We start from the raw sequence: 114015 nt of genomic DNA, 5'->3' as shown, positions 1-114015 counted from the left end.
CAGTTTGCCACCCATAACGCGCACTCTCTGGCCGCTATCTATCAGCTGGCGGGCAATAACTACTATCCGGGACAGTATGAATTCCAGTGCCTGCACGGTATGGGCGAGCCGCTCTATGAGCAGGTGGTGGGCAAAGTGGCTGACGGCAAGCTGAACCGCCCCTGCCGGATTTATGCGCCGGTCGGCACGCATGAAACGCTGCTGGCCTACCTGGTGCGTCGCCTGCTGGAAAATGGTGCCAATACGTCGTTCGTTAACCGTATCGCCGATCACACGCTGCCGATTGAAGAGCTGATCGCCGATCCGGTAGAAGAAGTTGAAAAGCTGGCGGGCAAGGAAGGTGCCATCGGCCTGCCGCATCCAAAAATCCCGCTGCCGCGCGACCTCTACGGCAGCAAACGCGTCAACTCGTCGGGGCTGGATCTTGCCAATGAACACCGTCTCGCCTCGCTCTCCAGCGCCCTGCTCAACAGCGCGACTCACTCCTGGCAGGCGCTGCCGCTGATAGATGGCCAGGTGGAAGAAGGCGAACGCCTGCCGGTGACTAACCCTGCCGAGCCGGGGGACATCGTCGGCTATGTGCAGTACGCGAGCGAGAATGACGTCTCCACCGCGCTGGATGCGGCCGAGAATGCCGGCCCAATCTGGTTCGCCACGCCACCGGAAGAGCGCGCCGCTATTCTTGAACGTGCCGCCGTAATGATGGACGGCCAGCTTCAGCGTCTGATCGGCATTCTGGTCCGTGAGGCGGGGAAAACGTTCAGCAATGCGATTGCTGAAGTCCGCGAAGCGGTCGACTTCCTCTATTACTATGCGGGCCAGGTGCGCGACGACTTTGATAACGAAACTCACCGTCCGCTGGGACCGGTTGTCTGCATCAGCCCGTGGAACTTCCCGCTGGCGATTTTCACCGGTCAGATTGCCGCCGCGCTGGCGGCAGGCAACAGCGTGCTGGCCAAGCCCGCCGAGCAGACGCCGCTGATTGCGGCAGAAGCCGTTTCGCTATTACATGAAGCGGGTGTGCCGACCGGGGCGCTGCAGCTGCTTCCCGGCCTGGGCGAAACCGTGGGCGCGCAGCTTACCGGCGATCCCCGGGTGCGCGGCGTAATGTTTACCGGCTCCACGGCGGTCGCTACCCTGCTGCAGCGTAACCTGGCGGGTCGCCTCGATCCGCAGGGCCGTCCGACGCCGCTGGTTGCCGAAACGGGCGGAATGAACGCCATGATCGTCGACTCTTCCGCGCTGACCGAGCAGGTCGTGATGGACATTGTCGCTTCCGCCTTTGACAGTGCCGGACAGCGCTGTTCTGCGCTGCGTCTGCTGTGCGTTCAGGCCGACGTGGCCGACCACACTATTCAGATGCTGCGCGGCGCTATGGCTGAATGCCGCATGGGCAATCCGGAACGGCTCTCCACGGACATTGGTCCGGTGATTGATGCTGAAGCGAAAGAGAACATTGAGCGTCATATCCAGGTAATGCGTACCAAAGGCATGAAAGTTTATCAGGCCGTGGTCCAAAACCAGCAGGACAGCAAAGAGTGGCAAAGCGGCACGTTCATACAGCCAACCTTAATCGAGCTGAATAACGTCGCCGATCTGGATAAAGAAGTTTTCGGCCCGGTGCTGCATGTTGTGCGTTACACCCGCAATACGCTGCCGCAGCTTATTGAGCAGATTAACGCCTCCGGCTACGGGCTGACGCTGGGCGTCCATACCCGTATCGACGAAACCATCACTCAGGTCACGAACAGCGCGCGCGTGGGTAACCTCTACGTCAACCGCAATATGGTGGGAGCCGTGGTCGGCGTGCAGCCGTTTGGCGGTGAGGGCCTTTCCGGCACCGGTCCGAAAGCGGGTGGCCCACTCTACCTCTACCGGCTGCTGTCACACCGTCCGGATGGCGCATTGCGTCTGACGCTGGACCGCCAGGATGGCGAGCGTCCGGTCGATTCGGCGCTGCGTCCGGTCCTGCTGGCTCCGCATCAGGCGCTGACCGCATGGGCAAAAGAAAAACCGGCGCTGGCGATGCTCTGCGCGCGCTATGCGGAACTGGGCCAGGGCGGTACGGTACGCCTGCTGCCAGGCCCGACGGGCGAACGCAACACCTTTGCGCTGCTGCCGCGCGAGACGGTGCTGTGCCTGGCGGATAACGAAGAAGATACGCTGATCCAGCTGGCCGCCGTCACTGCGGTAGGCAGCCGGGCGCTGTGGCCGGAAGATGAGCTGCACCGTTCGCTGTTTAAAACGCTGCCGCAGGAAGTGCAGAAGCGCATCGACTTTGCCGCCCAGCCGCTGGATCAGCACGCGGATTTTGACGCGGTGATATATCACGGCGATGCCGATCAGCTGCGCATGGTCTGTGAAACGGTAGCGGAACGCGAGGGGCCGATTGTCTCCGTACAGGGCTTTGCGCGGGGTGAAACGAACCTTCTGCTGGAACGCCTGCTGATTGAGCGCTCGCTGAGTGTCAACACCGCTGCCGCAGGGGGTAACGCCAGCCTGATGACCATCGGCTGAGTCTGAGCGGCAAAATTGCGCTGTGCCTGAAATTGGGCACAGCGCAGGAAGGTAGCCCGCCTCAGCAGATTGCTGCACTGGCACGGTTACCTTTCGTATCACGTTTATCTTCAGCCTGAGGGCTTACGACACGGCGCGTAAGCCCTTTTTTCATACTGTGACGCCATCAGGTATCAAACTTCATCCGCAACAGTTTTGGGTAGATGAACAAATTTTTGCCCACGCCACGGTTCAGCAGCGTCCAGATCCCGACAGAGCAGCCGGCACAAAGCACCGTCATTACCGGCGGGAAGCCCACGGCCCAGAGCAACGAGAAGGCTTTGCTGGCAAAAAAGTTATGCCCCAGCGCGAAGAGGATCGCCGACATGCCGAAAAACTCGATAAAAATGCGGTGCAGAACGTAAATTTGCAGCGTATTTTTTCCCATCCAGTTCAGCCAGCGCATATCAAAAACGTTATTCAGCATCCGGCAGGCGGCGATACACATCAGGATAGCAATAACGCACAGGAACAGGTTTTCAGGAAGCCCCATCAGCGTATGTACCAGGGCAAGCAGCGCCAGCACGCCCCAGGGAAGCAAGTTGCTGCGGTGCCATTCACTCCAGCGCACCATGGTCGTGCTGAAAAACGTGCCGAACAGGAAAAAGATAAAATACTGCGACAGGCTTTCGGGGCCCCAGCCGGGAATGACATTCGTCACTGCGGCGTAGTTAAGCACCAGCGCCATCACCATGATCGTGCTCTTTTGCACACGGAACAGTTTGGCGAAAAGGAAAAAGAGCCCCAGCGCATAGAGGTACCAGGAGGAACTCATGGCAAGCAGCATCAGCTTGAGGAATTCCCCCGCCGAAGAGGCCCAGGCGGCATTCGCGTTACTGGAAAGCTGGTCTCCCATAATTTCGCCAGAAACGCCGTTAATCATCAACCACTGGATCAGGCCCCAGAGAAAGTAGAGATAGAACAGATTGGTGACGCGACTGGTGAACACCTGTTTCCACGGACGGTTCAGAATGGCACTGGAGGCCAGCAAACCGGAAACGAAGAAAAAGGCGGGCATCCGCAGCGGCGAGAGGTAGTGATTAAAGGCAACCCATAATTTCGCCGGAATAAACCCGGCGGTCAGGTGAGGGATCATGTCAGCATAACCGGGCAAGACCACGTGATACAAAACAACTAACAGAATGCAGGCGCCTTTCAGGCTGTTAATCCAGACGATTTCTTTCTTATGAGTAGAATTCATTATTTTACTCCAGCTGTGTGCTGTGATTTTTATAAATATGCGTGTGCAGGGAGAGTTCCTGGCGTTGGTGTTTTATTATTCTCTGGTACATATTTCCCATGGTAATAAAGGAATCAGGGCCAATATTATCAGCCCTGTTGAATACTATCAGCCATTGCTGGCGACGTCTGGTACTTTTTTGCGGTTTCGCTATCAGCTGCGAATCGAAAACAGCCCCAGCCAGCGCCATAATGCGTAGCGGCCATACCTACAGAAAGAGCGCACTGCAAAGGCCAGCGCCACCACCAGCGGCATTAGCGCCCGGCCCGGTGGGGACCAGAAATAGCTGAAGCGAAGGTAACTGTCTGACTGCGCTAAAAATCTCTTTAAAGCGTTCTGACCGGCAGTATCCACTTAATATCCTGACAATCTGAAGTAAGTTTACAAATTATTACTTACACTAGCCAAAATACGATGAGCATTACTCTGAAAGGAAAATTAAGCGGCGTCGTTATCGGAGAGAATAAACAATAAGGGATAATTCTTAAATAGATAGCGGAAAGCAAAACAAGTTAATTAAGATTATCCTCATAGTGATGAGGATAATATAAGCCTCCCCACTGTTCGGAAAGGCTTATATTTAACGGTCAGGCATTAAGGAATTTTTCAAGAAACTGCCGCGTACGTGGCTGCTGGGGATCGCTGAAAAGTGATTTTGCATCACCCTGTTCAACTATCCGGCCCTGATCCATAAAAATCGCCCGGTCCGCGACATCGCGGGCAAAGCTCATTTCATGGGTCACAATGACCAGCGTCCGTTTCTCCTCCGCCAGCGCCCGAATGGTGTTCAGCACTTCGCCAACCAGTTCAGGATCGAGCGCCGAGGTCGGTTCATCGAAAAGAATCACCTCAGGCCGCATCGCCAGCGCACGGGCAATCGCCACGCGCTGCTGCTGGCCGCCGGAAAGCCGGCGCGGATAGCTCTCTTCTTTTCCATGAAGCCCCACCTTTTCCAGCAGCTGCCGCGCCCGCGCAATGGCTTCCGCTTTAGGTTCACGCTTAACGATGGTTGGACCTTCGATAATGTTCTCCAGCACCGAGCGATGCGGGAACAGGTTAAAGCTCTGAAAGACAAACCCTACCTGCTGGCGCAGCTGACGTATCTGTACTTTCTGCCGGCTCATGCCCTTTGAGGCATCGATCACTATCTCACCGACCTTTATCGTGCCTTCATCCGGCTCTTCAAGCAGGTTGATGCTGCGCAACAGCGTGGTCTTTCCCGATCCGCTCGGCCCGATGATGGCGACTACCTCGCCAGATTTGACCTCCAGATCGATACCGTGAAGTACCGTCTGACCGTTGAACCGTTTGACCAGCTTACTGACTTCAATAGCGCTCATTTTGGCTCCCGATCCTGACGGTTAACGTGATCTTCCAGCCGGCTTTGCAGCATGGACAGCAGCGTCGCCATAACCCAGTAGATCAGTGAAGCGGCCAGATACATGGTAAAAACTTCCAGCGTACGCGAGGTAATCAGCTGGGCCTGACGGAACAGCTCCGGCACCTGGATGGTGGCGGCCAGCGAGGTATCCTTCACCAGGCTGATAAAACTGTTTCCCAGCGGCGGCAGCGCCGTTCTGGCCGCCTGCGGCAGCACTACCCGACGCAGCGTCTGCCAGCGGGTCATGCCGATGCTGGCCGCCGCTTCCCACTGTCCACGCTCAATGGCGGAAATCGCGCCTCGCAGGGATTCTGAGGTGTAGGCAGCCGTGTTCAGGGAGAGACCAATCATTGCGGAGGGGATCGGATCGAGCTCAATACCGAACTGCGGCAGACCGTAATAGATCATAAACAGCTGGGCAATCAGCGGCGTTCCGCGAAATACCGACACGTAAAAGCGAGAGAGCCAGGCAACCGGCCAGAAATGCGAAAGACGCATCATCGCCAGCAGGAACCCCAGCAGCAGGCCAAAAAACATGCCGCCGATGCTGAGTTCGAGGGTAAAGAGCGCGCCTTTCAGTAAAAAAGGTGCTGAATCCAGCACCAGTTGAATACTTTCCTGCATTATTTCGTCACGTCCGCGCCAAACCACTTCTCAGACAGTGCGGTCAGCGTGCCGTCTTTCTGCATTTCCGCAATGGCGTCATCGATCGCTTTCAGCATTTCAGGGTTGCCCTTACGCAGCGCCACGCCAGCTTCCTGACGGGAGAATGCCGGACCCGAAACCGCCAGCGTATTGCCGGTTTTTTTCACCAGGTCCAGCGCCGCCAGACGATCAACGAGAATGGCATCAGTACGGCCAACGCGCAGATCCTGATATTTAGTCGGGTCATCATCATAGGTGCGGATATCCACATCTTTCACGTTCTCACGCAGCCACTGCTCATAGTTAGAGCCCAGACCCACGCCGACCTTCTTGCCGCTCAGATCTTCCGGCTTGCTGATACTGGAGGCATCCTCTTTTTTGGTCAGCGCCTGGATTCCGGAAACGGTGTAAGGCGTGGAGAAGTCATATTTCTTTTTGCGATCGGCTGAGATGGTGACCTGGTTGATCGCCACATCAATGCGACCGGAGTCCAGCGAGGCCAGCATACCGTCCCATTTGGTCGGCTTAAGGTTAGCCTTAACGCCCATATGCGCAGCCAGCGCGTCGGCGAACTCCACTTCATAGCCGGTCAGCTTGCCGTTTTCATCCTGGAAGCTGAACGGCGGATAGGTGCCCTCCAGACCGACCAGCAGCGTACCGCGCGCTTTCACTTTGTTAAGCAAATTTTCTTCAGCTGCGGAAGTACTGGCAGAAAAACCGGCCACCAGAGCAAGCGACATTACGCCCATCATCAGTTGGCGAGGCACCAGAGAAAAATTCATAAGGACTCCGTTAGATTAGTGGAGAGACAATTGCCCACTTCTCTCCTGTTATAATGACTGCTTCGACAGATGAGTCAGATCCCGTGACGCCCGATCTGACCCGAAGAATTTATGCGACCCGGCGCGTTTATACCAGCCGAAAGGGGAATATTCTTCTCTAATCAGACAAATGATGATAAGCGAATAATGCGGGCGCACCGCCGGTGTGGATAAATACGATAGGCCCTTCGCGGCTGAAGCGCTGTTGGGTAATGCCGTCAATCAGCCCCGCCATTGCCTTGCCAGTATAGACCGGATCGAGAAATATCCCCTCGAGCCGGGCCAGCAATTTGATCGCTTCCATGCCCTCTTCGTTTGGCATGCCGTACTGCGGGCCATAGTACTCATCCCACAAATTGATCGGCGCGCTGACGGTCAGTTCAAGAGAAGCCGCCAGCGCCTCACGGATTGCGCTCACTTTGGGCCGCTGCTCGTCCGCCATGCGGGAAACGGTGACGCCGATCAGTTCGGTGTCCGGTAACAGCTGCTCCAGCCCGACCGCCAGGCCAGCATGTGTCCCGGCGCTGCCGGAAGCGACCACCACGGCGGCAAAATCGACCACACCCTCACTCTGATGGGCGATTTCCTGCGCACACTCAACGTAGCCGAGCGCGCCCAGCGCGTTTGAGCCGCCTACCGGGACAATGTAGGGGCGAAAACCCTGCGCTTCCAGCCGCGTGGCCTGCTCTTCAAGCTGAGCATCGGGATCGTGCAGCGCGTCTACCATGATCGTTTCCGCATCCATCAGGTCAAGTAACAGGCGGTTGCCGTTGCTCAGATAGTTTTCAGCGGCGGTATGAATCGGGTTTTCCAGCAGCGCCACGCATTTCAGGCCAAGCTTTGCCGCAACGGCCGCGGTCTGGCGTACGTGATTAGACTGAATGGCGCCTGCGGTAAGCAGCACGTCCGCGCCCTGGCGCAGCGCGTCAGCGGTAAGGAACTCCAGTTTCCTGAGCTTATTGCCGCCCAGCGCAACGGGCGTGACATCGTCACGTTTTATAAAGATGTCCCGACCTAAATAGTCGGAAAAACGGGGCAGGTGTTCCAGCGGCGTGGGTGCACCAAGCAGTTCCAGCCGGGGAAAAGCATTTAAGAGATGTAAGGACAACGTGGCCTCCAGAGAGAGCGCGAAAAGTTATCCTTACAGTTTTACAGAAGTTAGACAAAAGGTAACGAAAAAAGAGGTTGTCAGCGACAACCTAATTGCGTTGCCAGCCCAGAAACTGATCGTATTTTCGCAAGGCTATGCGGTAATTATTATTGCCGGCATCCGGCAGATCGTTTTCAAGGCATTCATGCCAGCTGTTGCCGCGCAGTCTCTCCGCAGGGAAATTGCGCTTGGACAGCATGTCGTCAAGGCGTCGCAGGCGAACAACATATTCGCGAATGGTACTGTGGCTCATCTCAGTCTGCTCAAAGAGATACTGTTTGAAGGCCATAATGTCGAAATAGTTCGGATGTGTGTTACAGAAAATATCGCTACAGAAGCGACAAAGCGCCGTCAGCTCATTCTGAAGTTTTAACCAGACTTGATCGTCGATCAGCTGATCCATCCGGGCAATAGCCTCTTTATTTATTATCTGACCACGAAACACTAGCGCCATACGATCCAGCACCTTGCTGCAGTGCGAACAGTTATTCTGGCTGTGTTTATAGTCTTTTAAATAACGGCTTAACGGCCTCATTTTTGTGTTGGATCCCATTTTGAGTCCCCGGTTGGTGTTGAGAGTGCGAAACTGACTCCGTCAGCGCGCTCCCGTTAACCGGGCGCGCAGGCGTTTAATCGCCTGACTGTGCAGCTGGCTGACCCGGGATTCCCCGACCTCCAACACTGCGCCAATCTCTTTAAGATTCAGCTCTTCCTGGTAGTAAAGCGTCAGCACCATTTTTTCGCGTTCGGGCAGGGCCTCGATCGCTTCAATGACGCGTTCGCGCAGGTTTCCTTCCATCAGTTGATGCAGCGGATTCGCTTCTTCATGGCCTTCCGTAACCAGTTCTGCGCTGTCACCATGCTCCTCACGGAACTCGTCGTAAGAGAACAGCTGACTATTGTTTGTATCCAGCAGGATCTGGCGGTACTCCTCCAGAGAGACATCGAGCTGCGTTGCGACTTCCTGCTCCGTCGCGGAACGACCCAGCGTCTGTTCAACGCGGTGCATCGCTCCCGCCACTTCACGTGCGTTACGTCGTACGCTGCGAGGTGCCCAGTCGCGGCTGCGCAGCTCATCAAGCATGGCGCCCCGGATACGCTGCACGGCGTAGGTGGTAAAGGCCGTGCCCTGTAGCGCGTCGTAGCGCTCCACGGCGTTCAGCAGCCCTATGCCCCCTGCCTGCAGCAGATCGTCCAGCTCCACGCTTGCTGGCAGCCTGACCTGCAGACGCAGCGCCTCATGTCTCACCAGCGGCACATATCGCTGCCACAGCGAGTTTTTATCCATCACCCCATCGGCGGTATAGAAATCATTCACCCTGACTACCCTACGTTAGTTAAGTTATCGGCATGATTATCTGTTTCTGTAGGGCGGATTGATTGGTGGAATAGCGCTATTAAAGGCGGGTTATTTCATTTTTGTGTAAAAAAGCGGCGCGAAAGGCTGCCGCTTCGGATAAATCAGCCAGGTTGCCGAAGTTTTGCGCGTGTCGCGTCGGGAACATGCGGCCACAGCGCGCAAATTTGGCCGTCTATTTCCTGATAAGCACGGCGTAAATCTTCATTAATGGCACCGATACCGCGCAGATGTACGCGACCGCTCGCCGCATCGATGATTAGAAGACGGCTGATAAATAGCCGCTGAAGATCGCTGCGCAGAAACAGGCCGTTGTCCACGCTGTTATCGTTGAGAAACCCCTCTTCATTCTCATCCGTCTGAATATGACAGGCCTCGACCCAGGGATGGCTGGTGCTCTCCGGCAGCCGCGTTCCGGTGATCACGCAGGCACCGTAACGGGCCTTTACCGAGGCCGCAAATTCCGCCTGACTCGCCTGCTGCCAGACCTGCGCCTTCACTTTTCTGCCCACCAGCGTGCCTGATATCACACCTGGCGGTATCGGGAGCAGCGGGCTGCTGACGACGGCGATAAACTGAATGCGGCGGGAGACGCTGAAACAGGGATGTGCGCCCGCATCAAAAAGCTGCCAGTAAGCCTCCTCCCCTTCCTGACGCATCAGCGAGAGCGTATAGCCACGGCTGGTGACCAGCTGCTGGGCAGCCGCTGATGCAGGATCGAGCATGGCGTAAACGCGGCTCTCCCCCATCACCTTCCAGCGGTTTTCCTGCTTTGCCTGTTCGTTACGTCGGAAATAGTAGAAAGGAAGCTGCTGTTTGAGGTAGTACTCCAGCCGCCGCAGATAACTTTTGCGTTCGTTATCGTTAGAGATGAAGAGCAGATCCTCAAGCGGGCTGTTGGTTTCGTTGTTGGCGAAGATCGCCCGGATGACCAGATTGCGGTAGCTGGTGGAAGGACTGAGCAGCGCCCGGGCCGTCAGCGCTTTCTCGTCCGGGAATTTCAGCGCATAGCGTTGAGCGATTTCGTCAAAGCTCAGCAGATCGCCGGGTTGCAGGTCAACGTTGAAGCGCATAGCAACACTCCAGAGAAAAATAGTTGAAAGTTATGGTTGTTCTGAAGGAGTTATCGGCAGATCGAAGTGGAACTGTAATGCGAGGAGTAAACGAAAAGATACAGGCTCGTTGACTGAAGCTGATTTTTTCGCTTTATAATGGTTTCAACAAGAATTCATTCCCATTAAATAGGCATTTATGAGGATGATAACCCAAGCATTTCACATACTGTTTTTGAAAAAACCGGTGCCTAACCATTTAGTGTGCACGTGGATTAAACCTGAAATAATCATACAGTCATCCTGCAACTCTCCCTTAACACAACAGAAATCCGCCTGTAATGACGTCCTATTTGCGTATGTAAATCACTCGCCTCCCCGATTAGGAAAGGCGAGTCAGTTATTAACCACATAACTATTATATTAGCGATTTGAAAAGCAGGCACAGCGAAAAGGCAGCAACTACAGATTGCATGCTTATTTCAACAGATAGATAAGCGACAAATCATCATTGACTTTGGTTTTATTAATTTCCGCCACAAAGGCAGATGTTGATTGCGCGTTGTGCTTGGTAATTGAATGGTAACTGTAGATAATATTGATGATATCATCCTCATTAACCTGGCCTACCATCTCAACACATGCGGCGATCAATGATTTCAATAAAAACCAGTCAGCAGTCAACAGGTATAAATTCAATAGTGGTTTACGACTATTATCACCAGGGAAAAAACCATCATAGATACGGTATTGAATATAATTGTTCATTATCCATGGGCGTTCTGCAAACCAGGGCATCACTTTACTTTGCCAGACATTTTCAAGCCTTATCATTGACTGGTTGATGTCATTATTTTTTGCACCTTCAGCCTGTATATAAATAAGCTTATTGATGTAATGATTTAATGTCGGCCACCCTCGCAATTTAACTATCCCCTCAAAATAGGTCTGCATCCGCAACAAGAGTGACCACTGCAAATTGTAATCGGGCTTAACCTGATCAAGTTGCTGTCTAGTTTCACCTTCGATTAAACTATTAATGGTCTGAGAAAAATAGTTGTCCATCTTTGCAATACGATCGTCAACTTCGCTTAGCTTCTCAACATAAAGTAAAAAACTGGCTAGTGAGTAAAACGCCTCGTTAAGATGTACGCCACTATATTTTACAATATTGAGGCACATTAAGTTCAGCAGTTTTTTCTCTTGGTCGAGATCTTTCGCCTTATTGGCGCCAGGCTGTACATTAATTGTCTGCTCGAACAGCATTGAATCGGGCGAAGATAATAACTGCCGTGTCGCTTCCGGGCAAGAAAGCGTTAAGCTTTTTTGCTGTTCATATTTAAACGTATTCGCGACTCTTGGGTAAGAGGCACAGGTAGGACTTAGTGCCGACGCACCTAATGTGGAATGCACTTTACATAGTCGACTTTCATCCATAAAGGCACAATTTCCAGCCGCATTGAGCTTCATTTTCCCCCAACTTCCATAACTCTTACGGGTAGTAATGATATTTTCTGTAGCAAGTAATTTTATTTCAATTTGTGAAGATTTTAAATATCGATTCACTGTAGGCTTATCAAGAGTGATGTCCCAGCCTTTGCAGCAGTGATCGCGACACTCATTCCCAATGCACTTAAAGGCACTAACAAATAGTGGTTCAATGATAGTAATATTTTTCATGATCTACCCGCTGACACCCGTAATTGAAACAATAATTTTCATTATCAACATGGTAAATCAACCACCGGGAGTTAATCGCAGGAACAATGCACAAAAAGTGGGCTTATCATTCGCATAAAAAAACCCCGCCGAAGCGGGGTTTAAGTGAAACAAGAAGCTTAGAGTGATTAGCCCTGCAGCAGAGACATAACCTGCTGTGGAACCTGGTTAGCTTTAGACAGTACGGAGTTACCTGCCTGCTGAACGATCTGCGCTTTAGACATGTTAGAGACTTCAACCGCGTAGTCAGCATCCTGAATACGAGACTGTGCTTCTGACAGGTTAGTCGTCGTGTTGTTCAGGTTAGTAACTGCAGAACCCAGACGGTTCTGAATCGCACCCAGAGAAGAACGGAACTCATCAACAGAAGCAATTGCTGAATCCAGTTTTGCTAATGGATCCGAAGAAGAACCGGTAGTCAGGCTGTTAAGGCTGAGGCTCTTAGTATCAACTTTAAACGCAGCGGTATCAGCAGTTGTTGAAGTATCAGCAGCCTGTGGATCCAGAGCGATGAAGTAATCCTTGCCTACGCCGTCAGCACTTTCGAAACCATTTGCTTTCAGGTTGTTAACTTCAGCAGCACCGGTAGGCTTGATGGTAACTTTAGCGAACAGGTTGCCGTTATCATCTTTATAAACTTCGTCAGCTTTGATGGTCGCGCCACCAGCAGCCAGACCCAGACGGGTAGACAAATCGTTTGTAGCGCCAGTTTCTGCGACAGTCGCTTTTTCAACCTGAGTGGTAGAGCCGTAGTAAGAAGTAAAGTCGGTGTTTGCGACAGTACCCAGAGTACCTGCTTTATCTTTAGGACCGTTAACGTTGAAGCTATCCAGACCCAGAGTTTTTGAGTCGATTTTTTTCAGGTCGATATCGATGGTTTCGCCATCGTTCGCGCCAACCTGGATAGACATTTTGCCGTCTTTAGCCAGGACGTTCACGCCGTTGAACTGAGTCTGTTCAGATACACGGTCGATTTCAGACAGGCGAGATTTGATTTCGTCCTGAATGGAAGACAGGTCAGAATCAGAGTTGGTGCCGGTAGATGCCTGCACGGTCAGCTCACGAACACGCTGTAAGTTGTTGTTGATTTCTGACAGTGCGCCTTCAGTAGTCTGCGCAACAGAGATGCCGTCGTTAGCGTTACGGGCAGCCTGAGTCAGACCTTTAATGTTAGAGGTGAAGCGGTTGGCGATTGCCTGACCAGCAGCGTCATCTTTCGCGCTGTTGATACGCAGACCAGAAGACAGACGCTCCATAGAGGTAGAGAGAGCAGACTGGTTCTTGTTGATGTTGTTCTGAGTGATCAGCGAGAGGCTGTTGGTATTAATTACTTGTGCCATGATAAAGTTTCCTATTAAAATCGAATCTTGTTAAGGGAGTGGGGCTTGTTTGCCACCCGGCTTCATCGCCGTCAAAGTTGTTATCGTCTGCCTTACCCCAACCTTTAGAATTTTTTTAGCAAGTCGCGCATTTTTTTTCTCTCAGCCCAAATCCCCGAATTACCCTTCTCTATTACCGCTATTCATTCCATTACCCATGTTCAATTCGTCGTAAACTTTCCTTATCACTGGCCGATAACCACGCTATTCACTCTCCGTGTTGATCAGATAAAGGAAACATCATGGCAAGTATCTCTTCACTAGGTATCGGTTCCGGCCTTGAGCTGAGTAGTATTCTCGATAGTCTGTCCTCCGCAGAAAAAGCGTCACTGAAGCCGATCTCTACGCAGCAGTCAGCCTACACCGCCAAGCTGAGCGGCTATGGCACCCTGAAAAGTGCATTAACGACCTTTCAGGCAGCGAATACTGCGCTAGGTAAAGCCGATCTCTTCTCTGCTTCTAAAGCGACCACCGCTTCTACCGCCTTCAGCGCCACCACCTCAGCAGGTGCCGTCGCCGGTAAATATTCTATCAATGTGACGCAGCTGGCGTCGGCGCAAACGCTAACCGCAGGCGTTCAGAGCGACAATAAAACGGCGATCGCTACCGCAGACAGCACCATTACTTTCCAGCAGGCCGGCGCGGATGCCGAGCCGGTTACGATCACCCTTGCCGCCGGGGACTCTTCCCTCACCGGCATTCGCGATGCGATCAATAAAGCCGACGCGGGCGTCACCGCCAGCATTATTAAAACTGGCGAAGGCGCCTACCGTCTCTCCATGACGTCAACCAAACCCGGTGAAGATCATGAGATGACCGTCAGCGTCAGCGGCGACAGCGCGCTGCAAAGCTATTTAGGCACCAGCGGCGGTAACCTGACCGAGAGCGTTCCGGCTAAGAATGCGCTCCTGACGGTGAATAATGTCGCTATTGAGAGCAGTAGTAACAATATCAGTGATGCGCTGGAAGGGATTACGCTGAATTTAACCGAGGTGACTACCGGTAATCAGACGCTGACCGTTAATCAGGATACCTCCAAGGCCTCAAGCGCCGTCAGTGCCTGGGTAGAGGCGTATAATAAACTTCAGGACAGCTTCAGCAGCCTGACTAAATACACAGCGGTGGATGCAGGTACGGAGACGCAGGACACCACCAACGGTGCTTTGCTGGGCGACACTACGCTGCGTACTATTCAAACCCAGTTAAAAAGCCTGCTGGCCAATAGCAGCAGCACATCGACCTATAAAACGCTGGCGCAGATTGGCGTGACCAGCGATCCATCAAACGGCAAGCTTCAACTGGATCAGACCAAACTCGATGCCGCGCTGGCGAAAGATCCGGACGGCGTGAAAGAGATGATTATTGGCGACGCCAAAACCACCGGCATTACCACCAAGATGGGTAATAGCATGACCGGTTGGCTCTCAAGTTCAGGTATTTTGCAGGCTGCCACCGATGGCGTCAGTAAAACCCTGAACAACCTGACGGATAGCTATAACGCGGCCAGCGAGCGAATCGACGCCACCATTGCCCGTTATAAAAAACAATTTACCGCGTTAGATTTAATGGTGAGCAAGCTGAACAGTACCAGCAGTTATCTCACATCGCAGTTCGAAGCTTTAACCTCTTCAAATTCCAAGTAATAAGGAGTCATAATGTATAGCGCAAGCGGTACTCAGGCCTATGCAAAAGTCAGCGTGGAAAGCGCGGTGATGAGCGCCAGCTCAGACCAGCTGATCACCCTGCTGTTCGACGGTGCGCTGAGCGCACTGGTCCGGGCACGACTGTTTTTGCAGGATGGCAACATTGTCAGGAAAGGCGAATCCCTTTCTAAAGCCATTAATATTATTGATAACGGTCTGAAAGTCGGACTGGATGAAAAAAGCGAAGATGAGTTAACGCGCAATCTTTTAAGTCTGTACCGCTATATGGTGCATCGTCTGCTGCGCGCTAATCTTGATAACGACGTAGCAGGCATTGAAGAGGTCGAAGCACTACTACGTAATATTGCCGATGCCTGGAAAGAAGTTTCAGGTTCTCCCGCTCTGGTTCAGGACGCTCTCTAAATGAATATCGCCCCGCATATGTTCGGCATTTATCAGCAGCTGCTGCACATCAGTCAGTCAATGATCCGTCTGGCCTCAGAAGGCAACTGGGATGAACTGATTGAACGTGAAGTGGATTATGTCAGCACCGTAGAGAAGCTGGCGCAGACCACCCGCGAGATTGCGGTTCCTGCTCAGACCCAGGAGCAGCTGCGTCCGGTTTTGCGTCATATCCTGGACAATGAAGCGGAAGTTAAACGTATGCTTCAGCATCGGATGGGCGAACTGTCAGAGCTTATCGGTCAGAATTCCCGTCAGAAATCGGTCAATTCTGCCTACGGTAATCTCTCTGGCGTGGTGCTGTTTCCGAACGGATCTGCCTGAAAACCGTTGCTTTTATTATGACTATCCTTCCCTCCAGCCGGCGGGTCAGCAGACAACGTCTGTTTGTATTCTGACCCGCGCTTCCCTTTCTGCCCGTATAGACTGCGGCAAAAAAATCACAGTCCTGCACGATAGCGCATAAGACTGTTTGAATAAACGCGACTTCACCGACCTCAGAACATCGGTTTTTCACTCTCCTGGCCAGGATAGCTTTGGTCGCTCTCCTCCGCCGGTTTCTCCTCCGTCACCGGGACCTTATTCTGCGCATGTAGCGCCTGCTGGCACTCCTGCGTCGGCTGTCTGACCTTTTGCAAGATCAGATCGTCATAATGCAGTGTTGTTCCCTCAATCTCCAGCGGCATTACCCGCACCTTGTTATTGACGTTAATCCAGCGTTCATTGAGCCGGGTGACTTTTCCCGGCTTGGCGATGACGCGCTGCCACTGACGGCAGTCCAGCGTATCGCCTTCCGCAGTGATAATCAGGCTGGCCGTGGCCTCCGGGCTGACCAGGCCATCCTGCGGCCCCTGGGTCTGCCAGTTACCGACCAGCTGAGCCGGCGGCACCGTTTTCACCGCGCTTTGATAGTTGGGTATCTGCGCACAGCCCGACAGCGCGATGGCCGCTGCGGTCATTACAATCCACTTTTGCATTTTCATTTCCTGATTCGTCGAATAGCGCTACGTTATAATTTCTCTATTACCACCGCAAGCCTCTCTTCCTTCCCCCGTCTTTCTGGCGCGGCCATTTAACCGGGATGGCGGGGATCGTCGCGTTTACCCTTTCCGGCGTTTCGCTGCAGGCGACCCGCGTGTACACTAGCGCAAATTTTTATGCAGGACAGATTATGAAGAGCATTGAAGAATATTACGCCACGGCCAAAGTGTTATTTCTGGAAGCCTGGCCGGAAATCAAAAGCGGCATTGCGGCTCTGACGGAAGAGGATGCCAGCGCGCTGGGCATGACGCTGCCGCAGCTGCAGTCCCTGCAAGCGGATCGTGCCTGGGCAGCCTACACGCGCGAAAAAAAGCTCGACGGTATGCTGTTTGCTATTCAGCTTGCGGAGCCGGACAAAGAGGTCGCCGCTCAGGCGATAGAAGCCTATCTGCGCGATCATGCTGCCGCGCTGGGCATGAGCTGGGAAGCATTCTGCATTAAAAACGAGCTGTAATACTCTGCGGCCGGACGCTCCCGGCCGTAAAAAAGGGTTCGTCGCCCTCAGCGCAATCTCTCCTGCCCATAATTACTCTTTATTTAAGTTTCACCTCCTTAAAAAAGCACAATTCAGCATAGCCGGCAGTTGCAGTGGATTATCACCCCATAAGACAAACGACATTCGCAAGCACAGCGCACTAGCTGATATTTAAAGGCGATAATTGTCTTATAGCGTATTGAGTGTGCAACGATTTCATCATTCCAATACCCGGCACAAAGATATAATTCAGTCGCGAAAAAGAGTAGTATGCGTAATCGGTTGCGTTCCTGCAGCGGGTCACGTATGTTGTGCGCGCCAGTTTTATGTCAAACCCGTACATTAAGCCTGCCGCCAGCCTCAACCTGCCTGACACGCCGGTGTGCGCCTCTCATCCTGCCTCATCACAGGCCTGTAAGATTTCCGAGCCAGAAGAATGTCACTCAGTAAATATAAGCTTGATCACAGCCTGTTTCTTTTTTTGCTCGCGCTGGGCTTAACCGCGTTCGGTATCCATTGCCGGAGCTATCAGGCCCTGTCCCTTTTCTGGCCCTGCAATGCGCTGCTGCTTGGCTTAATGATCCGCTTTCCCGTGTTTGATAATCTTGTCAGCCTGCCTGTTATATTTAGCGCAATGGTGCTGGCGGATCTCTTTTACGGTACGCCATTCAATATCGCACTCGGTATGAATGCAGCGAATATGCTGTTTATCATTGTCGGTAAAATCGTTCTGCTGTCGCCTTTATTGTCCCGCCCCTATCCAAGACGGCTTCAGGCATTACTGAGGGTTTTTCCGGCTTCCGTCGTGGCCGCCGCGGTCTGCGCTCTGGCCGGCAGCTTCGCCAGCCAGCACTATTTTCATGACCTGCTGCTTAAGGGCTGGATCTCCTGGTTTTGTGAGCAGTTATCCACGTCGGTTCTCCTGCTTCCGCTGGCTATTACCCTGCCGCGCCGGGATGAGCTGAAGCAACTGTTTCATGAGCTGAAAGAGAGTTCGCTGCTGCCGGTAATGTCCCTGATCGTTTCTACCGTGACCGGTATTTACGTCGGCGGCGGCGGCAGCCTGATTTTTCCCCTGCCCGCGCTGATGTGGTGCGCCATCAGCTACCCTATTTTTATTACCTGCCTGCTGACGTTAATCACCGGCATCACCGAAATCAGCCTGGTGGCGAACGACGTACTGAATATCCAGGGCTCCGACGATTTCTTCCGCATCGACAGCCTGGCCTCTTCACGCCTGGGCGTGGCGGCGATGACGATCAGTCCGCTGATCGTGGCGCTGAGCACCACGTCTAACAGAAAGCTGGTTGCCCGCATTACGCAACGCGCGGATTATGACTTTCTGACCGGCGCGCTGACGCGCAGCGGCCTCTCATCAAAAGTAGACGCTCTGATTTCTCGCAGGAATAAACAGGCAGGTTTTTACGGTGCCACTTTTGTGATTGATATCGATCGCTTCAAGAATATCAATGACACGTTCGGGCATGCTGCTGGAGATCATGTGCTGGCGAAAACCGCTGAGTGCCTCAGGCAGACGCTTCAGTCAGGCGCGATTATCAGCCGTATGGGCGGGGAGGAGTTTTTAGTGCTGATTGAGGGGATATCGCAGCCGCGGGCATTTTTGCTGGCGGACAGGCTGAGACGGGCAGTTGAACAGAATAAGATTGTGCTGAACGAGGACGATCTCAGCGTGACGGTCAGTATCGGCATCAGCACGCTGAATATTTCCGACGCCGGCAGCCTGGATGATTCGATAAACAGCGCCGACCGGCAGCTTTATCTCGCCAAAAGCAGCGGACGCAACCGGGTCAGCCCCAAATTCACGCTCTGAGAACTAAAAAGAACAACCCGCTTTCGCAGGTTGTTTGAGGTTGGCATCGCGTCAGGCTTCGTTTTCAACGCGGTTGATTTCAATTTCGATATCCTGAATGGTACTGTCCAGCTCGTCGAGCAGGCCGCCCTGCCGGGTCAGGAGATCGTTAATTCTCTCAGCGTATTCTTTATGCTGATACTCCCCCTGATCGAACGCCAGCCAGTGGGTTGAAAGGGTTTCCGTATTGGTTTGCGCATAGTGCCGCATCTCTTTCAGCTGTGAGGTCACGTCCCGTAAATGGTCGGTGGGCGATTTGTGTTCTGCATTATCACTCATATCGTTATCCTCTTTAGGTTGAAAAGTACGCTTAAATTCCGACTCTGACGATCCGGAGAAGTTCATTTATCTCGATTTAAGGTGGCCAGTACGCAAAAAAAAGGCCGCCCCGAAGGGCGGCCAGTCGCGGTTAAACGATTAATAGTAAGGAATTACACGATCCGTACCGTTGAGATTCACCAAAATGTATCCCTTGGGTTGCGTTGCTTTTGGTGCTGGTGCGAACGGGGTAGCTACCGTCAGCACGCCTTTCTCATTTGCCCCAATACCCGCCAGGCCGTTATGGAAGCTCATACGCGCATTCGCCGTGATATCCCCGAGGGTGCTGAGATCGGTGACTTCGGACAAATCAGGAACAAACAGCGCGGTGATCCCCCTTTCGAAGCGGGTCGGCCCGGTAGTGGTGACGTTAAATACCACATCGCCACAGCGTGCTTTCAGCTTAACCCAGACCTCAGCATTTTGAATGCCGAGGCGTCCAATTCTCGCCTCGAGTACGGCAGAGCCCCCCTTATGCTGCATATCCGCATAAATGGCTGGGGCACAACGAGCCACATTAAGCCAGGTAACAGCGGATGCGACAGTGGTCACCGGATTACCCGACACCGAACCGGGCACATCATTAGTGGCTTTACTGACTATCTCAAATACCCACTGCTGATTATCGATCGGCGTATGCACTCTACCGAGCTTAAACCATTTGTCGGTTGAAGAGGTATTGCTGACCCTGTAGCCGGAGTACCAGCCAGCCTTCATAGAACCGGTAAACTCCGTACCGTAGTTCTCATCGCGCCGCCAGCCGTACTCATACTCGGAAAGCCAGCGGTTGGACATGTCACGTTCAAGGTCAACCTTAGATCCGCTTTGAAGATTCAGCTGGCGAAACTGCACACGGCTGTTGCGCAGCTTCAGAGGCTGAGGACAGTTTTCAATACTCAACGCATCAATCAGCCACTGCCCTTCTGACAGGTCACCCGGATTACGGGTATGCTCAATCCAGACGTTATTGATAATACCCTGGGTGACGCGCGGCATCATCAGCGTGCCGTCGCCATAACCCGTCTGGAAGTTGGCATTGGTCAGCTCAATTGCCGTTGCGTGATCCCAGACGCCGGTAGCGGTGCCGGACCAGCCTACCTCGAAGATACGGCCAAAGGTGGTGATGGTATAGATTTGATCAAACTTACTATCGAGCGTGTCCTGAAGTTTGATCACCGTGCCGCCGTTGTTCTGCGCGCGGAAACGCGAAATAACCACCGACTGACCCGCAGGAATAATATTTTCAAAAAACGGCTGCTGGTTACTACACTGTGAAGGCTGTACCGGTCCGGTAATGGTTTTGATATCCGCCGACGCCCGGCCATCCCAGGCGATCCCCCTAATGGCGGTGCGCCTTGCTTTCACCTTAAATACCGGTGACGTTGATTGGTTGGAAATGATGGTCGTTCTTGGCAATGCGCCATGCGGGTTATCATCACCGTAAATGTAGAAAATGGGCATTTCCGTTGCAGTGTAGTCAAGGGGATCAATCAGGAACCTGCCCGACGGGAATCGCACGGGCAGACTTTTGATACTTTTGTGATAGCTTTGGGTCCACTCCATCATTGATTTAAAGGCAGCAGTATCATTCGACCAGCCATCACCTCGGGCACCGAAATGCAGTACGTTGAGCTCCTCCGGATTGTTAATGATGCGCTTCCAGTAGAAGCCGTTCCCTACGGCGAACGTCCCGCCATCATCTTTAGGAGGGGTAGTTGAGATAAACCCAACAAAGTCCCCCCCACCGTTAAAGTTATTATCATCTTTATAATAACGGCGCAGCATGGCAATTTCGCCCGCTTTTGGTGGTTTAGTCGTTCTCAGTTCAGCAAAAGAGTTAACTTCGATCATAATAGCCTCCGGTAGCGAATGCCGTAGCGAATCGCCTTAGTGATTAATAATAGATAAGTAGTACATTGAAGTGAAACAGACCTTTTTAGTTATTCACCACCTCTTCCTGTGGCAGTATATTTTTTGCGTTTAATTATTTCTTAACAACGCAAACCTTATCCCACAAATCGTTATGCACATTTATTTCCTTTACCGTGCGGATATCCATAACCTGCCAGTCATTACCGTGGGTCTGGATAGGTGAAAATAATGTACAGGATGAATCAGTGAGCATTTGTGGACTACTGCTCGTTGTGGTGTGACGACCCACGCAGCTTGTTACGAGCATCATCGTCATTGAGAGAATGATTAATGGCCTGAACATTTTTTGCCTCCTTAATATTCTCGTCCCGTTTATCTGCAACAGCGGAAACGCGTGCGGCTTCATTTCTGGCGGCATCAACATCCGAGCGGGATTTCTCCTGCACCTTGCCGATTTTTTTACCGCCAAACCAGCTTGCAACGACTGCCGCAATGACAACGCCGATGCCCGCCAGCAGCTGCCAGCTTCCGGAAAAGAGTGCCAGCAAAGTGTTCATACTTTGTTCTCCTCCCGATCTTTTTGCGCTTTCAGCCCTTTTTGCCGGATAAACTGTGAGATGACCGCCATCGCCACCATAAATGAGGCAACCAGTCCCAGATAGTGCTGTGGAATAAACGACTTAACATCGCCAGGCAGGCCGTCCCAGGCGTTTATGGCGGAATCAGGAAATGATTGCGCCCAGGCGCCGACGATGGAGCCGCCAGTAGCCAGCCAGACGGACCAGGTTTTAAACAGTAACCGGGCATGAGAAACAAATTCGATTTTGCCATGTTTTTTCACCCACCAGACGGTGAAAACCACCAGTAAAATGCCCGTAATAAAGACCATGAATTTCATATAACCCCCTGATACACATCGTAGTTTCCATTCCGCATCATCTCGGCATGACGTTTGGCTCGTGCGGGCGTCTGTTTTGCCCAGCGGCTGGCCATCATGCCCTCAGCTGCGCCATCAAAATTGCCGTTGGAAATTAATACCAGCGTGTTTTTGAAAGCGGATAATCCTTCAATGCCCATCTGATAAGCCATGCTATACAACACATCGGCTCTGGCCGGATTGCACTGCCGTAGCGCCGCAACAAGCATGGGACGCATAATCATTTCCCGTATTTTCTCGTCGAGGATTTTCTGCATCCAGATATCCCCTACGCTGCGGGGAACGGTAAACTGATAATTATTCAGCGATGCATTCTTCGGGCCAATGACTATGCCACACGCCACGGTTGGATAGCCTTCAGTATCGATATAAGGCTTATCTTTATAGCCCTCTTCATAAGCCAGTATCTGGATTATTTTACTCATACCTCACCTCACAAATGGAATATACGTCTCGTTGGAAATTAACGTAAAAATTCCCTGGTGAATTAACAAACAAAATCCTCTGACGCAAGAAACTTGCGCCTCGGACAAAATAAAAGGAGTTCAAAAATAATTGTAAATTCATCGCCGGCGTTAATTGATATTAACAGCCTGTCTGGCAGGTTGATTAATGCGTTTCTAATACATTAGCGCTGAAATTGCGTACGCAACCACTTTTTTTTAAATTAATTCATCATCACATTCCAGCGTCACTTCCAGCGCGCTAAGCACGCCTTCAATAAAACCTTCTGCCGTCTGGAGTTGTTTACGGATGGTGCCGTCAGCGCAGCGTCGGCGACGGGCAATAGAGCGAAGAGAAATTCGGTAAAGATAATGGGCAACCAGCAGAGCGTGTTCGTCGGGATGCGTCTTCATCAGACGGCTGATACAGCTATCAAGGATCATGCCGTCATTATCACTGCATACCGGCCGGCTGGAAGGCGCGGCCGTTATCAGCCCGCGGAATCCCGCCGCAATATGCGGATAGCTGATGCCGCTTTTTTCGGTGGCCGCCCAGCCTCCCCACATCTCAAGTAGTTTTTTGATGTCTCGCATTGTAACCCCCTTCAAATGGAATAGTCGCCGTTGCCCGATAAAGTTCGGTCACGTCGAAGAACCGATGCAGGTTCAGGAGAACCCTTGAACAGTGCAGGTGCATTCACAGGCATTCGCCTGATGAGGTCACCTTTGAAGGTGTGCCAGCGGTTAGGCTGGACGGCCATATTGTCAAAGAGCAGCGAATGATAGCTTGCCATATCGGCGACCTATCCGCTAAAGTATCGCATTACTTAATTAATAGCATAGAGTATTAAAATTGCCAATAGCAAAGCGTGTTTGACGAAAAATACGCATCGCTATAAATTCTGGTATATGAAACCGAATACACTTGCCTACCGGCTGAACATGGTCATGTCCATGATGGGAATAACACAAGGTGCTTTAGCTAAAGCATCGGGCGTTTCTCAACCCACAATCTGGCGTCTGACGAAAGGAGAGGCCGAAGGATCCCGCAAGCTGGTCGATATTGCCCGGGCGCTTGACGTTAACGTCCAGTGGTTAGCCAGCGGCGAAGGAGAGATGAGAGGAACCCATGCTCTGAGTGCTGCGGACAAAGTGAAAAGCGGTACTACCGTTGCGGTGTGGGGACCGGAAGGCAAGACGGGCGATCTGGTCTCCGCCCCTAACGGCGTAAAGGCGAAGAAGACCTGGCGTGCCTACATTCTTGACCGCAACAGCGGCTGTGCGGAAGCCACCGCAGGGAGTATAGTCATCGTCGACACAGAAGTACCACCCGAATCTGGAGATTTAGTCATGGCCCAGGTGAATTCGAGGGTCTCTGTGTATCGCTATCTTGAAGGTCCCTCCAGTGGTTTTTTGACCGTTGACGATCCGCGACTCCCCGCCGTGGAGCTGTCGGATGACTCCGCATTAATTGGCGTCGCAATCTTCCTAATCCGTGATTTGAGGCGGTAACTGCTCACCTCTTCGCCCTGGAGGATAGTCTCCTTATAGTGCCCCCCGGACACTCTGTGCAGCACAGATATCATCAGTTTATCCTCACAAAACCCGCCCTCTGGAACGCATAAGCCACAGAGGGCCTCTGGTGCATTGATTCAACTGAATAGATTAGTAAAGCTTTTAATAAAATCGCCATCATATCCGATAAAAAAAGCCCAAATAATTAACCAAAACCAATCAAATCAACAGGATATATCAATAACCAAAGTTATTTGGTCAATAGCCATTGATATTAATAATAACTATAGCTATTGTTTTTGATAAGGAAACATTCCGGGCGTTAACAGATCTGCTGAAGCTGACTGATTCCCCCCCCTCTGACCCTGAGAGTGAGGCACCTATGACCTTAATTATCTGGAAAAAAAGCAAACCGGGCGGCACCAGCAAAAGCCGTTACAAAGCGCGCCGGGAAGAAAAACTGGCCAGTGTAAATCAGGAAAAGCGGCTGAAAAAAGAGATTGCGGTAACCCTTTCGGGCTGTAGCCCGCGGGTCTGGAAAGCGTTGAAAGAGTGATCATGACTATCTCCTCTGAAAAAGACTGGTTGGATATACAGTATTTTCTTTGACGGCCACGATCAACAATTTTCCGCAGCAGTTTTGAGAGCCTGCTGAAATTCAGACCAATTTAATCAGGGCGTATAAAGGCGATGCCGGACGGCATATCAGAAAGTGTTTGTTGAGGATGCGTCTGCCGCTGCACTGCCGGTGACGTCCGGCGCACTGCATAGACAAACTGAAAGCCGCGTGGAGAACGGCCTGAGGACAGGTTTCCTGAGGAAGAAACCGGTTTAGCTTAACGCGGATAGAAAGAAAAACCGGAAGATGAGAAGCGGCAATACAGGCACAAAGGCTCCATGAGCAGACTCATGGAGATTGCCAGCCATCAGATTGTCGCAACAATCTCCGCAGGTGATTAACGGACTTGTGATTTATAGCTAACGGACATGGAAGACTTACAGAATATACAGTTCGCCCCGTGGGGATTTTTAGGCGAAACGCTGAAGAGAGAGAAACGGAACTGACAGCCCTGACAGGCTGGACATTTGAATTTTACAGGTGAGATAAAAACCTTCTTTTTTATTGTAGGGAGCAGACATCCTACCACTCCCTTCCCTTGTTTGTCCGAATTATCGGGCCTTCCGGACAATTTAGCGTTACGCCACAGCGCGATTAACCCGCAGCGTCTTCCAGAACCTTATGAATGACCGCCGAAAGCTGATTGATCTCAAACTTCGCCACATAGCCATTCGCGCCCACTTTATGAACGTGATCTTCGTTGGCGCTCCCCGAGAGCGATGAGTGGATCACCACCGGAATCGATCTGAGCTGCTGTTCGCCTTTGATGTTACGCGTCAGGGTAAAACCATCCATCTCAGGCATTTCGAGATCGGTCAGCACCAGTCCGATTTTATCGGTGATCGGGCAACCTTCCGCCTGCGCCTCCTGTGCCATCTGCTTGATCTTCGTCCAGGCTTCCAGCCCGGTTGTATGCATCAGCGCCGGGATCCCCATCACTTTCAGCCCCTGCTCAAGCATGGAGCGGGCCACTTTGGAATCTTCCGCCACAATGCAGACCGCGCCGGGCTTCATCGCGAAGTTCTTAAGAGTGATGTCCCCCTCTTTGACATCGCGTACCGAAGGCACCACGTCATGCAGAATTTGCTCAACGTCCAGCACCAGCGCCATCTCATTGGCGTGCTGCTCACCCTCAAGCAGGGCAATGCTGGTGATGTTGCGGTTCGCCACGCCGGACTCGGCAGTGTGAACCTGGCTCCAGTTAAGACGCACGATATCGTCTACGGACTCTACGGCAAATGCCTGAGTGCTGCGGGCATATTCGGTTACCAGCAACAGGTTCAGACCCGTGGCAGGCGTACAGCCCGCCACGGCGGGCAGATCGATCACCGGAATCAGCTGTCCGCGAATATTGGCCATGCCCAGCAGCGGAGATTTCATGCCGGCAGCTTTGGTCACGGTGGGCATCGGGACAATTTCGCGCAGCTTGAACACGTTAATGCCGTACAGCTCTGACTTCCCGCCCGCCAGATCGGAGCCCAGACGGAACAGTAAAAGCTCAAACTTGTTGGATAATGCGAGATTCGCTCTCTCATCAACCTCTTTCTGGAAATTATCCACCTGCTACCTCACCGTTAATGAATCGTTATGACATTCGTTATCGGCAGGATGTAAAACTTCTACACCTGCATATTCATAATATCGGTGTAAGCGCTTACCAGTTTGTTACGCACCTGGATGCCCATCTGCATGGAAACAGAGGACTTCTGCAGATCGACCATCACATCGTTAAGGTTGATGCCGGGCTTGCCTAACTGAAAATCCTGCGCCTGCGTGCGTGCTGCGCTCTGAATGCCGCTAATTTTATCTAACGCTGACTTCAGTTCACCGGCGAAATCCGCATGACCCGCCGCGTCATTCTGCCTGCCACCTGCCTGAATTGCGGTGGTTTGCAGCTGCTGGATCACGCTCTCAATACCCTGAATTGCCATTCTTTACTCCGGTCATGTATAGGGTGAAAAATTTTATGTGGCAAAACTTATCACAATGTCAATGAGACAAAGCCTCTAAATGAGCCCATAAAATGCAGCTTATCCACCCATCGAAAATTTCGTTTAAGAAAATAATGGCAGCCATTAGAAGTGGGAATGTTATTGCAAGCAGCATCAGGGAGTCAGTTTTGTTAATGCATAACACGAAACAGTCCGGTCAACTGTCAGGCAGGAAAGAGTCATGAATGCAACCGCTACGCAGGATATTACTGAGAAGAAAGGGTTAAGCGACCTTTTCGCTCGCCTACGCGCTAATCCTCGTATTCCTATTCTCATTGCAGCAGCGGCGGCTATCGCCATCGTTATCGCCATGGTGCTCTGGGCAAAACAGCCCGAGTACCGTGTGCTGTATAACAACCTGAGCAACGAGGATGGTGGTGCCATCGTCACGCAGCTGACCCAGATGAACATCCCTTATCGGTTTGATGATGCGGGCGGTGCGCTGATGGTACCGGCGGAAAAGGTGCATGAGCTGCGCCTGCGTCTGGCACAGCAGGGGCTGCCGAAAGGTGGCGCCGTGGGCTTTGAACTGCTGGATAAAGAGAAGTTCGGCATCAGCCAGTTCAGCGAGCAGGTTAACTACCAGCGCGCGCTGGAAGGCGAACTCTCACGCACCATCGAAACGCTGGGTCCCGTCAAGAACGTTCGCGTTCACCTGGCGATGCCGAAACCGTCGCTCTTCGTGCGCGAGCAGAAAGCCCCATCCGCATCCGTCACGCTGACGCTGCAGCCGGGCCGCGCCCTGGATCAGGGACAGATTAGCGCTATCGTGCATATGGTTTCCAGCAGCGTGGCGGGCCTGCCGCCGGGCAACGTTACCGTCGTCGATCAGGCCGGTCATTTGCTGACCCAGTCCGACAGCGCTGGCCGTAACCTTAACGATGCGCAGCTGAAATACGCCACCGACGTTGAAGCCCGTTTTCAGCAGCGTATTGAAGCCATCCTGAACCCAATCCTCGGCAACGGTAACGTTCACGCCCAGGTAACGGCGCAGATCGACTTTAACGCCCGTGAGCGGACTGACGAAACCTATGAGCCGAACAGCAACCCGGCAAATCAGGCTATTCGTTCGCGCCAGAGCAGCAACAGCCAGCAGCTGGGCGGTCAGTATCCGGGCGGCGTTCCGGGCGCGCTTTCCAATCAGCCTGCCCCGGCCAATACCGCACCGGTGACGGCGCCGCAGAATAATGCCAACGGACAGAATAACGGCGCTAATGCTGCCAATAATGCGCAGGCCAACCAGGGGACTTCGACCAGTACCGCCAGCGCCGGCCCGTCGAACACCCGCAATGATGACACGACTAACTACGAAGTTGACCGCACTATTCTGCACACCAAGATGAATGTGGGCGACGTAAAACGCCTCTCTGTTGCGGTCGTGGTCAACTTTAAAACGGACGCGCAGGGTAAGCCAGTTGCGCTCTCTGAAGAGCAGTTAAAGCAGATTGAAAACCTGACGCGTGAAGCGATGGGCTACTCGGAACAGCGCGGTGACAGCCTGAACGTCGTCAACTCGCAGTTTAACGAGACCGATGAGACCGTTGGTGAACTGCCATTCTGGCAGCAGGCCTCCTTCATCAATCAGATGATGGAAGCGGGACGCTGGTTACTGGTGCTGATTGTCGCCTTCATCCTTTACCGCAAGCTGGTCCGCCCACAGCTGCGTCGTAAGGCTGAACAGGAGAAAGTCGCCGCCGAAGCCGCCGTACTGGCCAGCCAGTCACCTAATGAAAACGATGCCGTGTCGGTCACGCTCTCTAAAGACGAGCTCGATCAGGAACGTAAATCTCAGCACCGCATGAGTGCTGAGGTCATGAGCCAGCGTATTCGCGATATGTCCGAGAATGACCCCCGCGTGGTAGCTCTGGTCGTTCGCCAGTGGATGAAGGAAGAACTATGAGTCTCACCGGAACAGAAAAAAGCGCCATTCTGATGATGACGATTGGCGAAGACCGCGCGGCCGAGGTGTTCAAACACCTCGACTCCCGCGAGGTGCAGCACCTCAGCACCGCGATTGCCAATATGCGTCAGGTTTCACACAAGCAGCTGACCGACGTGCTGCGTGAGTTTGAAATCGATGCGGAGCAGTTTGCTGCGCTCAGCCTGAACTCAAATGACTACCTGCGCTCTGTACTGGTCAAAGCGATGGGTGAAGAGCGTGCTTCAACCCTGCTGGAGGATATCCTCGAAACCCGTGATACCACCAGCGGTATGGAAACGCTCAACTTTATGGAACCTCAGGCTGCTGCCGATCTGATCCGCGACGAACACCCGCAGATTATCGCTACCATCCTGGTCCACCTGAAGCGCTCTCAGGCCGCCGATATCGTGGCGCAGTTCGACGAGCGTCTGCGTCACGACGTGATGCTGCGTATCGCCACCTTTGGCGGCGTTCAGCCTGCCGCGCTGGCCGAGCTTACTGAAGTGCTTAACGGCCTGCTTGATGGTCAGAACCTCAAGCGTGCGAAGATGGGCGGCGTGAGAACCGCAGCGGAAATCATCAACCTGATGAAGACGCAGCAGGAAGAAGCCGTTATCGAAGCCGTTCGCGAATTCGACGGCGAGCTGGCCCAGAAAATCATCGACGAAATGTTCCTGTTCGAAAACCTGGTGGAAGTGGACGACCGCAGCATCCAGCGCCTGCTCCAGGAAGTGGAATCCGAGTCGCTGCTGATCGCCCTGAAAGGGTCCGAGCAGCCGCTGCGCGAGAAGTTCCTGCGCAACATGTCGCAGCGTGCGGCCGATATTCTGCGCGACGATCTGGCCAACCGTGGCCCGATGCGTATGTCTGCAGTAGAGAACGAACAGAAAGCAATCCTGCTGATTGTCCGTCGCCTTGCAGAAAGTGGCGATATGGTAATTGGCGGCGGCGAGGAACAGTATGTCTGATCAATCTTCCCTGCCCTGGCAGCGGTGGCAGCCCAACGACCTTGGGCAGCTTAACAAGCCAGCGATCGAAGCGTTCGTGGCGCCTGAGCCGCTGACGGAAGATCCGTTCGCTCAGCAACAGGTTGAACTTGAGCAGATGCAGAGTCAGGTGCGTAACGAGGCTCAGGGTCTTGGCTATGCGGAAGGTCAGCAGCAGGGGTTTGCTGAAGGCCAGAAAGCGGGTTTTGATGCCGGCTTTCAGCAGGGACTGGCAGAAGCTCAGCAGCAGCAGGCGCCGCTTCAGGCGCGTATGCAGCAGCTGGTTTCCGAGTTCCACCATACGCTGGAGGCGCTGGACAGCGTGATCGCTGCCCGTCTGATGCAGCTGGCGCTGGAAGCGGCCCGTCAGGTCATTGGCCAGGCGCCGCATGTGGATGGCACCGCCCTCCTCCGTCAGATTCAGGGCATGATCCAGCAGGAACCGATGTTCAGCGGCAAGCCGACGCTGCGCGTCCATCCGGATGATTTACAGCGCGTTGATCAGACGCTGGGCGCCACGCTCAGCCTGCACGGCTGGCGCCTGATGGCGGACAGCACCATTCATCCCGGCGGCTGTAAAGTCAGCGCGGAAGATGGCGACCTGGACGCCAGCATCGCTACGCGCTGGCATGAACTGTGCCGTTTAGCCGCACCTGGAGAACTTTAATGACCACTCGCCTTTCGCGCTGGCTCGGCGCGCTCGACTCTTTTGAACAACGTCTGGCCCAGGTGCCAGACGTTCGCCGCTATGGTCGCCTCACCCGCGCCACGGGTCTGGTGCTGGAAGCCACCGGCCTTCAGCTTCCGCTGGGCGCCACCTGCGTGATTGAGCGCAATGACGGTCAGACGGTTTCTGAAGTGGAAAGCGAAGTGGTGGGCTTTAACGGCCAGCGTCTCTTTCTGATGCCGCTGGAAGAAGTGGAAGGTATTTTGCCCGGCGCCCGCGTCTATGCGCGCGTGAGCGGCGATAACCAGCACAGCGGTAAACAGCTGATGCTCGGTCCTGAACTGCTGGGTCGCGTGCTGGACGGCAGCGGCCGCCCGCTGGATGGCCTGCCTGCGCCGGAGACCGGCTATCGCGCGCCGCTGATCACGCCGCCCTTCAACCCGCTTCAGCGTACGCCAATCACTGACGTCCTTGATACCGGCGTCCGCGCTATTAATGCGCTGCTGACCGTCGGACGCGGACAGCGTATGGGCCTGTTCGCCGGTTCGGGCGTGGGTAAGAGCGTGCTGCTGGGCATGATGGCCCGCTATACCAAAGCGGATGTGATTGTCGTCGGCCTGATTGGTGAGCGTGGACGTGAAGTAAAAGACTTTATCGAAAATATTCTGGGCACCGAAGGCCGCGCCCGGGCTGTGGTTATCGCCGCACCGGCGGATGTCTCTCCTCTGCTGCGTATGCAGGGCGCGTCCTATGCCACGCGCATCGCCGAAGATTTCCGCGATCGCGGTCAGCATGTCCTGCTGATTATGGACTCACTGACCCGCTACGCCATGGCGCAGCGTGAGATCGCGCTGGCTATCGGCGAGCCGCCCGCCACCAAAGGCTATCCGCCTTCCGTCTTCGCCAAATTACCGGCGCTGGTTGAGCGCGCGGGTAACGGCATCGACGGCGGCGGTTCTATCACGGCTTTTTATACCGTTCTGACCGAAGGGGACGATCAGCAAGACCCCATCGCCGACTCGGCACGTGCGATCCTTGACGGCCACATCGTGCTTTCACGTCGTATGGCGGAGTCCGGCCACTATCCGGCGATTGATATCGAAGCCTCAATCAGCCGCGTGATGGCACACCTGATTGATGAACCGCATTACGCCCGCGTTCGCCAGTTTAAGCAGCTGCTTTCCAGCTATCAGCGTAACCGCGATCTGGTCAGCGTGGGCGCGTACGCCGCCGGCAGCGATCCCACACTCGACAAAGCGATCAAACTTTATCCCGAACTGGAGATGTTCCTGCAACAGGGAATGTTTGAGCGCAGCACCTTTGATGACGCCTGCTTACATCTACAGGCAATTTTTGGCTAACGGCACGCCTTTACCGGGGGGGTTATGGCAAAACAGGCATCACCTATAGATACCCTGTGCGATCTGGCACAGAAGGACCTGGAAAAGGCCGCCATTCAGCTTGGCGACGTCAGGCGCGCGCAGAAACAGGCCGACGACCAGCTTTCCATGCTGATGAACTACCAGGATGAATATCGTAAGTCGCTGAATACCAATATGTCTGCGGGAATAACCAGCACCCGCTGGTACAACTATCACCAGTTTATTGAAACGCTGGAGAAGGCTATCGAGCAGCACCGGCAACAGCTGTCACACTGGAACAGCCGCCTGGAAGGCGCCCTGCGCTTCTGGCGCGATAAGCAGCAGCGCGTACACGCTTATGAAACGCTTCAGGCCCGCGCGGCCGCGAACGAATTAGCGATTGAAAACCGTCTCGATCAGAAACGGATGGATGAATTTGCCCAACGGGCATCATTGAGGAAAGGCGAATGATTACGTTGCCAGTTGTCACTTCAGGGGTAAAAACCGGCGCTACCGCTTCTGCCGGCCCGGCTTCCGCTACGGATACCGGGCTGACGTCAGAGACCGGTGTAGCTGCTGAAGGGACAGAAACCGGCGGTACACAGGGTTTTTTAACCCTGTTAGGCAATAAACTTATGACGCTGGCTCAGCAGGGCGAAACCTCCGGCAAGGCGACTGCACGTCAGGCCGATGTGGCAGAACTCAAGTCTGAGTCGCAGACGAAGATCAGTGCGCTCCTGGCCTCGCTGGATAAACCGGAGGCGTTAACTGCGCTGCTGAAGCCCGACGCGGGTAAAGCGGATGGGAAAACCAGCGATCTCGCCGCAGCCGATGATAAAGATCCTGCTGCGTCACTGAGCAACAGTGATATGCAGACGCTTCAGGCCCTGTTTGCCATGCTACCTCCTCCGGTCAATGCTCCCGCTGCTGCTACAGCCCGGCTCAGCGATGCGGCTGCTGCGGGAGCCGGTGAAAAAGGCACGAAGCAGACTTCTCTCGCCTCGCTGCTGGCTGGCGGCAGTACGGCTGACCTGGAAAGCGATAAAAAAGGCGCAGGAAATGAAAAAGCCGCATCCGGCCTGCCTGGCATTACTGCGGGCGTCGCCCCACAAAAAGCCGCCGCGGATGTGCCTGGTTTAACCAGCGCTTTTCAGCAGATAGCCAGCCAGGCCGGCAAAGAGGGTGATAAAGAAAATTCAAGTTCCGTCACTAACGCGACGATAACGCCTCATGTTGTCAGTTCCGTTTCCGCTGCGCTTACGCCGACCACCACCTCTGCGGTAACCGCGCCGGCAACGCCAATGCTGAACGCCCAACTGGGCAGTCCGGAGTGGCAGCAGGCGCTGAGTCAGCAGATTGTGATGTTCAGCCGTAACGGGCAGCACACCGCTGAACTGCATCTGAACCCACAGGATCTGGGCAGTATTCAGATCAGCCTGAAGCTCGATAACGATCAGGCGCAGCTGAGCATGATTTCCAACCACAGCCAGGTTCGCGCAGCGGCGGAAGCAGCACTTCCCCATCTGCGTGCTGCGCTGGCGGAAAACGGCATCAGTCTGGGGCAGAGTAACGTGAGCAGCGATGCCTTCCAGCAGGGCCAGAGCTTTAACGGTCAGCAGCAGGAGCAGCAGCGCAACAGCCGCGGCAACACCTTTAATCTCGCTGCAGAAAATGACAGTGACGTAACGCCTGTCGCCGTTCCTGCCTCCCTGCAGGCCCGCGCTGCCGGCTCCAACGCCGTTGATATTTTCGCCTGACGATAACAAACGCACAAGCTAGCGGCAAAACCCGCGTCTTTTCTACCAATTGTTTGTAGCAAGACGCGGGATAATCTGCCCATATCGCTGAGGGTCAGCGGATAAAGTTGTTCCGCACCTCGTAAATAATCACAGGAAGTTATCGTTCATATGACTGATAAAAAAGCCAAAAGCGGCAAAAAAAAGCTGCTGATACCGTTGTTAATCCTGGTAACGCTGGTCGCCTGTAGCGTTGCGGGCTATACGGTCTGGCGCATGATGAAGGCTCCCGCTAACGCTGAACACGCTGCTAAGCCCGAGCCGGCACCTGCGCCAGTCTTTTTCGCTCTGGACACTTTTACGGTCAATCTGATTAACCCGGATAACGATCCCGACCGCGTCCTCTATGTCGGCTTCACGCTGCGCCTGCCTGACGAAGCGACGCGCAGCCGCATGAATGACTACCTGCCGGAAGTGCGCAGCCGTCTGCTGCTGCTGCTCTCCCGTCAGAATGCCGACACGCTTGGCAATGAGCAGGGCAAGCAGGCACTGGTCAACGAGATTAAGGCCGTGCTGGCACCGCCGCTGGTACGAGATCAACCTCAGCAGGTCGTGAATGACGTTCTGTTCACCGCCTTTATCTTGAGGTAAGGGCATGGGCGACAGCATTCTTTCTCAGGCAGAAATCGACGCGCTTCTCAACGGCGACAGCGAAAGTGCAGTCGAAGAAAACGTTAGCAAAGCGGGTGAAAGCGACGTTCGTCCTTACGATCCCAATACCCAGCGCCGCATGGTCCGTGAGCGTCTGCAGGCACTGGAGATTATCAACGAACGCTTTGCACGCTCCTATCGTATGGCGCTGTTTAACCTGCTTCGCCGCAGCCCGGACATCACAGTAGGTGCGATTAAAATTCAGCCTTATCATGAATTTGCCCGTAACCTGCCGGTGCCCACTAACCTGAATTTGATTCAACTCAAGCCGCTGCGTGGCACGGCGCTGGTGGTGTTTTCACCAAGCCTGGTGTTTATTGCCGTGGATAACCTGTTCGGCGGCGATGGTCGCTTCCCGACTAAAGTGGAAGGGCGTGAATTTACCGCCACCGAGCAGCGCGTTATCCGCAGAATGCTCAAGCTGGCGCTGGAAGGTTACAGCGAAGCGTGGAAGCCCATCTATCCGCTGGACGTGGAGTACGTGCGCTCGGAAATGCAGGTGAAGTTCACCAACATTACTACGTCGCCAAACGATATCGTGATCACCACGCCGTTCCAGGTGGAAATTGGCAACCTGGTGGGTGAATTTAATATCTGTATTCCGTTCAGCATGATTGAGCCACTGCGCGAAACGCTGGTTAACCCGCCGCTGGAAAACTCGCGTCAGGAAGATCACAGCTGGCGGGAAACGTTAGTGACGCAGGTTCAGCATTCTGAACTGGAACTGATTGCCAGCTTTGCCGAGGTGTCGATGCGTATCTCGCGCCTGCTGGCCCTGAAGCCCGGCGACGTATTACCGATTGAAAAGCCGGACCGCATCATCGCTAACGTTGACGGCGTGCCGGTCCTCACCAGCCAGTACGGCACCCTTAACGGGCAGTACGCGCTGCGTGTGGAACATCTGATTAACCCGATTTTGCATTCGATGAACGAGGAACAGCCCGATGAGTGACACAAATAAGCCGTCCGAAGAGGACATCTCTGCGGACGACCTGTGGGCTGACGCGCTGAATGAGCAGTCCAACAGCACCTCTTCTGAAGGGGTTTTTAAAGCGCTGGAAAGCAATGACGTGGCCGGTTCCCTCCAGGATATCGACCTGATCATGGATATTCCGGTCAAGCTGACCGTTGAGCTGGGCCGCACCAAAATGACCATTAAAGAGCTGCTGCGTCTCTCTCAGGGGTCGGTCGTGGCGCTGGAAGGCCTTGCTGGTGAACCGCTGGACATCCTGATCAACGGCTATCTGATTGCACAGGGTGAAGTGGTGGTAGTTGCGGATAAATATGGTGTGCGCATCACCGATATTATTACTCCGTCCGAACGTATGCGTCGTCTGAGCCGATAAATGAATCCACACACCACTCAGGTACAACTTCAGCCAGCAGGGCAGCCGGCCATTTCTACCGGTTCCATGCTGACCCAGGTTAGCAGCGTACTGGCAGTGATTATCCTGCTCCTCCTGGCCTGTGCCTGGCTGGCAAAGCGCTTAGGCTTCGCGCCGAAGCGCGGACTGCGCGGCCAGACCAGCCTGAACATCAGCGCCACGCGTCAGGTTGGCCAGCGCGAGCGCGTAGTGATTATCGATGTGGAGGACGCCCGTCTGGTCCTTGGCGTGACCGCGCAGCAGATTACCCTTCTGCATACGCTGTCGCCCGCGCCACAGCAGGAAACACCGGAACCTCCGGCTGCGGCGGCAGATTTCCGCCAGCTTTTACAGACGCTGATTAAACGTCCCGGAAAGCCACAATGAAACGTACACTCTCCCTGCTGGCACTGCTTCTGCTGCTGGCACCTAACGTTCACGCCCAGCTTCCGGGCATTATGAGCCAGCCTACGGCAAACGGTGGACAGAGCTGGACGCTGTCAGTCCAGACGCTGGTGTTTATCACCTCGCTTTCATTCCTGCCCGCTGTTTTGCTGATGATGACCAGCTTTACGCGCATCATCATCGTGTTCGGCCTGCTGCGCAGCGCGCTGGGTACGCCCTCCGCGCCGCCGAACCAGGTATTGCTGGGCCTCGCTCTGTTTCTGACCTTTTTTATTATGGCGCCGGTGTTCGATAAAATTTATCAGGATGCCTACCTGCCCTTCAGTCAGGACAAGATCTCAATGGAAGTGGCCATGGAAAAAGGCGCGCAGCCTCTGCGTGAGTTTATGCTGCGGCAGACGCGTGAGGCTGACCTTGCCCTCTTTGCACGCCTGGCAAATACGCCGCCGCTGCAGGGGCCGGAAGCCGTGCCGATGCGTATCCTGCTCCCGGCTTACGTGACCAGCGAGCTGAAAACCGCATTTCAGATTGGCTTTACCGTCTTTATCCCGTTCCTGATTATTGACCTGGTGGTCGCCAGCGTGCTGATGGCGCTGGGGATGATGATGGTGCCACCGGCGACTATCTCGCTTCCCTTCAAGCTGATGCTCTTCGTGCTGGTTGACGGCTGGCAGCTGCTGGTGGGATCGCTGGCGCAAAGCTTTTACTCATAACGATTGCTGGCAGGAAACACCTGACCAGCGACGTAAACGGCGGCATGACCGCCCGCTCAGAAAGTTTTCTACGGAGTCACTATGACACCTGAATCGGTAATGGTTATTGGCCACGAAGCGTTGAAAGTGGCGCTGGCGCTGGCTGCCCCGCTTCTTCTCGCCGCGCTGGCTTCCGGTCTGTTTATCAGCCTGCTGCAGGCGGCGACCCAGATCAATGAACAAACGCTCTCCTTTATACCCAAAATTCTGGCGGTTGTGTCAACCATCGTCATCGCCGGTCCATGGATGCTCAATCTGGTGCTCGACTATATGCGCACTCTGTTTTCCAATCTTCCTTATATGATCGGCTGATGATTAATATCGACAGCAGTCAGCTGCTGATGTGGGTAGGACAGCTTTTCTGGCCTCTGGCCCGCGTACTCGCGCTGATCATGACCGCGCCGGTCCTCAGTGAAAAGTCGATCTCCAGAAAGGTGAAAATTGGCCTTGGGCTGATGATTACCTGGACGCTTATCCCTTCTTTACCGCCAACTAACGTGACGTTGTTCTCAGTTGGCGGCTTCTGGCTGCTGATTCAGCAAATTCTCATTGGCGCGGCTATAGGTTTTACGATGCAATTCGCCTTCGCCGCGGTGAGAACGGCTGGCGAAGTCATTGGATTGCAGATGGGCCTCTCCTTTGCCACGTTTTTCGATCCGTCGAGCCGGCTGAATATGCCAGTGCTGGCACGTTTTCTGGATCTTCTGGCGATGTTGTTGTTCCTGACGTTCAACGGACACCTGTGGTTAATCTCCATGTTATCGGACAGTTTTCATACCCTGCCCATCGGTGGAGAACCGCTGAATGGGAATGCGTTTCTGGCGCTCACAAATTCAGCCGGTTTGATTTTCCTTAACGGTATGCGATTAGCGTTACCGCTGATAACTTTGCTGCTCACGGTTAACCTGGCCCTGGGTTTGTTAAACCGCGTTTCACCTCAGCTGTCGGTTTTCGCTATTGGCTTCCCGGTTACCTTATCGTTGGGTATCGTGTTTATCAGCCTGATGATGCCGCTTCTTGCTCCGTTTTGTGAGCATTTGTTTAGTGAAGTGTTCGATCTGCTTGCCGGATTCCTCAGTGAGTTATCCAATAAGAATCCTTAAGTATTCGTTACCCCGCCATTCATCATTGATTAGCACCCCAGATGTTTCTGCGTAATTTTCGAACCATATTTACCAGAATTTCCTTAAGGAAATTCTGATAAATTGCCTGTCTCAATGAAAATTATTCTTATTAAATTCTAATTAGCGTATTTTGTTTTCCGAAATGTGTGAATTGTTGCGGGATCGTTAAAGATTACAAAACATACAACCGCATGTTTTTACTGGAAATTTTATTTTTCACGTTTTATCTTGTATCAAATCGTGTTTTGCGGCATTGTCTTCGCTCAATTTCGGACACACATTCGCGAAGTGAATGTTTTTTAGGAATCGTCCTATCAGATTTTTCCGCATACTGCGTGATAGTGACGGAGTTCAAATAAGTCTGACTGTACTGGTACATGTCACGCCACCCGTCGGTTTTCTGTGAGAGTTCAACTCGCAAAGTACTGGCAAGGTGTGAGGTCGCCATAACTCAATTATAAAAAAATCAGGCATGGAAAGGTCTGTCGCCTGGACGGCTACAGCGTCCGGAGACCTGAGTCGGGGTAAAAAAATAACAACGCCCTGTTTAAGAACGTTTTACTTTCGTAACTACACAAACGCGTAATTCATCGTTGATTTAAACGGATAACAATTTGGTGAGGGTCGCTAGTATGCCAACGATTATTATGGATTCATGCAGCTATACACGGCTTGGGCTTATGGACTACATGTCAGTGAAAGGGGTGAAAAAGAAAAACATCACCTCTGTTAACGACATTGATCAATTACAAGCGAAATGTGAACAGTGTCAGCCCGGCGTGGTTTTTATTAATGAAGACTGTTTCATTTATGAAGCAGATGCGAGTCAGCGCATAAGAGATATTATTATGCAGCATCCTGACACGATATTTTTTATCTTTATGGCTATCTCTAATATCCATTTTGAGGAATACCTCTACGTTCGCAAGAACCTGATTATTACATCAAAATCGATAAAACCAGCTACATTAGATAACCTGTTAGTTCCTTATTTTCAGAAGAAACTTAACGTCGCACCCCGTTATTCTGCGGGCTACGATGTTCATCCACTGACCCTGAGTCAAACAGAGTCAAATATGTTGAAGATGTGGATGTCTGGCCACGATACGATTCAGATATCGGATAAAATGCAAATTAAGGCCAAAACCGTTTCCTCGCATAAAGGAAATATTAAGAGAAAAATTAAAACACACAACAAGCAAGTTATTTATCATGTGGTCCGCCTTACGGATAATGTGACCAGCGGTATTTATGTCAATGTGAGATAATGCTGCCACCGAAGCCGGCGAAAGCCGGCTTTTTGCTGCCTGATTTTCAAATCTGTTAAGTTGATCCCATTTCTGCGCTCACGCTTTCTGGCCTGCTGCCGATGTTCTCCTGAGATTCGAAGCGCTGCTTCGCTTACCCCTAAAGAGAGCAAAGGATATGAAACCATCACACCTGAGTGCCGACCCCAGTAAAATTAGTTTCTGGCAACATCTCCGCCTCGTTCCCCTTTTCGCCGCTATCCTTAGCGGAATACTTTTGTTATTCGCACTCTGTATTGGTCTCGCCAGTTATTTCCTGATCCAAAGTAATCAGTCATTAAAAGACGTTACCCAGGAAATTCAGGTTCGTATGGCGATCTCCAATAGCTCCAACCACCTTCGTACGGCGAGGCTGAATATTATTCATGCCGGTGCCGCCGCACGAATCGGGGAAATGGAAGAGTTTGAAACAAATCTAGGCCGGGCAGAAAAGCGTATTGAACAAGCCAAAAGCAGTTTTAAAGCTTATCAGGAGCGTCGGGTAAAAACCGCGGAAGATATTGCTCTCGACGGTGATTTAAAAACCCGGTTTGAGGCTTATGTTGCTGAAGGACTGTTGCCGATGATACAAAGCGCTAAAGATGGCAGCTTTGAAGGCGTCATTGCGCACGAAACCGATAAAACCCGCCAGCTGGATGATGCTTATAATAGCGTGTTGCTTAATGCTATTAAAATCCGTACCGAACGGGCCGCAATGATGAATGTGGTGGCGGAGCAAAATACGCGACTGGGCTTTATTATGATGGCCTGCGCCTTTATTGCTGCCCTGCTGCTGACGCTGGCAACATTCATTTTCCTCCGCCGGGTGGTGATTGCTCCTCTGCGACAGGCGGTAGAACGGATTGAGCATATATCACGCGGCGATCTGACTGCGCCGTTACAAAGCTGGGGTCGCAGTGAGATTGGCACCCTGGGCAGCAACCTGCAGATCATGCAGCAGTCACTGGTGAAAACCGTGGGCACGGTCCGTGAAGGGGCTGTGGCTATCTTTCAGGGCTCAAGTGAAATATCGGCCGGTAATACCGACCTTTCTTCCCGCACCGAACAGCAGGCAGCCGCGCTGGAACAGACTGCAGCCAGCATGGAAGAGCTGACCGCTACCGTGAAGCAGAACGCCGATAACGCCCATCATGCCAGCCAGCTGGCGGCCGATGCCTCCGGTAAAGCCCGCCAGGGCGGAGATATCGTTTCCGGCGTTATTAAGACCATGAATAATATCTCCACCAGCTCGAAAAAAATTGCTGAGATCACTACCGTGATTAACAGTATCGCTTTCCAGACCAATATCCTGGCGCTGAACGCTGCGGTGGAAGCGGCCAGAGCAGGCGAGCAGGGACGCGGTTTTGCCGTTGTCGCCAGCGAAGTGCGCAATCTGGCGCAGCGCAGTGCGGGCGCAGCGAAAGAGATTGAGGGCCTGATTGCCGAATCGGTGAACCTGATCGGCCAGGGATCCTCGCAGGTAGGTCACGCAGGTGAAACGATGACGGAGATTGTCGGGGCCGTCCATCGTGTGACCGACATTATGGCTGAAATTGCAGCGGCGTCCGATGAGCAGAGCCGGGGAATTGAGCAAGTCAGCCTGGCCGTCACCGAGATGGACAATGTCACCCAGCAAAACGCCTCACTGGTTGAAGAGGCATCCGCTGCCGCCTCCTCGCTTGAAGAGCAGGCATCAAAACTGACGCAGGCCGTAGCCGCTTTTCACCTGAGTGAACATAGCGGCCGCACGCTGCCGGGGGTGAGCCAGAAAGCGCTACGGAAAGAGACGCCGGCGTTACCTGTGCGTCCAGCGCTGGCAGAAGGAGATAACTGGGAAAGATTTTAAGGGAAGAAGCAACCAGCAAGTCTCCTGAGACTTGCTGGTTCTTTAACGCAGGCAGGTTTATTAAGATTCCGGCTCTATTAAAAGCCATCCTGAAGAAGGATTACCGGAACAGGCAGGCTAAGCCACAGTGGGATCAGGGATGTGGCTCGACGAAAATGCCATCGTCGTGGCCCACTTCATTAAAAAACCAGATACCCATCGGGTAATCTTCCAGCGCCACCAGAAACATGGTGCCCTCGCTAAAATCCTCAACCGCAAGCACTGTCCCCGGTCGGCGAGGTCCACCGTCGGTTCTCACTGTCACCTTATCGTTAACGTTCATTACGTTCCTCCCCGGCCCAAAGCGCTAAGTCTATCCTAAAACGGACGGTTTCGCCGGAGAGAAAGGCCAGCATTAACGGCGGGCAATTACCCAAACCGCATGCACGATACCGGGAATGTAGCCGCAGAGAGTCAGCAGGATATTAAGCCAGAAGGCACCACCAAAACCCACCTGCATAAACACGCCAACGGGGGGAAGAATAATAGCAATAATGATTCGAAGTAAATCCATGTCGCCTCCATAGCTCAGATCAATAATTATTTTATAATCGCTTGATAATTATAGTCGTTCTTAACGCAACCTGCATACAGGCTGTGTAAATGAACGTAATGATTTTCGCCGGAGGGTTTTTACGTTTTCCTGACGTCTTGCTGCAGGACTTCTGCCAGCTCAGACGTCTATAATCACTTCACTGCCCCCAAAGCGCAGTAGCAGTAAAAGAAAAAGTAACAAGGATTTTGCCCGCAAAGCGCGGGCTTTTTTTGTGCCCTCTTCCCGCTATCACTTCTTATTCCGCCATCTATACTTAGTTTTCCAGCCGGGCTGAGGATAACGATCATGGCGACAGCAAAAGAGTACAGCGACAACGTCCAGCATGAGATCGATATTGACATCGAGGCCCTGCTGGAAGCCATTGAAACGCGTTCAAGCGGTGAGGTGAAAGAGTTTATTGATAACCATCGGGTGTGGGTTGATGGACGGGAATACCACTCTTATACGGAACTGGCTGACGCTTTTGAACTGGATATCCGGGACTTCGCCGTGACCGAAGTTAACCGCTAAAAAAAATCCCGGCCTCAGGCCGGGAATGAAAATTCATAAAAATGAAATTCGTCACACAGGAAATTCTTTGACAGGCGCAGCTTACCTCAGCCTCAACCTAAGACAAGTCTTAAGATTGACCCAAAGCTGTACATTACCTCTTTTTTTGTACAGGCCAAATTTTGTCATTCCAGCCGTGGCGCGGTTTGTAAACGTAACCACTCATTTAACATTTCACGGTTTATTCGCCTTTATTTTAAGACAATTCTTAATCCCCGTGCGCTTATGGCGCTTATAGGCTGTCGTCACTTTCACAAGCTGGGGCGGCGACTATACTCCATGATTACTCTACCTTTTTGCCGTGCCCGTAACCGAGGAGGAAACGGCTATGCTGACGCTTCAAGACTCGCTGATGATCGTAACGGATTTGGATGGTTCATTACTCGATCATCATACCTATAGCTGGCAGCCCGCCCAGGTCTGGCTGGATCGCCTCAACGAGGCTGATATCCCGCTGGTGTTCTGTACCAGCAAAACCGCAGCTGAGATTTTGCCTCTGCAACGGGCGCTCGGGATCGCGGGCGCGCCTTTTATCGGGGAGAACGGCGCGGTGGTCAGCGGCGGCGATTTAAGCGAGGTACCCGCTGCGCCAGTGCCTGGCGCGAAGGATTATGCTGCCATCTGCCAGACGCTTTTACAGTTCAGGGAACAATACGGATTCAAGTTCACCGGCTTTAACGACGTAACGGAAAAAGAGGTGGCTGAATGGACCGGCCTGACGCCCGCCGATGCCGAACTGGCGATGCAGCGTGAGGCTTCCGAAAGCATAATCTGGCGTGATACACCGGAGAATTTTGCCCGTTTCCAGCAGGCGCTGAGTGACGAGAAGCTGGCATTGATCCAGGGAGGACGCTTCTGGACCGTCACCAGCGAGGGCTGTGATAAGGGCAAAGCGCTGAGGTGGTTACTGAAACATATCCCTACCCGCACCGGCCAGCCGGCGGTGACTGTCGGGCTGGGCGATGGGCCTAATGACGCAGTGATGCTCGATAACGTCGACTATGCGGTGATCATTAAAGGCTACAGTAAAACGCCGGTGAGCCTTTCAAGAAAGGATAATCAGAACATCTATTCAACGTCACTTTTCGGCCCCGAAGGCTGGAGCGAAGGGCTGGCGCATTTTGTGTCGCTGGGATAACCGAGCATGTCCTGTGCGGCGGATACCGTTTTAAGGGGAAGGCAATGAGTGATTTTTTTCAGAATGGCGTCATTACGAATTTCCACAATCTGACCGGTCGCTCCGTTGAGGATCTTGAGAAGGAACTGGTGCGCTTCTCCCACAGGCGAAAAATGGGCCTGATCCTGCCTTCGCTCTTTTCCGAGCTGGAAGGGCCTGCGCTGAGTAATATCGTTGATGAGCTGGCCAAAGTGCCTTATCTGGAGGAGATCGTGATCGGACTCGATAAAGCCGATCGCGATCAGTTTTTGCATGCACGGGAATTTTTTTCGCGCCTGCCGCAGCGGCATCGTATTTTATGGAACGATGGCCCCCGCTTAAAGGCCATTGATGCGGAGCTGGATAAAGAAGGTCTCTCCCCTTCCCAGCCGGGTAAAGGCCGCAACGTCTGGTACTGCACAGGTTTTACGCTGGCTTCCGACCGCTCCGCCTGCGTGGCGCTTCATGACTGCGATATCGTCACCTATGAGCGGGGAATGCTCGCCCGCCTGCTCTATCCGCTGGCTAATCCTTCGTTCCAGTATGAGTTCTGCAAAGGGTTTTACGCGCGCGTGGCGGATAATAAGCTGAATGGGCGGGTGGGTCGTCTGCTGGTGGGGCCGCTGCTGCGCTCACTGCAAAAAGTGTATGGCCATTCCGACTATCTGGACTACCTGGCCAGCTTCCGCTATCCGCTCTCCGGTGAGTTCGCAATGCGTACCCACGTGCTGAATAACATCAAAATCCCCGGTGACTGGGGGCTGGAAATTGGCGTGCTGTCGGAAATCTATCGCAATTACACCACGCGTCAGAGCTGCCAGGTGGAGATTGCCGATAATTACGATCACAAGCATCAGCCGCTCTCCGAAGAGGATGGCACCGGCGGCCTGCGTCGCATGAGTAACGATATCGTGCAGTCGCTGATGCGGAAAATGGCGACCATGGGCGTTAACCTGACCAGCGACTCCTTCCGGGTGTTGAAGGCAACCTACTACCGCAACGCGCTGGATATGATGGAAACCTATCATCATGAAGCCGCGATGAACGGCCTCGATTTCGATCAGCATGCCGAAGAAGCGGCGGTGGAGATGTTCACCCAGTCGATTCTGGATGCGGGCCAGGCTTTTATTGAGCGCCCCAATGAAAAACCTTTTATTCCCAGCTGGAGTCGCGTGCAGTCAGCCTTCCCGGATATTCTTCAGCGGATCTACCAGGCCGTCGAAGAGGATAACGCCGGTAAGGTATAGCTTACCCTTCCGCCTGGACGCGGCTACGCCCGTTCCGTTTGCCAAGGTAAAGCCTGCTGTCAGCCAGAGACTGCAGGCTTTTACATCATTAATCGCCGGGAGCCGCGCTGGCGGCCACGCCCCGCGAAAAGATATGCCGCAGGAAATGGACAGGACAAATCGTATTGTCCTGTCCACATCCCTGACTAACAGGCCTGCTGCTGCTCGCCGCCAACCGCCATCAGCTCTTCCTCCCGGAAGGCCTCCTGCCTGACGCAATGGCCATCATACCAGCGGCACTCAACCATACCGCTGGCATAACCAGTCACAATCATCGCCGGCTCACCTTGCTGAAGCTGCACTTCCTGACCGATCGCCAACATGTTCTCTCTCCTGCGCGGGATAGGGTAAATCTGGACGGAAATTTAGGTATAGCAGGCATTCGAATAATCATCCGTGAAAGCAGCGTAAAATTTTCGTTCAGCGCAGAAAAGCAGTGGGAAATGTGAAAAAAAAGCGAGTAAGTTAACTTACTCGCTTTTAAGACAGGCGTCTGGCGTCAGATTTTACAGCCTTCGCAATCCGCTTCATCATTCAGGTCAGTCGGGACTTCACTGGCCTTTTTCTGCGCATTGGCTTCAGCTTCTTCAAGCTGGGCATCAATATCAAACTCAAAAATATCGTCTTTCATCATGACTCCATAAAACGTAACCGGCTAACAAGCTGCCTTTATACTGATTTACCCCGTAGTCTGGCAATCATATTTACCGTGAACAGCACAACAGAACCCACAATCAGACCAATGACAAGATTAGCCAGGTTAGTGGCCAGCGATCCGATAATTCCGCTATACCCTTCGACAGCATGCGTAATCAGATGATGCAGCGCGGGGAGTCCGTGAACGATAATGCCGCCGCCGACCAGAAACATCGCCAGCGTTCCCACCACCGAGAGGATTTTCATCATCCACGGTGCCATAGCCAGTAGCGCACCGCCGATGGCCTGCGCCACCGCTGAGGTTTTCTTTTTCAGCCACAGGCCGAGATCGTCCACTTTAACAATGCCGGCAACGATACCGTAGACGCCTACGGTCACCAGGATCGCAATCCCTGACAGGATCAGCACCTGGCTCATCAACGGGGCCTCAGAAACGATGCCGAGCGTAATCGCCACGATCTCCGCTGAGAGGATAAAATCGGTGCGGATTGCGCCTTTAATCTTTTTCTTCTCAAACTCCGCCGCATTCTCCTCACCGAGGCTTTTTAAGCGCTCCGCGCGGGCTTCCGGCGTCTTTTCTTCCTTGCCCTTATGCAGACTGTGCACCACTTTCTCCACGCCTTCGTAGCAGAGATAAGCGCCGCCAACCATCAGCAGCGGCGTAATGGCCCAGGGTGCCAGCGCGCTGATTGCCAGCGCCAGCGGCACCAGGATCAGCTTGTTGATAAACGAGCCTTTGGCCACGCCCCAGACAACCGGCAGCTCGCGGTTGGCCTTCACGCCCGACACCTGCTGCGCATTCAGCGACAAATCGTCGCCCAGCACACCCGCGGTTTTTTTTGCCGCGAGCTTTCCCATTACGGAAATATCGTCCAGCAGCGTGGCAATATCATCCAACAGCGTCAGTAAGCTAGTTCCTGCCAAAATAGTTTTCCTTATTCATGTTCATCATGCTGACAACAGGGGCATACCTGTATTTCTACTACCGCCATATCGGCGATCCCTTCACATTCCCACTCCACCCGTAACGGCAGCCCTTCCGCTTCCTGATGGTGGAGATACTTACTGACCGGACTTTCCGTCATGCCAGTAATCTCTTCCGTAGCGACCAGGTGGTCGCCCGCATAGATCCGCGCCTGAGCCCGGGTTGCCACCATGCGCTCATCGCTGATTTGATACAGACGTCTTACCGTGAGTTTGATACTGGCCATGGTTTACCGTTACGAAAGATTTGCAAGAATGTGATCTAAGCAATTATGAGCGAGGGATGCAAATCTTGTGACTGTAATCCGCCATAACGGTAAAAAAAATCGCTAATTCATCTGGTTGAAACCAAATTATAGCGTTAAGTTAACCCTCTTCTAACTGTCAGTGAGACTCATCATGCTTCGCCGTCCCCCCGCCCTGCTTCCGCTTATCGCTGCCCTTTTCGCACTCTATTTTATCTGGGGATCGACCTATTTCGTCATCCGTCTGGGCGTGGCCAGCTGGCCGCCGATGATGATGGCGGGGCTGCGCTTTTTGATGGCGGGCGCGGTGCTGATGGCCTGGCTTCTGTTAAAAGGAGAGCGGCTTCCCTCCTGGCGGTCGGCCGGTAATGCCGCGCTGGTGGGCATTTTACTGCTCGCCATCGGTAACGGCGCCGTAACGGTCGCTGAGCATCAGGATGTGCCCTCCGGCATTGCCGCCGTGATGGTTGCCACCGTGCCGCTGTTCGCGATGTGTTTCAGCCGGCTTTTCGGTATCCAGACGCGCTGGATCGAATGGGTCGGCATTGCCACCGGGCTGGTTGGCATTATCCTGCTCAACAGCGGCGGCCATCTGGGCGGAAATCCCTGGGGTGCCATTATGATCCTCGTCGGATCACTCAGCTGGGCTTTTGGTTCGGTCTGGGGATCGCGTATCACGCTGCCACAGGGGATGATGGCGGGTGCCATCGAAATGCTCACAGCAGGCGTGGTGCTGCTGGCGGCCAGCAGCCTGGCCGGAGAGCAGCTGACCGCCCGTCCCACGCTGCAGGGATTTCTGGCGCTGGGCTACCTCAGCCTGTTTGGCTCGATTATCGCCATCAGCGCCTATATGTTTCTGATCCGTAGCGTCACGCCCGCCATTGCGACCAGCTACGCCTACGTTAATCCGGTGGTCGCGGTGCTGCTTGGCATCAGCTTCGGCGGAGAAACCATGAGCGCTCGCGAGTGGCTGGCGCTGGCGGTTATCGTTCTGGCCGTTATTCTGGTGACGCTGGGTAAATATCTCTTCCCGCCCAAACCCCGGATCGAGCGCTGCAAGTAGGGGCCATGCGGGTAACGCTTGCATAAGCGGTAAAGGAAGCGGGCATCAACAGCATTTAAGCCGTTGGCTGCCCTGCTGCTTTCTCCGCTTCCTCGTCAGGATATCATCTGGTGGATCCCCTGCGCATCGATCTCGCCATTGCCGCTCCCCGCGCAGATCCACTCCTCCAGCCGTGACTGGATTGCCGTCTCTTCCAGCTTCGTTTTGCCCCGCAGCGCACATTCCCAGACCACCAGCACTTTCCAGCCTGCGGCGCTAAGTTCAGCAATATAGCGCCGATCGCGGGCCACGTTGCTGTCAATCTTCCCCAGCCAGAACGCAGTCCGGGTTGCCGGCACCTTAAACAGGTGGCAGTGGTGGCGATGCCAGAAACAGCCGTGAACAAAGATAATGGTTTTATACTGACCGAGCACAAAGTCCGGCCGTCCCGGCAGGGTCTTGTCCTGAACCCGATAGCTCAGGCCTAAACCGGCCAGCAGCTCGGCCAGCCTGTTTTCTATCGAGGTATCCCGCGTACGGATCGCACGCATGTTTTTACTGCGGATTTCAGAGGAGTGAACGTCAGCCATCGTTATCATCCTTATGCTTTGGCTAAGTATAGACGCTGGTGTGTTACTGGGGCCAGCTTCCCGTTTGCCCCCATCCATTAAGGCTTTTAGCGCTGTTTAACGGCCTTTTCGATCCAGGGCAGCAGCAGTTGCGCCACAGCGGCAAAGGCAGGCACCACTACGGAGTTGCCAAACTGGCGATAAGCCTGCGTATCGGAGACGGGAATACGAAACGCGTAGCCGCCCGGCGCTTCAAACCCCATCAGGCGGGCGCACTCGCGTGGCGTCAGCCGGCGGGGACGGCGCTGCTGATTGTCCGGATGGGCAAAATCGGCCTCGCCCAGCGCGCGGTCCCAGCCGCGATCGATCAGAATTTCCGATCCATCCTTGTAGTAGCGCGCTGACAGCGTTCGCACAACGCCGTTCTCTTTCGCCGGATCGACCAACCCGTAGCCGAAGCCGTTGCCTTTCGCCTGATGCTTTTTGGCATACTGATAGAGGTATTTCCACAGCGTTGGGGTAAGAATATATTTTGCCTCCACCGAGGGCTCCAGCAGATCGCGCAGCGGTATTCTGCGGGACGGATAGCAGCTGGAGAGCGCCTTCAGGCTGAAGCCGGGCAGCTTGAGATCGCGGCGAAAGCCCACCAGCACGATACGCTCACGATGCTGCGGCAAAAAATGTTTGCCGTCGATGATTTTAGGATCGCCCGCCCCGCTGGCTTCGGCATCCGCTACGTCATAGCCCAGCTCGTCAAGCGTATCCATGATAATCCGGAAGGTCTTGCCCTTATCATGGCTCTTCAGATTCTTGACGTTTTCCAGCACGAATATGGCCGGTTTTTTGGCGGTGATAATCCTCGCCACATCGAAGAAGAGCGTTCCCTGGGCTTCACATTCAAAGCCGTGGGCGCGACCGAGCGCATTTTTCTTTGACACGCCCGCCAGCGAAAAGGGCTGACAAGGAAAACCAGCCAGCAACACGTCATGGTCAGGCACTTGCTGATCGATATGCTGATAAGCCTCCTGCTCGGTGACGCCCGGACTGGCACTGAGCGTGATATCCCGGATATCCTGATTGAACCGGTGTTCAACCGGATCGCAGTACCAGTTGGCTTTATAGGTCCGCACCGAGAATTTATTCCACTCGCTGGTAAAGACGCACTGCCCGCCCGCCGCCTCAAAACCGCTGCGGATGCCGCCGATGCCCGCAAACAGGTCAATAAAGCGGAAAGCATAATGGGGATGATTGGCGGGGGGCGCAGGCAGTAGCGCCTTCAGCTCGCTGATTTCCGTTTCGCTCAGCGCCCGGACTGGCGCATCGCTGCCGATCCAGCGCTTAAGCGCATCACGCGTCCAGGCATGTTCGCCCACCTTGCGCAGCGTTGCCGCGACGGTTTCTCGATCGTAGATATCCAGCACCTGCTGGACCAGCAGCTGCTCCTGCTGACGTTTCTGCTGCTCGCATGGGCTCTCTCCGGCTGCTTTCACCGTCACGCTCTCGATCTCGCTCATAGTCACTCATTACCAGGAATTAACGCCCGCCAGTTTATCACTTCACCGCAGCGGTGCCAGGCCATATCCCTGATTAATCACATGATGAAAGCTACGGCCCCGGCCCGCCTTGCTGCTTCGTGGCTGTTCTCTACCTCTCTGTAACAAAAACAGGCAGAGCCAGGCAGAATGAATTTGCGTTATCAGCGGATCTAAAACTTTTTCATTTACTCTGTTCCAGGCTGCAACATTAATGACATAAATGCGGTCAATACTCCCTTTTATTTCTGGAGTCCATGTATGTCACTGCTTTCTATTTTGCCCCTGCGCTTCAGCCGTTTTTCACGCCTTAAGGTGAAAATCCCCGGTTGGCTGCAAAGCCTGCGCGGTGTTTTTACCCTTTTTTTGCTGGTTTTTTGTCTGCTTCAGTGCGCCAGCGCGATTTTCCTGTCGCGGCTGGTGAATGACGCCCAGTATAACGTCGCCGTTTCCCACCAGCTGGCCGGGCGACAGTCGCTGCTGGATAAGGCGCGGATGGAGCTTCTGACTGCCAGCGATAATAGTCAGGGCGCGGGAATTTACCTGATGCAGGATCGGCAAACCGGCTCGGTTGACAGCTGGAGAAGCCTGGCTGAAACCGCCCGTAATTCACTTGATAACGCTAAAAAACTATTCTCACAGTACGCTGTGAAAGAGGACGATCCGCTAAAAGCGAGTTTCGGGATGCTGGCAGACGGCCTCAGTGAGCAGCTTGACGGGCTTAGTTCGCAAGATATCGACGCCTTTTTTAGGGTGCCGATGCAGGCTTTTCAGCAGCAGTTTAACGCCGATTACTATCATGCCATTGCGCAATTTAATACCGAGTCGGCCCGCGTCAATCAGTCAACGCTGTCTGCGCTCACCGGCAGCCGTACCGCCTCGCTGTGGATATCCGCGCTTCTGCTGGCTCTCCTGATCGCTGGCGGAATAGTGCTGCTGCGGGGCGTCATCCTGCCGCTTAACCGGGCTTCAGGCCACCTTTCCCGCGTGGCGGTCGGCGATATTTCACAGCAGCTCAATGTCAGAGGCTGGCAGATGGTGGAAATGCGTCAGCTGACCGACAGCATCACTGAGATGCAGGAGGGGCTTCAGCATATCGCGTCGGAAATTAACGCTGTGTCGCAGGCTGTGATGCTCAGCGCCGATCAGATGGCGGTGCAAAGCGAAGAATTTAGCGCGCAGAACAGCCAGCAGAGCGCCGCCTTCGCGCATATCAGCCAGCGACTGAACCAGGTGGCAGAAGAAGTTGAACACAGCGTGGCCTTCACCCACCACGCCACTCAGCGGATCAAGGAAGCGGACAGCCTTTCCCAGCGCTGTGGAGCGATGGTGACCGATGTGGACAGGCAGATGCGGCAGATTGTCGGCGCCTCAGGTGAGATTGCCGGTATCGTCAGCTTGCTGGAGAGTCTGTCGGTTCAGACGAAGTTGCTGGCGCTTAACGCCGCCATTGAGTCTGCGCACGCCGGAGCCTATGGCCGGAGCTTCGCGGTGGTGGCAAGGGAGATCGGCCTGCTTTCTGAAAAAAGCGGCGCTTCCACGAGCAACATTGATCGCTTAATCACTACCACTCACCACCATATCGACAGCGGATTTACCAAAGTTCAGGCACTGGAAAGTCTCTATGCTGAGATTACACAGGCCGTGACGGGTGTTGTCACGTTGCTGAATGAACTGCATCAGAACGCCAGCGCCCAGAGCAGGCGGGTAACGAAGGTGGCAGAAGAAATTACGCGGCTCAACGATCGGGTCAGCGAAAGCGAAGCCCTGACGGCCCGCAGCGCAAGCGCCGCTGAACGGCTGGTTTCTCACGCTCAGCGTCTTTCGGAAAGCACTCGGCAGTTTGTACTCTGAGCAGGATTACGCGCAACGCTGACCCCTGACGTTTTGTCAGGGGCTGATAAGATTTACTTCTTTTTTTTCGATTTTTTCAGCATGGCGCGAATCTGTTTTATCTCGCCGGAAGAGAGCTGGGGATCCACCTCTTCCGTCGTACTCAGGCTATCCACCGAGGGATGGGCGTGCGTCGTCAGGCTGCTTTGCAGACGCTGAGACACTTCCTGGCTGAGGGAAATCTGGTTTTCAAGGGCGAGCGCTTTAAGCGTTTCTTTTAAGGCAGGATCAATTTTAAGAGTTAAGCTAACTGTATCGGTCATACCTGAGTCTCCTTCTGTATAGGCCTCGACACCCTAGCCTGAAAAATATCATTTAACTATACTGTCACAAAAATTTAATATTTCTCCAGTGCCGGCGTAAACTCACGCAGCACCTCTTCATCCAGCGTACAAAAATCGCCTTTCAGTTCCGCGCAGAGCTTGGCCATATAGGTCACGAGAAAATGGGCATTGTGCTCTGCCAGTCGTTTTCCCTTTTCTGTTTGCATCGTTTCCGGCAGTTTCAGGAGCTTTTTCTGGAAATGATCGAGCGCCCATTCGGTGTCATTCAGGGGTCTGTCGCGTCCGAGAGGATCAACGCTGTCAAACAGTGAGCGGCCCAGCGCGCCGGAGACATAAAAGACTCTGGCCAGACCAATCGCCCCCAGAGACTCCAGCCGATCGGCATCCTGGACGATTTTCGCCTCGAGAGTTTCGGCAGGGACCCCCGCACTGAAACTGTGGGCGTGAACGGCATGAGAGACGGCGTCATGCTTCTCTTTAGGAAAATCGGGAAAGACCTCGAGCAAAATCCGGCGAGTTTCCACGGCGGCCTTCGCCGAGGCGAGATGACGTTCCGGATGATTCTTAGGCAGGTTGACGACATCATGAAAATAGCAGCCGGTCAGCACGACCAGTTCATCCGCCCCGCTCTCTTGCATAATACGCTGTGCGGTCTGCCATACCCGACGCAGATGCGCCACGTCATGTGCCTTATCATCCTGAGGCCAGGTTTCGTGGAGCCAGCTTTCAAAGCGCAATTGCCATTGACTCAGTGACATAGACTTCTCCTTATAGGCGACTTGCGGGTGCTTCGCAGAGCAGTCACCCGGCCATTTCTGGCACCAGCGGGTTAACCCTGAGGTCAAAAATGGGATCTTCATCATGTTTATAGCCCGAGCCTTAACACATTCACAACATATTTACGTTTTTTAAAGTTTTTACCAGACAAAGATTATTGCTTAATTTTCAGCCAAATGGTTTAACGGAAATAATGAACTTACCTTGACCGGCTTCCTGTATTTTTCCGTAAACCTGGATAAACTTGTCCCTTACTGGTCAGAATCACTGCCTTTCTCTGGCGGCGGGTTGAAAAGAGGAAAACAGGCCACATCTCCTGTAACGGATTGTAATAAGGCGATATGTCAAATTTGTGACTTTGATCGATTTCGGGTTATATTGACACAGTTAACGGAGAGGTCATACCAGGTGTCCGGGACGAGGCAACCGCCACGCAGTTTTGTAAAAAATTAAAAAGCACAGCTAATGTTTCACCATAACAATGACGATAATGTTTTATTGCAAATTTATGTCCGGAGTCATTCGTAGAGTCTTTTTCAAGTGGCTGTGAACGGCATTTCCACACGAAAGTAACAGAGGTCAAACCATGAAAGAACGCCCGATTTTATTCAGCGATCAACGGGTGCGAGCGCTGCTCTCTGGCCAGCAGAGCCAGACCCGGCGCATCATGAAATCCCAGCCCTTTGGGCCTGGGCAGGATAACCATGAGGGTTGCTATGGTATTGATGTACTGAGCAATAACCTGCAGGGGAATCGCGTAAGGGGCATGGAGAACTTAAGCTATCACTGTCCCTTTGGTCAGCCCGGCGACAGGCTCTGGGTCAGGGAAACCTGGCGAGGTCCGGTGATCGCCCCTGACGACATGGCTGACTACGAACGTTCCCCGGCCGACTTTAAACATTCCAGATATTGCCAGTATCGCGCCGATACGAGTCAGTTCGCCACGGCAGAGGATGAGGATGGGCAGTTCGGCTGGCAGGCCGGTATCCATATGCCGCGCTGGGCCAGCCGCATCGACCTGCTTATCACCGGCATCCGCGCAGAGAAAATCCAGGATATCAGCGATGATGACGTCATCGCCGAGGGCGTGCAGACTGACTCTCATTTCCTTAATAATTTTTTCACTATGCACAGCGAAGCCGTCTCCTCAAAAGATGCTTACCGTAAACAGTGGGCGTTACAGTACGGCGGCACCAGTTGGGAAGTGAACCCCTGGGTCTGGGTGATTGATTTTACGCGCCTGTAACGACCAGCCTGCCCGGCGGCCCCCCGCCGTCGGGTAATCCAGTCGGCGGTTTTCAGTACGCTTTATGCGCTCAGTCACAGACAGATGCGTCAATAATTGATTGAATAACTGGCAATACGCCCGGGTGCATTCCCTTCTGTTAACACCCCCACTCTGCTGCCCAATCCGCATCAGGGAGGATTCTGTTTGCGCTACGGCATGGTAACGATCGCCTTAAAACAGGGTTGTACGATGATCAAATGGCCATGGAAAACGCCCGATACAGCTACCGATGCGCTTCTCTGGGATGAGGCACTGGCAATTCCCGTGCTGGGTGCCTTTAATGATGCCTCCCGGCGGACGCTAATCCAGCTTGCCGGGCGCTTTCTTCAGCAAAAGAGAATTGTGCCGCTACAGGATCTGGCGCTGAGCGACGTTATGCGTGCCCGGCTGGCGCTGTTGTTCTGCCTGCCCGTACTTAATCTTGGCTATGAATGGCTGGATGGCTTTCACGAAGTGCTGGTTTATCCCTCCCCCTTTACGGTAGACGATGAGTGGCAGGATGAGTTTGGCCTGGTGCATCACGAGAGGATGATCCATGCCGGACAGAGCTGGCAGCAGGGGCCTGTTGTCCTGAACTGGTTAGACGTCCAGGACTCCTTCGATCTTTCTGGTTATAATTTGATCGTTCACGAAGTTGCCCATAAGCTGGATGCGCGCGGCAGCGGCTACGCTAACGGTGTACCTGCTATTCCGCTGCGTGAGGTGGCGGGCTGGGAACAGGATCTGCACGCGGCGATGGCTGAAATTCAGAATGAAATCGACCTTGTCGGCGAGAACGCGGCCAGCATTGATCCTTATGCCGCCAGCGATCCGGCAGAATGCTTTGCCGTGCTGTCGGAATACTTTTTCAGCGCGCCTGAATTGCTGAGCAGCCGCTTTCCCTCGCTCTACCGCCGCTTTACGCGGTTTTATCATCAGGACCCGGGCCAGCGGCTGAATACGGGACCGGCAGGCTCGCAGGCGGAGCAAACTGTTCACTAAGCCATCGGGTTGTTTTAATCGTAGCCAGTTGAAAGCCATTGTGTTTTTTGCTGTTGACAGCCCCGGAGCACCTCGCTACTATGCGCTCCATCGAAACCGATTCCTCTGTAGTTCAGTCGGTAGAACGGCGGACTGTTAATCCGTATGTCACTGGTTCGAGTCCAGTCAGAGGAGCCATATTTAAGAAGCCCGCTTAAGGAAACTTAAGCGGGCTTTTTGTTATCCGTTTCAGGGTGCATTAGCTCTCTCTTCACCGTAGCGGGAAAAATAAGGTTTTGCTTTGCTAAAGCCCGGATGGGAATGTAAAACAGCAATTCCTTTCGGGCCGCCTTCAAATCACCCAGTATCACCATCACCATCACCATCAGTATCAGTATCAGTATCAGTATCAGTATCAGTATCACTCGTTGAGGGTTTAAACCCCAGCCGCAGGTAAAATGTTTTCGCTTCTTCAGATAAGGCATGAACCAGCATGCCGCGGCCCCCGATAATTTCCGCAGCCTGTATCACCCTCAGACCTGCATCACGCGCCAGCGCCCTTCCTAATCCCCGGCCCTGTAATGAGGCGTCCACAGCAAGACGACCTGATACCACAACAGGAATCGGATCGGGCATATTTCGCCGGAAACGGCCTGGTGCTGCACTTGTTGCCACAACGCTGGATGCCAGTGAATAATACGCCCGCACGTTCAGTCCATCGCAACATACGAACGTGCGGGATGCGCCGGTATTTCAACGCCCGCTGTTGCAGCCAGTTGTCCAGCCGCATCAACACCGCAACAAAATGATGAGTGCAGGTGTTTGCATGTCCCCTGTCCCACTCCTGAGGCCAGCCCGCGCCACCACATCAGGCCTTTACCGGCATCCCAGCAGAACCTCCTGACACCCGCTTATTTTTCAGGCCGAAAAAGGTTTTTATGCCAGTTAAAAGTAGAATACAGCGTAACCCCTGCTGCGCATTCTCCTGAAAAGTAAAGGGGCGTAATTTTCTTCCCGGTCACATGTGCCATAATGAGACCTTCCTGAACGTGGCGATAGTGCTCTGTTCCCGCCTGACAATGATGAGATTGCTAATGAGCAACTTCCTTACGCCCGCCGCTGCCTACCTGAATCGCCGTAACGATCTGCTCGCGGAACGCTCCGTGGTTGAATCGCCTGCCGATATCAAGCTTATCAATAAAGCGTTAATGGCCAGTGAAATTGCCATGGCAACCTTTCACAATCTGGAGGCGTTAAAAACGCTGCAGCAGCGCCGGACCCGGTCGATTAACTGGCACGATGCCGGGGTTCGTGATGAGATTGAGCGTTTTGAGATGATCAGTAATGCGCTGGCGCATATTAATGCTCAGGATGAACAGGCTTTTCTCGCCTATCAGGCGGCCTTTTTTCAGCTCAACGCCAACTTCTCCTGGCAGCACGCCTCGCCGCAAATGGTGCAAAACGATCTCTTCACTACCACGTTCGCCCTCTGGCTTGAAACGCTGGAAGAACTGTTTGCCCTGCGCAGCCGCAAGCTCATATTTATTCGCGTAGAGAAGATTCTTACTTTCTCTGTAGGCAGGCTTCCGATACTCGGTGAGGCAACGGAGATCTACCGCATGTTGCGCCCGCTGATTCAGGAGAGCAGCGAAAGAACACTTTGCAGTAAGGAATGGTTTCATTCACTGGAAAGTTACGTTGAGGCTGCCAACCTCTGCAGCCGGGCAATTCTGATTTTTTGCTTTGCCACCGAAGCGGTACTGCGTGGCCATGCCTTGCCGGATAAAACCCTGATGAATGCGAAGATCAAAGGGCATTACGACAGCGTGATAGAAGGCACACACCCCAGCTTCTGATCCATACCGGGACGTTTTGACAAGCGTTACCCTCTCGCGCAGCCAGAAACATGGCGGTTGCTGAATAAGCGCCCCGCTCCGCCAGGCAAGCCGTTGAAATGAGCCATCGACGGCAGCGCGCTGAACCGGCTTCTGCCAGTAACGCTACCTCTGCTTTTTCGCGTCCGTCGCCCTGCAGGTGAGATAAAGCGCCGCTTCCCGTCGCGGCGGCGCATAACATCGCCACGCTCTTAATGGGGTAATATGATATGCTCAACCCCGCTGACACCTCTCTTCTCCGCCAGACTATGGATTAACAGACTCGCTATGCCCGCACCCGCTTCTGCAAAACGAAAAAACGACCCTGAAGGGCTGAAAAAACGCATCCTGGCTGCTGCCCTGACTACCTTTGCTGAATTTGGCTTGCAGGGTGCGCGCATGGAGCAGATTGCTGAACGTGCCGAAACGACCAAAAGAATGGTGGTTTACCACTTCACCAGCAAAGAAAACCTCTATGTGCAGGTGCTTGAGCAGGTCTATCAGGAGATCCGCGCTCATGAAGCCAGCCTGGATCTTGCCGGTTTGCCGCCGGAAATGGCGATGGCGCGCCTGGCGGAAGCCAGCTTCGACTACCATCTGTCGCACCCTGATTTTATGCGGCTGGTATGCAGTGAAAACCTGATGCGGGGCCGCTATATCAGCCAGTCCACCCGGATTAAAATGCTTAACCAGAGCGCGCTGAGCGTGCTTGAAACCATTCTGGGACGGGGAAAGAGCGCTGGCGTATTTGATAAGTCGGTGGACACGGTAGACGTTCACCGTCTGATCAGCAGTATCTGCACCCACAATGTGGCGAACCGCTATACCTTCAATACGCTGTTTGGCAATGGGGAAAGCGAGCAGCAGAACATCGCCCGCAACCGCCGGCTCGTGGTGGAGGCAACCCTCTGTTACCTGCGATCTGACCCTGCCTGAATTTGTACAACTTGAAATATTATGTACAATTATTTCCCGCTGCGGGGCTGCTGTTTCAGCGTGATTCAGCTACCCTTAGTCAGAGTGGAACCCAGGGCTGGCCTGTGCGCCAGCACCTGAAAATTTTATTGTCTCTTAAAAAGGAGTTGTCGATGACACGCGAAGATCCCGGCTATCCCCGCCGAAAAACCCAGCTGAGTGCGGATGAAACCCGGCTGTGGAACTGGGCGCAAAATGAAACTATCGGGAACAGGAACGCGGTCACTCGTCCAGCCTCTGAAAGCGAGCTTCAGGCGGTCATCGCCGCCAGCCAGGGAAAAATCCGCGTAATGGGCAGCAAAATGTCTTCCGGCCGGATGCTGAAACTGACGGAACCTGATGACATTCTTCTCGACCTCAGCCTTCTGAACGGGCTCGTTGCCATTGACGACGACAGCGCAACTTTCGCGGCTGGCACGCCGCTGCATGAGGTGTATGAAATCCTGACTGGCGTAGGCCGGATGCTGCCTTCTTCTCCGGGCGTCATCGCTGCTCAGTCGCTGGCGGGCGCTCTGGCTACCGGCACGCACGGTCAGGGTTTAGCACAAAGTACCCTCGCTGATGAGGCGCTGCGTATCCGTATGGTGCTGGCCGATGGCAGCGTGACGGAGTTTGACCGCGATCACCCCTGGTTTAACGCCGTCCAGCTGGGGCTCGGGACGCTGGGCGTGGTCACTCAGGTGACGTTACGCACTCAGCCGGCCCTGATTTACACCTGCTTTAAAAATGCGGTCAGCGCTGACACGCTGGAACAGGATTTACTGGCCTGGAATAGGGATTTCGCGCTGAGTAAAGCCTGGTGGTTTCCCAACGAAAACCAGGTTCACGTCTGGTCAGCCCGTGAAGCCAGTGAAGAAGAGTCAAAACGCTATCATGATAATGATGACGAGCTGATCGCCTTTGACACCACCAGCGACGCCATGAATGACACCATCGATCAGACGCTGGAGCACATGCGCAGCGATACCCAGATTGTGGATGAGGACGGCAAACCTTTTCGCACCGTTACCCGCTTTAAGGATTTCTCTGACGTTACGGGTGATATCTATCAGGTATTCTGCCGCGGCATCGCCACACCGCAGATCAATGTCGAGATAGGCATCCCGCTGGCGCGTACGGCGAAGGTGATCGAAAAAATTAAGCGCTGGCACAGCGAGACGCAGCCGCATATGCACTACCCTATCATTCTGCGCTGCACAGGGCCCTCTACCTCATGGTTAAGCCCATCAGTCGGGGAAGAGACCTGCTTTTTCGGTTTCGTTGTCTATTATGCGGAAGATGGTTCACTCTCTGAAGAAGGTGTGAGCTTTCTGAAAGCGGTAGAGAAACTGCTGGCGGAGGAAGGCGGCAGGCCGCACTGGGGAAAATATTTTGACGCTTCTCTCTATGACTGGGCGGCGCTGTATCCCCAATGGCCCGCTTTTAAGACGGTCAGAGAGGCGCTGGATCCGCAGCGCAAATTCAGTAACGCATTCACCGCAGAACTGTTGAGTTAACACTAGGAGAAGAGGAATGAAGGCATGGATTACCCTACTGACCCAACCGGACTATGCGGTGGGCGTCAGGGCGCTTCATAAGTCATTGCAGAAAACCCATAGCGCCTGGCCGCTGGTCGTTATGGTCACCGACAATATCGATGCCGCCACGCGGCAGTCTCTGGAACAGCAGGGGTGCCTGCTGCGCGACGTGCAGCCCATCGGCCCGGAGAGCAGCCTGAAGGCCAGCTATGCGAACGCCCGCTTCTCCGAGGTCTGGACCAAGCTGGCCGCCTGGAAGCTGACCGAATTTGAGCGCCTCGTGTTTCTGGACGCTGACATGCTGGTCATCCGCAATATGGATGAACTGTTCGATCTGCCCCTGCAAGAGGATGAGATTGCCGCCTGCCATGCCTGCCGCTGTAATCCGAACAAGATCCCGAGCTATCCGAAAAGCTGGCGGCCCGAAAACTGTTTCTACAGCTACTGCCGGGGGCTCGATCATACCGAGGAGCCGGAAGAAGTGGACAACTACCTGAACGGGGGCTTTCTGGTGCTGAGGCCGGATGAAGCGGTCTATGATGATATGCTGGAGCAGCTGGCGGCGCTGGAGGATCTCTCCCGCTACCTGTTCGCCGAGCAGGATTTCCTCAACGACTATTATCACCAGCGCTGGCAGCCGCTGCCTTATATTTATAACGCGCTGAAAACCTTGCCGCATCAGCATGCGGCGATGTGGGATCTGTCGGAGGTGAAGAATATCCACTACATCATCGACAAGCCCTGGGATAAGCCACTGGATCCCAGTGACCGTTACTTCACGCTCAATAAGCTCTGGTGGGAAACCGCCGGGTAGCTTTTGTAAAATCGCCGCTCAGACGACGGAGAGCGGCACTACCGTCATTCCTCTTAACGCCTTCAGCAAACCACGACATCGGTGGTCCGCGGAAGCGCCATCATATTTTCACCGCAGGTAAAAATCAGATCGATCCCCTGAGGGTAACGATGCGGACGTGCGCGCAGATAACGCAGTACGCTTTCCGGCAGCTGTGGCGCAATCGCCCGACGCTCAAGCAGACCGGAGCCGCTCAGACGCAGCGTCAGGCCGCCGCTCAGGGCAGCGACTTCAATAATCACGGTGGTGCTTTTACCGCTGGCGCCTTCATCTTCCGGGATAAACGAAGCGATATCCTGGGCTGACCCGGCATGCAGCAGCGCGAAAGAAGCAGCCTCCGCGCCGGTAACCGGTGCGCCTGTATGAAAACGCAAATTAGCCAGCAGCGCCTCATCCTTCAGCGCGTCATCGATATAGACCGGCGTTTCCCGATCGACCAGCGCCATCAGCACCGCCGTGGCGGCGGGCGAAGCGCGGCCCCAGCCCGGCAGCGATGGCAGGGAAACCTGTACGCCAGGCTCGCTCATGGCTTTCAGGATCCGCCGAAAGGCGCGCTGAACATCGGCGACCGGGTGGGTAAAGCTTGCGAGTAAAGTCATGCATTCTCTCCTGAGAAAAATAAATAACCGGCGATCAACGAGCGAGGGCGGTTCGGGCCTTCACGCCTGTCTTCTTGCTGTGAAGCAGGCAGCCAGGCCGGAGCCAGTTAATGTTCCAGCGTCAGTTCAATCATATCCGCGCGGGTCAGGCTGACGGAATACTCCGCCAGCTGGCCGCTTCCGGCACAGTGGTTCAGCGTACGCACGCAAAGCAGAGGCGAATGCAGCGCCGCTTCCAGCAGTCTGCTCTCCTTCGCCTGGGCGCGGCAGGCCGTAATCCGGGTTTGTTTACGCACCAGATCCAGCGCCAGCTCCCGCCGCATGAAGTCATGCAGCGAGCCGCTGTCAAACTGCTGAAGTGTAGGCCACCAGCGTAAATCAGCAAAATAGTGATTAATGATGCAGATTGGCACACCGTTGACCCGGCGCAGCGTGCGCAGATGGATCACCTCTTCCCCCTCCTTGCGGGCCAGCGCGGCGGCGATTTCCGCATTGCAGGGACGCAGCACCGCCAGCAAACGCTCGCTGGTGGGATGACTACCCTGCTCCATCAGGTTCTGACTGAAGCGGGCCTGCGAGGCGAGCGGGTAGCTGTAAGGACGCATCAGTACCAGAATCCCCACGCCCTGACGACGCTGCACCAGCCCTTTCTCCACCAGCTCATCGACTGCGCGGCGCAGCGTATGGCGGTTGACCGCATAGCGTTCCGCCAGCTGCTTCTCTGAAGGAAGGTATTCCCCACAGCGATAGTTATTGCAGAGCTCCTGCTCCAGCTGAGCGGCGATAGCCTGATAGGCGGTGGTAGGACATCGGGATAAGTTCAGCATATATAATCTCCGGCAACGATGGAGAACAGGAAGCTGGCCGAAACACGGCGGCAGCCCGGCTGTGATTTGCGTTAAGGGTGACGGAGAAAGATGACAGGCGGGTGAATTTGAAGTGTCGGCAAGATGAATCCGCCGATCTGGCGATTTTAAATCCACAACCAGCCGCCTTTTGCAGACCGCCTGCTTTCTCTACAGGCCAACAGGAACCGGCAAAAATAAAACGTCCCGCGTCATTAGCAACGCGGGACGGACAGCGCGGATTCGTGCCGGTCAGGATCTACGGGCGACCAACGTGTCGTTGCGTTTAGCACGCCGCCCGTTGCCGGCGCCGGTAAAAACTATTTTTTACCCGGCAGAACCTCATTCAGCAGCTGGCTGGCGGTATCGGCCAGCACCTGGCCTGCGCCACGATCGCCTTTTATCATAGAAGCCATAAAGGCTTTCGCCTGTTTTAAGGTGATGTGCGGCGGCAGCGGTGCCACTTCCGGATCGGTTTTCACCTCCAGCACGACCGGACGGTCAGCGCTCAGCGCTTCAGCCCATGCCGCGCTGAGCTTTTCAGGATCGTCAACGAAGATGCCCTTCAGCCCCAGCGATTCCGCAAACTGCGCGTAGTGTACGTCGGGCACCGCCTGCGTGGCTTCAAAGCGGGGGTTGCCTTCCATTACCCGCTGTTCCCAGGTGACCTGGTTAAGGTCCTGGTTGTTAAATACGCAGACAATCAATTGCGGCGTGGCCCACTGCTGCCAGTATTTCTGGATAGTGATCAGCTCTGCCATATTGTTCATCTGCATCGCGCCATCGCCCACCAGCGCCACCACCGGCTTCTCCGGCTCGGCAAATTTTGCCGCTATCGCGTAGGGAACGGCTGCCCCCATACAGGCAAGGCCGCCTGAGAGCGTGGCGCGCTGCCCCTGCTTAACCCGGTAATCACGGGCGAACCAGTTAGCGCAGGAGCCGGAATCGGACGTGACGATGGCGTTGTCGGGCAGCAGCGGCGACATTTCCCAGACCACGCGCTGCGGGTTAACCGGGCTGGCCGACGCCATCGCCCGCTCTTCCATAACCTTCCACCACTCCTGGACGCCGACCGCAATCTCTTCCTGCCAGGCGCGATCTTCCTTCTGCTTCAGCAGCGGCAGCAGCGCGCGCAGCGTTTCGGCCGCATCGCCGTGCAGGTTCACTTCGCAGGGGTAACGCAGCCCGAGCATCGCCGGATCAATGTCTATCTGTACGCCACGCGCCTGGCCCTCTTCCGGCAGGAACTCGGTCCAGGGGAAGCCGGAGCCGATCATCAGCAGCGTGTCGCAGGATTTCATCATATCGGCGGAAGGTTTGGTGCCAAGCAGGCCCACGGAGCCGGTCACAAAAGGCGCATCGTCGGGCAGGACATCTTTCCCCAGCAGCGCCTTCGCCACCCCTGCTCCCAGAACGTTTGCCGCCTGAACCACTTCAACCGCCGCGCCGCGGGCGCCGGAGCCGATTAAAATCGCCACTTTTTTCCCACTGTTCAGCACTTCTGCGGCGCGCTGTAGATCTTCCGGGTAAGGAACGACTTTGGGTCGCTGATACCCCACGGCGGAATGGGTAAAGCCGTGCGCGTGTGCCGGGGCTTCCCAGGGCTCATCCTGAACGTCTTTCGGAATAATCAGCACGGCAACGCCGTTCTGCGCTTTCGCCAGACGAACGCCGCGATCGACAAGATGGCGCAGCTGAGCAGGCGTAGCCGTTTCCTGCACAAAGTTCGCCACGTCGGCAAAAACCCGATCAAGGTTCATTTCCTGCTGATAGCTGGCACCACGCGCGGTCGTCTCCGCCTGGCCTGCGATAGCCAGCACCGGCGCATGATCCATTTTGGCATCATAGAGGCCGGTCAGCAGATGCGTGGCTCCCGGTCCGCCCGTGGAGAGGCACACGCCCATCTCACCGGTAAACTTGGCGTGCCCGACGGCCATAAAAGCGGCCATCTCTTCGTGGCGTACCTGAATAAACTCGATGCCCTCGCCGCGCTTTTCCGCCCGCTGGAGCGCGCCGAGCACGCCATTGATTCCGTCCCCCGGATAGCCATAAATACGCGTGACGCCCCAGGCTTTGAGACGCTCAACAAAAAAATCACTGGTCTTGCTGCTCATTATCAGCCCCATCCTTATTGATACATGAGCAGTTAATGATAGTTGAAGCGTCACAAAGCGCGGGCTGGCGTCCTGATTATCTCAGTACAGACCATACCGCCATAAGGAAGTGTGGGCGGTGATGAAGATAAACAGCGCGGCGTTCTCAGGCCATCGCCTGGCTCATCAGGCCAAAGGCCAGCATGCCGTCGGGCTGCCAGGGCGCGCCACGGAGCATCGCGGTCGGCCTGTCCACTTCGTACAGCCCGAGGCTGGTCAGCCAGGGGCTCAGGCCATAGCTACTGTCGGTATCGATGCGGACAAATTGTCCCTGAAGCCCGCACAGCAGTTCACTGACCAGCACTTTTGCCTGCGCCAGATCGCGACAGATCACCGGCCCGAGCGCATAACCGTGCCCGAAGCGACGCAGGCAGGCAAAACCGCTCAGCCTGCCCTGCGTCTCCAGCACCAGCATGCGTGCCGTGCTTTTCAGCAGCATGGCGATAAGCCTGGGGCGGAACTGTCCGTGCGCCTGCGTATCCAGCGTCGTCAGCGCCGCCGCATCTTCCGGACGCGCCGGACGCAGCTTGATGCCGGGTTCAGGCAAAATGGGGGCAAACTCAGCCAGTTCGCGGCTCTGGTGCTGGGCAATCTCGCCCGTCACCACAAATCCCAGTTTTTCATAGAGTCCTTTGCCCGCCTCCGTGGCATGAAGCCGCATGCTACTTCCCTCTGATGCGGTCAGCGCTGCCTGCACTAAGCTTTTCCCGATCCCTTTTCCCTGCGCGTCGTCAGCGACGATCACCAGCCCCAGCGAGGCATAATCTCCGCCCCAGCGCCATAAGAGCGTTGTGCCCAACAGTCTGCCATCTTCCTCCGCTACCACGCCCTCGCCCAGCCGCAGCGCCTGCTGCCAGTCCGCCTCGCGGTGCGGCCAGTTCAGCCGCTGGGTCAGCTCGCGGGCCGCAGCCAGATGCGATTCCTTCATCGCCGTAATCTGTACAGCCATTTTTCTCTCCCTTACAGCATACCTGGTGCGTCAAGGCTGGCACCCTTCACCAGCCGTGAATAGCGAAACGGCGCAGGATCGACAACGGGCGTGGCATCCGTGGCCAGATCGGCGGCCAGACGGCCCGCGCCGGGACCAATACCAAATCCGTGCGCGCTGTAACCGGCGGAAATAATCAGGCCGGGCAGCTTCGCAACGGCTGAGATCACCGGCACCGCATCCGGCGTGCTGTCAATCATCCCGCCCCAGGCCTGCTCGACCCGGAGATTTTCCAGCGCGGGATATTCTTTACGCATCGCGGCAAGGCCTTCCTGTACGACCGCCCTGTCCGCAGCGGGATCGAGAATACGCACCTTTTCGAAAGGGGATATCCGGTCGAACTGCCAGCGGGCAAAGGATTCCGGCCCGCTGAAAAAGGCCTCCAGGCCCAGTTCAAGGCTCAGATTTTTGCGACGGGAACGGTAGGTCGGGAAAAACTGACGCGCATAGCGCAGCCCCTGTGCGCCAGGTGTCAGGCGGCCACGTCCGGAAACGGAAACGGTGTAGCTGCCGTCCAGCTGTGGGCGGCAGGCAAAAGTGGGCGTATAGAGCGGCATGCTGATGGCCTGGGCAACCGGCGCGGTCCGGAATGCCGTACCAATAACGTTCCCAAGGGGTAAATCGATGCCGTGCCGGCGGCAGAACATTGAGGTCCAGGCGCCGCCGGCGCAAATCACCCGGCTGGTTTTGATCAGCCCCCGTTCGGTAATCACTCCGCTGACCTTTCCGGCTGAAATATCCAGGCCCCGCACGGCGCACTGCTGAAACACGCCCGCCCCAAGGCGCTGCGCAGCAATAGCCAGTCCGGCAGACGCCAGGGAAGGCTCCGCGTGGCCATCGGTAGGTGAGGAGACGCCGCCCAGCCAGTGACTGGTACTGCCCGGCGTCATCGCTTTCGCCTGCGCGGCGGTCAGGATATCGCTGCGGATGCCGTAGGCTTTCGCCATTTTTCCCCAGCGTTCCCAGGCGTCAATCTCCGCCTGATTTCCGGTGGCATAGACCAGTCCCGAACGACGGAAGCCCAGCTCCTCCCCGGTCTCTTTACCGAGCGCTTCCCAGCGCTGAAGCGCATAGACGATCAGCGGCAGTTCACGCTCGTCGCGATTCTGCTGACGGCACCAGCCCCAGTTGCGGCTCGACTGCTCGCCGCCCACCAGTCCTTTCTCAATCAGCACCACATTGATGCCCTGCTTAGCCAGTTCGTAAGCGGCGGCCGTCCCGGCAATACCGGCACCGATCACCACTACCTCCGCCGAATCGGGAAAGTAGCGGCTGTCCTGTACATATCGAATTGGTGCGGGCATGTTGCTCTCTACCTCATAACCGCAGCCTGTTCCGCACGACGCTGTGCTATCTGACTGCTGCCTGTAGCATGCCAGTTAATCGCTGTTTTATCGACGGATTCGTCAGATATCCATAGCGAAAGCAGCGACAGAAAAACGCTGCTTCCGGCATCTACGCAGAATGAGAGTTGAGAGAGGCTTATTGTGAACTGTTTTAGCTCACCAGCATTAGTTCACGATCTTCAATGAGAGGCTTATTCAGCAGCGACAGCAGGATGTTCTTCACCGCCTGGGCGGAGGCGGAGAGCGGCATGCGCGCGGAAACATTCAGCGACAGCGGCAGGCTCAGCGTCGGGCTGTTGATACGCGCCATCCAGGCATTGGTCGAGCTGACCAGCGTACGCGCGGCGGATTCAGGCAGTACGGTGACGCCCGTTTCGCTGGCGATGGCCGCGGTCAGCGTGGCTACAGATTCAATTTCGCCAATGATCCGCGCGCTGAGACGGCGCAGCGAAAAAGCTTCATCAATGCGCTTGCGCACCGCGCTGTAATCGCGCGGTAAAAAGAGGTTCATCTGCGCCACCTGGCTCAGCTCAACGCTCTGTCCCGGACAGGTGGTTGCGCCAACCAGATAGAGATCTTCCTTCATCAGCGTCTGGCTGGTGATGCCCGCCGTAGGGGAGCGATCGTAAAGCACCGCCATATCCAGCTGTCCGCTCATGACTTTTTCATTCAGTAAGACGCCGCTGTTTTCATGCAGATAAACCCGCACATCCGGAAACTGGTCGCGGACAGTTTGTAGTAAAGGCATGGTCAGCGAAGAGGCGGCGGAGCCAGGCGCAAGGCCTACCGTCACCTGACCGTTAAGCGACTGGCCGGCATTGACCACCGCGGCCTGCGCCTGTTCGCACTGACGTAAAATGGTCCGGGCGTGAGAGTAAAGAATTTTACCGGCATCGGTCGGGGTCACGCCCCGCTTGGTGCGGATCAGCAGCTGCTGGTCCAGTTCGTTCTCCAGCGTTGCCACCTGCTGACTGAGCGCAGGCTGTGCAATATGCAGCACTTCTGCTGCCTGCGTCAGACTGCCGATATCGACGATTTTCACAAAATACTTCAGTCGTCTTAAGTTCATGTTGCCTCCGTCATGGATCGCTGTATGCCAAAATCACTGGCACTGAAAAGAGTTTCCCCTGGTGCTCAGAAAGAATTGCAAGCGACGTGCCAGAATTTTCTTAAGGAACGCCTCGTCCGGCGCTTTACGGCTAACCGGCGGTAAAATAAGAGAATCTGATTACCTCTAAAGGGGTAATTAGCATTGTTGATAATGTGACGGCGCGCGCCGGCTGCCGCAGCGCACTATAATGGTGCGCAAGGTGCCGCCGCATTGTGCATGTCGCTGAGGACACCAGCGGTGAGGCGGCGTCCGCGCGTATTGCCTGCGCTGTTCATCTGAGCTAAAATTAAGCGCAAATGAACCTGTGGAGGTTATGATGACTTTTTCTCTCTATACGCCTCACCAGCGCCCGCCGCGCAGTTCGCTGCTGCTTTCCCTGGATCTTCCCGAAACCCTGACCGAGGCGCACGAGCGTATCGCCGGTGGTCTGAGTGCCACTCTGCTCAGGCGTATCGCCTCGCTTTCCAGTCTCGAAGAAGCGCTGCTCTGCCGCATGGCCGGTATCGATCGTAACACCTACAGCCGCCGTTTAAGCAGCGCCAGCCAGACTTTTTCGGCCGAGCAGAGCGGTCGGGTTTATATGCTGGTACGCGTGATTTCAGCCGCCAGCAGGCTGTTTAACGGCGATATGGCCCGCGTGGCGCAGTGGCTCGACAGCCCGGCCAAAGGCCTTGGTGGCAAAAAGCCGGCAGATATGATCTCCACGCCCGCCGGTGCCGAAGCGGTGATTACGCTGATCGGGCAGATTGAGCATGGCGTGATCACCTGATGCCGTCGGTCACCTTCTACCGGCTGGTGAAAAAGGCCTGGGTCGACAACGCGTTTGACGGCGAAGGCGCCAGGCTTTATGGGGGAAGATGGAACTCCGCAGGCCAGGCCTGCGTTTACCTTGGATCAAGTAAGGCGCTCTGCGTGCTGGAAGCTTTGGTGCATCTCACGCTCGACGATCTCGCTAACCATTACATGATGCTTTCCGTCGGGATTCCGGCGGCACTGATCCGTCAGCTTGATATACAGCTTCTGCCCGGCGACTGGCAGAGTGACCCCGCCCCACTCTCCACCAAATATATTGGTGATGAGTGGCTGAAGAGTACTGCCGACGGGCTGCTTCTTAAGGTGCCGAGTACCCTGACCGGTGAGTGGAACGCTCTGTTTAACCCGGCTCATCCCGCCGCAGCCACCGCGCTGAAGACGGTAACAGCCGAGCCGTTTTTCTTCGATCCCCGCTTCCTTTCTGCGCGCTGAGCCGCTGCTCAGCGCTTATTGCGGTTACGATACATATCTATCGAGACCGCACTGACGATAATGATCCCTTTAATAATGTCCTGCACATAAGCGTCCACGCCGACGAAGGTGAAGCCGCTTTTAATTAACCCCAGGATCACTGCGCCAATCAGCGTCCCGGTTATGCGTCCCACGCCGCCCATCAGGCTGCTGCCGCCAATCACCGCCGCCGCAATCGCATCCAGCTCGTAGGACATCCCCATACTTGACTGTCCGGTGCTGACGCGAGCGGCAAGCACCACACCCGCCAGTCCGGCCAGCCCACCCGCAATGGTATAAACGAGGATCAGGTACTTATTGACGTTAATACCGGAAACCTTCGCCGAAGTCATATTGCCGCCGATGGCATAAACGTATTTTCCGTAGCGGGTATGCTTCAGCGCGATATGGAAAACGGCCGCCACCAACAGAAAAATAATCACCGGCATTGCCCCCTGGCCGATGGCCGTAAAGCTGTCGGAAAGGAAGCTGATCGGATTACCCTGCGTGTAGTACTGCGCCAGACCACGCGCTGATACCATCATTCCCAGCGTGGCGATAAAGGGTGGGATCCCGGTTTTCGTGATCAGCAGACCGTTAATGATGCCGCAGAGCAGGCCGACCCCGACGCCAGCCACGACGGGCACCGCCATCGGCATATTGACCAGCGAGGGAAACATGGGTGAAAGGCTGTCGGAGGTTTGCGCCAGGCTCGCTGCCACCACCGCCGCCAGCGCAATCACCGATCCGGATGAGAGATCGATGCCCGTGGTGATAATGACCTGAGTGACGCCCACGGCGATAATACCGATAATGGCGACCTGAAGGATGATCAGCACCAGCCTGCCCGGATTCATTAAAAAAGATTGATCGCGGACATACCAGCCCGAGATCTCAAAGATCAGGGCGATGCCCACCATCACGAGAAAGATGCCGGTATCCTTCGGCAGCTTGTTTTTAACGTTAGTATAAAGCGACGGCGCAGGGGCCGGTTGGGAAGTCGTCATTTTCAGATCGCTCATTTGTTCACCTCAGGCCTATTCGGAGGCCAGCGACAGGATACTTTCCTGATCGGCCGCGTCTTTATCGAGAATGCCGGTAATACGGCCACCGTGCATCACCATCACGCGATCGCTCATGCCCAGAATTTCAGGCAGTTCAGAGGAGACCATAATGATGGCGACGCCGCGGTTTGCCAGCTCGCTAATCAGGCGATAGATTTCCGCCTTGGCGCCCACATCAATACCCCGCGTAGGCTCATCGAGGATCAGCACTTTGGGCTGTGCCAGCAGCCATCGTGCGATAAGCACCTTTTGCTGGTTGCCGCCGCTGAGGTTATTGATGATTTGATCCATCGTCGGCGTTTTAATATTCAGCCGCCTGATCTGCTCCATGCAGTCCTTCGCCATCTGGACATGGCTGACGAAACCGCCCTTACTGCTGTATTCCGGCATGTTGACGATGCTCATATTTTCCATCACCGACAGCACCAGAAATAGCCCGGACTTTTTGCGATCCTCGGTCAGAAACGCCAGCCCTTTCTCAATCGCGGTGGCGGGAGAATCGATATTCACCGGCACGCCGTCGATCAATATTTCACCGCCGTCAGGGTGGGTCATGCCGAAAAGACTCTCCATCACCTCGCTGCGTCCTGCACCCACCAGTCCCGCCACCCCAAGGATTTCACCGCGCCGGACGCTGAAGCTGACGTCATGAAAAACGTCCTGCCGGTGCAGGTTGCGCACCGTCAGAACTTCTTCGCCGATATTATTGTTGAACTTGGGAAAGAGCTGGGTCAGTTCACGCCCGACCATCTGCGTGATCAGTGACTGCCGGGAGTAGCTGGCCGTACTGTCACTGCCCACCCAGGCGCCGTCGCGAAATACGCTGACCTCATCGGTAATGGCAAAGATCTCATCCATTTTGTGGCTGATATAGATGATGGCTTTCCCCTGCTCCCGGAGATCGCGGATGATAGCAAACAGATGCGAAACCTCCGTCTCGGTCAGCGCCGAGGTCGGTTCATCCATAATGACCACATCAGCGTTCCAGGAGACCGCCTTGGCAATTTCAACCATTTGCTGAGAGGCGATGCTTAAGTCGCCCACCAGCCGCTCCGGCGTGAGACGGATATTCAGCTTGCCGAGCAGCTCTTTTGTCAGCCTGTTCAGCCTGCCGTGATCGACAAAGCCATATCTGACCGGCTCCCTGCCCAGCCAGATGTTTTCCGCCACCGTCATATGCGGCACCAGATTCAGCTCCTGGTGGATCATTGAGATTCCGGAACGCAGCGCATCCATCGTGTCCTGGAACTGCACCGGTTTTCCTTTCACACGGATAATGCCGTCATCGGGACGGTAAATCCCGATGAGGCACTTCATTAAGGTGGATTTACCCGCGCCGTTTTCTCCCATCAGCGCGTGCACGGTGCCGGGCTTAACGCGCAGGGAAACGCTGTTTAATGCCTTTACACCTGGAAAAAATTTACTGATACCTTCAGCTTCAAGCGCATATGCGGACATGGTTCACCCTCCGTACAGCAGGATTATTTCTGATTCATGCTGGTAAACTGCGCCATGTTCTCTTTGGTAATCAGCTTGTAGGGGATATCGACAATCTTCTGCACATCCTCGCCGTTCGCCAGCTTGATGGCCGCCTGCACCGCACCTTCCCCCTGCCCTTTAGCGTCCTGGAATACGGTGGCAACCATTTTGCCGTTCTTCAGCATCTGCAGCGCATCAGGGGTGCCATCGACGCCGGCCACCAGCACCTGACCCGCATTTTTGCCCAGCGCCTGAAGCGCGCCGATCGCCATCTCGTCGTTATTCGCGGCAATGGCCTGAATATCTTCTCCCGCCGTCATCCAGTTGCTGACCACGTCTACCGCATCGTTACGGGTAAACTTCGCGGTCTGCTCCTGTACTACCTTCAGGCCAGGGTATTTCGCCACTACCGCCTTCACGCCTTTGGTACGCTCGCGGGTCGATTCATTGGCGAGATCGCCCAGCAAAATGGCGATATTGCCCTTAAAGTTCATTTTCTTAGCCAGCGCTTCCATCTGCAGCCGTCCTGCCAGCTCGGAGTCGGAACCGACATAAGCCATTTTCCCGGTCAGCGGGAGCGCGGGACGCCGGTTAACGAAAATCAGCGGCACACCGGCCTGCGAAGCCTGATCCATAATCGGCTTCACGGCGTTGGTATCCACCGGGTTGACGATAATGGCATCCACCCCCTGACTGATAAAACTCTGCACCTGCTGTAGCTGTTGAGAAACATCCCCTTTGGCATCTTCAATCTGCCCGTTGACGTTTTTTTCCTGCATCTCTTTTTGCATCGCCGTACGGACAATCGTCAGAAAATTGTCATCAAACAGCGCCATTGAAACGCCCACCTGGAGATCTTTGGCAAAGCTTGCAATCGGTAACATACACACTAACAGCGACGCTAAAATCGTTTTTTTCACGTTCATGGCTGAGCCCTTTTGTCGTAAGGTTGTGCAGGCTGGCTGGGACATCGAATGAAAAATATTTTTTACATTCACGCAACTTCACCAACGGGTGGATAAAAAACCAGAGGATTATTTTCCTGATTTACGATCGGTTTTCGCTCGCTCCTTCGTTTTGTTAATTATTTTAAATCAGCGGGTTGCTTTTAAAATAGCGTTTCAGTTCAGCGCCTGCCTTCCGGCGGCGCCGGTTACAGGTTTGTTTATTTCAATTTTGTTAAGTTTGAAATTTAAATTATCAAAGCACCGAAACGTGCGTTTTAAAATCAACAGATCACAAAATTTTGACACACCTCTAACATCAGGAGCGGATTCGCGCTGAAGTGAGATCTGACGCATGGGAATGAATTTTGACCAGCGGGGAAGGGAAAACTGCCAGTTGCTGCTTTTGCACGCGCTTGAACCGGAATTTTACATTCGCCCTTTGACATTCACCGGGACCGTCGATACTATGCGCCCCGTTGAAACAATTCCTCTGTAGTTCAGTCGGTAGAACGGCGGACTGTTAATCCGTATGTCACTGGTTCGAGTCCAGTCAGAGGAGCCAAATTTAAAAAGCCCGCTTAAGGAAACTTAAGCGGGCTTTTTGTCTCTTAAATGCCGTATCGAAGGTCACTGCCTCACTCCCCTCTCCGCTCATTTCTCTGGCTAACGCGCCTTTACAGCGTGACGGCATCCGACCGTTACTGACATTTGACGAAGAACACGCGCTAAATGACATCCGGTTCGGCTGTAACCAGTTAAAAACTGCTGCGGCATAAGCATTTCCATACCGCCCTGCTTCAAATGCGTGCCTCCCCAGACAAGCTTTTAAGGCCGATCTGATAAAGGATGACCGTCATTGGGTATTCCTTATGCTTGCGATGTTTACCTGCCACTGATTTAGTTTGTTGTATAAAGCGGTGCGGGAAATCCCAAGCAGCTGTGCAGACTGGCGTAAATTCCCCCTCTGCGCGCTAATCACCTGCAATATATGCTGGCGCTCTTGTTCCAGCAGTGAAGAGGGAGCCTCAGCGTACGACGGCGGCTGGTCAATCACCTGCGTCATCTCTTCAGGGAAATCCTGAAGATCGATGATCAGCCCGTCGCATAAATTTACGATGCGCTCAACCAGATTCTCCAGCTCGCGCACGTTACCCGGCCAGTGCCACGCCTCCAGGCAGCGCATCGCCCCAGGTGAGACCTGAGGTGGAATACGTTTAAGCCGGGCACACAACGCGTGAATAAACGTGTTCACCAGATCGGGAATGTCTTCCTGACGCTGACGCAGCGCCGGGATTTCCAGTGAAATCACATTCAGCCGGTAATAAAGATCCCGCCGGAATGACCCCTTTTCAACCGCATCCAGCAGATTACAGTGGGTCGCGGCGATAATCCGCACGTTCACTTTAAGCGGATACGACGCACCGATGCGCACTACTTCGTTTTCCTGCAAAACGCGAAGCAGGCTGGTCTGCGCCTCCAGAGGCATCTCAGCAATCTCGTCGAGAAACAGCGTCCCGCCATCGGCCAGCTCAAACTTCCCGGCTGAACCACCGCGACGCGAGCCGGTAAATGCGCCATCGGCATAGCCAAACAGCTCGCTCTGCACCAGGTCACGCGGCAGTGCGCCGCAGTTCAGCGCAATAAACGGCTCCTGATGGCGGGGGCTGGCATTGTGAATTGCCTGCGCAAAAAGCTCTTTGCCGGTGCCGCTTTCTCCGCTCAGTAAAACGGTACTGTCGGTACGGCTGCTGGCGCGCGCCTTGTGGATCGCCTGCTGTAGGCGCGGCGCATGGCCGCGAATCATCTCAAAGGTATAGCTGGCGCTGGCACCCATAACCTGCCGCGTGATCGCCCGGATGCGTTTATTCTCACGCAGGGACACTACGCGACCGCCGTCAGGAGCGGGCATCAGAGAGATCAGGCAGGCGATCGGCTTAACGCCATCCGGCAAGAACTGCAGTTCGCGGTCGTTGCAAAACGGCATGGTTTGCAGCGATTCACCTTGCGGTTTCAGCAGCACGTCAATCGGACCTGCGGCAGGATCGAGGCCACTGAATATCTGACGCGCATAGCGATTAAGCGTTTTAATTCGTCCCTGGCGATCGCAGACAATCACGCCTTCATTCAGCGTTTCAAGAATGGATTGCTGCTCAGCCAGTAAACTGCGCAGCATCAGCTGCTGACTGACGGCTTCTGCTGCCGCCTGTACCGTACCAAGCGTATGTGCGTTGAAGTTATCCGGCGTGGCGGTCAGTGTCAGTACGCCAATCAGTTGACCGTTGACATCGCGTACCGGTGCGGCGGCGCACTGACGATGACGTCTGCGCAAGTCAGTTTTCCAGTTTTCACCACTGAGGACATAAACCAGCCGCTGTTCGATAAGGCATCGTGCAGTGCAGTTCGTCCCCAGCACTTCCTCGCGCAAAATGCTGCCGACTGGCGTGAGATCCGAACCGCAGTAATGCAGCGTCACGCCCTGCGCATCAGTAAGGTTGATATGGCCATCCGGGTTATACGCCAGCAGGTTCTCCATAATGCTGCGCGCAACGGCGATCAGCTCTGCGTTAAATTCAAGGATCGCTGCCAGCTCTTCTGGCGGTGGAAATGCATAAATGAAGGATTCAGGATCGATAGCACGCTGCTGTGAACGCTGCCACGACTGCAAAATAGTGGGCCTGATCCAGCCCGGCTGTTCTCCACGTTCAAAATCGTACCACCCCAGCCACAACAGCCTGTCCCATTCGCCAGCTTCTGAGCCGTCTGGCAGGCTGAAGATAGGATCGCTTTCATCTTTAAACGGCTTACGTTCCTGAATTTGCATATCGCCACCCGGATTAAATGGAATGTCCATTTTATTGACATGTTAAGTTGACATGTAAATTTTGTTTGCAGTTTGTGAAGTAACGCTGTGCTGTGCCTCACAAAAAAAGCCTCTTTTACCGTTGGCATCCTCTTTGCAATACCCTTACAGCTCCGCTAAATGCTGTTAAAGAGGAAGTAAGTCACTATGCGTAAACACAATTTACGGTTGATATTGTTTATCTGCTCGGTCGCGTCGCTGAGCGGCGTCATCCTCGGCTATGACGCGTCGGTCATCTCCGGCGTCATTGAACCCCTTTCAGAACATCTGGCGCTATCCCCCTGGGAAAGTGGCTGGGCTGTTTCAAATGTCATCCTTGGGTGCGTCATCGGGGCATGGGGGGTGGGTTATATCTCTGACCGGATCGGCCGGAAGTCCACGCTTATAATCACAGCCGTACTTTTCGTTATTTCCGCTATCGGTTCCGCGCTGGCCACCTCGCTGACCGATTTTGTTATTTACCGGCTTATCGGTGGATTTGCTGTCGGCATGGCGTCAGCCATCACCCCGCTTTACATCGCTGAAGTTTCACCGAAAGACTGGCGCGGTCGCATGCTGGGTTTACAGCAAATGCTGATGGTAGGTGGACAGGTCACGGTATACGTTGTGAATTACCTGATCGCCCGTGGGATGCCGCATGAGTGGATTGTCAGTAGCGGCTGGCGCTGGATGCTGGCTTCCGGGATTGTCCCCTGCGTGCTGTTTCTTTTGCTGGTGCCTTTCATGCCGGAATCCCCGCGCTGGCTGGCACTGAAGGGAAAAACTGAACGGGCGCGTCAGGTGCTGACGCAGTTGTCCAACGCGCAGCATGCTGACCGTTTGCTGCAGGAAATCATCGCCTCTTCCAAAGATGAGGCTGCTCAGGCCAGTCAAGGCGGCATTCTGCGCGATCCGCGTACCCGCTATATCCTGTTAATAGGCTGTGCCATCGCTATCCTGCAGCAAATTTCGGGCATCAACATCCTGCTGTATTACGCCCCCTCGCTGCTGCAAAACATTACCAGCAGTACGCAGTCCTCCCTGTTTCAAAGCATTTTCCTTGGTCTGGCGTTGCTGGCAGGCGTGGCGGTATGCCTCAGCACGATTGATCGCTTTGGCCGTACGCCTCTGCTTCGCTGGGGAGCGTTAGGCTGCGCGCTGTGCCTGATTTTCACCTCCTGGGCTTTTATCACTCAGGCAGAGGGTTTGCTGCCGGTAACAGGACTGGTGGCGTTTATCCTGATTTTCGGCCTCTCCTGGAGTTTAGGGGCCTGGCTGCTGATCTCAGAAATCTTCCCTAATCGCATGCGCGCTGTCGCGATGGGCTATGCCTTTTCTTCAATGTACGTGGCGAACTTCATCGTCACCCAGAGCTTCCCAATGATGAACCGCAGCGAAGTGCTGATGACCCATTTCCACGGGGCGTTTCCTCTGATGCTGTGCGCCCTTGGCTGTCTGGTGGCGTTCTGGTTCGTTCGCCGCTTCCTGCCTGAAACGCGCGGCGTGTCACTGGAACATATTGAGCCGCTGATGCTCTCCAAATCCCGTCGTTTCGCTGCCACAGCGCAGCAAACTGTAGAACAACCTGCCTCGCCTGAATGGGCGAACACCAAATAACAAGGAGTTTTTATGACGAACAAAAATGTGCGCGTTGGCCTGATTGGCGCAGGCCGTATGGGCAGCTTTCATGCGGAAAACCTTGCATGGCGCGTGCCGGGCGTCACGCTGGCAGCGGTAGCCGATCCGCAGACAGGTGCCGCAGAGAAGCTGGCTGCAAAACTGGGTGTGAAGAAAGCCTACAGCGATCTGCATGCGCTTCTGCAGGATCCGGACATTGACGCAGTGGCCATCGCCGCCCCGGCGCGTACGCATGCCGAATGGGTTATCGCCGCTGCCGGTGCCGGAAAGCATGTTTTCTGCGAGAAGCCCATGGCAGTGACGCTGGAAGAAGCCGATCGCGCTATTGCGGCAGCGAAAAGTGCGGGAGTGGTTTTACAGGTTGGTTTTAACCGGCGCTTTGACAGCGGCTTTGCGGCGGCTATCGCGGCGGTGAAAGCGGGAGAGAATGGCATCACGCAGCTAAGCCGTTCGGTAACGCGCGATCCCGCGCTGCACGACCCTTCACGCATTCCACAGTGGACTATTTTTCTTGAGACGCTGATTCACGATTTCGACACGCTGCTGCACTTCAATCCCGGAGCCAAACCCGTTGAAGTTTATGCGCTGGCCGATGCGCTGGTCCGCCCGGACTTTAAAGATAAAGGGCTGCTGGACACCTCGGTGGTAACCATCCGCTTCGACAACGGAGCCATTGCCACCGCAGAAGCCAACTTTCAGGCCGTGTATGGCTATGACGTGCGCGGTGAAGTATTTGGTACTCAGGGCATGCTCCAGGCTGGCCATATCAATGCCACAAACTGCGTACGCTACCATCAGGGTGGCATTGCGATTGAAACATCACGCATGGACTCCGATCTGCTGCGCGACGCCTATGTCGCAGAAATGGCGGAGTTTGCCCGCTGCATCCGCAGCGGTGAAATGCCGCGCGCCACCGGTGAGGATGCGCGAAACGCGCTGGAAATCGCGCTGGCCTGCATTGAATCCGTTCAGCAACAGCAACCTGTCAAACTGGGAGCACGCTGATGGCTGGTTATCAACTTTCTGTCTGCGCCGAAATGGTGTTTCTCGATTTGCCGTTTATTGAGCGCGTAAAACGCATTCACGATCTGGGCTTTGGTGTTGAAATCTGGAGCTGGGAGAACAAAGATATCGCTGCGCTGGCCGCAACAGGCGCGCGCTTTACCTCCATGACCGGTTATCTCTCCGGCAACCTGACCGACGACGGTGAAATTCAGCAATTGCTACACAGTGCTGAGGCTTCGCTGGCAGTTGCAGAGCACCTTAACTGCCCTGTGCTTAACCTGCACGGCACCGGGCTGAACGACAAAGGACTCCCGGTGAAACCGGTGGAGAAAGTTACCGGCGCGATGTGGCTAAAGGCCGCTGATACGCTGCGCTGTGTGGCGCAACTCGGTGAACGCGCCGGGCGAGTCTTCACTCTGGAAAACCTTAACCTGCCGGTGGATCATCCAGGCACACCGTTCGCACTCGCCGCTGATACGCTGGCGCTTGTGGAAGCCGTTAACAGTCCGGCGCTGAAGATGAACCTGGATCTGTATCACGCCCAGATCGGCGAAGGCAATTTAATTGAGCTGATCCGCCGCTGCGGTTCCGCCATTGGGGAAATTCAGGTAGCTGACGTACCTGGCCGCCAGCAGCCGGGCACCGGAGAAATCAACTATCCCGCCATCGCCCGCGCACTGCACGACATGCAGTATCAGGGCACGGTAGCAATGGAAGGCTGGGCCAGCGGTGACAGCACCGCTGCGCTTCAGCAATTCCGCGAGCAGTTTACCGTGTAAGCATTGCAACGCCGGGTATTTGCCTGTTACCCGGCACTAAATAAGCAAAAGGTGCAGAGGTTTAGCTGGATACTTAGCGTTGCCCGAACGGCTGGAAGCGTATTGGTGACTATCCCGATACATCAGCCGCTTCTTTCAGGTCGTGAAGCATTTCGTACGGGAGGAAGATTATTGCAGCCGGAGTAGTGAAAAAGGGAAAACGGATTCAGGACGATAAAGCGTGTTCTGCTACCAGAATGCGACCTCATCAAAAAATGAGCGCGCGATAACAGCGCGCCCGCTGAGTTAACATAAAAAGCATCAGGTAAGAATGGCTTCCAGCCTGGCCAGCACTTCATCCAGAATGCTGTCAGGTATACGTTCCAGCCGTTTGCCGTTGCGGGCTCCCATATCAATGGTTCTGGGCTGATCGCAGCGGATCACGCCCGTTGTTCTGGTTCCCGCCCCATCCAGTGAGACAGTAAAACCTGCCGTGCGGGCGAAGTTTCCGCCGCTGGTCACCGGGACAACAACGGGCAACCGGGTGAACTTGTTAAAGGATGCCTTTGATACGATAAGCACCGGACGTTTTCCGCTTTGTTCATGGCCGGTGGTGGGATCCAGTGAAACGAGCCAGATTTCCCCTCTGTCCATTTACAGGATCTCCTTGCCCACCGCAGGCGCATCAATCCATTCCCTATCCTCTTCGCTCATTTCGGCGTGCGGATCGCACTGCGCCAGCAGTTCTTCAAGCGAATAACGGGGCCGTTTCTGAGGTTCAATAATCAGGCAGCCATTATCAATGGTCATGCCCACTTCGCTATCCGTCGACAGCGCCAGCGTTTTCAACACGGCGGGAGGAACCGCCAGCATGATGGATCCGCCGACTTTTTTCAGGCGAGTGATATACATAGAGCACCTCCAGATATTATATTTTAATATAACATCTGCGGCGGACGATGCACAATTATTCATCAGATCCATTGTGATTTCCTTAGCGGCTTAGCGTAATAAAGCTTTAATCATCAGAGGAGAGATCCGGTAGTTTTGAAAGACAGCATTACCGCTAACCGTCCTGATACACCAGACGCTTCTTTCATGCCATAAAGCATTACGCCCCGGCAAAAACCTGGTGTGCGACAAAGAAGGCCGATAATAGAAAACTGTTTTTGCGGTTCAAAGGATTATTGCGGATCGGATAAACAAAATGCGGCGCAGCCTCCATATCCGGCTGGCGCTAAAGGGAACAGCAAGGAACCAGATTAACAAAAGCAGACCTCCGTGGAAGTCTGCTTTTACTTTCTACCAGTACATCTTCCAGCTTTGCGTCATACGCACCAGCGCCTCCACGTAGAAATAATCTCCCCAGCTTGCACATTCATCCACACCTTTATTACTGGCAAGATGATAGACGGAATGTTTAAGCACTCCATTACAGGGCTCCTCTTTCCCGGCGAGATAATGCTGCGTCAGGGATGACATTATCCTTCTGGCCGCCCGAAGGTAGGCCTCCCTTTCCGGATCCACGAGCGGCAGGTGCTTGCATAACTCCAGCAGACCGCAGACGGCGATGGCTGCGGCAGAGGAGTCACGCAGGGCATCCGTCCCCAGTAAAGCGAGGTCCCAGTGGCAGACACCATCCTCTGGGAGGCGATTAAGAAAATAGTTGGCGAGTTTTTTTGCCAGTTCGAGCAGCTCACGCTCTCCGCTGTAGAGAAAACTGAGCGTGAATCCGTAAATCCCCCAGGCCTGCCCCCGCGACCAGCAGGAGTCATCCGCATAGCCCTGCTGCGTGTCACCATAGCGCGGTTTGCCGGTCAGGGTATCCATATAGTAAGTGTGGTAGGTCGACGCATCTTCCCTGATCAAATAACGGGCCGCCTGACGCACGTGTTCACAGGCGGCCTGGGCAAAACGCGGATCGCCTGTCTGTTCGCTGGCCCAGTACAGCAGCGGAAGGTTCATGTTGCAGTCAATGATCATCCTTCCAGCCTGTACCGGGTCGGAGAGATCTCCCCATGCCTGAATAATGCGGGCTTTATGATGAAAGCGCTCCAGCAGCGCCTCGGCTGCCAGCAGCGAGAAGCCACGCGCCTCCCGGTTGCCCGTTAAACGCCAGGCCGCCACGCAGGAGAGCGTGTAGAGAAATCCCAGGTCATGCGTATTGGTGTCATGCCGGCCTGCAATGCGCATCCCGAACGACCGGACATGGTTTTCCGCCATTGAGCGGAACCGTTCATCGCCGCTCATCTCCCAGGCGAGCCATAGCTGGCCGGTCCAGAAACTGGTTGTCCACTCCACGTTTTCCGTTAACGGATAGTAGCCACCGTTACAGGTTTCCGCGGGAAAGCGCTCGCCAAAATCTGCGACATTACGGCTGATTTTTTCAAGCACATCGCCCCGCGTCTGCTTTAACATATCGTCAAAATGACGCGCATCCTGAACGCTCTCCGTCAGCTCACGCAGCGGCTCTTTAACACAATTATTCAGCATAGTCTGGCTCCTTTCACGGCCGGTCTTTTTCACCCGGACGCCGTTATTGATGGATTTCTTCCGGGGCGTTTTTCGTTCCGGCATGGCGTAAAGGCGCTTTTTTACTCCGGCAGGCAGAGAGCGTCAGCGACGATATCAGCGTAAAGATAAGCGCGATGCAGCCCATGATAATGTAGGTTTTTTCAAACCCGATTCGGTCATACAGCAGGCCAGCCGGCGACGACACCACCACGTTCCCGACATATAACATCGCCTGATACCCCAGCAGATACATGGTCGCGTTGACGCGTTTGTCGAAGTGTTCAGCAATATATTTAAATACGGAAACCAGCAGCAGGCAGATCTCCAGCCCGTAAAGCGGCTTAAGAACGGAAATCAGCAGATGCGAATCACAGAGGCCTGAGATAATCAGACGCGCACCTACCACGAGGCCGACGATCAGTAAGCCTTTTTTAGCGCCGATATAATTCACAAAGGCGGGAATAATCATATACATGATAAATTCCATCCCGGACTGGACAGTGCCCAGATAGCCAAATACCGCATTTCCCTGATTCACATCATCAAAGAAGGTCACGAAATAGCGGGAGAACTGCTGCTCAGCGATAAACATCATCCAGGCCACGCCCGCGATGTAGAGACAGAACGCCCAGAACTTTCTGCTTTTAAGCAGGGCTGAAACATCCGCCGGTACAATTTTTTCCTTCGAAAGGACGTCACTGGCATAGGCGGTATGCGTGTTCACTTTCAGGCTGAAAAGAACAAACAGCATCACGATCGAGGTCAGACTACCCAGGATAAAGTTATAGGCGGGAGATAAGTTAAAAAGTATCCCGGAAAATGAGGAGGCCACCGCCCAGCCCAGCGACCCCCACATCCGGATCTGCCCGAACTCCATGCCGTTAAGACGACTGTAGCGGTCAGCATAAGACTCGCAGGCCGCCACCCCGGCATACCAGGCGAAACTCAGGTAAATTGCGCCGACAATAATGCCAACCAGAGTGCTGGATAACAGCAGCGGCTGATAGACATAAATAAAGAAAGGGGCCATCAGGGCCGACATTCCGACCACAAAATAGAGCAGGTATTTATTCATGCCCAGCTTATCGAGGATATAACCGTAAACCGGCTTCAGTATTACCGAAAATATCCCGTTCACCGCGAATACCGTACCAATTACGGTGCCGCTGAGATGACTCTTTTGCCCCAGCCAGATAGCGAGCAGGCCGATACTTGCCGACCAGGTAAAAAAATACATAAAAATAAATGAGCTGATTTTATAATATTCATAGCGATTTTCAGAAGTTATATTTTTCATAAACGCCTCAATAAGATACAGTCATTTTCTGTAGGTTCAGATACTGACAGAGATAGCCTTTTCCATGTCGTCATACCTGACAGAGAAAGTTTTATCGTTCATTGTGAACAGGGGTGGGTTGGTATATTTCTTATTAACCTCGCCGGTCGCGGCAACGGCACCGACAAGCCAGCTTATTCCCTGGGAAATCGATCCTGACAGAACAGGAATGGCCGCACATTCAGCAAACATGATGCTGCTGTTGGGAGGCGTGACGACATACCCTGGCTCTCGCTGTAAACAGGGGGAGGCATCGTGGATCACGCTGGTGCCATTGCTGGCACAGAGCAGGCTTTCACGGTCATTAGCGGAAGCTTTTATTTCAAGCCCATTCTTTACGGCAAACCCTCCCTCCGCCGTTTTCAGTTGGCGCGCGCTCTCGATACGGTGGACACGAAGATGCCATTCGCCGCACGGAATAAGCCAGGTTTCAACATGCACATCATGCCAGGGGGACCAGCGCGACCAGATACAGTCATCGTGAACAATAACCTGCCCGCAGGCTCGCCTTCCGCGCCAGTAATCATCGTCCTCGCACAGCAACAACATTGAGTCACAGGCCGCATGTTTAATACCGTAGCGTCCCCGTTCAATGGTGAAGCCGAACAGGCTTGAATAGGCAAACTTGGTATATTTCGCCTCCGTATTGACGTAATTATTTAGCTCAAGCTGCCCGGACGTCAGCATATAAACCTGCCCACCCTGCTGCGGATGAACAATAATTTGTGAAGCCTGAGGGATAATATGGTTTACCCGCAGCTCAGGTAACGATTGCTCGGCGGATAACCAGAATTCATCTGTTTCAGGAAGGGCAAGGATCAGGAAGATTTTCAGCGCCCAGTAGGGCGAACCGGGAGAGTTATAATCTTCACAGAAGGCGAGATTAGGGTAACAATACCCAAGCGTCATAATGCCGTCGCGATCCAGAAAGGGTTTATCCTGCCACCAGCGTAGGTTTCGCAAAATAAGCCCTTTCACCAGGCCGGGGGTAAAGACCTTCAGCCCGGAGAAGGCCACCGCACACCAGAACGCAACGGTGGCAAAGCGGTAGGTGAGGCTTCTGCCGAAAGGAATTGAAGCGCCCTTCGCATCAGACATATAAATAAAATCATGCGCAAAAAGCGTTGCCCTGTGACGTAGCGTTTCAGCACGCTGCGGATCGTCCTCCCCATTCAGCGTCGCATAAATCAGTCCATAAAAGTGGAACGCCATGGAGATATAGTAATCGCGTGGGCGGCCTTCTCCATCTGAATACCAGCCTCCGCCGAGGTAATAGGCCTCCATCAGCGCAAAACGCTGGCTGATAACGTTTTCATCCCAGGGTAAGCCCGCCCGCTTGAACCCTAACTGGACCATGATGGCAAAATAGTTCCAGTTGCTGTCCGGCATCACGGCGGTGGAGATCTGATCCAGCCACCGGCAAAGGTCGGCAAGTTCTTTTTGGCTGAATCTCTCCGTCAGTCTCTCCTGCAACAGCGCCAGTCCCAGCCCATAAACAGCCATCTCAACGAAACGTTGATCGTACGGCCCGGCGTCGCCCCAGTAGGCCGCTGACTTCGGATCGGTCCCCACCTTTATGGCCTGAATGTAGCGGTCGCTGAAAGCCTCTTTTTCGCCGGAGGCCATCAGCGGAAAAAGCCCCCATAAGGCCCGGGATAGCCCCTCCATACGGGCAATTTCCGCGCCGTAATGTGCGCCGGTATCGCCGAGCGCAATACCGGCGCTATCCGGGGTAAACTGATTACTTAGCGGTTCCAGAAATGTGCAAAGAAACTGAATAACATCCTGCCGGGAGGACAAGGGATTTGATTTTATCTGTTCGCGATGCATCTGTTTACCTCTGGCGTAGGACCTTCCGATCGGAGAGTCCGGGATCGGAGTTAGGGGCATAACCCATTGCTGCGCAGAGAATAAGGAGGCTGTAGGGTTCAAAACGTTAGCAAGGTCACAGAGATGAAAGGGGGATGGCACAGCGGTCTTGAAAATTTAAAAAAACGTTTTATTAATGGTGAATCCCCCCAAAAAATTAAAAATGTTGCCCCATGCTTCCGACCCGCCTTCCAGACCGGCTTGAGCTGATTTCGCTCAGGGATAACGTTATTTCATTCAGCCGGCTGAATGCGAACCCGGTTCGCTATCATCACTGGCATCAGTGCCTTGAGGTGCTTTACGTCGAGGAGGGTTATGGTGTGGTGATTGCCGACAACCGGCATTACACCATGCGGCCAGGCAGAATGTTCGTTTTCCCCCCCTTCACGCTTCATAAAATCATGGTGGAAGAGTGTGCCGCGAATAGTTACCGCCGCACCATTATCCATGTCGATCAGCATGCCGTTCTGCCTGCGCTTGATGCATTCCCCCATCATAAGCAGAAGTTCCTGCGGCTCTCTGCGCGAGGGAGCGAGGCGTTTGTCGCCGATCTGACTGACTTACACCCGTGGATGATGACCTTGTTCACCCATTACGGCGCGCTTGCTAAAGGGGATGAGCTGGATAAGGAGAGTGCGGCGACGTTACTTCTTTCGCTTTTCAGCATGATCCCGACCAAGGAAAAAACTATCCGGGAAGATGAGTACCAGCTTTCCCGTCAGGTCATGCTGTGGGTGGAGGAAAACTATATGAAAAAGATCAGTCTGGAGAAGCTGGCGGCAGACTTGAATAAATCCAGATGCTACCTTTCCCGCCGTTTTCATGCGGAAACCGGCGAGAAAATAAATGAATACGTCACCACCTACAGACTGAGGAAAGCCTGTGAACTGCTGCTGCGCAGTGAAATGAGCATTCATGAGATAGGTGTCCATGTGGGCTTTGCCGACGCGACCTACTTTATAACGTCATTCAAAAAGGGCATTGGTAAAACGCCGCTTCAATACAGAAAAAATAAATCCAGCGCCCTTGCCCCGCCTCCTGCCCCGTTCCGCACTCTGCAAATCGGGTAGCCATTTTTCGTCTATGCTGTTTGTGGGGACTTTCGACAACAGAACAGCCCATCACGCCGGTAAATTGCTCCGGCGTCGTTTTTTCAGGCTCGCCTGAAACTTTTACCACTGAAGCACTGTGGCAGTGTGCCGGGCCGCCACCTCTTTTCTCTTCCTGCGCCCTCACGCTGTCTGAAACCTCCCAGAACTGGAGAGAACGATGGCACAACCACAATCCATAACGCTGACGATTAACGGCACACCGCGGCAGCTTAATCTCGATCCTCGTACCACGCTGCTGGACGCGCTGCGCGAACATGCCGGACTTACCGGTTCCAAAAAAGGGTGCGATCAGGGGCAATGCGGCGCCTGTACGGTGCATATTGATGGCGAACGCGTGCTGAGCTGCCTGACGCTGGCGGCGCAGGCGGAAGGCCGGGACGTGAAGACGATTGAAGGCCTGAGCCAGGGCGACACCCTCCACGCCGTTCAGGCGGCCTTTCTTGAGCATGACGCCTTTCAGTGCGGCTACTGCACGCCGGGGCAAATCATGTCTGCGGTCGCCTGTATTGAGGAAGGTCATGCGCGCAGCGATGAGGAGATCCGCGAATATATGAGCGGCAATCTCTGCCGCTGCGGTGCCTATACCCATATTGTCAAGGCGGTCAAAGATGCTGCTGCCCGGCTGAAAACGGAGGAATGTAATGAGGGAATTTGACTATTACCGCGCCACCGATCTCGCCACCGCCACGCAGCAAAGCGCCCAGCCTGAAACGCATATCCTTGCGGGAGGAACCACCCAGCTCGATCTGATGAAGTGCGACGTGCTGCGCCCTGCCCGGCTGGTCGATATCACCCATCTCAGCGATCTGCGGGAGATTTCTCTGACCTCCTCTTCACTGGATTTTGGCGCGCTGGTGAAAATGAGCGAGGCGGCAGAGAGCCAGCATGTGCTCTCCTCCGCGCCTGCCGTGGCTGAAAGCCTGATGCTCGCCGCCTCGGCGCAGCTCAGAAATATGGCCACGCTGGGTGGCAATATTTTACAGCGTACCCGCTGCGCCTACTTTCGCGATCCCCATGCCTGGCCAGACTGCAATAAGCGCCAGCCGGGATCGGGATGCGCAGCTAAAGAAGGGCTGAATGATAACCACGCCGTGCTGGGCATCAGCGATAGCTGCATCGCCCTCTACCCGGGCGATTTTGCCGTTGCGCTGACCGCATTTGATGCGGTGCTCCATATTCAGGGTGCGGACGGACAACAGCGTCGCGTTGCGGTGGATGATTTCTTTCTGTTACCCGGCGACCGCCCGGACAGGGAAACGCAGCTGGCGGAAGGCGAGATTATTGTCCGCATTACCCTGCCGCTCAGTCCGGCACTGGCGAATTCGCATTACCTTAAGGTGCGCGATCGCAGCTCTTATGAGTTTGCGGCAGCCAGCGCCGCGGTCGGACTGGAGCTGGAGAGCGATGGCCGCACCATCCGGGATGTGCGCATCGCCCTTGGCGGCGTTGCCACTCGTCCCTGGCGCGTCCGTCAGGTGGAGCAGGCGCTGCAAGGCCAGCCGCTGGAGGAGAAAATATTGCGGGACGCTGCTGAACTGGCGATCGAAGGTGCCGTCGCCCATCAGCATAATGGTCATAAAATTACCCTTGCGCCGCGCGTGATCGCCCGGGCGCTGATGACCGTGGGAGGTCTGGCATGAGTACAACCGAAACCCGCCCAGGGACGCAGGCTGACAAAGGTTACCAGGCGCTCGGCAGCCGCCGCGATCGTGCTGACGGCAGGCTGAAAATTCAGGGACTCGCCCCCTACGCCGTGGAGAAATCGCTGGAAAATCTGGCCTATGCCGTTGTGGTCCAGTCCACCATTCCTCACGGTAAAATCGTTAGCATGGATACCGATAAAGCCCGTCAGGCTCCCGGTGTTCTGGCCGTATATAATCACGAGAGCGGGCTGACTATTCATCCGGCTAAAACGTTCGCCAGCGGCGGTGCGGCGGCACAGGCCTTTTTGCCGCTACAGAGCGATAAAGTGTTGTGGAACGGTCAGCATATTGCCGTGGTGGTGGCGGAAACGCTGGAGCAGGCCACGGAGGCCGCCGCGCTTATTACCACCGAATACAGCGGCGAGGAAGCCGCGATCCATCCCGACGATCCTAAGGCTGAGCCGGAATCGTCCGAGGCGATGACGGTCAGCTGGGGAGAGGCGGTGCCCAGCCTCGCAGCGGCAGAAGTTCAGGTTGGCGGCGTCTACACTACCCCCAGGGAGTACAACTGCCCGATTGAGCCGCACGGCTGCATCGCCCACTGGCAAAACGGTGAGCTGACGCTCTGGGAGCCGAGCCAGTGGGTGGGCGGCGCACGTCAGGTTGTGTCGGAGTGGATGGCTATCGACAGTGCTAAAGTCCGCGTTCTTTCGCCTTATGTCGGCGGTGGATTTGGCTGTAAGGGCGGCATTCAGCCCCACAGCGCGCTGGCCTGCGTCGCGTCGCGGGAGCTGGGCCGCCCGGTGAAGCTCGCCCTCACCCGCCCGCAAACCTTTACCGCTTTTGGCGGCCGGCCGCGCACCCATCAGCAGCTTGCGCTGGGGGCGACCCGGGAAGGTCAGCTGGTGTCAATCGTGCACGAAAGCTGGAACGAAACGGCGCTGGAGGATGTGCATACTGAACCCTGCAACTCGGTGACGCCGCTGATGTACGCCTCGCCCAATTTTCAGTCCCATCATAAGCTGATCCATCTCAATACGGTGAATCCAGGATGGATGCGTGCGCCAGGCGAGAACCCCAGCTCGTTCGCCATTGAAGTGGCGATGGATGAACTTGCCAGCGAACTGAAAATGGACCCGATTGCGCTGCGGCTGAAAAACTACGCCGAACAGGATCCGCAGGCGAATATTCCCTGGAGTTCACGCCGCCTGAAAGAGGCTTATCGGGCTGGCGCTGAGGCGTTCGGCTGGCATGAACGCCCGCCGGAACCGCGCAGTTTACGCGAAGGACGGCAGCTGATTGGCTGGGGGATGGCCTCGGGCACCTATCCGGTCCGGCGTACCCCTGGCGAAGCGCAGATTGTGCTGCACGGCGACGGCAGCATTGAGGTACAGAGCAGCGGTGTGGATATTGGCACCGGTACTTATACCATCCTGGCGCAGACTGCCGCTGATGTCCTTCACGTCCCTTCTGACACCATCAGGGTAACGCTGGGCGATACGCAGCTGGCCCGTGCGCCTGTGGCCGGCGGTTCTCAACTTGCCAATGTGCTGACTGGCGCCGTGCATAAAACGGCGCTGGCGCTGCGGGATGCCCTGATTACGCTGGCGGTCGGCACGCCCGGCTCGCCGCTCTTCCAGGTGCCGCCGGAGAAAATCAGGCTTGCTGACGGTGCGCTCCGGCTGGAGGCGCAGAGCGATACGCGGATTAGTTTGGCAGAATTGCTCAGACTCAGCGGCAATGAGGAGCTGGTGGCCCATCAGGATACCTTTGGTAAAGAGGCTGGCGAGGAAGACCGCGATGCCGCTGCCAGCACGGCGTCGATGATGATCCCACCCACCGAAGGCGGCGTCTCCGCCCACAGCTGGAGCGCGATTTTTGTCGAAGTTGCCGTCGATGAAGATTTCGGCACGGTGCGGGTCCGCAGAATGGTCGGCGCATTTGACTCCGGCCGCGTTTACAATCCCAAACTGACTGAAAGCCAGTGGATTGGCGGTATGGTGATGGGCATCGGTCAGGCGCTGCTGGAAGAAGGCATGATTGATTCCCGGGACGGGCGCATCATGAATGCCAATCTGGCTGACTACCTGGTGCCGGTCAACGCCGATATTCCAGCGCTGGAAACCATTAACGTGGGCGAACCCGACTTCCTGGCGACCGCGCTGGGCGGTAAGGCGGTCGGCGAGCTGGGCATTGTGGGCGTGGCCGCCGCCATCTCCAACGCGGTCTGGCATGCCACCGGCAAACGCATTCGCGATCTGCCGATCACCCAGGATAAGCTCCTTTAACCGACCCTAATCGCTGCCCTCTTATCCCCCGCCCGGGAGATGAGAGGGCAGATCAATATCCCGGATCGCCGCCTCATCCTCCACGTCAAACGTCCGTACGGGAAACTGTTTCATTAGCCCCCGCGCGCCCTCCTCCGCAGTGAGCGTACTCAGCGCCGGAAAGGTATCGCGTCCAAAGCCCACCGGGTGACCCGGTTTGCCCCGCCAGAGCGGCCTGACAATCCCTTCTGCCACTATCTTTTCTGCCACCTGCTGAAACAGGGACGGGGTAACAAAAGGCATATCGGCCAGATGAACGATCCAGCCCTGCCAGTCGCTCATGCTGCGCACGCCTGCCGCTATCGACTCACCAAGGCGGCTATTTTCCACCAGCACCAGCGGAATTCCCGCCTCCCGGCAGTAGTCGCGGATCGCCAGCTGCGCAGGCCTGGTTACCACGCACAGCGGAAGCTGACTCTCCCGGGCGGCTGAGAGCGTGTGGACAAAGAGCGGACGCATTCTGCCACGCTCATCCGCAAAAACGGCCTCTAGCTTATTCCCCCTGCCGCCCGCCTGCGTGAAGCGCAGCCCCTGGCCGGCAGCGACGACAATAATCCCCATGTTGCCCATTGCTGCTCCTCTGTTCCGGCCCTGTCCGCCTGCCGGGGTAAATGATAAAAAGGGTTCGCGCCGCGCACAGGGCGGTAATTTCGGCTAACATGCTGTAATGAAATCAATAAAAATAGCAAAGGAGATCGCATGAATCAGCCGTCAGCCCCCCAGGGACTCTCTGTAGAAGAGGCGCTGGATAAACTGGATTCTCTGTACGAACAGGCGGTCACCGCGCTGCAGGACGCGATTACGCACTATATCAGCAGCGGTACGCTGCCGGACCCCGATGCGCGCGATAAAGGTTTGTTTGTTTACCCGGAGCTGCGCGTCAGCTGGCTGGGCGACAGCGTTGGCGAAAGCACTTCCCGGGCGTTTGCGCGCTTTACCCATCCCGGCAGCTATGCCACCACCGTCACCCGCCCGGCGCTGTTTCGCCACTATCTGACCGAGCAGCTTGAGATGCTGGCCAGCGAATATCCGGTCAGCCTTGAGGTTCGACCTTCCGGCCAGGAGATCCCCTTTCCTTACGTGATTGATGGTTTAAGCCTGGCGCTTGACCGCACCATGAGCGCCGGACTGGCCGCCCACTTCCCCACCACCGAACTCGCCCGGATCGGTGATGAGAACGCCGACGGACTTTATCAGCCCGGCGAGCGCTTCCCGCTTTCGCACTTTGATGCGCTGCGCACGGACTTCTCGCTGGCCCGCCTGCGTCACTATACCGGCACGCCCGTTGAACATTTTCAGGCGTATGTGCTGTTCACCAACTACACGCGCTATGTGGATGAATTTGTACGCTGGGGCTGCGAGCAGATTGCCGATCCGGACTCCCCTTATGAGGCCCTTTCCTGTGCGGGCAGCGTACTGGTGACCGCCGAAACGGAAAATCCGCAGGAGACGATCTCCGGCCTGGCGTGGAAAAACCATCAGATGCCCGCCTGGCACCTTATCGCTAAAAATGGCCAGGGGATCACCCTGATCAACATCGGCGTCGGGCCTTCCAACGCCAAGACTATCTGCGATCACCTGGCCGTTCTGCGCCCCCATACCTGGCTGATGATCGGCCACTGCGGCGGGCTGCGTGAAAGCCAGTCGATTGGCGACTACGTGCTGGCCCACGCCTATCTGCGCGACGACCATGTGCTTGACGCGGTACTGCCGCCGGACATCCCCGTGCCGAGCATCGCCGAAGTTCAGCGTGCGCTTTATGACGCCACCCGTCTGGTCAGCGGCATGCCGGGAGAGAAGGTCAAACAGCGGCTGCGCACCGGTACGGTCGTCACTACCGATGACCGCAACTGGGAACTGCGCTACGCCGCCTCCGCGCTGCGCTTTAACCTCAGCCGGGCGGTGGCCGTGGATATGGAAAGCGCCACCATTGCCGCACAGGGCTACCGCTTCCGCGTCCCCTATGGCACCCTGCTGTGCGTTTCAGATAAACCGCTGCACGGCGAAATCAAGCTGCCGGGACAGGCAAACCGCTTCTATGAAGGGGCGATATCTGAACATTTACAGATCGGAATTTGCGCTATCGACCTGCTGCGTGCGGAAGGCGACCGCCTGCACTCGCGTAAGCTGCGGACCTTTAATGAGCCGCCGTTCCGTTAAGCCATTCCATTAAGCCGGGCGCGCCGTCGCCTGCGGGCTGGCTCCTGGCTGGAGAGAAAGCGTACGATTTGCGCCTGCTCTCCGGTCAGACCCTTCACCTCACACCTCTCTCCAGCAGCGCTCCCGTGCCGAAAGCGCAATGGCTTCCAGCACCCGCGACACCCGCAGACCCTCGGCAAAGTCGGGCCACATAGGATCGCCCGCCGCAACGCCATTAATCAGATCGCGGATCTCCACGGTTTTCTGATCGTTAAAGCCGATGCCGTGCCCGGCGGAAACGCAGAACGCCGCATAGTCGGGATGCGCCGGTCCGGTCAGGATTGTTTTAAAGCCCTGTCGCCCTGCGGGATCGTTATGCTGATAGAGCGCCAGCTCCGCCATCCGCTCCTGGGTATAGCGGATAGCGCCTTTGGTACCGGTGACCACGTAGGTCAGCCCCATTTTACTGCCGCAGGCGATACGTGAGGTTTCAATCACGCCATGCGCGCCGTTTTCAAACCGCAGCAGCGCGCTCGCCTGGTCTTCATTTTCAACTTCACGCATTTTACGCGGGTCCGCCGGGTCGGGCCGCTGCCGGATGGCCGTCAGCATATCGCCGGAAACCTCACTGATATTGCCCACCAGATAATGCGCCATATTGATAATATGCGCGCCCAAATCGCCCAGCGCCCCCAGGCCCGCCAGCGCTTTCTGGCAGTGCCAGTCCAGCGGCGTCCGCGGGTCCGCCAGATAATCTTCATTATGGGTGCCGTAGAAGTGCACCACCTCGCCGATTTCGCCACGGACAACGATCTCTTTCGCCAGCTGGCTGGTGGGGTTTTTCATATAGTTGAAGCCGACCAGCGTTTTCACCCCCGCCTTTTCCGCCGCCCGCGTCATCTCCTGCGCATCCGCCACGTCCAGCGCCAGCGGTTTCTCCGAATAGACGTGCTTGCCATGGCGAATTGCCTCAAGCGCCATCGTCTTATGCAGAAAATTAGGCGCGCAGATGTCGACCACATCAATATCCGGATCGGCCACCAGCTCGCGCCAGTCGCCCGTGGCGCGCGCGAACCCCAGCGCGGCAGCCTGCGCCTTCGCCACGTCCAGATTCACCTCCGCCACCATCTCACGCACGATTTCGCCTTTGAGAGAGAATACGGTGGCGGCCTGAGCGTAAGCAATAGCGTGACAGCGCCCGATATAGCCGGTGCCAATCAGCCCGATTCTGACCTTGTTCATAGGAGTTCCCTGCGGGTTTAGGTTGCGGATTAGAGGAACGTATATTTCATAATCACCTGCCACAACGTGAAAATGAAATAAACGTGATCATTATGACGAAACTGGCTGCAACGCGCGGCATTATGGCAGCGCAGCCTGCGGGCAGTGTTCCAGAAGCGAAGCGGGTAAGAAAAACCCCCTTTTGATCAAAACAGCGCTGAAATGCTGATTTATTCAGCAGTCAGCTAAAAAGCCGCAAACAGGCTTTGACATCCGGCACCCCGCTGGATATTATGCGCCCCGTTCCAACGATTCCTCTGTAGTTCAGTCGGTAGAACGGCGGACTGTTAATCCGTATGTCACTGGTTCGAGTCCAGTCAGAGGAGCCAAATTTGAAAAGCCCGCTCAGGGAAACCTGAGCGGGCTTTTTGCATTGCTGCTTTGCAAATCCTTATACAATTTTGATTCCACAAGTTAGCGTGAAAATCTTCTCGATGTATTTTGATTTTACCCCCTGCATCCGCAAAAATTGGTTGCCAAATTTGGGGTCAGATTAGTTCGATGATAGTGTGAAGCACTGAGGTGCATCAGGGAGCTGTACGGTATCGAAGGCGAAAGCCGGGATAAAAGCGCAGCGGAACGACCGACCATCCGCCATGAAAACGGTGCCGCTGCTGAACGCGCTGGAATAACGGCTACGTGTGAAATTGAAACCAATTTCCCGACACTCAAAGCTGGCGAAAGCGTTCGCGTATACGCTCAATCAGTCGGAGGCACTGAAATACCATGACATTGACGGCTGGGCGAAGGCAGACCACAACTTTGCTGAAAACGCGCTGCGGACATTGAGTCTGGGTCGGAAATACTCCCTGTTCTTCGGCTCCGATCACGGCGGCTATCGTAGCACGCAGCTCTACGGGTTAATCGGGAGCTAACGTCTGAACGGCGTCGACCCTGAACGCTATCTTCTTCATGTGTTGTAGGTGACCACCGACTGGCCCGTCAATCGCGTTGGCGAACTGCTGCCCTGACACATCATCCTGCCCGACAAGTAATCTCCAGATCATCCTGTCAATACGTCCCTTGCTGGACGCTCACAAAGCGAGCACTGGATATCCAAAATTGAATATCCGAATAGTATGTTCATCAGCTGTGAATGCCCGGGATGGTGTCCGTAATCGGTCAGTTTTGTTCAGACAGAGTTGATGGTTCCGCTCATGACCACCCAGGCGACTGTGGCCTATTCGGACAGCCTTTTTATTGGATAAGTGACAAGTGGTTTAATTTCTTTAAGGACAAACATACTCTGCATTTCTTTAATTCCCGGCAGCCTGCGTACAACTGACATTGCGAAATCAGCATAGTAGTCCAGATCCGATGCTACAACTTGTAGCAGAAAGTCGGCATCCCCACCGATGCTATAGCAGGAAACTACTTCTTCCAGCGCGGTCACTTCTTCTTCAAATTTTTTAGCCTCCGCTTCACTGTGGCTATCAATGGCTACCCGAATGAAAACCATCACCCCCAGGCCAATTTTTTTACGGTCAAGGACAGCCCGGTAGCCCTGAATCACTTCATCTTCCTCAAGCTTGCGCACTTTTCGCCAGCAAGGAGACGCTGACATACCTATCTTCTCCGCCAGTACCTGGTTAGTTACACGAGCATCGTCTTGTAAAAGTTGGAGGATCTTGATATCTGTCGGACTAAGCGCCATAGGTGAAAACTCCTTTCTATTTGAAAGCACTAATAGGGAATTCTTACCTAAAAACCCGAAATAAGTAAATGATATAGGTAACAAATTCCCATTTAGCTGCTGCATAATGTGTTTACTTTTTCGATGAGTTATTACAAACATCATGAGGGAACAACTAAATCATATGTTAATGCATATCGTCATGTTTACGTTCAGGAGCCCATGGAGCTGGTCATCCCTGGAAGCCATTGATGCAGAAAGAGCAACACGTGCCCACCCAAACTATATTGATGAAATAAAAGGATGGAGCTGCGGCAGAAATATCACAAAGCGAGATATTGCTGCGGATTTTGTGGTGATTGGTCTGTTTGAAAATATTGAAGATCTTAATGCTTATATTATCCACCCGAACCACCAGGAAGGGGTAATAAAATGGAAATTCATCGCGGATTGGAAGGTTATTGACATTGAAATAACCAATAATTTCACACAGAAGAGTGGGTTACTATCTGCATTAAATAAAATCACCAATACCCATTGAAACAACCCCTATGGAATTAAGGATTGAAGATGAAATTTGATGCCAACCAACATCGCTGTAAGATCATTGTTGATAAAGATCTGCCAGCAGGTCTTGCTATGAATGCGGCAAGCGTCATTGGAATCAGTTTTGGACGTACAGTTGAAAACCTCGTTGGCCCAGACATGCAAAGTCTTGACGGAGTCAATTATCCTGGCGTAATTTACAGTCCGCTTCCTATTCTTCTGGCGTCAGGTGAATACCTGCATGAAATACAGACTAATGCAGAAAATGATGATGACATTTATTTTATGCCATTTAGTGCACTGGCGCAGTCATGTAAGACGTATGAAGAGTACGGCGAAAAAATATCTTCAACAAACAGTGGTAATATTGAACTGATAGCAATTGGCGTTATTGGACCTAAAAAGAAAGTGACAAGAATGACCGGAAACCTACCACTCTACAAATAATTCACCATGAAGAACCACTAAGTCAATAGTGGATATGCTTCTGATTTCTCCTCCGTAAACATGGGTATTCAACTCGAAACCTTTTTAGATAAGGAAGGCTATATGCATGCTATTTTTAAAGATGAAGTGATAAAGCAAGCAAAAAAAGTTTATCGTCAACATTGTAATTTTAACGCAGGGGATATTGGTTTAGATCAGCTTCAAACTCATCAAAATAATAATCTCCGGGAAATTGTTCGGCATGTTTCTAAAAACTCTCCATTCTATCGCGAACATTTAAAAAACTTGTCCCCTAAAGACATTGAATCATTGTCGACAAATGGATTATACGCGCTTCCATTTACGACCAAAGATGATCTGAGAAAATATGGCGCATCATTAGCATCCGCGCCACTTGACCAAAGCTGGATTTATTATGAAACAACAGGTACGACTGGGAAGCCGACACCTTGCCCCCGTAATGAGACTGATTCAATCCATAACAATACCCCTCTTATTATTAATTATCGGGATATATTTAAACTGCATGGTTCAAATCATATTGTGGGGGTAATGGGACCAAGTGAACTTCATTCAACAGGTGATACATTTGAAGATGTATTTCGCAGCCTTGGTTACAGCGTTGTGAAAATGTGGCCTCGTTCACCTGTAGTGGGAATGAAACGAGTCATGGCATTGATCAATGAACTAAAAATAACCGCACTAGTCTGCACGCCAGCAGTAGCTATTTCTGTTGCTCGATTTCTTAAAAATACGGGGCAGAATCCGTCCGATACAAGTGTAAGTTTGATCCTCACGATTGGTGAACTAACAACTCCATCGCTATTAAGGAACATTGGTGAGGTATGGGGCGCACATGTCTATAGCTGTATGTATGCCTCTCAGGAATCATCTATTCTTGCCGTCTGTGCAAAAGACAGTAACCTTTATACAATCCCTCTAAACAACTATTACGAGATTATTGATCCTTCCAGCGGTACAGGCTATGACGTAAAAAAGGGGCAGGTTACCGGCGAGTTGGTCATAACGCATCTCTATAAGGGGCAGAAGCCGCTTATTCGTTACCGTACCGGTGACATTGTGCGCTCGACTTACATGCCTGATGGCAGTCAAAAAATAGTGCCCATCGGCCGCGTGCGTGATGTCCTAACCCTCAATGGTACAGCTTACTGCGCCTGGGATTTAGAGGCGGCACTTCTTGAACGGCTGAAAGGCTGCCTGGACTATGCTATTCAAATCGACAGAAGCGAAGGTATCGATGCTCTTAATATCACGGTTGAGATGTTTAATAAGGAATTAGATATCTCTCCGGTACTTAAGGACGTTAGGACGCATATAGAGCAGACGATTACAGGCGTCAAAGTAAATCTTATTACTGGAGAAACAAGTAGCGTAACTGCAACTTCGGCTATGGTCAGTTGGAAGGCGGCACGTATCCACGATTTGCGGCCCGCAGCCGACAATAGTGATCGTGAAGCAGCTCTTGCATTGATCAATCGGGGGTTCCAATAATGAACGTTGCTTACCCCAATAAAATTAGTGAAATCAGCGAAATCAGTGAAATAAAACCAGCACACCACCGATGGAGTTACCTCAATGGCGAGTTCATTGAATCCGATCTAGCCGTTTTACCTATTACGACACAAGCATTTAATTACGGAACCGCTGTATTCGAAGGCATTCGTGGCTATACACATGATTCTGATGGGGAGGTAAATATTTTCCGATTAGATGATCATATTAATCGGCTTTGCCAGTCAGCATCACTACTGTTAATTAATGATCTTCCTGAACATCAGGTGTTAAAAAAATTGATAGTATCACTCCTGGCGAGAAATAAAACCAGAAATGACTGTTACATCAGACCTATTGCGTATAAGCACCATCTTTTACCTGGCAGTGGCTTTGGCGTGAAACTCTCTGGTGTCAGTAGCGGATTATCAGTGAACAGCCTCAATATGAGCTCTTATATTAAAGAGGGCGGTATAGCCTGCACTATTTCAGGCTGGCGTCGTGTTGCCGACAACTCTATTCCTGCAAGAGCTAAAATTACAGGAAGTTACGTTAATTCAGCCCTGGCAATGGAAGCTGCTCAACGTGGCGGATATGACGATGCCATTATGCTAAATGGTCATGGTTATGTTGCAGAAGCAACCACATCGAATGTTTTTATGGTCAAAAATGGGAAGCTGATAACACCCCCCACTACAGCACATATTCTCGAAGGGATCACGCGTGACACTGTAATTACGCTTGCGACAAACTATCTTGACCTGAAAGTAGAAGCACGGGACATCTTACCGTCAGAACTTTTGACTGCTGATGAATGTTTTTTAACAGGTACGGGGGTCGAGATATCCCCAGTTAGTCAGATTGATCACCACAAACTTAACAGTATGGATACTCACAGTATATCAATGACTATTAAGGGACTGTATGAACAGTCAGTTCGTGGGGAGTTAAACGTTTTTAATCATTGGTTAACCCCTGTCTACTAAATAAAATTTCAGGTGAAGCGATGAACTACCATTTTTTGGACATAGGCTTGAGTCATGCCGTGAACTGTCCTATTAACACATTAGGCCCTTCGGGAACAAGTAGTGAATATGCATCTCAATTCTTTCACCTCTGGATGAGAGATAATTATTCTAATAGCCATCACGAGATCTTTCTTAATGAAACCTATGAATTGGCAAGGGATAACATTAAGAATGAAAAGGGAATATTAATTGTTGCCAACGCGTATCAAAAAATTAATGATTTTTATATGGATACTCGCTTGAAATTACTGGCGACATTTCTTTATGATACTCCACTTTATGGTCTGGTGGCTAATAGAGAATTACCTGACAGACCATTGTATATCGCGTCACATCCTGCACCTATCCCATTAATTAAAGAGTTACTCCCTGACGGATTACATATTAAGCAAGTCATTGAGATGCCATCCACTAGCGCGGCAGCACAAGCTGTAGTTTCCCGTAAAGTGGATGTAGCTTTAACTACTGAAGTTGCGGCCAGAATACACAAACTCAGCTTTATTTCGCGAACCCGCCCTATACATATGCTTTGGTCTGTGTTCGCCTCTAATATTTGAAAAGGACAGAAAATGACAATACTGAAAATGCACAATCTCGACAGTGCACCCTCTGCCAGTCGTTCGTCACTTCAAGGTTCAATTGATGTTTTTGGCTGGATTCCCTGGCAAAGCGCCTATATGGCGGAGTCACCTGCATTGCTGTCATCTTACCAGTTCGCCCATGACGCGTTCTGCCAGTGTTCTCTGAACGAAGAGGAACGCGCAGTTGTGTGGATAACAACGGGGACCATAAATCAGTGTGCCTACACGGTTCAGGCCCATAACTGGATCGCGCAGCATAAAGGGGTATCGGTAGAAATTCTGAATACGCTTGCCCACGAACCCGAAGTCCTTCCTGGCAAACTGGCAGCGTTATATCGCTTTACTCGTCAAGTTGTTTTGGCCCAAGGCCAGATACCTCAACAAGCTTTAGAAGAGGTACTGAGCGCAGGATATAGCCAGCAAAATGTTCTGGACGTTATTTTGGGGGTGTCCCAAAAAACAATGTCAACGCTTCTCAACAGTATCGCACATACTCAGATTGAGCCCCAATTCCAGTCCTTTCCGACACGATAACGATGGATAATCACCATGGAATTCATTAATCGTAAGCAAGTGGAAGAAGCTTTATCTCTTTCAAAATGTATACAGTTGAGCCGGGACGCTTTTGCCCTGTTAAGCCAGGGCAGAGTTAAACAGACGTTGCGGAGCGTTATTGCTTCCGAACAAGGTAGCCTGATGGGAACCATGCCCGCCTACATTGAAGCAGGTCCATATGCTGGATTTGGATTAAAAACAGTCAAGGTAGATTTAAGCCACAGTAAGAAGCGGACGTCTCATGAGGGTTGTATTTTACTTTATGATGCTTCTGATAAGGGCGATATAGCCCTCGTTGACGCTGCCGCAGTGACTGAATTGCGTACAGCAGCGGCATCTGCACTGGCTACTGATATTCTGGCTCCTAAAAATGCTAGCCGTCTTGCTATCCTGGGTACTGGAATTCAGGCAAAAAAACACGCCCAGATGATGATGGAGATTCGCCCATTCCAGCATATTTCAATCTGGGGAAGAAGTGACACAGGCGCAACTGCATTTGCAGAATGGTGTCGGCAACATTTGGGACTGCCCATAACAGTCGCGATGACGCCTGCCCAAGCTATCTCAGATGCTGACATCATCTGTACAGTAACAGCATCAAAGGAACCGTTTCTCCATTCCAATGACCTTCCTGCTCGTTGTCATATTAATGCTGTTGGCGCTTCAGCCCTAGGTTTTCAGGAAATCGGGGCCGATATTTATGCGGGGGTGGAACTGTTCGTTGACTCCAGAGATGCCGTCTGGAATTCCTCATCATGTTTGCTACAAGCAACACAACAAGGATTTTTACCCAAAGACAATATGGGCACTGAAATAGGTGAATTGCTCACGTCAGATATTCTCCCGATAACACTTAATCCGCAGAGAAGTCTATTTAAGTCCGTTGGGCTCGCCGTTCAGGACTTAGTCTTTGCCCGGGCAGTCGTTGCTCAGACTAAAATATCTATGAACAACGGTTTTTAAATAACCATCATCACCGCATTTCATTTTAACAGGAATAATTATGTTAGGAACTGCTCAAATCATCTCTTACATTACTGCTCTCGGTTTAGCTGCCGCAATTCCAGGCCCAGGAATGACTGCATTAGTCGCTCGTAGCGTAAATGGTGGTGCGGTAACCGGCTTTACTATGCTGGCCGGCCTTATTCTCGGAGATTTGATTTACCTCTCTATTGCCGTATTTGGCCTGGCAGTAATCGCTCATACTTACACATCTGTTTTCACGCTGATTAACTGGGCTGCTTCATTCTATTTATGCATGCTGGCAAGGCAGTTTTGGTGCCACCAGCCTCAGGCAATAAACATTGACCAAAAATCGACGAAACGAGAATTGGCATCAGCCTGGTTTTCAGGGCTGACCATAACTCTTGGAAACCCTAAAACCATCGCCTTCTACCTGGCGATACTGCCCCTTGTTATCTCGCTGGATAATGTATCATTACAGATATGGGGAGGAATGCTGGTGCCGCTTACCGTATTCGTCCTTCTAAGTGTTGGAGCGGTCTTTATTCTGGCAGCGCTCAGAATACGCCACCTTCTCACCAGTGCAAAAGCACAACGACTCCTTTTCCGAACAGCCGGTTTAATTATGATACTGGCTGCGCTTGGAATGGTGATAAAGACACTTTAGGGTTTTATACTTCAGCTTATACAAGCAGTTTCGAGACCCCATAAAAATGAGATCAAACTGGAAATCCTGGCAGCAAGAATAATTCTGACGATGAAATTGTGGATTCAGAGGTGAGGCAGGATTTGCTGGCAAAAGCAGCATGCCCCGCCTGGAGGCATGCTGTTATTCCCATCAGAAGCGATAGTTCGCCGAGATGGAGAAGTTACGTGGCGCGCCGTACACCAGGCTTTTGCCCGCGTCGACATTGTAAGACTTGTCGAACAGGTTATTTACGTTTGCCTGTAGCGACAGCTGTTTGGTGACGTGATAACGACCAAAGAGATCGACCAGCGCATAGCTGCCCTGCTCAGCGTACAGGCTGCCGCTGCCGTTCGGACCGGCAACATGATCCCAGGTATGGGTCTGCCAGTTCACGCCGCCGCCAAGGGTAAGTTCCTGAAGCATCGGCAGCCGGTAGCTGGTAAACAGTTTGACGGTGGTGCGCGGCAGGTTCGGGTTAAACGCTTCCCCCTCGCCATCCTGCGCAACGTAGCGCGTCGCACCAAAGGTCATCTGCAGGTTATCCGTGACGGCGCCGTTAATCTCAAACTCAATGCCCTTCGAGACGGTGCCGTTGGTTTCCGTGTAGGCGTATTCATTAGTGCCCGGGATAATAGTGTAATCGGTCTGACCAACGTGATCCTGTTCAATCCTGAATACTGCTACCGAGGCGGTAAGGCGGCTGTTCATCCAGTCGCCTTTTAAGCCGGTCTCGTAGTTTTTGCCGGTAATCGGTGTCAGATAGGCGCCGCTCGCGTCACGGTAAGCCTGAGGTTTAAAGATCGTGGTGTAGCTGGCGTAGGCTGAGTAGGTGTCATTGATGTCATAAATCAGCCCGGCATAAGGAGAGGTATTATTTTTCTCCATATTCTGGGTCAGGGTACTGGTGCTCCAGTTAGTGTAGCGGGCACCGATAATCAGGTGCAGCGGGTCGGCGAGCGAAATGCGGGTAGCGGCGTAGACCGATTTCTGATGTACGGTATCATTTTGCGCTTCGCTGAAGGCATCCCAGTTACTCTCCGGGAAGCTGCCGTCCCACTCATTGAAATTGCCCACTTCCTGCGAGGAGATGTTTTTCCAGGTGCTGAAGTACTGGTTATGCTGGCGGCTATAGCTGACGCCCGCCATCAGCTCATGCTGACGACCCAGTAGCTCAAAAGGACCGCTGGCAAAGGCATCGACGGAATCCAGCTTGCGGGTGCCGCGGTTCCAGCCGGTTCCACCTACGTTCGGCGAGCCCGCATAAGGACTGACGCCAATGCCGGTATTCTTATCGAAGAAACCGTCGATATAGAGCATCTTGCCATCGAAATCTTGCTCGGTGTGCGTGCCGTTAGCGGTAAAATTCCAGCCGCTGTCGAAGTTGTGCTGGATGCTGGCAAAGACCTGTTTTGAGGTTTTGTCATTATACGCCCAGTCCGGCGCGGTGCTGGTGCTGCGGTCATAGTTGGTTTTGCTGCCGTCACTATAGAAAACCGGCAGGCCGCTCCAGGTCGCGCCATCCGTATTCGTTTCCTGATAGTTATAGCCGACCGAGACCGTAGTGGCATCGGTCAGATCCGCGTCCAGCACGCCGTAAAGGAACTTTTTGGTGGTGCTGTTGCGATCCAGCCAGCTATCCTGATCCTGATAGCCCGCAATAATCCGCCCACGCACATCACCAGATTCGCTCAGCGGCGCGGAGAGATCGGCGACATAGCGCTGTTTATCCCAGCTGCCATAGGTGGCGGTGACATCACCAACAAACTCCCGACTGTCCGCATGTTTGCGCACCATATTGATCGAGGCTGCCGGGCTACCGGCGCCGGTCATTAGCCCCGTAGCGCCGCGCACCACTTCAATACGCTCGTAAACCGCGGTATCGGCAAGGGAATCGCCCATGTTCCACTGCGGTTCAAAAGAGGTGGAAATGCCGTCCACCATATAGTTGTCAATCATAAACCCGCGCGAGTAATAGTTACTTCGGCTGGTTCCGGAGTTAGATTCTGAAACGCCGGTGGTATTTTTCAGTACTTCATCCAGGGACTGCAGCTGCTGATCTTCCATTCGCTGCTTGCTAATCACGCTCACTGACTGTGGCGTATCCCGTGCGGTCAGCGCCATTTTGGTCCCGGCGCGGGTCACCGGCACGTTGTAGTCGGTATTCTGCGTATCGGCGGGGCTGTCAGGCGTGGCGCTAACGACCAGCGTGGATTCAGCGGCAGTGGTATAAGGTACCTGTAAAGCAGCAGCAATCACCACGGCGAGCAGAGAAACCGAGGGTACCTGACGGTAAAGCGACGCACCCTGGGCCGTACGGGTTTCCCTGAGATGAGGCAAAGAAAAAGGCATTATTAACCCTCAAAAATTTATAATTTTCACAAGTCCGGACGATCGGATTCGCATCATTCAGGGGCTTTCATACAAAAAAGCTCACCTGAGTTTTCGTCTTAAACTGATTGATTTACAGGCTTTTTGTGAAGAAATCAGTAAAGCGAATGAGAAGTATAATCATTTTAGTTATTGATGTAAAAGGATGTTGCTGCCGGGACTGCCCTGCCGGGGTTAAATCTGTCGGAAACGAAAAATTATGCCTTTGTTCAGCAAGGGGATCGCTTCCGCAGGCGCATTCTTTTTACGGGTAACGCCTAGCCTGAGGGATTATCACTATGATTAGCATCGAAAAGAGCAATCCACTGCTGCCAGAATCTCAAGCACTGATAGAACAACTTTCCGCTGAGCTGGCCGGCATTACCGGGGATAACGGAAAGCGCCATTTTGATAGCGCTGAGATGAGGTCTGGCAGAGCGCTGTGGGTAGTGGCCCGGGATAAAAACGGCGCAGCCATTGGGTGTGGCGGTCTCAGACCGCTCTCGCAGGAGATAGCCGAACTTAAAAGAATGTTTTCAGTACGTTCCTTACCGGGTATCGGTACGGCTTTAGTCAATTTTCTTGAAAACTCGGCCAGGGCTTTGGGCTATTCAGAAATCTGGCTGGAAACCCGTCGGATCAATATTGGCGCAGTGGCTTTCTATCAGAAACAGGGTTACAGAGAAATAGCGAACTATGGCCCCTACGTAGGGTGGGAGGAAGCGATCTGTTTTTGCAAAAAGTTAGATCGGGACGCATAACGTGATTCAGACTGACAGCCGGACTAAATTCCACCACCTGCACCGCTAAGTCTCTTTTAAACAGGCTCGTAGTTACAGATGTACAGAATGAAATCCGATCGTATATGTTAATGCATGACTGTTAATGTCATTAAGGCGCCGCTGATGCCAGATTACTGTTTTTTTAAAAAGGGTAAGCATATGGCCATACTGGAAAGATCGGACGCAGAGGGTGCCTCCCGGCTGGCTGGACAGGGCTTTAAAAAACAATTTGAAGAGATAAGCGCACCGGATACACAGCGCGCGCTTGCCCGCTTTGCGGATATTCGTAAAGAAGAAAAGACAACAGTACATGCTTTCGCAACGGGAGCTGCATTTATAGCGCTGACTACGGGATTGCTTATAGTGGCGGTTTTTATTCTGCAATAGCCCGTCACTGCCGGTGAAATCTTACTGGTCATCCAGTTGCGGAGATAAAAGCATTTTAATTATTCTCCGCTCTCTACAAGGAGTATCAATGACACCTGCCCTTGAAACCGCCCGCCTTTATCTGAAACCGCTTTGTACTGAAGATGCCGTACAGATCCAGCAGGTATATCCACGCTGGGAAATTGTCCGTTATCTTGCCGCCAGAGTTCCCTGGCCCTTTCCGGACGATGGCGCTTTCCATTTCGTTAACAAGGTTGCCCTGCCCGCCTCAGAAAACGGCACGGCCTGGTACTGGACCTTAAGAAGGAAAGAAGCGCCTGACGTCCTGACGGGACTGATTTGCTTATCTGATGAACCTGACAATAACAGGGGATTCTGGCTGGTCCCTGAATGGCAGCGAAAGGGCTATATGACCGAGGCTACCAGAGTCGTCACTGACTTCTGGTTTAACACGCTTGGCCGGGAAGTATTACGCGCTCCTAAAGCAAACGTAAATTATGCTTCGAAGAAAATATCGGCCAGTGCGGGGATGCGTCTCGTCCATACCAGCAAAGCGCACTATATCGCCGGTGAGCTGGATTCAGAGCTGTGGGAGATCACCCGGGATGAATGGAACCGCCTTTGTTAAATTCTGAACAAGGCTACTTCAGCAGCGGCATCAGCGCATCAATAAGCGGTGCGGGGGAAACCGGCGCGCCGTCCGGCGTCCAGGCGTTCTGAAACTCCGCTATCTCAATCCCCACAAACCTATGCGCCGCAATGACTTCACAACACAGGGTCAACTCGGCCAGGGTGAGGCCGCCTTCATGGGCATAATCCGTAGGCACAATGCCCGGCTCAAGCACGTCACAGTCCAGATGAACGTAAACCGCACGACCCGCAATAGCCTCACGTAACCGTTCTGTAAGGTTGTGTCCGGGAGGAATACAAGGGATACTGTACTGTTCGATCAGCGCAGATTCAAAAGGGTCGAGGTCGCGCTGGCCCACCAGCACCAGCTGATCGAGGCTGAGGCCGCTGCCAAGGCCGGAGTTCCATAAGCCTGCCGGCGCAGTAAGCGCAAGCCCGCCCAGAAAACCCGACGTGGAACTCTCCGGCGTATTGAGATCGGCGTGCGCATCAAACCACACCACACATACGTCCGGATGATGTTTTGCCATTACCGGCAGCGTGGCCAGCGACACAGCGCAGCGGCTGATGGCGGAGACGGAAACCGCGCCGGTGCTGAACACCTCTTCAAAACGGGCCTGTACCGCCTTCAGATCGGGCAAGGCTGCATCCAGCTCTTCCCGCCAGCCGAGGTTAAGTGCGGGTTCAGGCGTGCCAATGCTGACCGGGATTTCACCGCCACGCAGCGTAAAGGCCTCACCGAGGGATTTTGCACCCGGCATAGCAAGATTATTATGATCGCCCGCCCGGCCCTGATACACGGTATAAGCGACTTTTTTCCTGCGCATTATCATGCTCCTGTTCAAATCACTGATTTTGAAGCTGGCGTCTTTTGCCGCTATCGGTTTCCAGCTTATACCAGTACTGAAATGGATGTATATGCCGCAGCGATTGAATGTTCAGAAGGAGGATATGCAGGCGATTTAGCTGACAGGCTATTTTAGAAAGCAGCGTGGGATACCCGGTAAGCGGTACGTAAACGACAGCGGTTACCCTTCAGCGTAGCGTCACGCCAGTAACACGGGCCTTGTCGCAGAACGCTTTCTGCATAACTGCGCCTTACATTGACGCAATATGTTACCGGTACCAGACGGTAAAATGCATGCAGGAAGAGCTGAAAAGGCGCAACGGCGGCCATTTAGCCGGCGCGTAAAGCCTGCGCCGTCATTATCCGTAATGCACGCGGTTTCGCCCGCTGCGCTTCGCTTCAAACAGCGCCCCATCCGCCCGCGCCCTGAGACGTTCCGCTTCACCCGGCTGTCCGCTGGCAATTATCGTGCAGCATCCGGCGCTGATGGTCATTATCCCCGCCGACAGCTCCGTGGCTTTATGAGCAATCCCGGCATCCATGACGGCCAACACCGCCCGCTCAGCGAGCTTTTTGGCATCAGGTGCGCTGGTAAAGGGCAGGATTATTGCAAACTCCCCGCCACCGTAGCGTGCCACCACATCGGGGCTACGTTGCATAAGCCCTTTAAGCATTGCGGCGATCTTTTTCAGGCAATGATCTCCGGCGATGTGACCGTAGGCGTCGTTATAGCGCTTGAAAAAATCAATATCGATCATAATCAACGACAGCGGCTCACCGGACTTCAGGGATCGCTCCATGCCCTGATCCAGCAGGACATCGAACTGCCTGCGGTTAGCAAGCCCCGTCAGACCATCCAGCAGGGCCATCGTCTGCAACATCTGATTCATGGTGGTCAGTTCGTCCCGGGCCTGGGTCAACTGCAGCTGGTTTTTCAGATTGAACCTGACCTGACGCAGCACAAATATCCCCATGCCGGTAATTACGGCCAGCAAAATCAGGTTCAGTACGACGTAAATCATATTGTCGGCGAACCAGTCCTCACGGATTTTCTCACGATCGTAGCCAGCCGCCACAATCAACGGATACTGTTCAAGCCGGGCGTAGCCGTAGATGCGCTCAATGCCGTCAAGCGCCGAACGCCACGTTGCGCTGCCGCTGGGTGAGGATTTAAGCGCGGTTTTAAACAGCGGGCTGGCGGAAAGGCTGCGGTTAATGGCGTTCTCGGGCAGAGGCCGGATATAGAGTACGGTGCTGTCAGCGAGGATCAACCCCAGTACATCCCGCTCTCCCAGCGTATAGTAACTGTAAAAATGCCTGAAATAGTCAACCTTGACCGTGGCCAGAGCGACGCCAGCGAAGTTACCGGCCCTGTCGTTCAGGCGCATCGATACAGGAATGATCAGATCGCCGGTTGAACGGCTACGGATAACGTGGCTGACAACTATTCCCGTATCGGTATGGGTTCTGTGCCAGGTGAAATACTGCCGGTCCGCATTGCTGGCCTTCGCCGGCATATAATTGCCCGATGTGGCAACCCAGTTGCCCTGCGCGTCGTAAATAAATAACCCATGCAGCTGAGGAAGCCTGGCGTGTTGCTCCTTCAGCTGGCGCGTAAAGGCGGACGTTACGGCGTAATTGAATCCGTTCTGTGCGATCTGCCTGACCGCATCAGCCAGGGTGATATCCACCTGCAGGAAGGCATCCTCTGCCTGTTTCGCCAGCGAAACGGAAAGATTGCGGGCGTCATCCTCCCGCTCACCCAGCCTCTGCTGCCAGGAGTTCCAGAGGGACCAGACGTTAATACCCACCACGGTCAGCGTCGTCAGCAGCAGGAAAGCCGCCATGCTTCTGCCAAGGGTCGTGCGCATCAGCGAAGCGGGAGTCTTATCAGAATGTCTGTTCAAATGCCGCCTGCCCTGCTGACTTCAATACTGAAGCATAATTTATGAATAGTGGTGCCGCAAGGCAGACCTTCACGCCACAGGGATCAGAGAGCCGATGCTCTAGCAGACATGGCTTCAACAATGAGCGTAACCCTCTGTCCTTGTCTTTTTCCTGGCCTGACGGGATTATGCAGGCCGGAGCGAAAAGCTGCCGTGGGCGCGCATCAGACCCGGAAGGTATCCACCATACCACGCAGACCATGAACCTGCTCCGCCAGGGACTGGGAAGCGGAGGATGACTCCTCAACAAGCGCGGCGTTGCTCTGCGTCACGCCATCCATCTGGCTAACGGCGATGGTGATTTGCGAAATGCCCTGCATCTGTTCACCGGACGCCAGCGCGATTTCATCCATCGCATCGGCCAGCCCGCTGACCTGTCCGACCACGCTCATGATATTTGAGGCAGTACTGTCGGCCACTGTCACACCTTCCTGTACCAGCGCAGCCGCACTTTCAATCAGTCCTTTGATATCTCTGGCCGCCGTGGCGCTGCGCTGCGCCAGAGTACGCACCTCACTGGCGACTACGGCGAAACCGCGACCCTGTTCGCCCGCCCGCGCAGCCTCAACGGCGGCGTTCAGCGCAAGAATGTTAGTCTGAAACGCGATGCTCTCAATGGTCCCGGTTATATCCCCAACTTTTGCCGCACTGAGCGAGATATCCGCCATGGTTTTTGTCATTTTACGGACATTTTCTTCCCCGTCGCGCACCAGAATAGCGGTTTCACGGGCCGATCCCGCCGTATGGCTGGCGCTTGCGGTGTTGCTTTTCACCGTCGCGGTCAGCTGCTCCATGCTTGCCGCAGTTTCCTGCAGCGCAGCGGCCTGCTGCTCCGTGCGGGCCGAAAGCTCGGTGTTGCCCCGCGCTATTTCATCAGAGGCGAGCGCGACGGAGGTTGAAGCATCCTTAATCTGCGTCACCATCTCACCCAGCCCTGTCTGCATGCGGGTCAGCGACGCCAGCAGGCTCGTGCTGTCCCCCTCGCGCAGCGTCATCCGCAATGTCAGATTACCTTCCGCAATCGCCGCGGCGAGTGCCTGTGCCTGCGCCGGTTCACCGCCCAGCTGGCGCATCAGCACCCGCACGGTGATAAAGCCGATAGCGGCAGCCAGCAGGGCCGAAACGGCCACCAGCAGCCCCAGGAACACCCCTGCCTGGCGGCTTTCATCGCTGGTATTTGCCATGGCGCCCTGCGCATTCTGCATCTGTATGTGCGTCATATTATTCAGCGCATCCTGCAATGCACGCTGCGTCGGACGTGAAACGTTCAGCAAATAGGTGAGGGTTTCCTGCTGAAGATTCTGCAGCCCAAGCTGCCCCGCCTTTTCAAAATCGCTCAACGCAGGCCCTTCTTTCGCCAGAATTTGCTGGAAGGCTTCCCGGTCAGTTGGGTCCGACTCGATACTGATTAATCTGGCCAGCTCTTCCCGGTTTTTGATAAAAAGCTGCTTCTGGGTCTGCACTCGTTCCCATTCAGGCTGCATTTCAGTGGCCAGGGTGAGCAGCGCCAGGTTTCGCACCGCAATGGTCATGCTGCTCACGCTGGAGCGCATATCAAGCGCCACCTGGTACTTTTTCATCTTAAGATTGACCACATCGTCCATACCGTCACGGGCATGATTCAGCGCGTTAATGGCCACGCCGGCGCAGAGTGCCAGCAACAGCACCATAAGGCCAAAGCCTCCGGCAAGGCGGGTTGAGATTTTCATCGGGTTTACCAAAGTAGCGAACGATTAGGATTACGATCACTATCGGCATACTGAAAGAATATTTGAGGATGGACGGCGGATTTTTCTTCCTGACGGAAAGGAATAGCGCTTCTCTGAGGTCTGATGATAAGCATCACGCACCAGTCGGTACGGCTTGCGGATAACGCTTTTCCTGACTGGCGTTATAACCTGCATAGCTGAACAAGACGGGAAAAGGCCGTCCGCAAGGCGGCCTTTTCCCTGTCCAGAAGCATTAGTATGTTGTAATTACTTTGCCATCAGTAACCTGATCTGCGCAGGGCTCTCTCGATGCCCGGACAACATCCAGGCCGGGCACCCTGGCGTTAACGGAGATCGCTGCCGTTGCTGGCAATGACTTTCTGATACCAGGAGAAGGATTTCTTCTTATAGCGGTTGCCGGTGCCGGAAATCGTGTCATCCAGATCGACATAGATAAAGCCGTAGCGTTTGCTCATTTCACCGGTGGACATACTCACCAGATCGATGCAGCCCCATGGCGTGTATCCCATCAGCACTACGCCATCCTCCAGCGCATCGGCCATGGCTTCAATATGCTGGCGCAGATAGTTGATGCGGTAATCATCATTGATGGTGAAATTCTCGTCCGGTTTGTCGACCGCGCCAAGTCCGTTCTCCACAATGAATAACGGTTTCTGATAGCGGTCATAGAGCTGGTTAAGCGCAATGCGCAGTCCTGTCGGATCGATTTCCCAGCCCCAGTCGCTCGCCGCTAAAAAGGGGTTGCGTGCGCCACCCAACAGGTTGCCCTGCGCGCAGGCCGCTTCCGGATTGGTTTTGTTCAGCGTGGAGGACATGTAATAGCTGAAACCGATGTAATCAACCGTATGCTGCGCAATCAGTTCCATATCGCCAGGCTGGATATCGAGCGTCACGCCAAGCGACTGCCATAACCGCCGGGCATAGTAGGGATACTTGCCGCCCACCTGCACATCGGCGCAGTAGAAGTTGAACGCCTGCGTCTCTTTCAGCGTAGCCAGCTGATTCACCGGATGGCAGTCATAGGCGTAAGCGGTGGCGAAGAGGATCATGCAGCCCATCTGGATTTGCGGATCGGTTTCATGCGCAATCTTTACCGCCAGGCTGCTGGCGACAAACTGATTATGCCACGCCTGATATTTTGCCTGAGGATCCAGCGCGCCTGTTTTTACCGTCAGGCTCTGGCTCATGATCGGGAAGTGAGCCGCGCTGTTAATCTCGTTAAAGGTCATCCAGTATTTCACTTTATGACCATAACGCGTCAGAACTGTGCGGGCATAGCGTTCAAAGTGACCGATAATTTCCCGGTTTTTCCACCCGCCAAACGTCGTGGCCAGGTGAAGCGGCATTTCGTAGTGGGAAAGCGTAATGACCGGCGCTATGCCGTGCGCAATACAGGTATCAATCACCTCATCGTAATGCTTCAGTCCCGCTTCGTTGGGCTCTGACTCCACGCCATTGGGGTAGATACGCGCCCAGGCGATGGAAAAGCGATAGCATTTGAAGCCCATTTCGGCAAACAGCGCAATATCTTCGCGGAAACGGTGATAGTGGTCGATGCCTTTATGATTGGGATAGGTATAGCGGTCAGTATCAATCGAGAAATCAAACCCGGGTGAGGCAACAATGCTTAAGCGCGCTTTACCGCCGGGAATAGCGTCAACGATCGAGGGGCCTTTGCCCTCTTCGTCCCATGCGCCTTCAACCTGATTGGCGGCCGTCGCGCCGCCCCACATAAAGCCCTGAGGAAACCGTTCTTTCATGCTATTCATCCTGATTATTTCAGCTGCCCTGAGTGCCGGAAGCTTAAAACAAATCGGCAGGCGCAGCCAGCGAACGCGCGCGCTGGCCTCTCAGCTACTGGCCTGCTGGCAATATATTTACTGAGGCAGGATTACTCACCGTGATGGAGCCGCTGGCGTCGTCGCAGACCGGGGAACCATGCCATCCATAATCCCACCACGATCAGCGTGCCAATCCCGCCTACCGCCGCCGCCGGTACGGCACCCAGCCAGGCCGCCAGCAGGCCGGATTCAAACTCGCCGAGCTGGTTGGAAGTATTGATAAAGATGGAGTTCACCGCGCTGACGCGCCCACGCATCTCGTCCGGGGTATCAAGCTGCACCAGCGATCCGCGAATCACCATGCTGACCATATCGAAGCCGCCCAGCATAAACAGCGCGAGCAGCGACAGCCAGAGTTCACGGGAGAGCGCAAAAACCAGCGTAGCCACGCCGAACCCCGCCACCGACGCGAACATGATCATCCCCACGTTACGATCTAAACTGCGGCGGCTCAGCCAGAAACCGACCAGCAGACCGCCGACCGCCGGTGCGCTGCGCAGCAGGCCCAGACCCCAGGGACCGGTATGCAGAATATCTTTGGCGAAAATCGGCAGCAGCGCCGTTGCCCCACCCAGTAATACCGCGAAGAGATCCAGAGAGATAACGCCCAGTACGTCTGGCCGGTTACGGATAAATTTGACGCCAGCAAATACGCTGGCAAAGGTGGCTGGTGTACGCGGTGGCGGCGCATGTTCGTAACGCAGGCGGCTGACCATCAGAATGGAGATCAGATAGAGTACGCCGGTAGTGGCATAGACCACGCCCGGTCCCGCGACGTACAAAAAGCCGCCAATTGCCGGGCCGAGCATCGCGGCAGTTTGCATCGATGCCGCATTAGCGGCTGTGGCGCGAGCCAGTATCGCGGGCGGCACCAGCGCAGGCAGCATGGATTGCAGCGAAGGCGCCTCAATGGTTTTCGCGATGGAGATCACGAAGATCAGCCCGAGGATAGTGAGCTCATCCGTTTTATGCATCAGCGTTAAGGTTGCCAGAACGATGATAGCGGCCCATTCCGTAATCTGCCCCAGCAGCACCACGCGGCGGCGATCGAACTGGTCGGCAATATGTCCGGCCGGCAGCGCCAGCACGACGGCAGGCAGAAATTGCGCCAGCCCGATCAGCCCCAGATCAAGCGCCCTGCCGGTCACGGCATAAATCTGCCAGCCCACCGCAATGGATAACATCTGGAAGCCAAAGCTGGAGCAGGTGCGCGCCAGCCAGAAGGCGACGAAGGCGCGATGCTGAAACAGCGAATCGGTCGCCGCTGAGGAGGAGAAAGGCATGACTGTTCCTGATAAAAGTGAGCAAAGTGGCCGGGCAAGGGCCTGCACGCGTCGCTTTCAGGGCGACTTTGACGGTCTGGCATATTTCCATAACCAGCGGCCAGTGACCAGCCTCCGGTAGAAAAACAGCCCCCGCACAATCCAGTCCAGAAACATACCGAGCCAGATCCCCACCACGCCAAAGCCAAGCAGCACGCCGAGCGTATAGCCCACCACAATGCGGCATCCCCACATGCCGAGCATCGAGACCCACATGGTGAACCTGGCATCCCGCGCGCCCTTCAGTCCGGCGGGCAGCACCCAGGAGGCGGCCCAGAACGGCATAAAGGCGGCGTTCAGCCAGACGAGGATTTTCACCACCTCAATAACGTCGTCTTCGCGGGTATAAAAGGAAGCCAGGATGCCGGCAAAAGGCACCGTCAGCGCCGCCAGCACGCAGAGGCCGAAGGTGGAGAGCCAGAAAATATATTTAAGCTGGCGCTCGGGCTGTCTGAGCTGCCCTTTGCCCAGGCGCGTTCCGACGATAATAGTGGAGGCCGCTCCCAGGGCGTTGCCCGGCAGGTTAATCATCGACACAATCGAGAAGGCGATAAAGTTACCGGCAATAACGTCTGTGCCCATACCGGCCACAAATACCTGCGTCAGCAACTTGCCGCCGTTGAACAGCACGGACTCAATACTCGCAGGCACGCCAATGCCCAGAACCTCTTTCAGGATGCCAGGGTCGAGTCTGGTGAAGTAGCTCTTTAGCGTAATCTTCAGCTGAGGATTAAAGCCCGTCATCAGCACGTAGATGACCGCCGCCGCGCCGACGTAACGCGAAATCGTCAGTCCCAGCCCCGCGCCAATAAAGCCCAGCCCTTCCCATGAGAAGCAGCCATAAATCAGTACCGTACTGAATACAATATTCAGGATGTTCATGCCGCCGTTAATCAGCATGGGAATTTTGGTATTGCCCGCCCCGCGCAGGGCGCCGCAGCCAATCAGGGCGATGGCCGCAGCGGGATAGCTCCAGGCGGTAACGGTGAGGTAGCTTAGCGCCATCGCTTTGACGGCCGGCTCCGCACTGCCGGCGATCAGGTCGATAATCGCCTCGCCAAAAAACTCAATCAGAATCGCCAGCAGCACGGCAAAAATGGTCATCAGCACCAGCGACTGACGCGCCGCCGACTCTGCCCGCTCCCGCTTAAGCCTGCCCAGGCTGAAGGCGACCACCACGGTGGTCCCCAGATCGATGGCGGCAAAAAAGGAGATGACGACCATATTGAAGCTGTCCGCCAGGCCAACGCCCGCCATCGCCTCTTTGCCCAGCCAGCTGACCAGAAAAGTACTCAGCACGCCCATCAGCAGGACACAGAGGTTCTCAAAAAAAATGGGGACCGCCAGCGGCGTGATCTCCCGCCAGAATAAAACGCGGTCAGAACGCCTTTTTTTGTACCACGCCGAACGCGTCATCGCCTCCAGCAGTGAGACTCTGAAGTTTTGCAAGTGAATACCAGCTTAAAAAGAGGAAGAGGGCCTGAGTGATGATGGTAAAAGGCTGACAAATATGCAAAGTTTTTTTGTTGGCAAAACGTGTCATCTTTTTCGTAACAGGCAGGCAAGTTTCCGCGCTGAAGCGGTTGTGGCCCGGTTAAGCAATGAGAAAGGCGAACGGAACGATAACGGGCCGGGAGGCGGAGTGCGGGGAGAAACAAAGGGCGATCGACGATCGCCCTGAGAGGGAATTACTGCGGTTTAGGTTCGCCCATCGCCTTAAGTTGTTTCGACAGGTCGCGACGCTCTTTTGAGAGATCGGCGTTTTTGATGATGTAATCATCCACGCGATCTTCGTAGTCGCTGCGCATGCTGGAGATAATTTCCTGAATCGCCTCCACGCTCATTCCCGGTTTGATGTATTCGCTCAGGTTGTCGAGCAGCAGAACACGCTTCTGGTTATCACGGATTTTCTTTTCATTATCGTGAATTTCGCGCTGCAGTTTGTTTTTGCGGCGGAACATCCGTACGAATTCAAGCACGTTCTGAAATGATTGCTTTGCATTTTCCATGAAGACACCTTTCATTTAGGCCTGCTTAAGCAGGCGTCATTATCGTAGCTTTCAGCTTAGCGGCTCGCCCTGGCCGAAAGCAATTCTCAAATTATCGAATCGGACTGGGCTTATCTTACCGCGAAGCGAGGATGCCCGCAGTAAGTTGTTGCAAATCGCCTATTTACGCAGCACCAGCCGCATCAGATCGGACATCCTTTCCAGCTGGGCGGCCATCTCCAGGCAGAGCCAGACGTAGCCGTGGATCGGCGTCTCCACCCGCTC

General features: G+C 54.1%; 113 protein-coding genes, 3 tRNA genes and 2 pseudogenes (2 of these 118 cut by a window edge). 59 read left to right on the top strand and 59 right to left on the bottom strand.

The genetic code is table 11. From position 1 onward, the window contains the following. Positions 1–2517 carry the 3' portion of a trifunctional transcriptional regulator/proline dehydrogenase/L-glutamate gamma-semialdehyde dehydrogenase gene (putA, locus tag AAH446_RS10985; protein ID WP_342906742.1) on the top strand. Its footprint begins 1434 nt before the window's first position, so only the last 2517 of its 3951 coding nucleotides appear in the window; its start codon lies off the left edge, out of view; its stop codon occupies positions 2515–2517. 166 nt (positions 2518–2683) lie between these two features. On the opposite strand, the gene AAH446_RS10980 is transcribed toward putA, so the two are convergent. The 11 genes from AAH446_RS10980 to AAH446_RS10930 all read right to left on the bottom strand — a co-directional run bounded on the left by AAH446_RS10980 (position 2684) and on the right by AAH446_RS10930 (position 13261). Continuing rightward, complete coding sequence (locus tag AAH446_RS10980) at positions 2684–3757, bottom strand: acyltransferase family protein (RefSeq protein ID WP_342906741.1); 1074 nt, start codon at positions 3755–3757, stop codon at positions 2684–2686. Between the two features lie 192 nt (positions 3758–3949). Continuing rightward, the gene (locus tag AAH446_RS10975; RefSeq protein ID WP_342906740.1) at positions 3950–4150 is read right to left on the bottom strand and encodes a hypothetical protein; all 201 of its coding nucleotides are present in this window, start codon (positions 4148–4150) and stop codon (positions 3950–3952) included. A 233-nt stretch (positions 4151–4383) separates the two neighbouring features. Beyond that, entirely contained in the window at positions 4384–5136 is a 753-nt protein-coding gene (gene tcyN / locus AAH446_RS10970; protein WP_342906739.1) for an L-cystine ABC transporter ATP-binding protein TcyN, read from the bottom strand. Further along, positions 5133–5801, bottom strand: coding sequence for a cystine ABC transporter permease (gene tcyL, locus AAH446_RS10965; protein WP_342906738.1), 669 nt, complete (start codon positions 5799–5801; stop codon positions 5133–5135). The genes tcyN and tcyL overlap by 4 nt, the downstream gene beginning before the upstream one ends. Then, a complete protein-coding gene (tcyJ, locus tag AAH446_RS10960; protein ID WP_342906737.1) occupies positions 5801–6604 on the bottom strand; it encodes a cystine ABC transporter substrate-binding protein in 804 nt (267 codons plus the stop codon). The genes tcyL and tcyJ overlap by 1 nt, the downstream gene beginning before the upstream one ends. A 157-nt stretch (positions 6605–6761) precedes the next feature. Continuing rightward, positions 6762–7751, bottom strand: a complete 990-nt coding sequence (locus tag AAH446_RS10955) for a D-cysteine desulfhydrase (RefSeq protein WP_342906736.1) — start codon at positions 7749–7751, stop codon at positions 6762–6764. Between the two features lie 91 nt (positions 7752–7842). Next, the gene (fliZ, locus tag AAH446_RS10950) at positions 7843–8346 is read right to left on the bottom strand and encodes a flagella biosynthesis regulatory protein FliZ (protein ID WP_342906735.1); all 504 of its coding nucleotides are present in this window, start codon (positions 8344–8346) and stop codon (positions 7843–7845) included. 42 nt (positions 8347–8388) lie between these two features. Continuing rightward, positions 8389–9111 (bottom strand): RNA polymerase sigma factor FliA, encoded by a 723-nt coding sequence (locus AAH446_RS10945; protein ID WP_342906734.1) that lies wholly within the window; start codon positions 9109–9111, stop codon positions 8389–8391. 143 nt (positions 9112–9254) lie between these two features. Further along, entirely contained in the window at positions 9255–10223 is a 969-nt protein-coding gene (locus AAH446_RS10940) for an HNH endonuclease signature motif containing protein (protein ID WP_342906733.1), read from the bottom strand. A gap of 456 nt (positions 10224–10679) precedes the next feature. Continuing rightward, positions 10680–11882: a flagellin lysine-N-methylase gene (gene fliB / locus AAH446_RS10935; RefSeq protein ID WP_342906732.1), complete on the bottom strand. Its 1203-nt coding sequence runs from the start codon at positions 11880–11882 to the stop codon at positions 10680–10682. A gap of 167 nt (positions 11883–12049) precedes the next feature. Beyond that, on the bottom strand, positions 12050–13261 hold the full coding sequence (locus AAH446_RS10930; RefSeq protein ID WP_342906731.1) for a FliC/FljB family flagellin: 1212 nt from the start codon (positions 13259–13261) through the stop codon (positions 12050–12052). A gap of 281 nt (positions 13262–13542) precedes the next feature. Between AAH446_RS10930 and fliD the strand changes: the two genes are divergently transcribed. From fliD to fliT, 3 genes are read left to right on the top strand one after another with little or no spacing between them, the layout of a single operon-like run. Next, the gene (gene fliD, locus AAH446_RS10925) at positions 13543–14943 is read left to right on the top strand and encodes a flagellar filament capping protein FliD (RefSeq protein ID WP_342906730.1); all 1401 of its coding nucleotides are present in this window, start codon (positions 13543–13545) and stop codon (positions 14941–14943) included. 12 nt (positions 14944–14955) lie between these two features. Next, positions 14956–15366 carry a flagellar export chaperone FliS gene (gene fliS / locus AAH446_RS10920; protein ID WP_342906729.1) on the top strand — a complete coding sequence of 137 codons (411 nt, stop codon included), beginning with the start codon at positions 14956–14958 and terminating at the stop codon, positions 15364–15366. Next, positions 15367–15729, top strand: a complete 363-nt coding sequence (gene fliT, locus AAH446_RS10915; protein WP_342906728.1) for a flagella biosynthesis regulatory protein FliT — start codon at positions 15367–15369, stop codon at positions 15727–15729. It abuts the gene before it with no gap. Positions 15730–15902: 173 nt separating this feature from the next. Here fliT and yedD read toward each other — a convergent pair whose 3' ends face one another. Further along, complete coding sequence (gene yedD / locus AAH446_RS10910) at positions 15903–16382, bottom strand: lipoprotein YedD (RefSeq protein WP_342906727.1); 480 nt, start codon at positions 16380–16382, stop codon at positions 15903–15905. Between the two features lie 194 nt (positions 16383–16576). Between yedD and AAH446_RS10905 the strand changes: the two genes are divergently transcribed. Together AAH446_RS10905 and AAH446_RS10900 are read left to right on the top strand one after the other, a co-directional pair. Continuing rightward, positions 16577–16900 (top strand): DUF6388 family protein, encoded by a 324-nt coding sequence (locus AAH446_RS10905; protein WP_342906726.1) that lies wholly within the window; start codon positions 16577–16579, stop codon positions 16898–16900. Positions 16901–17357: 457 nt separating this feature from the next. Continuing rightward, complete coding sequence (locus AAH446_RS10900) at positions 17358–18752, top strand: GGDEF domain-containing protein (protein ID WP_342906725.1); 1395 nt, start codon at positions 17358–17360, stop codon at positions 18750–18752. Between the two features lie 51 nt (positions 18753–18803). On the opposite strand, the gene AAH446_RS10895 is transcribed toward AAH446_RS10900, so the two are convergent. The 6 genes from AAH446_RS10895 to AAH446_RS10870 form a co-directional block, all read right to left on the bottom strand. Then, positions 18804–19070, bottom strand: a complete 267-nt coding sequence (locus AAH446_RS10895; RefSeq protein WP_342906724.1) for a hypothetical protein — start codon at positions 19068–19070, stop codon at positions 18804–18806. A 138-nt stretch (positions 19071–19208) separates the two neighbouring features. Next, positions 19209–20960 (bottom strand): amylovoran biosynthesis protein AmsF, encoded by a 1752-nt coding sequence (locus AAH446_RS10890; RefSeq protein ID WP_342906723.1) that lies wholly within the window; start codon positions 20958–20960, stop codon positions 19209–19211. Between the two features lie 281 nt (positions 20961–21241). Further along, the gene (locus tag AAH446_RS10885; protein WP_342906722.1) at positions 21242–21538 is read right to left on the bottom strand and encodes a hypothetical protein; all 297 of its coding nucleotides are present in this window, start codon (positions 21536–21538) and stop codon (positions 21242–21244) included. Beyond that, positions 21535–21879 (bottom strand): DUF7940 domain-containing protein, encoded by a 345-nt coding sequence (locus AAH446_RS10880; RefSeq protein ID WP_342906721.1) that lies wholly within the window; start codon positions 21877–21879, stop codon positions 21535–21537. The genes AAH446_RS10885 and AAH446_RS10880 overlap by 4 nt, the downstream gene beginning before the upstream one ends. Further along, positions 21876–22343, bottom strand: a complete 468-nt coding sequence (locus AAH446_RS10875; RefSeq protein ID WP_342906720.1) for a glycoside hydrolase family protein — start codon at positions 22341–22343, stop codon at positions 21876–21878. Before AAH446_RS10875 ends, AAH446_RS10880 begins: the two co-directional genes overlap by 4 nt. A 237-nt stretch (positions 22344–22580) precedes the next feature. Continuing rightward, positions 22581–22955, bottom strand: a complete 375-nt coding sequence (locus tag AAH446_RS10870) for an antiterminator Q family protein (protein WP_342906719.1) — start codon at positions 22953–22955, stop codon at positions 22581–22583. A 279-nt stretch (positions 22956–23234) separates the two neighbouring features. Between AAH446_RS10870 and AAH446_RS10865 the strand changes: the two genes are divergently transcribed. Both AAH446_RS10865 and AAH446_RS10860 read left to right on the top strand, forming a co-directional pair. Continuing rightward, positions 23235–23873, top strand: a complete 639-nt coding sequence (locus AAH446_RS10865; RefSeq protein WP_342906718.1) for a LexA family transcriptional regulator — start codon at positions 23235–23237, stop codon at positions 23871–23873. A gap of 385 nt (positions 23874–24258) precedes the next feature. Beyond that, a complete protein-coding gene (locus AAH446_RS10860) occupies positions 24259–24432 on the top strand; it encodes a hypothetical protein (RefSeq protein ID WP_342906717.1) in 174 nt (57 codons plus the stop codon). Positions 24433–24832: 400 nt separating this feature from the next. Here the strand turns inward: AAH446_RS10860 and ymcF are convergent, their stop codons facing one another. From ymcF to fliE, 3 genes are all read right to left on the bottom strand, one after another. After that, on the bottom strand, positions 24833–25024 hold the full coding sequence (ymcF, locus tag AAH446_RS19765; protein WP_463322801.1) for a cold shock small protein YmcF: 192 nt from the start codon (positions 25022–25024) through the stop codon (positions 24833–24835). Between the two features lie 65 nt (positions 25025–25089). Further along, on the bottom strand, positions 25090–26055 hold the full coding sequence (locus AAH446_RS10855; RefSeq protein ID WP_342906716.1) for a chemotaxis protein: 966 nt from the start codon (positions 26053–26055) through the stop codon (positions 25090–25092). Positions 26056–26114: 59 nt separating this feature from the next. Continuing rightward, the gene (gene fliE / locus AAH446_RS10850; RefSeq protein WP_342906715.1) at positions 26115–26426 is read right to left on the bottom strand and encodes a flagellar hook-basal body complex protein FliE; all 312 of its coding nucleotides are present in this window, start codon (positions 26424–26426) and stop codon (positions 26115–26117) included. 241 nt (positions 26427–26667) lie between these two features. On the opposite strand from fliE, the gene fliF reads away from it, so the two are divergent. From fliF to AAH446_RS10775, 15 genes are all read left to right on the top strand, one after another. Next, positions 26668–28386: a flagellar basal-body MS-ring/collar protein FliF gene (gene fliF, locus AAH446_RS10845; RefSeq protein WP_342906714.1), complete on the top strand. Its 1719-nt coding sequence runs from the start codon at positions 26668–26670 to the stop codon at positions 28384–28386. After that, the gene (fliG, locus tag AAH446_RS10840) at positions 28383–29375 is read left to right on the top strand and encodes a flagellar motor switch protein FliG (RefSeq protein WP_342906713.1); all 993 of its coding nucleotides are present in this window, start codon (positions 28383–28385) and stop codon (positions 29373–29375) included. The genes fliF and fliG overlap by 4 nt, the downstream gene beginning before the upstream one ends. Continuing rightward, entirely contained in the window at positions 29368–30060 is a 693-nt protein-coding gene (gene fliH, locus AAH446_RS10835; RefSeq protein WP_342906712.1) for a flagellar assembly protein FliH, read from the top strand. Before fliG ends, fliH begins: the two co-directional genes overlap by 8 nt. Further along, positions 30060–31421: a flagellar protein export ATPase FliI gene (gene fliI / locus AAH446_RS10830; RefSeq protein WP_342906711.1), complete on the top strand. Its 1362-nt coding sequence runs from the start codon at positions 30060–30062 to the stop codon at positions 31419–31421. The genes fliH and fliI overlap by 1 nt, the downstream gene beginning before the upstream one ends. Positions 31422–31445: 24 nt before the next feature. Beyond that, the gene (gene fliJ, locus AAH446_RS10825; RefSeq protein ID WP_342906710.1) at positions 31446–31892 is read left to right on the top strand and encodes a flagellar export protein FliJ; all 447 of its coding nucleotides are present in this window, start codon (positions 31446–31448) and stop codon (positions 31890–31892) included. After that, positions 31889–33178, top strand: coding sequence for a flagellar hook-length control protein FliK (locus AAH446_RS10820; RefSeq protein ID WP_342906709.1), 1290 nt, complete (start codon positions 31889–31891; stop codon positions 33176–33178). The genes fliJ and AAH446_RS10820 overlap by 4 nt, the downstream gene beginning before the upstream one ends. Before the next feature lie 150 nt (positions 33179–33328). Then, the gene (fliL, locus tag AAH446_RS10815; protein ID WP_342906708.1) at positions 33329–33808 is read left to right on the top strand and encodes a flagellar basal body-associated protein FliL; all 480 of its coding nucleotides are present in this window, start codon (positions 33329–33331) and stop codon (positions 33806–33808) included. A gap of 4 nt (positions 33809–33812) precedes the next feature. Beyond that, a complete protein-coding gene (gene fliM, locus AAH446_RS10810; RefSeq protein WP_342906707.1) occupies positions 33813–34820 on the top strand; it encodes a flagellar motor switch protein FliM in 1008 nt (335 codons plus the stop codon). Further along, positions 34813–35214, top strand: a complete 402-nt coding sequence (fliN, locus tag AAH446_RS10805; RefSeq protein WP_342906706.1) for a flagellar motor switch protein FliN — start codon at positions 34813–34815, stop codon at positions 35212–35214. The genes fliM and fliN overlap by 8 nt, the downstream gene beginning before the upstream one ends. Next, on the top strand, positions 35215–35619 hold the full coding sequence (gene fliO / locus AAH446_RS10800) for a flagellar biosynthetic protein FliO (RefSeq protein WP_342906705.1): 405 nt from the start codon (positions 35215–35217) through the stop codon (positions 35617–35619). Further along, positions 35616–36350 carry a flagellar type III secretion system pore protein FliP gene (gene fliP, locus AAH446_RS10795; protein ID WP_342906704.1) on the top strand — a complete coding sequence of 245 codons (735 nt, stop codon included), beginning with the start codon at positions 35616–35618 and terminating at the stop codon, positions 36348–36350. Before fliO ends, fliP begins: the two co-directional genes overlap by 4 nt. Before the next feature lie 81 nt (positions 36351–36431). Next, positions 36432–36701 (top strand): flagellar biosynthesis protein FliQ, encoded by a 270-nt coding sequence (fliQ, locus tag AAH446_RS10790; RefSeq protein WP_342906703.1) that lies wholly within the window; start codon positions 36432–36434, stop codon positions 36699–36701. Further along, positions 36701–37492, top strand: a complete 792-nt coding sequence (gene fliR / locus AAH446_RS10785; RefSeq protein WP_342906765.1) for a flagellar biosynthetic protein FliR — start codon at positions 36701–36703, stop codon at positions 37490–37492. The genes fliQ and fliR overlap by 1 nt, the downstream gene beginning before the upstream one ends. 653 nt (positions 37493–38145) lie before the next feature. After that, entirely contained in the window at positions 38146–38781 is a 636-nt protein-coding gene (gene rcsA, locus AAH446_RS10780; RefSeq protein WP_342906702.1) for a transcriptional regulator RcsA, read from the top strand. A 157-nt stretch (positions 38782–38938) separates the two neighbouring features. Beyond that, entirely contained in the window at positions 38939–40645 is a 1707-nt protein-coding gene (locus AAH446_RS10775; protein ID WP_342906701.1) for a methyl-accepting chemotaxis protein, read from the top strand. 133 nt (positions 40646–40778) lie between these two features. Here the strand turns inward: AAH446_RS10775 and dsrB are convergent, their stop codons facing one another. After that, a complete protein-coding gene (dsrB, locus tag AAH446_RS10770; protein WP_342906700.1) occupies positions 40779–40967 on the bottom strand; it encodes a protein DsrB in 189 nt (62 codons plus the stop codon). 72 nt (positions 40968–41039) lie between these two features. After that, positions 41040–41198, bottom strand: coding sequence for a YqaE/Pmp3 family membrane protein (locus AAH446_RS10765; RefSeq protein WP_038381456.1), 159 nt, complete (start codon positions 41196–41198; stop codon positions 41040–41042). Between the two features lie 327 nt (positions 41199–41525). On the opposite strand from AAH446_RS10765, the gene yodD reads away from it, so the two are divergent. The 3 genes from yodD (at position 41526) to AAH446_RS10750 (ending at position 44192) form a co-directional block, all read left to right on the top strand. Then, positions 41526–41750 (top strand): YodD family peroxide/acid resistance protein, encoded by a 225-nt coding sequence (gene yodD / locus AAH446_RS10760; protein ID WP_342906699.1) that lies wholly within the window; start codon positions 41526–41528, stop codon positions 41748–41750. A gap of 367 nt (positions 41751–42117) precedes the next feature. Then, complete coding sequence (locus AAH446_RS10755; RefSeq protein ID WP_342906698.1) at positions 42118–42927, top strand: mannosyl-3-phosphoglycerate phosphatase-related protein; 810 nt, start codon at positions 42118–42120, stop codon at positions 42925–42927. Between the two features lie 44 nt (positions 42928–42971). Continuing rightward, complete coding sequence (locus tag AAH446_RS10750; protein ID WP_342906697.1) at positions 42972–44192, top strand: glycosyltransferase family protein; 1221 nt, start codon at positions 42972–42974, stop codon at positions 44190–44192. A gap of 185 nt (positions 44193–44377) precedes the next feature. Here AAH446_RS10750 and AAH446_RS10745 read toward each other — a convergent pair whose 3' ends face one another. The 4 genes from AAH446_RS10745 to AAH446_RS10730 all read right to left on the bottom strand — a co-directional run bounded on the left by AAH446_RS10745 (position 44378) and on the right by AAH446_RS10730 (position 46099). Then, positions 44378–44554: a YodC family protein gene (locus tag AAH446_RS10745; RefSeq protein WP_342906696.1), complete on the bottom strand. Its 177-nt coding sequence runs from the start codon at positions 44552–44554 to the stop codon at positions 44378–44380. Between the two features lie 176 nt (positions 44555–44730). Further along, positions 44731–44865 carry a hypothetical protein gene (locus AAH446_RS10740; RefSeq protein WP_342906766.1) on the bottom strand — a complete coding sequence of 45 codons (135 nt, stop codon included), beginning with the start codon at positions 44863–44865 and terminating at the stop codon, positions 44731–44733. 35 nt (positions 44866–44900) lie between these two features. Then, a complete protein-coding gene (locus AAH446_RS10735) occupies positions 44901–45812 on the bottom strand; it encodes a DUF808 family protein (RefSeq protein WP_342906695.1) in 912 nt (303 codons plus the stop codon). Between the two features lie 11 nt (positions 45813–45823). Further along, complete coding sequence (locus AAH446_RS10730; RefSeq protein WP_342906694.1) at positions 45824–46099, bottom strand: hypothetical protein; 276 nt, start codon at positions 46097–46099, stop codon at positions 45824–45826. 172 nt (positions 46100–46271) lie between these two features. On the opposite strand from AAH446_RS10730, the gene yedA reads away from it, so the two are divergent. Next, positions 46272–47180 (top strand): drug/metabolite exporter YedA, encoded by a 909-nt coding sequence (yedA, locus tag AAH446_RS10725; RefSeq protein ID WP_342906693.1) that lies wholly within the window; start codon positions 46272–46274, stop codon positions 47178–47180. A gap of 95 nt (positions 47181–47275) precedes the next feature. Here the strand turns inward: yedA and AAH446_RS10720 are convergent, their stop codons facing one another. Then, entirely contained in the window at positions 47276–47749 is a 474-nt protein-coding gene (locus AAH446_RS10720) for a very short patch repair endonuclease (RefSeq protein WP_342906692.1), read from the bottom strand. 86 nt (positions 47750–47835) lie between these two features. Then, the gene (locus tag AAH446_RS10715; protein ID WP_342906691.1) at positions 47836–49242 is read right to left on the bottom strand and encodes a DNA cytosine methyltransferase; all 1407 of its coding nucleotides are present in this window, start codon (positions 49240–49242) and stop codon (positions 47836–47838) included. A gap of 279 nt (positions 49243–49521) precedes the next feature. Here AAH446_RS10715 and AAH446_RS10710 point away from each other — a divergent pair, with 279 nt between their 5' ends. After that, a complete protein-coding gene (locus AAH446_RS10710) occupies positions 49522–51114 on the top strand; it encodes a methyl-accepting chemotaxis protein (protein WP_342906690.1) in 1593 nt (530 codons plus the stop codon). A 53-nt stretch (positions 51115–51167) separates the two neighbouring features. On the opposite strand, the gene AAH446_RS10705 is transcribed toward AAH446_RS10710, so the two are convergent. Then, the gene (locus AAH446_RS10705) at positions 51168–51416 is read right to left on the bottom strand and encodes a DUF6364 family protein (RefSeq protein WP_342906689.1); all 249 of its coding nucleotides are present in this window, start codon (positions 51414–51416) and stop codon (positions 51168–51170) included. Between the two features lie 74 nt (positions 51417–51490). Next, positions 51491–52195, bottom strand: coding sequence for a phosphohydrolase (locus AAH446_RS10700; protein WP_342906688.1), 705 nt, complete (start codon positions 52193–52195; stop codon positions 51491–51493). A 605-nt stretch (positions 52196–52800) separates the two neighbouring features. Between AAH446_RS10700 and AAH446_RS10695 the strand changes: the two genes are divergently transcribed. The 3 genes from AAH446_RS10695 (at position 52801) to AAH446_RS10685 (ending at position 54660) form a co-directional block, all read left to right on the top strand. Further along, the gene (locus AAH446_RS10695) at positions 52801–53460 is read left to right on the top strand and encodes a hypothetical protein (protein WP_342906687.1); all 660 of its coding nucleotides are present in this window, start codon (positions 52801–52803) and stop codon (positions 53458–53460) included. Positions 53461–53691: 231 nt separating this feature from the next. After that, positions 53692–54483, top strand: coding sequence for a DgsA anti-repressor MtfA (mtfA, locus tag AAH446_RS10690; RefSeq protein WP_342906686.1), 792 nt, complete (start codon positions 53692–53694; stop codon positions 54481–54483). A 101-nt stretch (positions 54484–54584) separates the two neighbouring features. Then, positions 54585–54660: transfer RNA gene (locus AAH446_RS10685), tRNA-Asn, on the top strand. Between the two features lie 159 nt (positions 54661–54819). On the opposite strand, the pseudogene AAH446_RS10680 reads toward AAH446_RS10685, so the two are convergent. Beyond that, positions 54820–55331: pseudogene (locus AAH446_RS10680) on the bottom strand (GNAT family N-acetyltransferase). 225 nt (positions 55332–55556) lie between these two features. Here AAH446_RS10680 and AAH446_RS10675 point away from each other — a divergent pair. From AAH446_RS10675 to AAH446_RS10660, 4 genes are all read left to right on the top strand, one after another. After that, positions 55557–56318, top strand: a complete 762-nt coding sequence (locus tag AAH446_RS10675) for a hypothetical protein (RefSeq protein ID WP_342906685.1) — start codon at positions 55557–55559, stop codon at positions 56316–56318. A gap of 306 nt (positions 56319–56624) precedes the next feature. Next, positions 56625–57272: a TetR/AcrR family transcriptional regulator gene (locus AAH446_RS10670; protein WP_342906684.1), complete on the top strand. Its 648-nt coding sequence runs from the start codon at positions 56625–56627 to the stop codon at positions 57270–57272. 152 nt (positions 57273–57424) lie between these two features. Then, positions 57425–58807, top strand: a complete 1383-nt coding sequence (locus AAH446_RS10665; RefSeq protein WP_342906683.1) for a D-arabinono-1,4-lactone oxidase — start codon at positions 57425–57427, stop codon at positions 58805–58807. Positions 58808–58823: 16 nt separating this feature from the next. Then, entirely contained in the window at positions 58824–59642 is an 819-nt protein-coding gene (locus AAH446_RS10660) for a glycosyltransferase family 8 protein (protein ID WP_342906682.1), read from the top strand. A 62-nt stretch (positions 59643–59704) separates the two neighbouring features. Here the strand turns inward: AAH446_RS10660 and phnH are convergent, their stop codons facing one another. The 6 genes from phnH to nac all read right to left on the bottom strand — a co-directional run bounded on the left by phnH (position 59705) and on the right by nac (position 66681). Further along, positions 59705–60280: a phosphonate C-P lyase system protein PhnH gene (gene phnH / locus AAH446_RS10655; RefSeq protein ID WP_342906681.1), complete on the bottom strand. Its 576-nt coding sequence runs from the start codon at positions 60278–60280 to the stop codon at positions 59705–59707. Between the two features lie 107 nt (positions 60281–60387). Further along, positions 60388–61107, bottom strand: a complete 720-nt coding sequence (phnF, locus tag AAH446_RS10650) for a phosphonate metabolism transcriptional regulator PhnF (protein ID WP_342906680.1) — start codon at positions 61105–61107, stop codon at positions 60388–60390. A gap of 338 nt (positions 61108–61445) precedes the next feature. Further along, positions 61446–63239, bottom strand: a complete 1794-nt coding sequence (locus AAH446_RS10645; RefSeq protein WP_342906679.1) for a thiamine pyrophosphate-requiring protein — start codon at positions 63237–63239, stop codon at positions 61446–61448. 145 nt (positions 63240–63384) lie between these two features. After that, positions 63385–64227: a GNAT family N-acetyltransferase gene (locus tag AAH446_RS10640; protein WP_342906678.1), complete on the bottom strand. Its 843-nt coding sequence runs from the start codon at positions 64225–64227 to the stop codon at positions 63385–63387. Positions 64228–64238: 11 nt separating this feature from the next. Beyond that, a complete protein-coding gene (locus tag AAH446_RS10635; protein ID WP_342906677.1) occupies positions 64239–65570 on the bottom strand; it encodes an NAD(P)/FAD-dependent oxidoreductase in 1332 nt (443 codons plus the stop codon). Between the two features lie 193 nt (positions 65571–65763). Then, the gene (nac, locus tag AAH446_RS10630; protein ID WP_342906676.1) at positions 65764–66681 is read right to left on the bottom strand and encodes a nitrogen assimilation transcriptional regulator NAC; all 918 of its coding nucleotides are present in this window, start codon (positions 66679–66681) and stop codon (positions 65764–65766) included. A 355-nt stretch (positions 66682–67036) separates the two neighbouring features. Here nac and parS point away from each other — a divergent pair, with 355 nt between their 5' ends. Together parS and AAH446_RS10620 are read left to right on the top strand one after the other, a co-directional pair. Beyond that, positions 67037–67492, top strand: a complete 456-nt coding sequence (gene parS, locus AAH446_RS10625; protein WP_342906675.1) for a type II RES/Xre toxin-antitoxin system antitoxin — start codon at positions 67037–67039, stop codon at positions 67490–67492. Beyond that, the gene (locus AAH446_RS10620) at positions 67492–67968 is read left to right on the top strand and encodes an RES family NAD+ phosphorylase (RefSeq protein ID WP_342906674.1); all 477 of its coding nucleotides are present in this window, start codon (positions 67492–67494) and stop codon (positions 67966–67968) included. The genes parS and AAH446_RS10620 overlap by 1 nt, the downstream gene beginning before the upstream one ends. 8 nt (positions 67969–67976) lie before the next feature. Here the strand turns inward: AAH446_RS10620 and AAH446_RS10615 are convergent, their stop codons facing one another. The 3 genes from AAH446_RS10615 to AAH446_RS10605 are packed head-to-tail and all read right to left on the bottom strand — an operon-like array spanning position 67977 to position 71455. Next, positions 67977–68993, bottom strand: a complete 1017-nt coding sequence (locus AAH446_RS10615; RefSeq protein WP_463322804.1) for an ABC transporter permease — start codon at positions 68991–68993, stop codon at positions 67977–67979. Positions 68994–69023: 30 nt separating this feature from the next. After that, the gene (locus AAH446_RS10610) at positions 69024–70508 is read right to left on the bottom strand and encodes a sugar ABC transporter ATP-binding protein (protein WP_342906672.1); all 1485 of its coding nucleotides are present in this window, start codon (positions 70506–70508) and stop codon (positions 69024–69026) included. Between the two features lie 23 nt (positions 70509–70531). Beyond that, a complete protein-coding gene (locus AAH446_RS10605; RefSeq protein WP_342906671.1) occupies positions 70532–71455 on the bottom strand; it encodes a substrate-binding domain-containing protein in 924 nt (307 codons plus the stop codon). A 507-nt stretch (positions 71456–71962) separates the two neighbouring features. On the opposite strand from AAH446_RS10605, the gene AAH446_RS10600 reads away from it, so the two are divergent. Further along, a tRNA-Asn gene (locus AAH446_RS10600) sits at positions 71963–72038 on the top strand. 291 nt (positions 72039–72329) lie between these two features. Here the strand turns inward: AAH446_RS10600 and AAH446_RS10595 are convergent. Beyond that, complete coding sequence (locus AAH446_RS10595; RefSeq protein WP_342906670.1) at positions 72330–74297, bottom strand: sigma-54-dependent Fis family transcriptional regulator; 1968 nt, start codon at positions 74295–74297, stop codon at positions 72330–72332. 186 nt (positions 74298–74483) lie between these two features. Here AAH446_RS10595 and AAH446_RS10590 point away from each other — a divergent pair, with 186 nt between their 5' ends. The 3 genes from AAH446_RS10590 to AAH446_RS10580 are packed head-to-tail and all read left to right on the top strand — an operon-like array spanning position 74484 to position 77737. After that, positions 74484–75932, top strand: a complete 1449-nt coding sequence (locus AAH446_RS10590; protein ID WP_342906669.1) for a sugar porter family MFS transporter — start codon at positions 74484–74486, stop codon at positions 75930–75932. Between the two features lie 12 nt (positions 75933–75944). After that, a complete protein-coding gene (locus AAH446_RS10585; RefSeq protein WP_342906668.1) occupies positions 75945–76958 on the top strand; it encodes a Gfo/Idh/MocA family oxidoreductase in 1014 nt (337 codons plus the stop codon). Beyond that, the gene (locus AAH446_RS10580) at positions 76958–77737 is read left to right on the top strand and encodes a TIM barrel protein (protein ID WP_342906667.1); all 780 of its coding nucleotides are present in this window, start codon (positions 76958–76960) and stop codon (positions 77735–77737) included. The genes AAH446_RS10585 and AAH446_RS10580 overlap by 1 nt, the downstream gene beginning before the upstream one ends. Positions 77738–78037: 300 nt before the next feature. Here the strand turns inward: AAH446_RS10580 and AAH446_RS10575 are convergent, their stop codons facing one another. The 5 genes from AAH446_RS10575 to AAH446_RS10555 all read right to left on the bottom strand — a co-directional run bounded on the left by AAH446_RS10575 (position 78038) and on the right by AAH446_RS10555 (position 83396). Next, complete coding sequence (locus tag AAH446_RS10575; protein ID WP_342906666.1) at positions 78038–78370, bottom strand: type II toxin-antitoxin system PemK/MazF family toxin; 333 nt, start codon at positions 78368–78370, stop codon at positions 78038–78040. Continuing rightward, positions 78371–78628 carry an AbrB/MazE/SpoVT family DNA-binding domain-containing protein gene (locus AAH446_RS10570; RefSeq protein ID WP_342906665.1) on the bottom strand — a complete coding sequence of 86 codons (258 nt, stop codon included), beginning with the start codon at positions 78626–78628 and terminating at the stop codon, positions 78371–78373. 390 nt (positions 78629–79018) lie between these two features. Continuing rightward, positions 79019–80209 (bottom strand): glycoside hydrolase family 88 protein, encoded by a 1191-nt coding sequence (locus tag AAH446_RS10565; RefSeq protein WP_342906664.1) that lies wholly within the window; start codon positions 80207–80209, stop codon positions 79019–79021. A gap of 43 nt (positions 80210–80252) precedes the next feature. Then, positions 80253–81527 (bottom strand): oligosaccharide MFS transporter, encoded by a 1275-nt coding sequence (locus AAH446_RS10560; protein ID WP_342906663.1) that lies wholly within the window; start codon positions 81525–81527, stop codon positions 80253–80255. Between the two features lie 36 nt (positions 81528–81563). Next, the gene (locus AAH446_RS10555; RefSeq protein WP_342906662.1) at positions 81564–83396 is read right to left on the bottom strand and encodes a DUF2264 domain-containing protein; all 1833 of its coding nucleotides are present in this window, start codon (positions 83394–83396) and stop codon (positions 81564–81566) included. A 212-nt stretch (positions 83397–83608) separates the two neighbouring features. On the opposite strand from AAH446_RS10555, the gene AAH446_RS10550 reads away from it, so the two are divergent. The 4 genes from AAH446_RS10550 (at position 83609) to AAH446_RS10535 (ending at position 88478) form a co-directional block, all read left to right on the top strand. Then, positions 83609–84505 carry an AraC family transcriptional regulator gene (locus AAH446_RS10550; protein ID WP_342906661.1) on the top strand — a complete coding sequence of 299 codons (897 nt, stop codon included), beginning with the start codon at positions 83609–83611 and terminating at the stop codon, positions 84503–84505. 199 nt (positions 84506–84704) lie between these two features. After that, on the top strand, positions 84705–85202 hold the full coding sequence (locus tag AAH446_RS10545) for a (2Fe-2S)-binding protein (protein WP_342906660.1): 498 nt from the start codon (positions 84705–84707) through the stop codon (positions 85200–85202). Beyond that, positions 85189–86187: an FAD binding domain-containing protein gene (locus tag AAH446_RS10540; protein ID WP_342906659.1), complete on the top strand. Its 999-nt coding sequence runs from the start codon at positions 85189–85191 to the stop codon at positions 86185–86187. The genes AAH446_RS10545 and AAH446_RS10540 overlap by 14 nt, the downstream gene beginning before the upstream one ends. Beyond that, positions 86184–88478, top strand: coding sequence for a xanthine dehydrogenase family protein molybdopterin-binding subunit (locus tag AAH446_RS10535; RefSeq protein ID WP_342906658.1), 2295 nt, complete (start codon positions 86184–86186; stop codon positions 88476–88478). The genes AAH446_RS10540 and AAH446_RS10535 overlap by 4 nt, the downstream gene beginning before the upstream one ends. A 21-nt stretch (positions 88479–88499) precedes the next feature. Here AAH446_RS10535 and AAH446_RS10530 read toward each other — a convergent pair whose 3' ends face one another. Beyond that, a complete protein-coding gene (locus AAH446_RS10530; protein ID WP_342906657.1) occupies positions 88500–89087 on the bottom strand; it encodes a nucleotidyltransferase family protein in 588 nt (195 codons plus the stop codon). A 129-nt stretch (positions 89088–89216) separates the two neighbouring features. Between AAH446_RS10530 and AAH446_RS10525 the strand changes: the two genes are divergently transcribed. Next, entirely contained in the window at positions 89217–90677 is a 1461-nt protein-coding gene (locus tag AAH446_RS10525; protein WP_342906656.1) for an AMP nucleosidase, read from the top strand. A 99-nt stretch (positions 90678–90776) separates the two neighbouring features. Here AAH446_RS10525 and AAH446_RS10520 read toward each other — a convergent pair whose 3' ends face one another. Next, entirely contained in the window at positions 90777–91898 is a 1122-nt protein-coding gene (locus tag AAH446_RS10520) for a Gfo/Idh/MocA family protein (RefSeq protein ID WP_342906655.1), read from the bottom strand. A gap of 292 nt (positions 91899–92190) precedes the next feature. Between AAH446_RS10520 and AAH446_RS10515 the strand changes: the two genes are divergently transcribed. After that, positions 92191–92266, top strand: a tRNA-Asn gene (locus tag AAH446_RS10515). Between the two features lie 182 nt (positions 92267–92448). Beyond that, positions 92449–92857, top strand: a pseudogene (locus AAH446_RS10510) (IS66 family transposase); the annotation flags it as partial. 260 nt (positions 92858–93117) lie between these two features. On the opposite strand, the gene AAH446_RS10505 reads toward AAH446_RS10510, so the two are convergent. Further along, positions 93118–93591, bottom strand: a complete 474-nt coding sequence (locus AAH446_RS10505; RefSeq protein ID WP_342906764.1) for an Lrp/AsnC family transcriptional regulator — start codon at positions 93589–93591, stop codon at positions 93118–93120. A gap of 163 nt (positions 93592–93754) precedes the next feature. On the opposite strand from AAH446_RS10505, the gene AAH446_RS10500 reads away from it, so the two are divergent. The 8 genes from AAH446_RS10500 (at position 93755) to AAH446_RS10465 (ending at position 99869) form a co-directional block, all read left to right on the top strand. Then, complete coding sequence (locus AAH446_RS10500; RefSeq protein ID WP_342906654.1) at positions 93755–94111, top strand: Dabb family protein; 357 nt, start codon at positions 93755–93757, stop codon at positions 94109–94111. Positions 94112–94140: 29 nt separating this feature from the next. Continuing rightward, positions 94141–94563, top strand: coding sequence for a DUF2000 domain-containing protein (locus tag AAH446_RS10495; RefSeq protein ID WP_342906653.1), 423 nt, complete (start codon positions 94141–94143; stop codon positions 94561–94563). A gap of 102 nt (positions 94564–94665) precedes the next feature. Continuing rightward, positions 94666–96075, top strand: coding sequence for a phenylacetate--CoA ligase family protein (locus AAH446_RS10490; RefSeq protein WP_342906763.1), 1410 nt, complete (start codon positions 94666–94668; stop codon positions 96073–96075). Next, positions 96075–97061, top strand: coding sequence for a branched-chain amino acid transaminase (locus AAH446_RS10485; RefSeq protein WP_342906652.1), 987 nt, complete (start codon positions 96075–96077; stop codon positions 97059–97061). Before AAH446_RS10490 ends, AAH446_RS10485 begins: the two co-directional genes overlap by 1 nt. 20 nt (positions 97062–97081) lie before the next feature. Next, on the top strand, positions 97082–97660 hold the full coding sequence (locus AAH446_RS10480; RefSeq protein WP_342906651.1) for a bacilysin biosynthesis protein BacA: 579 nt from the start codon (positions 97082–97084) through the stop codon (positions 97658–97660). 12 nt (positions 97661–97672) lie between these two features. After that, positions 97673–98218: a carboxymuconolactone decarboxylase family protein gene (locus AAH446_RS10475; RefSeq protein ID WP_342906650.1), complete on the top strand. Its 546-nt coding sequence runs from the start codon at positions 97673–97675 to the stop codon at positions 98216–98218. Between the two features lie 15 nt (positions 98219–98233). Next, a complete protein-coding gene (locus tag AAH446_RS10470; RefSeq protein ID WP_342906649.1) occupies positions 98234–99202 on the top strand; it encodes an ornithine cyclodeaminase family protein in 969 nt (322 codons plus the stop codon). A gap of 40 nt (positions 99203–99242) precedes the next feature. After that, entirely contained in the window at positions 99243–99869 is a 627-nt protein-coding gene (locus AAH446_RS10465; RefSeq protein WP_342906648.1) for a LysE family translocator, read from the top strand. A 171-nt stretch (positions 99870–100040) separates the two neighbouring features. On the opposite strand, the gene fhuE is transcribed toward AAH446_RS10465, so the two are convergent. Next, positions 100041–102239, bottom strand: a complete 2199-nt coding sequence (gene fhuE / locus AAH446_RS10460) for a ferric-rhodotorulic acid/ferric-coprogen receptor FhuE (RefSeq protein ID WP_342906647.1) — start codon at positions 102237–102239, stop codon at positions 100041–100043. Positions 102240–102556: 317 nt separating this feature from the next. On the opposite strand from fhuE, the gene AAH446_RS10455 reads away from it, so the two are divergent. The 3 genes from AAH446_RS10455 to AAH446_RS10445 all read left to right on the top strand — a co-directional run bounded on the left by AAH446_RS10455 (position 102557) and on the right by AAH446_RS10445 (position 104054). Beyond that, positions 102557–103018, top strand: a complete 462-nt coding sequence (locus AAH446_RS10455) for a GNAT family N-acetyltransferase (RefSeq protein WP_342906646.1) — start codon at positions 102557–102559, stop codon at positions 103016–103018. A gap of 144 nt (positions 103019–103162) precedes the next feature. Beyond that, entirely contained in the window at positions 103163–103426 is a 264-nt protein-coding gene (locus AAH446_RS10450; RefSeq protein ID WP_342906645.1) for a hypothetical protein, read from the top strand. An 88-nt stretch (positions 103427–103514) separates the two neighbouring features. Further along, positions 103515–104054: a GNAT family N-acetyltransferase gene (locus AAH446_RS10445; RefSeq protein WP_342906644.1), complete on the top strand. Its 540-nt coding sequence runs from the start codon at positions 103515–103517 to the stop codon at positions 104052–104054. A gap of 13 nt (positions 104055–104067) precedes the next feature. Here AAH446_RS10445 and AAH446_RS10440 read toward each other — a convergent pair whose 3' ends face one another. The 8 genes from AAH446_RS10440 to AAH446_RS10405 all read right to left on the bottom strand — a co-directional run. Further along, positions 104068–104883: an arginase family protein gene (locus AAH446_RS10440; RefSeq protein ID WP_342906643.1), complete on the bottom strand. Its 816-nt coding sequence runs from the start codon at positions 104881–104883 to the stop codon at positions 104068–104070. Between the two features lie 379 nt (positions 104884–105262). Next, on the bottom strand, positions 105263–106774 hold the full coding sequence (locus AAH446_RS10435; RefSeq protein ID WP_463322803.1) for a sensor domain-containing diguanylate cyclase: 1512 nt from the start codon (positions 106772–106774) through the stop codon (positions 105263–105265). A 239-nt stretch (positions 106775–107013) separates the two neighbouring features. Then, positions 107014–108558 (bottom strand): methyl-accepting chemotaxis protein, encoded by a 1545-nt coding sequence (locus AAH446_RS10430; RefSeq protein WP_342906641.1) that lies wholly within the window; start codon positions 108556–108558, stop codon positions 107014–107016. Positions 108559–108902: 344 nt separating this feature from the next. Beyond that, complete coding sequence (locus tag AAH446_RS10425; RefSeq protein WP_342906640.1) at positions 108903–110339, bottom strand: glycoside hydrolase family 1 protein; 1437 nt, start codon at positions 110337–110339, stop codon at positions 108903–108905. A gap of 131 nt (positions 110340–110470) precedes the next feature. Then, positions 110471–111703 carry an MFS transporter gene (locus AAH446_RS10420; RefSeq protein ID WP_342906639.1) on the bottom strand — a complete coding sequence of 411 codons (1233 nt, stop codon included), beginning with the start codon at positions 111701–111703 and terminating at the stop codon, positions 110471–110473. Between the two features lie 57 nt (positions 111704–111760). Further along, positions 111761–113191, bottom strand: coding sequence for an EmmdR/YeeO family multidrug/toxin efflux MATE transporter (locus tag AAH446_RS10415; protein ID WP_463322800.1), 1431 nt, complete (start codon positions 113189–113191; stop codon positions 111761–111763). A 239-nt stretch (positions 113192–113430) separates the two neighbouring features. Then, entirely contained in the window at positions 113431–113751 is a 321-nt protein-coding gene (locus tag AAH446_RS10410) for a DUF496 family protein (RefSeq protein WP_342906638.1), read from the bottom strand. A 159-nt stretch (positions 113752–113910) separates the two neighbouring features. Next, positions 113911–114015, bottom strand: partial view of an FUSC family protein gene (locus tag AAH446_RS10405; protein ID WP_342906637.1) — the end only. Its footprint extends 954 nt past the window's final position; only the last 105 of its 1059 coding nucleotides appear in the window; the start codon falls outside the window, past its right edge; its stop codon occupies positions 113911–113913.

The sequence above is a fragment of the Erwinia psychrophila genome (assembly GCF_039023475.1).
GTDB lineage: Bacteria > Pseudomonadota > Gammaproteobacteria > Enterobacterales > Enterobacteriaceae > Erwinia.
Note: the sequence above shows the minus strand (reverse complement) of the source record. Positions and strands in the feature narration are given on the sequence as shown.

Coding starts and splice junctions, on each gene's coding strand:
- AAH446_RS10500 (WP_342906654.1), top strand. CDS start 93,755: ATGTTAATGCATATCGTCATGTTTACGTTCAGGAGCCCATGGAGCTGG.
- AAH446_RS10885 (WP_342906722.1), bottom strand. CDS start 21,538: ATGAACACTTTGCTGGCACTCTTTTCCGGAAGCTGGCAGCTGCTGGCG.
- AAH446_RS10485 (WP_342906652.1), top strand. CDS start 96,075: ATGAACGTTGCTTACCCCAATAAAATTAGTGAAATCAGCGAAATCAGT.
- AAH446_RS10765 (WP_038381456.1), bottom strand. CDS start 41,198: ATGGATTTACTTCGAATCATTATTGCTATTATTCTTCCCCCCGTTGGC.
- AAH446_RS10890 (WP_342906723.1), bottom strand. CDS start 20,960: ATGATCGAAGTTAACTCTTTTGCTGAACTGAGAACGACTAAACCACCA.
- AAH446_RS10745 (WP_342906696.1), bottom strand. CDS start 44,554: ATGTTGGCGATCGGTCAGGAAGTGCAGCTTCAGCAAGGTGAGCCGGCG.
- AAH446_RS10710 (WP_342906690.1), top strand. CDS start 49,522: ATGTCACTGCTTTCTATTTTGCCCCTGCGCTTCAGCCGTTTTTCACGC.
- AAH446_RS10730 (WP_342906694.1), bottom strand. CDS start 46,099: ATGGCCAGTATCAAACTCACGGTAAGACGTCTGTATCAAATCAGCGAT.
- phnF (WP_342906680.1), bottom strand. CDS start 61,107: ATGCTGAACTTATCCCGATGTCCTACCACCGCCTATCAGGCTATCGCC.
- AAH446_RS10700 (WP_342906688.1), bottom strand. CDS start 52,195: ATGTCACTGAGTCAATGGCAATTGCGCTTTGAAAGCTGGCTCCACGAA.
- fliL (WP_342906708.1), top strand. CDS start 33,329: ATGACTGATAAAAAAGCCAAAAGCGGCAAAAAAAAGCTGCTGATACCG.
- AAH446_RS10775 (WP_342906701.1), top strand. CDS start 38,939: ATGAAACCATCACACCTGAGTGCCGACCCCAGTAAAATTAGTTTCTGG.
- AAH446_RS10640 (WP_342906678.1), bottom strand. CDS start 64,227: ATGGCTGTACAGATTACGGCGATGAAGGAATCGCATCTGGCTGCGGCC.
- AAH446_RS10870 (WP_342906719.1), bottom strand. CDS start 22,955: ATGCGAGACATCAAAAAACTACTTGAGATGTGGGGAGGCTGGGCGGCC.
- AAH446_RS10495 (WP_342906653.1), top strand. CDS start 94,141: ATGAAATTTGATGCCAACCAACATCGCTGTAAGATCATTGTTGATAAA.
- AAH446_RS10895 (WP_342906724.1), bottom strand. CDS start 19,070: ATGAGTGATAATGCAGAACACAAATCGCCCACCGACCATTTACGGGAC.
- tcyN (WP_342906739.1), bottom strand. CDS start 5,136: ATGAGCGCTATTGAAGTCAGTAAGCTGGTCAAACGGTTCAACGGTCAG.
- AAH446_RS10445 (WP_342906644.1), top strand. CDS start 103,515: ATGACACCTGCCCTTGAAACCGCCCGCCTTTATCTGAAACCGCTTTGT.
- fliT (WP_342906728.1), top strand. CDS start 15,367: ATGAATATCGCCCCGCATATGTTCGGCATTTATCAGCAGCTGCTGCAC.
- nac (WP_342906676.1), bottom strand. CDS start 66,681: ATGAACTTAAGACGACTGAAGTATTTTGTGAAAATCGTCGATATCGGC.
- AAH446_RS10900 (WP_342906725.1), top strand. CDS start 17,358: ATGTCACTCAGTAAATATAAGCTTGATCACAGCCTGTTTCTTTTTTTG.
- fliG (WP_342906713.1), top strand. CDS start 28,383: ATGAGTCTCACCGGAACAGAAAAAAGCGCCATTCTGATGATGACGATT.
- AAH446_RS10595 (WP_342906670.1), bottom strand. CDS start 74,297: ATGCAAATTCAGGAACGTAAGCCGTTTAAAGATGAAAGCGATCCTATC.
- AAH446_RS10670 (WP_342906684.1), top strand. CDS start 56,625: ATGCCCGCACCCGCTTCTGCAAAACGAAAAAACGACCCTGAAGGGCTG.
- AAH446_RS10820 (WP_342906709.1), top strand. CDS start 31,889: ATGATTACGTTGCCAGTTGTCACTTCAGGGGTAAAAACCGGCGCTACC.
- AAH446_RS10615 (WP_463322804.1), bottom strand. CDS start 68,993: ATGACGACTTCCCAACCGGCCCCTGCGCCGTCGCTTTATACTAACGTT.
- AAH446_RS10470 (WP_342906649.1), top strand. CDS start 98,234: ATGGAATTCATTAATCGTAAGCAAGTGGAAGAAGCTTTATCTCTTTCA.
- AAH446_RS10530 (WP_342906657.1), bottom strand. CDS start 89,087: ATGGGCAACATGGGGATTATTGTCGTCGCTGCCGGCCAGGGGCTGCGC.
- AAH446_RS10755 (WP_342906698.1), top strand. CDS start 42,118: ATGCTGACGCTTCAAGACTCGCTGATGATCGTAACGGATTTGGATGGT.
- AAH446_RS10635 (WP_342906677.1), bottom strand. CDS start 65,570: ATGCCCGCACCAATTCGATATGTACAGGACAGCCGCTACTTTCCCGAT.
- fliP (WP_342906704.1), top strand. CDS start 35,616: ATGAAACGTACACTCTCCCTGCTGGCACTGCTTCTGCTGCTGGCACCT.
- AAH446_RS10475 (WP_342906650.1), top strand. CDS start 97,673: ATGACAATACTGAAAATGCACAATCTCGACAGTGCACCCTCTGCCAGT.
- AAH446_RS10560 (WP_342906663.1), bottom strand. CDS start 81,527: ATGAAAAATATAACTTCTGAAAATCGCTATGAATATTATAAAATCAGC.
- AAH446_RS10620 (WP_342906674.1), top strand. CDS start 67,492: ATGCCGTCGGTCACCTTCTACCGGCTGGTGAAAAAGGCCTGGGTCGAC.
- fliH (WP_342906712.1), top strand. CDS start 29,368: ATGTCTGATCAATCTTCCCTGCCCTGGCAGCGGTGGCAGCCCAACGAC.
- AAH446_RS10520 (WP_342906655.1), bottom strand. CDS start 91,898: ATGAACAAGGTCAGAATCGGGCTGATTGGCACCGGCTATATCGGGCGC.
- AAH446_RS10525 (WP_342906656.1), top strand. CDS start 89,217: ATGAATCAGCCGTCAGCCCCCCAGGGACTCTCTGTAGAAGAGGCGCTG.
- tcyL (WP_342906738.1), bottom strand. CDS start 5,801: ATGCAGGAAAGTATTCAACTGGTGCTGGATTCAGCACCTTTTTTACTG.
- AAH446_RS10905 (WP_342906726.1), top strand. CDS start 16,577: ATGAAGAGCATTGAAGAATATTACGCCACGGCCAAAGTGTTATTTCTG.
- AAH446_RS10660 (WP_342906682.1), top strand. CDS start 58,824: ATGAAGGCATGGATTACCCTACTGACCCAACCGGACTATGCGGTGGGC.
- fliQ (WP_342906703.1), top strand. CDS start 36,432: ATGACACCTGAATCGGTAATGGTTATTGGCCACGAAGCGTTGAAAGTG.
- fliE (WP_342906715.1), bottom strand. CDS start 26,426: ATGGCAATTCAGGGTATTGAGAGCGTGATCCAGCAGCTGCAAACCACC.
- AAH446_RS10645 (WP_342906679.1), bottom strand. CDS start 63,239: ATGAGCAGCAAGACCAGTGATTTTTTTGTTGAGCGTCTCAAAGCCTGG.
- AAH446_RS10860 (WP_342906717.1), top strand. CDS start 24,259: ATGACCTTAATTATCTGGAAAAAAAGCAAACCGGGCGGCACCAGCAAA.
- AAH446_RS10545 (WP_342906660.1), top strand. CDS start 84,705: ATGGCACAACCACAATCCATAACGCTGACGATTAACGGCACACCGCGG.
- parS (WP_342906675.1), top strand. CDS start 67,037: ATGATGACTTTTTCTCTCTATACGCCTCACCAGCGCCCGCCGCGCAGT.
- AAH446_RS10610 (WP_342906672.1), bottom strand. CDS start 70,508: ATGTCCGCATATGCGCTTGAAGCTGAAGGTATCAGTAAATTTTTTCCA.
- AAH446_RS10880 (WP_342906721.1), bottom strand. CDS start 21,879: ATGAAATTCATGGTCTTTATTACGGGCATTTTACTGGTGGTTTTCACC.
- fliM (WP_342906707.1), top strand. CDS start 33,813: ATGGGCGACAGCATTCTTTCTCAGGCAGAAATCGACGCGCTTCTCAAC.
- AAH446_RS10695 (WP_342906687.1), top strand. CDS start 52,801: ATGAAAGAACGCCCGATTTTATTCAGCGATCAACGGGTGCGAGCGCTG.
- AAH446_RS10580 (WP_342906667.1), top strand. CDS start 76,958: ATGGCTGGTTATCAACTTTCTGTCTGCGCCGAAATGGTGTTTCTCGAT.
- fliJ (WP_342906710.1), top strand. CDS start 31,446: ATGGCAAAACAGGCATCACCTATAGATACCCTGTGCGATCTGGCACAG.
- AAH446_RS10480 (WP_342906651.1), top strand. CDS start 97,082: ATGAACTACCATTTTTTGGACATAGGCTTGAGTCATGCCGTGAACTGT.
- fhuE (WP_342906647.1), bottom strand. CDS start 102,239: ATGCCTTTTTCTTTGCCTCATCTCAGGGAAACCCGTACGGCCCAGGGT.
- fliI (WP_342906711.1), top strand. CDS start 30,060: ATGACCACTCGCCTTTCGCGCTGGCTCGGCGCGCTCGACTCTTTTGAA.
- AAH446_RS10715 (WP_342906691.1), bottom strand. CDS start 49,242: ATGAGCGAGATCGAGAGCGTGACGGTGAAAGCAGCCGGAGAGAGCCCA.
- AAH446_RS10435 (WP_463322803.1), bottom strand. CDS start 106,774: ATGCGCACGACCCTTGGCAGAAGCATGGCGGCTTTCCTGCTGCTGACG.
- AAH446_RS10490 (WP_342906763.1), top strand. CDS start 94,666: ATGCATGCTATTTTTAAAGATGAAGTGATAAAGCAAGCAAAAAAAGTT.
- fliN (WP_342906706.1), top strand. CDS start 34,813: ATGAGTGACACAAATAAGCCGTCCGAAGAGGACATCTCTGCGGACGAC.
- AAH446_RS10430 (WP_342906641.1), bottom strand. CDS start 108,558: ATGAAAATCTCAACCCGCCTTGCCGGAGGCTTTGGCCTTATGGTGCTG.
- fliF (WP_342906714.1), top strand. CDS start 26,668: ATGAATGCAACCGCTACGCAGGATATTACTGAGAAGAAAGGGTTAAGC.
- AAH446_RS10940 (WP_342906733.1), bottom strand. CDS start 10,223: ATGCGCTTCAACGTTGACCTGCAACCCGGCGATCTGCTGAGCTTTGAC.
- mtfA (WP_342906686.1), top strand. CDS start 53,692: ATGATCAAATGGCCATGGAAAACGCCCGATACAGCTACCGATGCGCTT.
- AAH446_RS10440 (WP_342906643.1), bottom strand. CDS start 104,883: ATGCGCAGGAAAAAAGTCGCTTATACCGTGTATCAGGGCCGGGCGGGC.
- AAH446_RS10585 (WP_342906668.1), top strand. CDS start 75,945: ATGACGAACAAAAATGTGCGCGTTGGCCTGATTGGCGCAGGCCGTATG.
- yedA (WP_342906693.1), top strand. CDS start 46,272: ATGCTTCGCCGTCCCCCCGCCCTGCTTCCGCTTATCGCTGCCCTTTTC.
- AAH446_RS10575 (WP_342906666.1), bottom strand. CDS start 78,370: ATGGACAGAGGGGAAATCTGGCTCGTTTCACTGGATCCCACCACCGGC.
- AAH446_RS10750 (WP_342906697.1), top strand. CDS start 42,972: ATGAGTGATTTTTTTCAGAATGGCGTCATTACGAATTTCCACAATCTG.
- yodD (WP_342906699.1), top strand. CDS start 41,526: ATGGCGACAGCAAAAGAGTACAGCGACAACGTCCAGCATGAGATCGAT.
- AAH446_RS10410 (WP_342906638.1), bottom strand. CDS start 113,751: ATGGAAAATGCAAAGCAATCATTTCAGAACGTGCTTGAATTCGTACGG.
- phnH (WP_342906681.1), bottom strand. CDS start 60,280: ATGACTTTACTCGCAAGCTTTACCCACCCGGTCGCCGATGTTCAGCGC.
- AAH446_RS10590 (WP_342906669.1), top strand. CDS start 74,484: ATGCGTAAACACAATTTACGGTTGATATTGTTTATCTGCTCGGTCGCG.
- fliZ (WP_342906735.1), bottom strand. CDS start 8,346: ATGGGATCCAACACAAAAATGAGGCCGTTAAGCCGTTATTTAAAAGAC.
- AAH446_RS10675 (WP_342906685.1), top strand. CDS start 55,557: ATGAGCAACTTCCTTACGCCCGCCGCTGCCTACCTGAATCGCCGTAAC.
- AAH446_RS10450 (WP_342906645.1), top strand. CDS start 103,163: ATGCCAGATTACTGTTTTTTTAAAAAGGGTAAGCATATGGCCATACTG.
- AAH446_RS10555 (WP_342906662.1), bottom strand. CDS start 83,396: ATGCATCGCGAACAGATAAAATCAAATCCCTTGTCCTCCCGGCAGGAT.
- AAH446_RS10455 (WP_342906646.1), top strand. CDS start 102,557: ATGATTAGCATCGAAAAGAGCAATCCACTGCTGCCAGAATCTCAAGCA.
- AAH446_RS10740 (WP_342906766.1), bottom strand. CDS start 44,865: ATGATGAAAGACGATATTTTTGAGTTTGATATTGATGCCCAGCTTGAA.
- AAH446_RS10705 (WP_342906689.1), bottom strand. CDS start 51,416: ATGACCGATACAGTTAGCTTAACTCTTAAAATTGATCCTGCCTTAAAA.
- tcyJ (WP_342906737.1), bottom strand. CDS start 6,604: ATGAATTTTTCTCTGGTGCCTCGCCAACTGATGATGGGCGTAATGTCG.
- AAH446_RS10720 (WP_342906692.1), bottom strand. CDS start 47,749: ATGGCTGACGTTCACTCCTCTGAAATCCGCAGTAAAAACATGCGTGCG.
- AAH446_RS10605 (WP_342906671.1), bottom strand. CDS start 71,455: ATGAACGTGAAAAAAACGATTTTAGCGTCGCTGTTAGTGTGTATGTTA.
- AAH446_RS10980 (WP_342906741.1), bottom strand. CDS start 3,757: ATGAATTCTACTCATAAGAAAGAAATCGTCTGGATTAACAGCCTGAAA.
- AAH446_RS10505 (WP_342906764.1), bottom strand. CDS start 93,591: ATGGCGCTTAGTCCGACAGATATCAAGATCCTCCAACTTTTACAAGAC.
- AAH446_RS10425 (WP_342906640.1), bottom strand. CDS start 110,339: ATGAAAGAACGGTTTCCTCAGGGCTTTATGTGGGGCGGCGCGACGGCC.
- yedD (WP_342906727.1), bottom strand. CDS start 16,382: ATGCAAAAGTGGATTGTAATGACCGCAGCGGCCATCGCGCTGTCGGGC.
- AAH446_RS10875 (WP_342906720.1), bottom strand. CDS start 22,343: ATGAGTAAAATAATCCAGATACTGGCTTATGAAGAGGGCTATAAAGAT.
- AAH446_RS10540 (WP_342906659.1), top strand. CDS start 85,189: ATGAGGGAATTTGACTATTACCGCGCCACCGATCTCGCCACCGCCACG.
- rcsA (WP_342906702.1), top strand. CDS start 38,146: ATGCCAACGATTATTATGGATTCATGCAGCTATACACGGCTTGGGCTT.
- fliD (WP_342906730.1), top strand. CDS start 13,543: ATGGCAAGTATCTCTTCACTAGGTATCGGTTCCGGCCTTGAGCTGAGT.
- AAH446_RS10930 (WP_342906731.1), bottom strand. CDS start 13,261: ATGGCACAAGTAATTAATACCAACAGCCTCTCGCTGATCACTCAGAAC.
- dsrB (WP_342906700.1), bottom strand. CDS start 40,967: ATGAACGTTAACGATAAGGTGACAGTGAGAACCGACGGTGGACCTCGC.
- AAH446_RS10465 (WP_342906648.1), top strand. CDS start 99,243: ATGTTAGGAACTGCTCAAATCATCTCTTACATTACTGCTCTCGGTTTA.
- fliR (WP_342906765.1), top strand. CDS start 36,701: ATGATTAATATCGACAGCAGTCAGCTGCTGATGTGGGTAGGACAGCTT.
- AAH446_RS10570 (WP_342906665.1), bottom strand. CDS start 78,628: ATGTATATCACTCGCCTGAAAAAAGTCGGCGGATCCATCATGCTGGCG.
- fliO (WP_342906705.1), top strand. CDS start 35,215: ATGAATCCACACACCACTCAGGTACAACTTCAGCCAGCAGGGCAGCCG.
- AAH446_RS10420 (WP_342906639.1), bottom strand. CDS start 111,703: ATGCCTTTCTCCTCCTCAGCGGCGACCGATTCGCTGTTTCAGCATCGC.
- AAH446_RS10565 (WP_342906664.1), bottom strand. CDS start 80,209: ATGCTGAATAATTGTGTTAAAGAGCCGCTGCGTGAGCTGACGGAGAGC.
- fliS (WP_342906729.1), top strand. CDS start 14,956: ATGTATAGCGCAAGCGGTACTCAGGCCTATGCAAAAGTCAGCGTGGAA.
- AAH446_RS10550 (WP_342906661.1), top strand. CDS start 83,609: ATGCTTCCGACCCGCCTTCCAGACCGGCTTGAGCTGATTTCGCTCAGG.
- AAH446_RS10535 (WP_342906658.1), top strand. CDS start 86,184: ATGAGTACAACCGAAACCCGCCCAGGGACGCAGGCTGACAAAGGTTAC.
- AAH446_RS10665 (WP_342906683.1), top strand. CDS start 57,425: ATGACACGCGAAGATCCCGGCTATCCCCGCCGAAAAACCCAGCTGAGT.
- fliB (WP_342906732.1), bottom strand. CDS start 11,882: ATGAAAAATATTACTATCATTGAACCACTATTTGTTAGTGCCTTTAAG.